The 112,851-nt window shown below is 68.7% G+C and carries 108 protein-coding genes, 1 tRNA gene and 3 pseudogenes (1 of these 112 cut by a window edge); 70 read left to right on the forward strand and 42 right to left on the reverse strand.

The window, feature by feature from the left end:
- Positions 1–1,528 carry the 3' portion of a hydantoinase/oxoprolinase family protein gene (locus BLS95_RS37915; RefSeq protein ID WP_245765540.1) on the forward strand. 47 nt of this gene lie to the left of the window's left edge, so 1,528 of the gene's 1,575 nt are visible here — the last part of the coding sequence; its start codon lies off the left edge, out of view; the stop codon is at positions 1,526–1,528.
- Entirely contained in the window at positions 1,513–2,646 is a 1,134-nt protein-coding gene (locus tag BLS95_RS37920) for an S-methyl thiohydantoin desulfurase family protein (RefSeq protein ID WP_218136186.1), read from the forward strand. Before BLS95_RS37915 ends, BLS95_RS37920 begins: the two co-directional genes overlap by 16 nt.
- On the opposite strand, the gene BLS95_RS59240 is transcribed toward BLS95_RS37920, so the two are convergent.
- Positions 2,624–3,166 (reverse strand): M43 family zinc metalloprotease, encoded by a 543-nt coding sequence (locus BLS95_RS59240; RefSeq protein ID WP_090943148.1) that lies wholly within the window; start codon positions 3,164–3,166, stop codon positions 2,624–2,626. The two genes, BLS95_RS37920 and BLS95_RS59240, sit on opposite strands and share 23 nt — an antisense overlap.
- Positions 3,163–4,278 carry an ROK family transcriptional regulator gene (locus BLS95_RS37930; protein WP_245765525.1) on the reverse strand — a complete coding sequence of 372 codons (1,116 nt, stop codon included), beginning with the start codon at positions 4,276–4,278 and terminating at the stop codon, positions 3,163–3,165. The genes BLS95_RS59240 and BLS95_RS37930 overlap by 4 nt, the downstream gene beginning before the upstream one ends.
- Before the next feature lie 89 nt (positions 4,279–4,367).
- On the opposite strand from BLS95_RS37930, the gene xylA (BLS95_RS37935) reads away from it, so the two are divergent.
- From xylA (BLS95_RS37935) to BLS95_RS37960, 6 genes are all read left to right on the forward strand, one after another.
- Entirely contained in the window at positions 4,368–5,519 is a 1,152-nt protein-coding gene (gene xylA / locus BLS95_RS37935; RefSeq protein WP_090943157.1) for a xylose isomerase, read from the forward strand.
- Entirely contained in the window at positions 5,516–6,259 is a 744-nt protein-coding gene (locus BLS95_RS37940; protein WP_090943159.1) for a sugar phosphate isomerase/epimerase family protein, read from the forward strand. The genes xylA (BLS95_RS37935) and BLS95_RS37940 overlap by 4 nt, the downstream gene beginning before the upstream one ends.
- The gene (locus BLS95_RS37945) at positions 6,256–7,362 is read left to right on the forward strand and encodes a Gfo/Idh/MocA family protein (RefSeq protein ID WP_090943162.1); all 1,107 of its coding nucleotides are present in this window, start codon (positions 6,256–6,258) and stop codon (positions 7,360–7,362) included. The genes BLS95_RS37940 and BLS95_RS37945 overlap by 4 nt, the downstream gene beginning before the upstream one ends.
- Positions 7,363–7,423: 61 nt before the next feature.
- The gene (gene lysS / locus BLS95_RS37950) at positions 7,424–9,025 is read left to right on the forward strand and encodes a lysine--tRNA ligase (RefSeq protein ID WP_090943165.1); all 1,602 of its coding nucleotides are present in this window, start codon (positions 7,424–7,426) and stop codon (positions 9,023–9,025) included.
- Between the two features lie 320 nt (positions 9,026–9,345).
- The gene (locus BLS95_RS37955; RefSeq protein ID WP_090943168.1) at positions 9,346–10,074 is read left to right on the forward strand and encodes a glycosyltransferase family 2 protein; all 729 of its coding nucleotides are present in this window, start codon (positions 9,346–9,348) and stop codon (positions 10,072–10,074) included.
- 12 nt (positions 10,075–10,086) lie between these two features.
- Complete coding sequence (locus tag BLS95_RS37960) at positions 10,087–11,058, forward strand: ketopantoate reductase family protein (RefSeq protein ID WP_090943171.1); 972 nt, start codon at positions 10,087–10,089, stop codon at positions 11,056–11,058.
- Here the strand turns inward: BLS95_RS37960 and BLS95_RS37965 are convergent.
- The gene (locus tag BLS95_RS37965; RefSeq protein WP_090943460.1) at positions 11,024–11,551 is read right to left on the reverse strand and encodes a DUF6886 family protein; all 528 of its coding nucleotides are present in this window, start codon (positions 11,549–11,551) and stop codon (positions 11,024–11,026) included. The genes BLS95_RS37960 and BLS95_RS37965 overlap by 35 nt on opposite strands.
- Before the next feature lie 73 nt (positions 11,552–11,624).
- Here BLS95_RS37965 and BLS95_RS37970 point away from each other — a divergent pair, with 73 nt between their 5' ends.
- A complete protein-coding gene (locus BLS95_RS37970; RefSeq protein WP_090943174.1) occupies positions 11,625–11,996 on the forward strand; it encodes a hypothetical protein in 372 nt (123 codons plus the stop codon).
- 1 nt (position 11,997) lies between these two features.
- On the opposite strand, the gene BLS95_RS37975 is transcribed toward BLS95_RS37970, so the two are convergent.
- Positions 11,998–12,423, reverse strand: coding sequence for a hypothetical protein (locus tag BLS95_RS37975; protein ID WP_245765526.1), 426 nt, complete (start codon positions 12,421–12,423; stop codon positions 11,998–12,000).
- A 62-nt stretch (positions 12,424–12,485) separates the two neighbouring features.
- Here BLS95_RS37975 and BLS95_RS37980 point away from each other — a divergent pair, with 62 nt between their 5' ends.
- Positions 12,486–14,387 carry a sensor histidine kinase gene (locus BLS95_RS37980; RefSeq protein WP_090943176.1) on the forward strand — a complete coding sequence of 634 codons (1,902 nt, stop codon included), beginning with the start codon at positions 12,486–12,488 and terminating at the stop codon, positions 14,385–14,387.
- 100 nt (positions 14,388–14,487) lie between these two features.
- Here BLS95_RS37980 and BLS95_RS37985 read toward each other — a convergent pair whose 3' ends face one another.
- Genes BLS95_RS37985 through BLS95_RS56125 form a run of 3 tightly spaced genes read right to left on the reverse strand, consistent with a single transcriptional unit; the run spans position 14,488 to position 16,275 of the window.
- On the reverse strand, positions 14,488–15,357 hold the full coding sequence (locus tag BLS95_RS37985) for a TolB-like translocation protein (protein ID WP_143044014.1): 870 nt from the start codon (positions 15,355–15,357) through the stop codon (positions 14,488–14,490).
- 23 nt (positions 15,358–15,380) lie between these two features.
- Positions 15,381–16,121 carry an MBL fold metallo-hydrolase gene (locus tag BLS95_RS37990; protein ID WP_245765527.1) on the reverse strand — a complete coding sequence of 247 codons (741 nt, stop codon included), beginning with the start codon at positions 16,119–16,121 and terminating at the stop codon, positions 15,381–15,383.
- A gap of 10 nt (positions 16,122–16,131) precedes the next feature.
- Entirely contained in the window at positions 16,132–16,275 is a 144-nt protein-coding gene (locus BLS95_RS56125; protein ID WP_176993595.1) for a hypothetical protein, read from the reverse strand.
- 406 nt (positions 16,276–16,681) lie between these two features.
- Here BLS95_RS56125 and rho point away from each other — a divergent pair, with 406 nt between their 5' ends.
- From rho to BLS95_RS38005, 3 genes are all read left to right on the forward strand, one after another.
- The gene (gene rho, locus BLS95_RS37995) at positions 16,682–17,788 is read left to right on the forward strand and encodes a transcription termination factor Rho (protein ID WP_176993596.1); all 1,107 of its coding nucleotides are present in this window, start codon (positions 16,682–16,684) and stop codon (positions 17,786–17,788) included.
- A gap of 67 nt (positions 17,789–17,855) precedes the next feature.
- The gene (locus BLS95_RS38000; protein ID WP_143044015.1) at positions 17,856–18,896 is read left to right on the forward strand and encodes a putative RNA methyltransferase; all 1,041 of its coding nucleotides are present in this window, start codon (positions 17,856–17,858) and stop codon (positions 18,894–18,896) included.
- A gap of 144 nt (positions 18,897–19,040) precedes the next feature.
- Positions 19,041–20,804 (forward strand): S9 family peptidase, encoded by a 1,764-nt coding sequence (locus tag BLS95_RS38005; protein WP_090943187.1) that lies wholly within the window; start codon positions 19,041–19,043, stop codon positions 20,802–20,804.
- 159 nt (positions 20,805–20,963) lie between these two features.
- Here the strand turns inward: BLS95_RS38005 and BLS95_RS38010 are convergent, their stop codons facing one another.
- A complete protein-coding gene (locus tag BLS95_RS38010) occupies positions 20,964–22,157 on the reverse strand; it encodes a PP2C family protein-serine/threonine phosphatase (RefSeq protein WP_090943190.1) in 1,194 nt (397 codons plus the stop codon).
- A gap of 470 nt (positions 22,158–22,627) precedes the next feature.
- On the opposite strand from BLS95_RS38010, the gene BLS95_RS38015 reads away from it, so the two are divergent.
- Both BLS95_RS38015 and BLS95_RS38020 read left to right on the forward strand, forming a co-directional pair.
- On the forward strand, positions 22,628–26,803 hold the full coding sequence (locus BLS95_RS38015; protein ID WP_090943194.1) for a HAMP domain-containing protein: 4,176 nt from the start codon (positions 22,628–22,630) through the stop codon (positions 26,801–26,803).
- Between the two features lie 3 nt (positions 26,804–26,806).
- Complete coding sequence (locus tag BLS95_RS38020; protein WP_090943197.1) at positions 26,807–27,436, forward strand: response regulator; 630 nt, start codon at positions 26,807–26,809, stop codon at positions 27,434–27,436.
- Positions 27,437–27,584: 148 nt separating this feature from the next.
- Here the strand turns inward: BLS95_RS38020 and BLS95_RS38025 are convergent, their stop codons facing one another.
- Both BLS95_RS38025 and BLS95_RS38030 read right to left on the reverse strand, forming a co-directional pair.
- Complete coding sequence (locus BLS95_RS38025; RefSeq protein ID WP_090943200.1) at positions 27,585–28,823, reverse strand: NYN domain-containing protein; 1,239 nt, start codon at positions 28,821–28,823, stop codon at positions 27,585–27,587.
- A gap of 187 nt (positions 28,824–29,010) precedes the next feature.
- Complete coding sequence (locus tag BLS95_RS38030) at positions 29,011–31,347, reverse strand: sigma factor (protein WP_090943203.1); 2,337 nt, start codon at positions 31,345–31,347, stop codon at positions 29,011–29,013.
- A 131-nt stretch (positions 31,348–31,478) separates the two neighbouring features.
- On the opposite strand from BLS95_RS38030, the gene pyrE reads away from it, so the two are divergent.
- Positions 31,479–32,012, forward strand: a complete 534-nt coding sequence (gene pyrE, locus BLS95_RS38035) for an orotate phosphoribosyltransferase (protein WP_090943205.1) — start codon at positions 31,479–31,481, stop codon at positions 32,010–32,012.
- A gap of 58 nt (positions 32,013–32,070) precedes the next feature.
- Here the strand turns inward: pyrE and BLS95_RS38040 are convergent, their stop codons facing one another.
- Positions 32,071–32,517, reverse strand: coding sequence for a RodZ domain-containing protein (locus BLS95_RS38040; protein ID WP_143044016.1), 447 nt, complete (start codon positions 32,515–32,517; stop codon positions 32,071–32,073).
- 37 nt (positions 32,518–32,554) lie between these two features.
- Positions 32,555–33,274 (reverse strand): DedA family protein, encoded by a 720-nt coding sequence (locus BLS95_RS38045; RefSeq protein ID WP_090943211.1) that lies wholly within the window; start codon positions 33,272–33,274, stop codon positions 32,555–32,557.
- A 129-nt stretch (positions 33,275–33,403) separates the two neighbouring features.
- Between BLS95_RS38045 and fbaA the strand changes: the two genes are divergently transcribed.
- From fbaA to BLS95_RS38060, 3 genes are all read left to right on the forward strand, one after another.
- Positions 33,404–34,426, forward strand: a complete 1,023-nt coding sequence (fbaA, locus tag BLS95_RS38050) for a class II fructose-bisphosphate aldolase (RefSeq protein WP_090943214.1) — start codon at positions 33,404–33,406, stop codon at positions 34,424–34,426.
- Between the two features lie 33 nt (positions 34,427–34,459).
- The gene (locus BLS95_RS38055) at positions 34,460–34,870 is read left to right on the forward strand and encodes a DUF3151 domain-containing protein (RefSeq protein ID WP_218136187.1); all 411 of its coding nucleotides are present in this window, start codon (positions 34,460–34,462) and stop codon (positions 34,868–34,870) included.
- A 101-nt stretch (positions 34,871–34,971) separates the two neighbouring features.
- Positions 34,972–36,255, forward strand: a complete 1,284-nt coding sequence (locus tag BLS95_RS38060; RefSeq protein ID WP_090943217.1) for an adenylosuccinate synthase — start codon at positions 34,972–34,974, stop codon at positions 36,253–36,255.
- 14 nt (positions 36,256–36,269) lie between these two features.
- On the opposite strand, the gene BLS95_RS38065 is transcribed toward BLS95_RS38060, so the two are convergent.
- A complete protein-coding gene (locus tag BLS95_RS38065; protein ID WP_090943220.1) occupies positions 36,270–36,806 on the reverse strand; it encodes a GNAT family N-acetyltransferase in 537 nt (178 codons plus the stop codon).
- 266 nt (positions 36,807–37,072) lie between these two features.
- Here BLS95_RS38065 and BLS95_RS38070 point away from each other — a divergent pair, with 266 nt between their 5' ends.
- Positions 37,073–37,978: a glycerophosphodiester phosphodiesterase family protein gene (locus BLS95_RS38070; protein WP_090943222.1), complete on the forward strand. Its 906-nt coding sequence runs from the start codon at positions 37,073–37,075 to the stop codon at positions 37,976–37,978.
- Between the two features lie 25 nt (positions 37,979–38,003).
- Here the strand turns inward: BLS95_RS38070 and corA are convergent, their stop codons facing one another.
- Positions 38,004–39,023: a magnesium/cobalt transporter CorA gene (gene corA / locus BLS95_RS38075; RefSeq protein ID WP_245765529.1), complete on the reverse strand. Its 1,020-nt coding sequence runs from the start codon at positions 39,021–39,023 to the stop codon at positions 38,004–38,006.
- A gap of 455 nt (positions 39,024–39,478) precedes the next feature.
- Here corA and purD point away from each other — a divergent pair, with 455 nt between their 5' ends.
- The 4 genes from purD (at position 39,479) to BLS95_RS38095 (ending at position 44,360) form a co-directional block, all read left to right on the forward strand.
- The gene (purD, locus tag BLS95_RS38080) at positions 39,479–40,693 is read left to right on the forward strand and encodes a phosphoribosylamine--glycine ligase (protein WP_090943472.1); all 1,215 of its coding nucleotides are present in this window, start codon (positions 39,479–39,481) and stop codon (positions 40,691–40,693) included.
- Positions 40,690–41,526, forward strand: coding sequence for a phosphoribosylaminoimidazolesuccinocarboxamide synthase (locus BLS95_RS38085; RefSeq protein ID WP_090943228.1), 837 nt, complete (start codon positions 40,690–40,692; stop codon positions 41,524–41,526). Before purD ends, BLS95_RS38085 begins: the two co-directional genes overlap by 4 nt.
- A 77-nt stretch (positions 41,527–41,603) precedes the next feature.
- The gene (gene murA, locus BLS95_RS38090) at positions 41,604–42,869 is read left to right on the forward strand and encodes a UDP-N-acetylglucosamine 1-carboxyvinyltransferase (RefSeq protein WP_090943231.1); all 1,266 of its coding nucleotides are present in this window, start codon (positions 41,604–41,606) and stop codon (positions 42,867–42,869) included.
- 201 nt (positions 42,870–43,070) lie between these two features.
- On the forward strand, positions 43,071–44,360 hold the full coding sequence (locus BLS95_RS38095; protein ID WP_090943234.1) for a GTP cyclohydrolase IIa: 1,290 nt from the start codon (positions 43,071–43,073) through the stop codon (positions 44,358–44,360).
- Between the two features lie 1,097 nt (positions 44,361–45,457).
- On the opposite strand, the gene BLS95_RS38100 is transcribed toward BLS95_RS38095, so the two are convergent.
- Entirely contained in the window at positions 45,458–45,913 is a 456-nt protein-coding gene (locus tag BLS95_RS38100; RefSeq protein WP_090943237.1) for a rhodanese-like domain-containing protein, read from the reverse strand.
- 202 nt (positions 45,914–46,115) lie between these two features.
- Here BLS95_RS38100 and BLS95_RS38105 point away from each other — a divergent pair, with 202 nt between their 5' ends.
- On the forward strand, positions 46,116–47,003 hold the full coding sequence (locus BLS95_RS38105; RefSeq protein ID WP_245765530.1) for an EamA family transporter: 888 nt from the start codon (positions 46,116–46,118) through the stop codon (positions 47,001–47,003).
- Positions 47,004–47,636: 633 nt separating this feature from the next.
- Here the strand turns inward: BLS95_RS38105 and hisC are convergent.
- From hisC to BLS95_RS38135, 7 genes and pseudogenes are all read right to left on the reverse strand, one after another.
- Positions 47,637–48,698: a histidinol-phosphate transaminase gene (gene hisC / locus BLS95_RS38110; RefSeq protein WP_176993598.1), complete on the reverse strand. Its 1,062-nt coding sequence runs from the start codon at positions 48,696–48,698 to the stop codon at positions 47,637–47,639.
- Positions 48,699–48,826: 128 nt separating this feature from the next.
- Positions 48,827–48,943: pseudogene (locus BLS95_RS60195) on the reverse strand (Rv1352/Rv1906c domain-containing protein); the annotation flags it as partial.
- Between the two features lie 270 nt (positions 48,944–49,213).
- Positions 49,214–49,879, reverse strand: a complete 666-nt coding sequence (locus tag BLS95_RS38115) for an NUDIX hydrolase (protein WP_090943240.1) — start codon at positions 49,877–49,879, stop codon at positions 49,214–49,216.
- Positions 49,880–49,938: 59 nt separating this feature from the next.
- Entirely contained in the window at positions 49,939–51,735 is a 1,797-nt protein-coding gene (locus BLS95_RS38120; protein ID WP_090943242.1) for a DUF4434 domain-containing protein, read from the reverse strand.
- 26 nt (positions 51,736–51,761) lie between these two features.
- Complete coding sequence (locus tag BLS95_RS38125; RefSeq protein WP_090943246.1) at positions 51,762–52,850, reverse strand: glycosyltransferase; 1,089 nt, start codon at positions 52,848–52,850, stop codon at positions 51,762–51,764.
- A gap of 19 nt (positions 52,851–52,869) precedes the next feature.
- Positions 52,870–54,132, reverse strand: coding sequence for a nucleotide sugar dehydrogenase (locus tag BLS95_RS38130; protein WP_090943249.1), 1,263 nt, complete (start codon positions 54,130–54,132; stop codon positions 52,870–52,872).
- 121 nt (positions 54,133–54,253) lie between these two features.
- Positions 54,254–55,819, reverse strand: a complete 1,566-nt coding sequence (locus tag BLS95_RS38135) for a glycosyltransferase family 4 protein (protein WP_245765531.1) — start codon at positions 55,817–55,819, stop codon at positions 54,254–54,256.
- 173 nt (positions 55,820–55,992) lie between these two features.
- On the opposite strand from BLS95_RS38135, the gene wecB reads away from it, so the two are divergent.
- Together wecB and BLS95_RS38145 are read left to right on the forward strand one after the other, a co-directional pair.
- Positions 55,993–57,123 carry a non-hydrolyzing UDP-N-acetylglucosamine 2-epimerase gene (wecB, locus tag BLS95_RS38140; RefSeq protein ID WP_090943255.1) on the forward strand — a complete coding sequence of 377 codons (1,131 nt, stop codon included), beginning with the start codon at positions 55,993–55,995 and terminating at the stop codon, positions 57,121–57,123.
- Positions 57,124–57,254: 131 nt separating this feature from the next.
- On the forward strand, positions 57,255–59,291 hold the full coding sequence (locus BLS95_RS38145) for a glycosyltransferase family protein (RefSeq protein WP_090943258.1): 2,037 nt from the start codon (positions 57,255–57,257) through the stop codon (positions 59,289–59,291).
- Between the two features lie 36 nt (positions 59,292–59,327).
- On the opposite strand, the gene BLS95_RS38150 is transcribed toward BLS95_RS38145, so the two are convergent.
- Positions 59,328–60,002: a hypothetical protein gene (locus BLS95_RS38150; protein WP_143044017.1), complete on the reverse strand. Its 675-nt coding sequence runs from the start codon at positions 60,000–60,002 to the stop codon at positions 59,328–59,330.
- 74 nt (positions 60,003–60,076) lie between these two features.
- The gene (locus BLS95_RS56130; protein WP_176993599.1) at positions 60,077–60,235 is read right to left on the reverse strand and encodes a hypothetical protein; all 159 of its coding nucleotides are present in this window, start codon (positions 60,233–60,235) and stop codon (positions 60,077–60,079) included.
- A 198-nt stretch (positions 60,236–60,433) separates the two neighbouring features.
- Between BLS95_RS56130 and BLS95_RS38155 the strand changes: the two genes are divergently transcribed.
- The 5 genes from BLS95_RS38155 to BLS95_RS38175 all read left to right on the forward strand — a co-directional run bounded on the left by BLS95_RS38155 (position 60,434) and on the right by BLS95_RS38175 (position 64,920).
- Positions 60,434–61,291, forward strand: a complete 858-nt coding sequence (locus tag BLS95_RS38155) for a PrsW family intramembrane metalloprotease (RefSeq protein ID WP_090943263.1) — start codon at positions 60,434–60,436, stop codon at positions 61,289–61,291.
- A 163-nt stretch (positions 61,292–61,454) separates the two neighbouring features.
- A complete protein-coding gene (locus BLS95_RS38160) occupies positions 61,455–63,584 on the forward strand; it encodes a sensor histidine kinase (RefSeq protein ID WP_176993600.1) in 2,130 nt (709 codons plus the stop codon).
- Positions 63,585–63,597: 13 nt separating this feature from the next.
- The gene (locus tag BLS95_RS38165) at positions 63,598–64,005 is read left to right on the forward strand and encodes a roadblock/LC7 domain-containing protein (RefSeq protein ID WP_090943269.1); all 408 of its coding nucleotides are present in this window, start codon (positions 63,598–63,600) and stop codon (positions 64,003–64,005) included.
- Positions 64,002–64,367 carry a DUF742 domain-containing protein gene (locus BLS95_RS38170; RefSeq protein WP_090943272.1) on the forward strand — a complete coding sequence of 122 codons (366 nt, stop codon included), beginning with the start codon at positions 64,002–64,004 and terminating at the stop codon, positions 64,365–64,367. The genes BLS95_RS38165 and BLS95_RS38170 overlap by 4 nt, the downstream gene beginning before the upstream one ends.
- Positions 64,348–64,920: a GTP-binding protein gene (locus tag BLS95_RS38175; protein ID WP_090943275.1), complete on the forward strand. Its 573-nt coding sequence runs from the start codon at positions 64,348–64,350 to the stop codon at positions 64,918–64,920. Before BLS95_RS38170 ends, BLS95_RS38175 begins: the two co-directional genes overlap by 20 nt.
- A 66-nt stretch (positions 64,921–64,986) precedes the next feature.
- Here the strand turns inward: BLS95_RS38175 and BLS95_RS38180 are convergent, their stop codons facing one another.
- The 6 genes from BLS95_RS38180 to BLS95_RS38205 all read right to left on the reverse strand — a co-directional run bounded on the left by BLS95_RS38180 (position 64,987) and on the right by BLS95_RS38205 (position 71,448).
- Positions 64,987–65,364 carry a DUF742 domain-containing protein gene (locus BLS95_RS38180; RefSeq protein ID WP_090943278.1) on the reverse strand — a complete coding sequence of 126 codons (378 nt, stop codon included), beginning with the start codon at positions 65,362–65,364 and terminating at the stop codon, positions 64,987–64,989.
- Positions 65,361–67,634 (reverse strand): sensor histidine kinase, encoded by a 2,274-nt coding sequence (locus BLS95_RS38185; RefSeq protein ID WP_090943281.1) that lies wholly within the window; start codon positions 67,632–67,634, stop codon positions 65,361–65,363. Before BLS95_RS38185 ends, BLS95_RS38180 begins: the two co-directional genes overlap by 4 nt.
- Positions 67,635–67,690: 56 nt before the next feature.
- On the reverse strand, positions 67,691–68,365 hold the full coding sequence (locus BLS95_RS38190; RefSeq protein WP_090943285.1) for a DUF998 domain-containing protein: 675 nt from the start codon (positions 68,363–68,365) through the stop codon (positions 67,691–67,693).
- A 295-nt stretch (positions 68,366–68,660) separates the two neighbouring features.
- The gene (locus BLS95_RS38195) at positions 68,661–70,088 is read right to left on the reverse strand and encodes a xylulokinase (protein WP_090943288.1); all 1,428 of its coding nucleotides are present in this window, start codon (positions 70,086–70,088) and stop codon (positions 68,661–68,663) included.
- Entirely contained in the window at positions 70,085–71,230 is a 1,146-nt protein-coding gene (gene xylA, locus BLS95_RS38200; protein WP_090943291.1) for a xylose isomerase, read from the reverse strand. Before xylA (BLS95_RS38200) ends, BLS95_RS38195 begins: the two co-directional genes overlap by 4 nt.
- A gap of 29 nt (positions 71,231–71,259) precedes the next feature.
- Positions 71,260–71,448 (reverse strand): hypothetical protein, encoded by a 189-nt coding sequence (locus tag BLS95_RS38205; RefSeq protein WP_090943294.1) that lies wholly within the window; start codon positions 71,446–71,448, stop codon positions 71,260–71,262.
- Positions 71,449–71,639: 191 nt separating this feature from the next.
- Between BLS95_RS38205 and BLS95_RS38210 the strand changes: the two genes are divergently transcribed.
- Both BLS95_RS38210 and BLS95_RS38215 read left to right on the forward strand, forming a co-directional pair.
- Positions 71,640–72,149: a VOC family protein gene (locus tag BLS95_RS38210; RefSeq protein WP_090943297.1), complete on the forward strand. Its 510-nt coding sequence runs from the start codon at positions 71,640–71,642 to the stop codon at positions 72,147–72,149.
- 89 nt (positions 72,150–72,238) lie between these two features.
- A complete protein-coding gene (locus BLS95_RS38215) occupies positions 72,239–72,490 on the forward strand; it encodes a hypothetical protein (protein WP_143044018.1) in 252 nt (83 codons plus the stop codon).
- A gap of 58 nt (positions 72,491–72,548) precedes the next feature.
- On the opposite strand, the gene BLS95_RS38220 is transcribed toward BLS95_RS38215, so the two are convergent.
- Both BLS95_RS38220 and BLS95_RS38225 read right to left on the reverse strand, forming a co-directional pair.
- The gene (locus tag BLS95_RS38220; RefSeq protein ID WP_245765532.1) at positions 72,549–73,829 is read right to left on the reverse strand and encodes a TIGR04013 family B12-binding domain/radical SAM domain-containing protein; all 1,281 of its coding nucleotides are present in this window, start codon (positions 73,827–73,829) and stop codon (positions 72,549–72,551) included.
- Between the two features lie 15 nt (positions 73,830–73,844).
- Positions 73,845–74,417, reverse strand: coding sequence for an NADPH-dependent FMN reductase (locus tag BLS95_RS38225; RefSeq protein ID WP_090943306.1), 573 nt, complete (start codon positions 74,415–74,417; stop codon positions 73,845–73,847).
- A gap of 84 nt (positions 74,418–74,501) precedes the next feature.
- On the opposite strand from BLS95_RS38225, the gene BLS95_RS38230 reads away from it, so the two are divergent.
- From BLS95_RS38230 to BLS95_RS38240, 3 genes are all read left to right on the forward strand, one after another.
- The gene (locus BLS95_RS38230; protein WP_218136188.1) at positions 74,502–74,834 is read left to right on the forward strand and encodes a winged helix-turn-helix transcriptional regulator; all 333 of its coding nucleotides are present in this window, start codon (positions 74,502–74,504) and stop codon (positions 74,832–74,834) included.
- 18 nt (positions 74,835–74,852) lie between these two features.
- Entirely contained in the window at positions 74,853–75,308 is a 456-nt protein-coding gene (locus tag BLS95_RS38235) for a MarR family winged helix-turn-helix transcriptional regulator (protein WP_090943308.1), read from the forward strand.
- A 116-nt stretch (positions 75,309–75,424) separates the two neighbouring features.
- Positions 75,425–76,594 (forward strand): MFS transporter, encoded by a 1,170-nt coding sequence (locus tag BLS95_RS38240; protein WP_090943311.1) that lies wholly within the window; start codon positions 75,425–75,427, stop codon positions 76,592–76,594.
- Here the strand turns inward: BLS95_RS38240 and BLS95_RS38245 are convergent.
- Positions 76,545–77,030, reverse strand: a complete 486-nt coding sequence (locus tag BLS95_RS38245) for a hypothetical protein (RefSeq protein WP_143044019.1) — start codon at positions 77,028–77,030, stop codon at positions 76,545–76,547. The genes BLS95_RS38240 and BLS95_RS38245 overlap by 50 nt on opposite strands.
- Positions 77,031–77,215: 185 nt before the next feature.
- On the opposite strand from BLS95_RS38245, the gene BLS95_RS38250 reads away from it, so the two are divergent.
- The 3 genes from BLS95_RS38250 to BLS95_RS38260 all read left to right on the forward strand — a co-directional run bounded on the left by BLS95_RS38250 (position 77,216) and on the right by BLS95_RS38260 (position 79,297).
- Positions 77,216–78,343, forward strand: a complete 1,128-nt coding sequence (locus tag BLS95_RS38250) for a S1 family peptidase (RefSeq protein WP_090943318.1) — start codon at positions 77,216–77,218, stop codon at positions 78,341–78,343.
- A gap of 188 nt (positions 78,344–78,531) precedes the next feature.
- A complete protein-coding gene (locus BLS95_RS38255; protein ID WP_090943321.1) occupies positions 78,532–78,909 on the forward strand; it encodes a VOC family protein in 378 nt (125 codons plus the stop codon).
- 16 nt (positions 78,910–78,925) lie between these two features.
- Positions 78,926–79,297: a VOC family protein gene (locus BLS95_RS38260; protein ID WP_090943324.1), complete on the forward strand. Its 372-nt coding sequence runs from the start codon at positions 78,926–78,928 to the stop codon at positions 79,295–79,297.
- Between the two features lie 210 nt (positions 79,298–79,507).
- On the opposite strand, the gene BLS95_RS38265 is transcribed toward BLS95_RS38260, so the two are convergent.
- The gene (locus tag BLS95_RS38265; protein ID WP_090943327.1) at positions 79,508–80,506 is read right to left on the reverse strand and encodes an EamA family transporter; all 999 of its coding nucleotides are present in this window, start codon (positions 80,504–80,506) and stop codon (positions 79,508–79,510) included.
- Positions 80,507–80,602: 96 nt separating this feature from the next.
- Between BLS95_RS38265 and BLS95_RS38270 the strand changes: the two genes are divergently transcribed.
- From BLS95_RS38270 to BLS95_RS38280, 3 genes are all read left to right on the forward strand, one after another.
- Positions 80,603–81,103 (forward strand): MarR family winged helix-turn-helix transcriptional regulator, encoded by a 501-nt coding sequence (locus tag BLS95_RS38270; RefSeq protein ID WP_090943329.1) that lies wholly within the window; start codon positions 80,603–80,605, stop codon positions 81,101–81,103.
- A 135-nt stretch (positions 81,104–81,238) separates the two neighbouring features.
- Positions 81,239–82,105, forward strand: a complete 867-nt coding sequence (locus BLS95_RS38275; RefSeq protein ID WP_090943332.1) for an SDR family NAD(P)-dependent oxidoreductase — start codon at positions 81,239–81,241, stop codon at positions 82,103–82,105.
- Positions 82,106–82,114: 9 nt separating this feature from the next.
- The gene (locus BLS95_RS38280) at positions 82,115–82,651 is read left to right on the forward strand and encodes a MerR family transcriptional regulator (protein WP_090943336.1); all 537 of its coding nucleotides are present in this window, start codon (positions 82,115–82,117) and stop codon (positions 82,649–82,651) included.
- Between the two features lie 166 nt (positions 82,652–82,817).
- Here the strand turns inward: BLS95_RS38280 and BLS95_RS56135 are convergent, their stop codons facing one another.
- Complete coding sequence (locus tag BLS95_RS56135; RefSeq protein WP_176993601.1) at positions 82,818–83,117, reverse strand: YrhB domain-containing protein; 300 nt, start codon at positions 83,115–83,117, stop codon at positions 82,818–82,820.
- A gap of 475 nt (positions 83,118–83,592) precedes the next feature.
- Here BLS95_RS56135 and BLS95_RS38290 point away from each other — a divergent pair, with 475 nt between their 5' ends.
- From BLS95_RS38290 to BLS95_RS38310, 5 genes are all read left to right on the forward strand, one after another.
- Positions 83,593–84,108, forward strand: coding sequence for a hypothetical protein (locus BLS95_RS38290; RefSeq protein WP_143044021.1), 516 nt, complete (start codon positions 83,593–83,595; stop codon positions 84,106–84,108).
- 13 nt (positions 84,109–84,121) lie between these two features.
- A complete protein-coding gene (locus tag BLS95_RS38295; RefSeq protein ID WP_090943346.1) occupies positions 84,122–84,565 on the forward strand; it encodes a peptidase inhibitor family I36 protein in 444 nt (147 codons plus the stop codon).
- Positions 84,566–84,621: 56 nt separating this feature from the next.
- Positions 84,622–85,542 (forward strand): hypothetical protein, encoded by a 921-nt coding sequence (locus tag BLS95_RS38300; protein ID WP_090943349.1) that lies wholly within the window; start codon positions 84,622–84,624, stop codon positions 85,540–85,542.
- A 338-nt stretch (positions 85,543–85,880) separates the two neighbouring features.
- Positions 85,881–86,675 (forward strand): hypothetical protein, encoded by a 795-nt coding sequence (locus tag BLS95_RS58360; RefSeq protein ID WP_245765533.1) that lies wholly within the window; start codon positions 85,881–85,883, stop codon positions 86,673–86,675.
- 316 nt (positions 86,676–86,991) lie between these two features.
- Positions 86,992–87,867, forward strand: a complete 876-nt coding sequence (locus tag BLS95_RS38310) for an alpha/beta fold hydrolase (protein WP_090943352.1) — start codon at positions 86,992–86,994, stop codon at positions 87,865–87,867.
- 41 nt (positions 87,868–87,908) lie between these two features.
- Here the strand turns inward: BLS95_RS38310 and BLS95_RS38315 are convergent, their stop codons facing one another.
- Positions 87,909–88,736, reverse strand: coding sequence for an SDR family oxidoreductase (locus tag BLS95_RS38315; protein ID WP_176993602.1), 828 nt, complete (start codon positions 88,734–88,736; stop codon positions 87,909–87,911).
- A gap of 72 nt (positions 88,737–88,808) precedes the next feature.
- Between BLS95_RS38315 and BLS95_RS38320 the strand changes: the two genes are divergently transcribed.
- The 4 genes and pseudogenes from BLS95_RS38320 to BLS95_RS59945 all read left to right on the forward strand — a co-directional run.
- On the forward strand, positions 88,809–89,165 hold the full coding sequence (locus BLS95_RS38320; protein ID WP_176993603.1) for a MerR family transcriptional regulator: 357 nt from the start codon (positions 88,809–88,811) through the stop codon (positions 89,163–89,165).
- A 228-nt stretch (positions 89,166–89,393) separates the two neighbouring features.
- The gene (locus BLS95_RS38325) at positions 89,394–89,585 is read left to right on the forward strand and encodes a hypothetical protein (protein ID WP_090943361.1); all 192 of its coding nucleotides are present in this window, start codon (positions 89,394–89,396) and stop codon (positions 89,583–89,585) included.
- Positions 89,586–89,805: 220 nt separating this feature from the next.
- The gene (locus BLS95_RS38330; protein ID WP_090943364.1) at positions 89,806–91,185 is read left to right on the forward strand and encodes a cellulase family glycosylhydrolase; all 1,380 of its coding nucleotides are present in this window, start codon (positions 89,806–89,808) and stop codon (positions 91,183–91,185) included.
- Between the two features lie 227 nt (positions 91,186–91,412).
- Positions 91,413–91,635 (forward strand): annotated as a pseudogene (locus tag BLS95_RS59945) (IS5/IS1182 family transposase); the annotation flags it as partial.
- 32 nt (positions 91,636–91,667) lie between these two features.
- Here BLS95_RS59945 and BLS95_RS38340 read toward each other — a convergent pair.
- The gene (locus BLS95_RS38340; RefSeq protein WP_090943367.1) at positions 91,668–92,006 is read right to left on the reverse strand and encodes a YybH family protein; all 339 of its coding nucleotides are present in this window, start codon (positions 92,004–92,006) and stop codon (positions 91,668–91,670) included.
- 941 nt (positions 92,007–92,947) lie between these two features.
- Here BLS95_RS38340 and BLS95_RS38345 point away from each other — a divergent pair.
- The 3 genes from BLS95_RS38345 (at position 92,948) to BLS95_RS59950 (ending at position 95,342) form a co-directional block, all read left to right on the forward strand.
- Positions 92,948–93,724 (forward strand): helix-turn-helix transcriptional regulator, encoded by a 777-nt coding sequence (locus BLS95_RS38345; protein ID WP_143044022.1) that lies wholly within the window; start codon positions 92,948–92,950, stop codon positions 93,722–93,724.
- A 356-nt stretch (positions 93,725–94,080) separates the two neighbouring features.
- Entirely contained in the window at positions 94,081–95,004 is a 924-nt protein-coding gene (locus BLS95_RS38350; protein WP_090943374.1) for a LysR family transcriptional regulator, read from the forward strand.
- A 128-nt stretch (positions 95,005–95,132) separates the two neighbouring features.
- Positions 95,133–95,342: a tyrosine-type recombinase/integrase gene (locus BLS95_RS59950; protein WP_090943377.1), complete on the forward strand. Its 210-nt coding sequence runs from the start codon at positions 95,133–95,135 to the stop codon at positions 95,340–95,342.
- Between the two features lie 79 nt (positions 95,343–95,421).
- On the opposite strand, the gene BLS95_RS59955 is transcribed toward BLS95_RS59950, so the two are convergent.
- A complete protein-coding gene (locus tag BLS95_RS59955) occupies positions 95,422–95,949 on the reverse strand; it encodes a DUF6228 family protein (protein ID WP_483869879.1) in 528 nt (175 codons plus the stop codon).
- Between the two features lie 225 nt (positions 95,950–96,174).
- Between BLS95_RS59955 and BLS95_RS38365 the strand changes: the two genes are divergently transcribed.
- Complete coding sequence (locus tag BLS95_RS38365) at positions 96,175–96,495, forward strand: hypothetical protein (RefSeq protein WP_218136191.1); 321 nt, start codon at positions 96,175–96,177, stop codon at positions 96,493–96,495.
- Between the two features lie 264 nt (positions 96,496–96,759).
- Here BLS95_RS38365 and BLS95_RS38370 read toward each other — a convergent pair whose 3' ends face one another.
- A complete protein-coding gene (locus BLS95_RS38370) occupies positions 96,760–97,320 on the reverse strand; it encodes a suppressor of fused domain protein (protein WP_218136192.1) in 561 nt (186 codons plus the stop codon).
- A 528-nt stretch (positions 97,321–97,848) separates the two neighbouring features.
- Between BLS95_RS38370 and BLS95_RS56140 the strand changes: the two genes are divergently transcribed.
- Complete coding sequence (locus BLS95_RS56140) at positions 97,849–98,433, forward strand: tyrosine-type recombinase/integrase (protein WP_176993604.1); 585 nt, start codon at positions 97,849–97,851, stop codon at positions 98,431–98,433.
- Positions 98,434–99,427: 994 nt separating this feature from the next.
- On the opposite strand, the gene BLS95_RS38380 is transcribed toward BLS95_RS56140, so the two are convergent.
- Positions 99,428–100,039 carry a hypothetical protein gene (locus BLS95_RS38380; RefSeq protein ID WP_090943387.1) on the reverse strand — a complete coding sequence of 204 codons (612 nt, stop codon included), beginning with the start codon at positions 100,037–100,039 and terminating at the stop codon, positions 99,428–99,430.
- A gap of 701 nt (positions 100,040–100,740) precedes the next feature.
- Here BLS95_RS38380 and BLS95_RS54690 point away from each other — a divergent pair.
- Positions 100,741–102,393, forward strand: coding sequence for a hypothetical protein (locus BLS95_RS54690; RefSeq protein ID WP_143044023.1), 1,653 nt, complete (start codon positions 100,741–100,743; stop codon positions 102,391–102,393).
- Positions 102,394–102,685: 292 nt separating this feature from the next.
- A complete protein-coding gene (locus BLS95_RS38385; RefSeq protein ID WP_090943389.1) occupies positions 102,686–103,249 on the forward strand; it encodes an NUDIX hydrolase in 564 nt (187 codons plus the stop codon).
- Here BLS95_RS38385 and BLS95_RS38390 read toward each other — a convergent pair.
- Positions 103,227–104,444 carry an NsdA family TPR-like regulatory protein gene (locus BLS95_RS38390; protein WP_090943392.1) on the reverse strand — a complete coding sequence of 406 codons (1,218 nt, stop codon included), beginning with the start codon at positions 104,442–104,444 and terminating at the stop codon, positions 103,227–103,229. The genes BLS95_RS38385 and BLS95_RS38390 overlap by 23 nt on opposite strands.
- A gap of 983 nt (positions 104,445–105,427) precedes the next feature.
- Between BLS95_RS38390 and BLS95_RS54700 the strand changes: the two genes are divergently transcribed.
- The 11 genes and pseudogenes from BLS95_RS54700 (at position 105,428) to BLS95_RS57170 (ending at position 112,571) form a co-directional block, all read left to right on the forward strand.
- Positions 105,428–105,766 (forward strand): hypothetical protein, encoded by a 339-nt coding sequence (locus BLS95_RS54700; protein ID WP_143044025.1) that lies wholly within the window; start codon positions 105,428–105,430, stop codon positions 105,764–105,766.
- 112 nt (positions 105,767–105,878) lie between these two features.
- Positions 105,879–106,595 carry a GntR family transcriptional regulator gene (locus tag BLS95_RS38400; protein ID WP_090943394.1) on the forward strand — a complete coding sequence of 239 codons (717 nt, stop codon included), beginning with the start codon at positions 105,879–105,881 and terminating at the stop codon, positions 106,593–106,595.
- A gap of 122 nt (positions 106,596–106,717) precedes the next feature.
- Positions 106,718–107,146 (forward strand): plasmid replication, integration and excision activator, encoded by a 429-nt coding sequence (locus BLS95_RS38405; RefSeq protein WP_090943397.1) that lies wholly within the window; start codon positions 106,718–106,720, stop codon positions 107,144–107,146.
- Positions 107,143–107,409: a hypothetical protein gene (locus BLS95_RS38410; RefSeq protein ID WP_090943400.1), complete on the forward strand. Its 267-nt coding sequence runs from the start codon at positions 107,143–107,145 to the stop codon at positions 107,407–107,409. Before BLS95_RS38405 ends, BLS95_RS38410 begins: the two co-directional genes overlap by 4 nt.
- Positions 107,406–107,720 carry a hypothetical protein gene (locus BLS95_RS38415; RefSeq protein ID WP_090943403.1) on the forward strand — a complete coding sequence of 105 codons (315 nt, stop codon included), beginning with the start codon at positions 107,406–107,408 and terminating at the stop codon, positions 107,718–107,720. The genes BLS95_RS38410 and BLS95_RS38415 overlap by 4 nt, the downstream gene beginning before the upstream one ends.
- Before the next feature lie 83 nt (positions 107,721–107,803).
- Positions 107,804–109,226 (forward strand): annotated as a pseudogene (locus tag BLS95_RS38420) (FtsK/SpoIIIE domain-containing protein).
- A complete protein-coding gene (locus BLS95_RS56145; RefSeq protein WP_090943406.1) occupies positions 109,223–109,426 on the forward strand; it encodes a hypothetical protein in 204 nt (67 codons plus the stop codon). The pseudogene BLS95_RS38420 and the gene BLS95_RS56145 overlap by 4 nt, the downstream one beginning before the upstream one ends.
- Positions 109,423–111,030: a replication initiator gene (locus BLS95_RS38430; protein WP_090943409.1), complete on the forward strand. Its 1,608-nt coding sequence runs from the start codon at positions 109,423–109,425 to the stop codon at positions 111,028–111,030. Before BLS95_RS56145 ends, BLS95_RS38430 begins: the two co-directional genes overlap by 4 nt.
- Positions 111,030–111,221, forward strand: coding sequence for a helix-turn-helix domain-containing protein (locus tag BLS95_RS38435; RefSeq protein WP_090943412.1), 192 nt, complete (start codon positions 111,030–111,032; stop codon positions 111,219–111,221). The genes BLS95_RS38430 and BLS95_RS38435 overlap by 1 nt, the downstream gene beginning before the upstream one ends.
- The gene (locus tag BLS95_RS38440) at positions 111,221–112,273 is read left to right on the forward strand and encodes a tyrosine-type recombinase/integrase (RefSeq protein WP_218136193.1); all 1,053 of its coding nucleotides are present in this window, start codon (positions 111,221–111,223) and stop codon (positions 112,271–112,273) included. Before BLS95_RS38435 ends, BLS95_RS38440 begins: the two co-directional genes overlap by 1 nt.
- A complete protein-coding gene (locus BLS95_RS57170; RefSeq protein WP_218136194.1) occupies positions 112,260–112,571 on the forward strand; it encodes a tyrosine-type recombinase/integrase in 312 nt (103 codons plus the stop codon). Before BLS95_RS38440 ends, BLS95_RS57170 begins: the two co-directional genes overlap by 14 nt.
- Before the next feature lie 89 nt (positions 112,572–112,660).
- Here the strand turns inward: BLS95_RS57170 and BLS95_RS38445 are convergent.
- Positions 112,661–112,750 (reverse strand) — tRNA-Ser (locus BLS95_RS38445).
- Positions 112,751–112,851: the final 101 nt, after the last annotated feature.

Consider the following 112,851-nt stretch of genomic DNA (forward strand, 5'->3'; position numbering starts at 1 on the left):
CGGGACCACCGTCCTCGCCTCCGTCAAGACCGCCACCACCCTCGACGTGACCGGCGGCATCGTCACCGCCTTGGAGCGGCTGCTGGCCGCGCCCGGCATCGATCACACGGCCGTGGACGGCGTGATGATCGGAACCACCCATTTCACGAACGCGCTGGTCACCGGCCGCCACCTGGCGCCCACCGCGGTCATCCGGCTGGCGCTGCCCGCCACGGCCGCGCTGCCGCCGATGGTGGACTGGCCGCCGCGGCTGGTGGCGGCCCTGCGGCCGAGCATCCACCTGTGCCACGGCGGCCACGAGTTCGACGGGCGGCCGATCGCGCCGCTGGATCCCGGCGAGCTCCGGCGCGTCGCCGCGGAGATCGGCCGGCGCGGCATCGGCAGCGTGGCCATCTCCTCGGTGTTCTCCCCGGTCAGCGCCGAGATGGAGGAGACCGCGGCCGGCATCCTGCTGGACGAGCTGCCCGGCCTGCACATCAGCCTCTCGCACCAGATCGGCCGGGTCGGGCTGCTGGAGCGCGAGAACGCCACCATCGTCAACGCCTGCCTGCGCGACCTCGCCGACGACATCGTCGCGGCCTTCACCGCCGCGCTGCGCGCGGTCGGGGTGACGGCTCCCCTCTACCTCTCGCAGAACGACGGCACGCTGATGGACGCCGAGTTCACCCGCCGTTATCCGGTACGGACGTTCGCCTCCGGGCCGACCAACAGCATGCGAGGGGCCGCGTTCCTGGCCGACCGGCCCGACTGCGCGGTCGTCGACATCGGGGGCACCACCACGGACGTCGGCGTGCTGGCCGGCGGCTATCCCCGCCAGGCGACCGGCGAGGTGGACATCGGCGGGGTCCGGGTGAACTTCCGCATGCCCGACGTGCTGTCGGTCGGGCTCGGCGGCGGCAGCCGCGTCACCCGCGATCCCGAGCTGGAGATCGGCCCGGACTCGGTCGGCTACCGGCTCACGCGCGAGGCGCTGGTGTTCGGCGGCCAGGTGCTGACCGCGACCGACCTTGCCGTGGCCGCGGGCCTGGCCGACATCGGCGACCCGGCCCGGGTACGCCACCTGGACCGCGACCTCGTCGAGCGCGGCATCGAGTGGATGACGCGGCGGGTCGCCGACCTGGTCGACCGGATGCGGGTGTCGGCCACCCCGCTGCCGGTGGTGCTGGTCGGCGGGGGCAGCGTGCTCATCCCGGCCGACCTGCCCGGCGTGCCGTCCGTGCACCGTCCGGAGCACCACGCCGTGGCCAACGCCATCGGCGCCGCCATCGGGCAGATCGGCGGCGACGTGGACGGACTGTACACGATCACCGCGTCCCGCACGCGGGCCGACGTGCTGGAGGAGGCCCGCGCCGAGGCGATCGACCGGGCCGTGGCCGCCGGTGCGGCGCCGGGCACCGTGGAGGTCAAGGAAGTGGACGAAGTTCATGTGGCGTACCTGCCGGGGAACGCCGTACGGGTCCGGGTGAAGGCGGTGGGCGAGCTCGCCCTCGTACCGAGTGGGGAGGACGGCCGGTGGGCTACGAGCTGACCATGGCGGCGCTGCGCGACCTCGCCGAGGGCGCGGCGGTGCTGGGCACCGGCGGCGGCGGTGACCCCTACGTGGGCCGGCTGCTGGTCGAGCAGCAACTCCGCGCCGGCCGCCAGATCCGCATCGTGCAGGCGGAGGAGCTGCCCGACGACGCGCTGGTGCTGCCGTGCGCGCTGATGGGCGCCCCGACCGTCTTCTGGGAGAAGCTGCCGGGACCGCAGGGCATCGTGAACGCCATGCGCGCGCTGGAGGCCCACCTGGGCCGCCGGGCCGCGGCCACGATGCCGATCGAGTGCGGCGGGTTCAACTCCATGATCCCGCTGCTGCTCGGCGCGGAGACCGGCCTGCCCGTGGTCGACGCGGACGGCATGGGCCGGGCGTTCCCCGAGCTGCAGATGGAGACGTTCGCGGTGCTGGGCGTGCCGGGGTCGCCCATGTCCATCGCCTCCGACCACGGCGACACGGGCATCATCGACGCCGTGGACAACCGGCGGATGGAGTGGCTGGCGCGGGCGATGACCGTGCAGATGGGTGGCTCCGCCTACATCTGCGACTATCCGATGGACGCCGCCACCGTCCGCCGTACCGCGGTGCCGAGGACGCTGACGCTCGCGACCCGGATCGGCGCCACCCTCCGGGAGGCACGCGAGGAGCACCGCAACCCCTTCGAGGCCCTGACGGAGATGCTCACCGACACCATCTACAGCTACGGGGTCGTGCTGTTCCAGGGCAAGGTCGCCGACATCGACCGGCGTACGGTGGACGGCTTCGCCCGGGGCAGGGTACGGCTGACCGCGATGGCGGACCCGGACGACACGATGGAGATCGTCTTCCAGAACGAGCACCTCGTCGCCCGCCGCAACGGCGACCCGGTGGCCATCGTGCCCGACCTGATCTGCACGCTGAACAGCGAGACGGGCGCCCCGGTCACCACCGAAGCCCTCACCTACGGCCAGCGGCTGACCGTCTACGCGATCTCCACCCCCGAGATCATGCGCAGCCCGGAGGCCCTGGCGTGTTTCGGCCCTCCCGGCTTCGGCCTGGACGAACCGTACGTCCCGGTGGAACGGCTGGCCGGCCGGACCGGGCCGCCGGTCAGGCTCCCTGCCGCTCCGTGAGCTGCCGGGGCAGGAACGACGCGCGCGGCCCGGCCAGGGTGGCGTCCATGCGATCCACCTGGCCCAGCGTGAACATGATGAGCGCCGCGTCGTCGCAGTAGTCCATGTAGTTCATGAACATGTCGCCGTTCGGGCCGTTGCCACAGCTCAGCTGGGGGAAGGAAGGGGTGCCGCGGCTGTGGCCGGCCTGGTTGGGGGTGTCGTCGACGTGGTCGGTGCCGGAGCAGCCGTCGCCGTCGTCGCCCCAGATGTGGCGCAGGTTGAGCCAGTGGCCGATCTCGTGGGTGAGGGTCCGGCCCCCGTCGTATGGCGCCTCGGCCGCGCCCGTCGGTGCAGCTGGCTGTCGATCTGGCCCTGCCCGATGTCCTGCTCGGAGGTGTTGTGCACGACGTGCACCACGATCGGGATGGTGACCACCTCGTCCCGGGCGGCGGCCCGGGCGGACTTCCTGACGGAGATGGCGTTTTCGAGGGTGGCCAGCACGAGCACGTATTCCGGACGGGCGAGCAAGTAATGTCACTGAAGGTCCAGCACCTCGGCGGGGTCGGCGATGAGCCGCTGGATGACCAGCCCCGCCGCGCCAAGCACGGCCGCGTCCGGGCCGATCCCCGAGACCAGGAGAGTGGGGGGCGTGCCGCGCATCAGTCCCAGCCGGTCCGCCAGCCCGGCGGCGACCGGCCCTTCGAGCCAGCGGTAGAGGGTCGCGTAGATCCCGCCGAGTACGATCCTGCCCGGGTCCAGCAGGTGCACGGCCGAGGTGAGCGCCACGCCGAGGGCGTGCCCGGCCCGCTCGCAGGTCTCCAGCGCCCGCCGGTCCCCCGACTCCAGCAGCCTCACGAGCGAGGCCACCGTGGGCAGGCTCCCGAGCAGGGCGTCCTGGCCCGCGTACACCTCCAGGCAGCCCCGCCCGCCACACCTGCACGCGGGCCCGTCGGGCAGCACGACGACGTGGCCCAGCTCGCCCGCCAGCCCGAGCGTGCCCCGGAACACCGTCCCGCCCACCACCAGGCCGGCGCCGATGCCGATCTCGCCGGACACGTACAGGAAGTCCGCCGCCCGCGAGCCGAACCACAACTCGCCGAGCGCGGCCAGATTGGCCTCGTTGTCGATGGCGAACGGCAGGTCGGTCAGGCCCCCGACGCGTACGTCCCGCCAGCCGAGGTGCGGGGCGCTGCGCAACACGTCGCCCTCGACCGTCCCGGGCACGGCCAGGGCCGCACCGGTGATCCGCAGCCCGGCCCGCTCCGCCCCCGCCGTCATCTCCTTCACCAGGTCACGCAGCTCCCCCAGGGTGACGGCCGGGTCGGAGTTGCGGTTGTCGGCCGGCCTGGTCCGGCGCAGCCGCACCGTACGGGTGAGGTCGACGACGCACGCGGCCAGATAGTCGATGTTGACCTCCAGCCCCAGCGTGGCCACCCGCTGCCCGCTCAGGCGCACCGCCTTGCCCGGCCGCCCGCGCTCGCCGGCCCGCACGGCGTCGCTCTCGGTCACCACGCCCGCCTCCAGCAGATCGCCGACAAGGCTCGACACGGTGGTCTTGGTGAGCCCGGTCAGCTCCGCGAGCGCGGCCCTGGTGTGAGGTCCCGATCGGTGGATGGTCCCCAGCACTACGGCCAGGTTACGGGCGCGCATGGAATCATGCCTGACCCCCCTTGACGCCGCCATGCCTGCCTCCTCAGGATTATGTACAGATTATGGACTAAAGAAGGGGCTCGACGCAGATGTCCGCATTCACGCCCACCCCTGAGGATCGCTTCACCTTCGGCCTGTGGACGGTCGGCTGGCCGGCCCGCGACCCGTTCGGCGACGCCTCCAGGCCGCCGCTCGACCCGGTGGAGAGCGTGCACCGGCTGGCCGAGCTGGGGGCGTACGGCGTCACGTTCCACGACGACGACCTGCTGGCCGTCGAGCCCGACCGGGACAAGGCCATCGCCGCCTTCCGCAAGGCCCTGGACGAGACCGGCATGAAGGTGCCGATGGCCACCACCAACCTGTTCACCCACCCGGTGTTCAAGGACGGCGGGTTCACCAGCAACGACCGCGACGTCCGCCGGTACGCCCTGCGCAAGGTGATCCGCAACATCGACCTGGCCGCCTCGCTCGGCGCCAAGACCTACGTCTGCTGGGGCGGCCGCGAGGGCGCGGAGTCGGACGCGGCCAAGGATGTCAGGGCCGCGCTCGACCGCTACAAGGAGGGCCTCGACCTGCTCTGCTCGTACGTACGGGAGCGCGGCTACGACCTCCGTTTCGCCCTTGAGCCCAAGCCCAACGAGCCCCGCGGCGACATCCTGCTGCCCACCGTCGGCCACGCCCTGGCGCTGATCAACGAGCTGGAGCACCCCGAGATGGTCGGCCTCAACCCCGAGGTCGGCCACGAGCAGATGGCCGGGCTCAACTTCGTGCACGGCATCGCCCAGGCCCTCTGGCACGGCAAGCTCTTCCACATCGACCTCAACGGCCAGCACGGCCCGAAGTACGACCAGGACCTGATCTTCGGCCACGGCGACCTCAAGAGCGCCTTCTTCCTGGTGGACCTGCTGGAGAACGGCGGCTACGACGGCCCCCGTCACTTCGACTACAAGCCGCTGCGCACCGAGGACCCGCAGGACGTGTGGGCCTCGGCCGCGGCGAACATGCGGACCTACCTGATCTTGCGCGAGAAGTCCCGCAAGTTCCGGGAGGACCCCGAGGTGCAGGAGGCTCTGCGCGCCTCCCGCGTGGACGAGCTCGCCCAGCCCACCCTCGCCCCCGGCGAGACCTGGACCGACCTGGCCAAGGACGACTTCGACCTCGACGCGGCCGCCGCCCGCGGCTTCCACTTCACCCAGCTCAACCAGCTCGCCCTGGAACACCTCATGGGGGTACGCGGATGACGAAACCCATCAGCGTCCAGCTGTTCACCGTCAGGAAGGCCCTGACCGCCGACCGCGAAGCCGTTCTGGGGCGGATCGCGGAGATCGGCTACCGGTGGGTGGAGCCCTACGATCCCCTCGCCGATCCCAAGGGCTTCCGCCGGCTCGCCGACGACCTGGGGCTCGGCGTGTCGGGGACGCACGCGTACGCGCTGCTCAGCATGGAGCCCCCGGCGGTCTTCGACGCGATCGCCTCGATCGGGAGCGAGCTGGTGATCGTCCCCGGCGGGATCGCGCACGAGGAGTTCACCACGCGCGACGGCCTGGCCCGCACGGCCGACCTGCTGAACGGCCTGGCCGAGCAGGCGGGCAGGCTCGGCATGCGGATCGGATACCACAACCACTGGTGGGAGATCCAGCCGCGGATCGACGGCCGGCACGCCATCGAGGTGCTGGCCGACCTGCTGGCCCCCGAGGTGTTCCTGGAGATCGACACCTACTGGGCGGCGGTGGGCGGCGCCGACGTGCCCGCCCTGCTCGGCCGCCTCGGGGACCGGGTGCTCGCGCTGCACGTGAAGGACGGGCCGGTGGTGGAGGGCGAGCCGCACACGGCCGTGGGCAGGGGCGCCATGCCCGTGCCCGAGATCCTGGCCGCCGCCCCCGACGCCTGGCGGGTCGTCGAGCTCGACGAGTGCGAGACCGACATCTTCGCCGCGCTCGCCGACAGTCACGCCTACCTCACCTCCTTGGAGCGCTCGTGAGCAGCGGCCCCGTCGGCGTCGCCCTGGTCGGCGCCGGAGTGATCAGTGGCCAGTACCTCCGTAACCTCACCTCCTTCCCCGACGTACGCGTGCTCGGCGTCGCCGACCTCGACACCGAGCGGGCCGCGGCCGTCGCCCGGGAGCACGACGTGCCCGTGTCCGGCACGCTCGACACGGTGCTGGCGCTGCCGGAGGTCGAGATCGTCGTCAACCTCACCGTCCCCTCCGCGCACGCCCCCGTCGCGCTGGAGTCCCTGCGCGCGGGCAAGCACGTGTACGGCGAGAAGCCGCTGGCCCTCGACATGGACGAGGCGGCCAAGGTCATGGCCGAGGCCGCGGGCCTGGGGCTGCGCGTCGGCGGCGCCCCCGACACCTTCCTCGGCGCCGGGCTCCAGTCGGCGGCGCACGCGCTGCGCTCCGGCCTCATCGGCGAGCCGGTCGCCGTCACGGCGGCCACGCAGAGCCTCGGCCCCGAGTCCTGGCATCCCAATCCCGAGTTCTTCTACCAGCCCGGCGCGGGTCCCCTGTTCGACCTGGGCCCCTACTACCTGACCGCCCTGGTGTCCCTGCTCGGCCCCGTCACGCGGGTGGCGGCCGACACCCGTACGGCCCGCGCCGAGCGGGTGGTCGGCTCGGGTGACAAGCAGGGCAAGATCTTCCCGGTGAACGTGCCCACCCACGTGAACGCCCTGCTGGACTTCCCCGGCACGGCCACGGCGGCGGCCACGTTCAGCTTCGACTCGCCGGTCAACCGCCGCATGATCGAGATCATCGGCACCGAGGGCGCTCTGTCGCTGCCCGACCCCAACACCTTCGAGGGCCCGCTGCTGGCCCGCGGCCTGCGGGACATGGACTGGCGGGAGCTGCCGCTGTCCGGCACCACGGCGGGGCGCGGCATCGGGGTGCTGGACATGGCCAGGTCGATCCGGGCGGGCACGCCGCACCGGGCCTCGGGCGCGCTGGCGTACCACGTGCTGGAGCTCATGGTCGCCATCTCGGAGTCGGGCGAGCGCTCGGAGTTCCGCGGCGTCACCTCCACCATGTCCTCGCCGGATACGCTCCCGGCCGACTGGGATCCGTACGCGGCCACCCTGCCGCGCTGACCGCCGCGGGCCCGCCGGGTAACGCGTTGGCAGAACCCGGCGGACCCGCGACAATGGCGCGATGGCTGAAAGTGGTGAAACCGACTGGGTCTCCAGGTTCGCGGACGAGGTGATCGCCGAGGCGGAGCGACGCGCCCCGGGCAAACCGATCGTCTGCGCCTCAGGGCTGAGCCCGTCGGGCCCGATCCACCTGGGCAACCTGCGCGAGGTCATGACCCCCCACCTGGTCGCCGACGAGATCCGGCGGCGCGGCATCGACTGCGTGCACCTGCTCTCCTGGGATGACTACGACCGTTTTCGCCGGGTTCCCGCGGGCGTCGACCCTTCCTGGGCCGAGCACATCGGCAAGCCGCTGACCTCGGTGCCCGCTCCGGCCGGGAGCAGGCACTCCAACTGGGCCGAGCACTTCAAGGCGCCGATGATCGCCGCCCTGAAGGAGCTGGGGGTCGAATACCACGGCATCAGCCAGACAGCGCAATACACCATGGGGGCCTATCGGGAGCAGATCCTGCTGGCCATGCGCCGGCGGGCCGACATCGACGCCGTGCTGTCGCCTCACCGGTCGCGGGAGGTGGCGCGCTTCTTCCCGTACAAGCCGTACTGCGATCTGTGCGAGCGCGACCTGACCACGGTCACCGCCTACGACGACGAGACCACCGAGCTGGCCTACACCTGCGAGTGCGGCTTCGGCGAGACCGTACGGCTGGCCGAGCACGACCACGGCAAGCTGGTCTGGAAGGTGGACTGGCCGATGCGCTGGGCCCACGAGGGCGTGATCTTCGAGCCGTCCGGGGTGGATCACCACTCACCGGGCTCGGCCTGGCTCGCGGGCGGCCGGATCGTGGGCGAGGTGTTCGGCGGCAGGCAGCCGATCGGCCCCATGTACGCGTTCGTCGGCATCACCGGCATGGCCAAGATGAGCAGCTCCAAGGGCGACGTGCCGACCCCGGCCGACGCGCTGGAGATCATGGAGGCGCCGGTGCTGCGCTGGCTGTTCGCCCGCCGCAAGCCCGCCCAGTCCTTCAAGATCTCCTTCGACCAGGAGATCCAGCGGCTCTACGACGAGTGGGACGCGCTGGGCCGCAAGGTCGCCGCGGGCCAGGCCCAGCCCGCCGAGCTGGCCGCGTACCGGCGCGCGGTGAGCACGGCCGCGGGGCCGCTGCCGGGCACGCCGCACCCGGTCCCCTACCGCACGCTGGCCTCCGTCGTCGACATCACGACCGGGCACCCCGACCAGACCCTGCGCATCCTGCGCGACCTCGACGGGCTCACCGACCTCGACGCGGCACGTCCCCGGCTGGACCGGGCACAGCGCTGGATCGACGGCCACGTGCCGGCCGACCACCGCACGCGGGTGCGCGAGCGGCCGGACACCGAGTTGCTCGACTCGCTGAGCGCCGGCGAGCGCGACGCGCTGCGGATGCTGGCCGACGGGCTCGACGACTGGACGCTCGACAGCCTCACGGCGCTGGTCTACGGCGTGCCGAAGGCCCAGGCGGGGCTTGCACCCGACGCCGGCCCGACACCCGAGCTGAAGGCGGCGCAGCGGTCCTTCTTCGCCCTGCTCTACCGGCTGCTGGTGAGCCGCGACACCGGCCCCCGGCTGCCCACGCTGCTGATGGCCGTGGGCGCCGACCGCGTCAGGAAGCTGGTCGGCGCGTGAACGAGGCGGGCGGGGAATACGGCACATCTATAGTAGGACGCCGGTTTCACGCCAATAGTTCGGCACATCATTCTCGCCAGATTTGAAATGGTTTATGAAATTGTTGCCGGCCGTCCCCCGTCACTCCGCGGGCTGGGCGATCGCCCAGCTCAACGTGATGATCCGAGGGCGGACACCGCAGCTCGGCAGCTCAATGCGAACCCCACCGGAACCCGCGGACGAGATCATTTCCAGGGCCTTTAACGCGAAGGTCGGATAAAGGCCGATCAATGCAAGGCGCTTTCAAGCGGGCTGCATGTGTTCCGGAGCACCTTGAATCCATGAACAAGCAGCCCTTCGCCGCCAGCGTCAGCGTCATCGTTCCCGCGATGAACGAAGCCGAGAACCTGCCCCATGTCTTCGCGACGCTGCCCGACTGGATCGACGAGGTGATCCTGGTCGACGGCAACTCGACCGACGACACCGTCGCCGTCGCGCGCAGGCTGCGCCCCGACCTCCGGGTCGTCGTGCAGACGCGGCGCGGCAAGGGCAACGCGCTCATCGAGGGCTTCCAGGCCGCCCGCGGCGACATCATCGTCATGATCGACGCCGACGGCTCCACCGACGGCCGGGAGATCCGCTCCTTCGTCACCGCCCTGGTCAAGGGCGCCGACTTCGCCAAGGGCTCCCGGTACGCCCCTGGTGGCGGCTCGGACGACCTCAGTCCGATCCGCTCGCTCGGCAACAAGTTCCTCACCACGCTGACGAACCTCCTCTACGGCACCCGCTACACCGACCTCTGCTACGGCTACAACGCCTTCTGGGCCCGCCACCTCGACGCCCTCGACCTCGACTGCGACGGCTTCGAGATCGAGACCCTGATGAACGTCCGCGCCGCCCAGGCCGGTCTCGTCATCCACGAGGTCCCCAGCCACGAGCGCTGCCGGATCCACGGCGAGAGCAACCTGCACGCGCTGCGCGACGGCTGGCGCGTGCTCAGGACGATCGTGCGGGAGAGGGCACGCGGCACTGCCGTGACCGTGGAGGCCCAGGTAGCGCTTGCCAAGTGACATCCTTGGACAATGCGCTACATAGTGATCGGGGCAGGAGCAGTCGGGGGGACCATCGGAGCCCGCCTCCACCAAGGTGGGCACGAGGTCCTCCTCATCGCGCGGGGCGCTCACTACGAGGCGCTCAGGCGCGACGGCCTGCGCCTGGTCACCCCCGACTCCGACGAGACCCTCGACATCCCCGCCGCCGACGGCCCCGTCCCGACGCGCGACGACGACGTGCTCATCCTGGCCACCAAGTCGCAGGACACGGTCGCCGCGCTGGCCCCCTGGCCGTCCGGCCTGCCGGTGGTCTGCGCCCAGAACGGCGTGGACAACGAGCGCATGGTCCTGCGGCGGTTCGAGCGCGTCTACGGCATGTGCGTGTGGCTGCCCGCCCAGCACATGGAGCCCGGACTGGTGGAGGCGTACGGGCACCCCAACTCCGGCATGCTGCACGTCGGCCGCTATCCACAGGGTGTGGACGAGCTGACCACGCAGATCGTCACCGACCTCGGCAAGCGCGACCTGGTGGCCCACGCCGCCCCCGACGTCATGCGCTGGAAGTACGGCAAGCTGCTCGGCAACCTGGGCAACGCCGTGGAGGCCCTGCTCGGCCACGTGCCCGGCCTGGAAAACGTGCTCCGGCGCGCCAGGGAAGAGGCCATGACCGTGTTGCGCGCGGCCGGCATCGATTACTCCACCCCCGAGGAGGAGGCGGAGTCGCGCGGCGACCAGGTCAACGGCCGGCCCATCGAGGGCTCCAAGCGCGGCGGCGGGTCGTCATGGCAGAGCCTGGCCAGGGGCAGCGGCTCGATCGAGGCCGACTACCTCAACGGCGAGATCGTGCTGCTCGGCCGCCTGCACGGCGTGCCCACCCCGGTCAACGAGGTGCTGCGGCGCGAGGCCAACCGGCACGCCCGCGAGAAGCTGCCGCCCGGCTCGATGCCGATGGAGACGCTGCTCGCCCTCATCGACGGGCGTTCCGCAGCCGGATCCCGCTGAACTCCAGGGTGCTGGCCGTCACCTCGTTCCAGAACGGCCACAGGTTGTCCAGCAGCCTGAGCTGGATCCCCGCCTCCTCGTGCAGCTCGAACAGGTCCGGGACCGGCTCGGGCGGGCCCAGCGGCGCCACGGGCACCTTCGAGACCACGGCGTGCGGCGGGTCGCCGATCGGCTCGAAGCCGTCGGCCGGCAGGCGGTAGGCGTACAGGCGGACGTCCATGAGCGCCTTGAGCCAGCCGTACTCGATGGCGTGCACCCGCTCGCCGCAGCCGGAGCCGATGATCCGGGCGGCGTCCTCCTCGGTGGTGTGCGGCCCGGCCCAGGCCATCGCCCGCGGGCAGTCGCGCGGGAACCAGTAGTCGGGGCAGCGCTCGGGCCCGACCGCCCAGACGTACGCCTCGCTCTGCGCGGCCGTCACCGCGACGTGCGGCACGAAGCGCTCGATGGTCGGGTCCTCGGAGAAGTGCAGAACCTCGCCCGGATCGGGTCTCATGAACGTCATCATGACGCATACCCCGTCGATCTCCGGGCAGTGGGTACACGCCTGACGACAAGGGGTGAGTTGCATGATTTTACTGGGACTGGTTCTGGTCCTGCTCGCCGGCGGCGCGGTCGCCCTGGTCCTCACGGAGGAGAGCCCCAGGTATCTCCTGTTCGGCTACGCCTTCGAGCTCAATCACGTGGAGATGTTCCTGGTGGGAGCGGCAGCGGCGGCCTGCCTGCTGCTCGGTCTCTGGCTGCTGGGCTCGGGCTCGCGCCGGACGGCCAGGCGCCATCGCAGACTGCGCAGCGCCAAGGCCGAGGCCTCCAGCCGGGTGGCCCAGCTGGAGGAGGAGAAGCGCGACCTGGAACGGCGCCTGGAGCACGAACAGGAACACGAGCCCGACACCGTCCCCGGTGACCGGCTCGTGGCGCGAGGCACCACCGAGAAGAAGTGACTCACGTGGTGGCACTCTGGCGGGAAGGTAACAGGTTGCCCTCCCGCCAGAGCGCGAACCCGGTGATCACGGCCCCGAGCCCCTCCCAGAGCCCGACCCCGAAGAACTCGGCCGGCGCCGCCCCGCTCACCACCAGCGTGGTGAAAACCGTGAACGTGACCAGCCTGAACGGCACCGTCCAGCGGAAGAACGGCGTGTAGTCCGCGGACGCGGCGAACACGTAATAGGCGCCCATGTTCACGGCCGCCATTGACGACGCGGCCATGTAGACCGGCGTGTAGTCACCCGCGGTCCGTACGTCGAGCACCTCGAAACCCAGCATGACCAGCAGCGTCTCGGGAGAGACCAGTCCGAGCAGGCCGAGCGCGAGGGCGAGGATTCCGAAGACCGCGATGGTCCAACCGGCGAAAGAACGCGGAAGACGCACTGAAAACCTTCCAGAGGGGGGTGTAATCTGCGAGGCGCTCTCATCATGCACTCGGAGGTCGCATGCCCCCCACGCGTGGCCGTCCTATCGCACTGAAACTCCTCATCCTCCTCCTGGTGCCGCTGCTGTCCCTGGTCGGCCTGTGGGTGTTCGCGGCGGCCCTGACCGGAGGCGTCGGCCTGCGCCTGCTGGCCATCAACGACCTGGCGAACAACCTGGCCACCCCGTCGGGAGTGGTCACCACCGAGTTGCAGTACGAGCGGCTGGCCTCCGTCGAATACCTGGTCAGCGGCCAGGGGGCGGACAAGCTGAGCCGGCAGCGGGACGAGACCGACCGGGCGGTGGCGACGTTCCGCCGGCTCGCCGGCAGCCAGCGCAACCTCTCACCCGCGATGACCGAGCAGCTCGCCACCGTGAACCACCGGATCGACCAGCTCGTGGAGGTACGCCGCGCCGTGGACGGCCTCACCGTCCCGCCGCTGGACGTCATCGACAGCTACAGCCAGGTCGTGGACGCGTCCTTCCGCATGTACGACGCCATGGTGCTGGTGCCCGACCTGGCCCTCTACCAGCAGGCCAGGGCGGTGACGACGCTGGGCGAGGCCATGGACATGCTGTCCAGGGAGCGGGCGATGATCGCCGTGGTGCTGGCCAGGGGCCGGGTGGAGTCCAGGGAGCGGGAGACGTTCACGAGCATGGTCGCCACCCGGCGGCTGCTCTATTCGCAGGCGGTCTCGCACCTCGACGAGGGGCTGCGCGGGCCGTGGGACCGGCTCACCGAATCCCCCGTCTACCGGGAGTTCCTCAAGGCCGAGGACGCCATCAGGGGGCAGGCCGCCACCAACGGCCTGCCGGCCGCGGCCGCCACCTGGCCGGTGGACGGCCAGAACCTGTGGACGGCGGTCGAGCGCGAGCAGGCGCGCTCCACGGAGAACATCGTGCGGCGGGTGACCCCGGCGGCCGCCGGCCTGCTCATCAAGATCGGCGTGGCGGGCGGCCTCGGCCTCATCGCCGTCGTCGCCTCGATCATGCTCTCGCTCCGCTTCCGCAAGCGCCTGGTACGCGAGCTCGCCGCGCTCCGCGACGCCGCCACCGAGCTCGCCGAGGTGCGGTTGGCCGGGCTGGTCAGCCGGTTGCGCATGAACGTGCACCCGCCCACGGCCGCCGAGACGGCCCCGGTGCGGGTCGAGGCCCGCACCTCCGAGGTGCAGGACATCGTACGGGCCTTCAACGACGTGCAGTCCACGGCCATCGAGGCGGCGGTGGGCCAGGCCAGGCTGCGGCACGGCGTCAGCCAGGTCTTCGTCAACCTGGCCCGGCGCAATCAGTCACTGCTGCACCGCCAGCTCCTGCAACTCGACAGCATGGAGCGGGCCACCGAGGAGCCCGGGATCCTGGCGGACCTGTTCAAGCTCGACCACCTCACCACCCGCATGCGCCGGCACGCCGAGAGCCTCATCATTCTGTCGGACCAGGTCCCCGGGCGCTCCTGGCGCAACCCGGTGCCGATCCTCGACGTGATGCGCGCGGCCGTCGCGGAGGTGGAGGAGTACGAGCGGGTCGAGGTGCTGCAACCGCCGCCGGTCGCGCTCGTCGGCGTGGCGGTCACCGACGTGGCCCACCTGCTGGCCGAGCTGGTCGAGAACGCCACCCTGTTCTCCCCGCCGCAGACCAGGGTGGACCTGCGCAGCTCGACCACGCCGCACGGTCTCATGGTCGAGATCGAGGACCGCGGGCTGGGCCTGCCGCGCCAGGAGCTCGACGCGCTCAACGACCGGCTGAGCCAGACGCCCGAGTTCGACCTGGCGCAGAGCGACCAGCTCGGGCTGTTCGTGGTCAGCAGGCTGGCGGCCAGGCACGGCATCAAGGTCACCCTGGCGGCCTCCCCCTACGGTGGCCTGACCGCGATGGTCGCGCTGCCCCAGTCCCTGCTCGCCGACCAACCGGCCCTGAGCGGCCGCTAGCCGCAGCGCCGACCCTGGCCAGGCTCCCGTCGGCCGCTGTGCCGCCAGGCCCGCCGCCGGCGGCCGGGGCTCCGTGGACCCGCCGGGCTCGGCCCGGTCGTCACAGGAGGACCTGGAGGAGTGCCTGCTTCCTGGCCTTGGACGGCTCGGCGATCCGCTGGACCTCCTCGCCCGCCTCGTCCAGCACGACCAGCGTGTTGTGCTCCTGGCCCGCGACCCGCACCACCAGGCGCCCGTCGGGCAGGTAGGAGGCCCCCAGCAGGCGCCCCTTGACCTGCGGGGTGTGCCGCCTGCCCGTCACCATGTCCACGACGACCGGCTTGAACGAGGTCGGCCAGCCACCGTCGCCCAGCGCGTCGGGGTTCCGCGGGAACTCCACGACCGCCTTGCGCCCGTCCGGCGACAGGCTCTGCACGTGCGTGACGAGGTCGACGCCCTTGGCCCTGGCGGCCTTGCCGGTCGTCGTGTCGAGCCGGTAGAGGCCGTCGGCCTCCCCGGTGTAGCCGGCCAGGTAGCGGCCGTTCGCGGACCAGGCGAGGTGGCAGATGCCCTCCGTGGTGCCCAGCTTGTGCGGGGCGCCGGTGCCGTCGGCCCGGACGGACATGACCGTGTCGCCGCCGCCTCCGTACGCCACCCGCTCCGAGTTGGGCGACCAGACCGGGGTGAGGCACGGCGTGCCGCCCTGGATCCCGCTGACGAGCGTGAGGGTCTTGCCCTCCTGCCTGACCTGGAGCCGGCCGTCCGACGTGACCCAGGCGGCCTTCCTGCCGTCGGGCGAGGCGGCGAACTGCGGCAGGGTGCCGGTCCTGGCCAGCGTGGCCCACTGGCCGGACGCGTACCGGCTGAGCTGGTTGGCGGCGCTCGCGTAGACGGCGGCGCCCGAGAGCTGGGCCGGTACGGTGGCCGTCGCGCCCGGCGCGGCCACCAGCACGGCGCCGAGCGCGGCGCCTGCGACAACACGAATCCTCATGAGGCTCATGTTGCCCGAGCGACTCACAAACGCAGGAAAGGCTCGCTGAAGTGCGACGTCGCGATAACGGCCCGCTCGGCACCGAGCTCGGCGAGCACCTCCGCCCGGGTGCGCGCGGCGGTCTCGCCGTCGTCGTCGTAGAGGTAACGGATTTCCGGGTTCGCCAGCTGCACCGGGTGGTGCACGAGGTCGCCGGTCATGGCGACGTCGCCGACGCGGACGATCTGGTGGCCCGGCGTGTGTCCGGGCGCGAGGCGTACGCGCACGCCCGGCACGATCTCGGCGTCGCCCTCCACGACGTGCAACCGGTCCTTGATGACGGAGACGATCTCATCCAGCACCGAGCCGCGGGCCGCGTCCAGCTCGGCCTGCTGGACCACGTAACGGGCGTTCTCGAACACCGGCGCGCCGTCGGCGACCGCGCCCGAGGCGTGGTCGCTGTGCAGGTGTGTGAGGACGACCGTGCCGATCTCGGCGGGCGTCACGCCCGCGGCGGCGAGTTCGCCGGTCAGCACGCCGGGGACCGGCGCCCAGCTGGACGCCGGTGACTGCTCGCCGCCGATGCCGGTGTCGACGAGGGTCAGCCGGCCTGCCGCGTCACGCAGCAGGTAGCAGTGGAAATGCAGGACCCATGGCTCGTCCGGGAGGCCGGAACCGGCGAACATCTCGGCGAGCGGCCGGCTGATCGCCGGCCCCATCGGGCCCACGGCGTCGCAGAGCGGTGTGACTTCGACGCCGGACACGTTCATCGATCGGTGTGGCACCCGGCCCAGGTTACGCGGCGACGGGCTCGCGCGGAACGTACTCGTTCTCGAGATCGGCGGCGTAGACGGCGCGGCGGCAGTGGGCGCACCGGTACATGATCGGGCCCTCGTCGAGCTCGTGGCGGCACCGCGGGCAGTGGTTGACGGTCTTCATGGTGCTCCCCCAAGGAGTTTCTTTCGTCCTATGGAACCCTCACCGAGTTGCAGGGGTCCTGCATGCCACTTGACACGATGACGCTGCGCCGATGGGGGTTTCTGTGCCCTCCGGTACACCGGCCGCGGTAATTTTCCTCGCTGCGCGGCGCCGGGAAGAACATTGTCATGCGCCCTGTCCCGCTTTCGCGGGCGAAAGCCGGAGAACCGCCCGGGAATAGTCCAAGCGGGCTAGGCGTTTCATGGGCTTGATCGTGTGGTATGTTCCCACTGAGCGTTGAGCTTCATTTCCAGCTCCGCTGATCTTCATCTCCAGCCCACCCCGGGCATTCGGGGTCCGGCCTGTTTCATCACTTCACGCGCCGTCCCGTCGTGGGCCTTCGGCGCACACCCCCAAGAGGTTCATCATGTCTGTGCACACCATTCCAGAGCAGCGTGCGGACGTGGCCATCCGGCAGGTGAGCGGCCTCCTGGACGTACGCGACAAATCCGCGTTCATCCGGGCCGACCACCTTCCGGGGCCCGGCGACGTACGACTGCCACCTGACCGCATCCGGCAGTACGACTTGCGCCCCGGCGACCACGTCGTGGCCTCCTACGCCAACGGCAAGTTCCTCGGCGTCGAATCCGTCAACGGCTCCGCGCACTGGCGCGGCCGCCCCCACTTCGCCGACCTGACACCCGTCCATCCCGACCAGCGGCTCGACATCGAGACCGAGTCGCTCAGCACCCGCGTCATCGACCTGGTCGCCCCCATCGGCAAGGGGCAGCGCGGGCTCATCGTGGCGCCGCCCAAGGCGGGCAAGACCATGGTCCTTCAGGCCCTGGCCGCCGGGATCACCCGCAACCACCCCGAGGTGCACCTCATGGTCCTGCTGGTCGGCGAGCGGCCCGAGGAGGTCACCGAGATGCGCGCGAGCATCGAGGGCGAGATCTTCAGCTCGACCTTCGACCACCCCGACCGCGACCACACCGCCATCGCCGAGTTGGCCATAGAGCGGGCCAAGCGGCTCGTGGAGGCGGGCCAGGACGTGGTGCTGCTGCTGGACTCGCTGACCCGGCTCGGACGCGCCTACAACAACGTGACGCCGCCCGGCTCCGGGCGCGTGCTCACCGGCGGGATCGACGCCCGGGCCCTGTATCCGGTCAAGCGCTTCTTCGGCGCCGCCCGCAACGTCGAGGGCGGCGGCTCCCTCACGATCCTCGCCAGCGCCCTGGTGGACACGGGGTCGCGAATGGACAACAACCTGTACGAGGAGTTCAAGGGCACCGGGAACATGGAGCTGCACCTGGCCAGGGAACTGGCCGAGCGGCGGCTGTTCCCGGCCGTGGACCTGGACTCGTCCGGGACCCGGCGGGAGGAGATGCTGCTGACCCCGCAGGAGCAGCGGGTGGTCTGGCGGCTGCGGCGGATGCTCGGCGGCCTGGAGCGGCAGCAGGGGATCGAGCTCCTGATCGGCAAGCTACGCGAGACCCCGTCCAACGCCGCCTTCCTCCTTGAGGCCGCCGCCTGACCGGGCGGAGCCGGTGTTCGGCCCACCGGCCGGGAGGGCGGTGGTGGCGGTCCACCAGAATGGGCGCATGCTGGCCGACATCGTCGAATACCTGATCTGTCCCGTCTGCCATGCCGACCTGCGGCTGGGCGAGTCCGCCCTCCGGTGCGCCCGCGGGCACTCCTACGACGTGGCCAGGCAGGGATATGTCAGCCTGCTCGTCGGATCCAGGCCGCCGGGGACCGCCGACAGCGCGGCGATGGTGGAGGCGCGGGCCCGGTTCCTGGCGGCCGGGCACTACGCCCCGCTGACCCGGGCCGTGGCGGAGGAGGTGCGGCGGCACACGAGCGCTCGAAACGTTCCAACAAAACATGAGCCTTCTACCGAAACCGATGACGGCGAGGAGCTGAAGGCGTACCGTGGGGCGGGAGTGCACGCCGGTAACGGCATGGGGCCGCAGGGTCCCAGCCGGGACCCGGAGATCGTCGAGGATCGTCGCGCGGAGGGCTGGGCCGCGCCGCTGATCGTCGACGCCGGCGCGGGCACCGGGCACTATCTGGTGGCCGCGCTAGACGCGGTGAACGACGGCATCGGGATGGCATTCGATGTGTCCAAGCACGCTGTACGCCGGGCGGCTCGGGCGCATCCGAGGGCAGGGGCGTTCGTGGCCGACGTCTGGCGGCCGCTGCCCATCCGGGATGGGGTGGCCGATGTGGTGATCGATGTGTTCGCGCCTCGTAACGGGCCCGAGTTCGGCCGGATTCTGCGGCCGGACGGCGTCGTGGTGGTCGTGACGCCCGCCGGCACGCACCTGAGCCCACTGGTCGAAGAGCTGGGACTGCTCTCCGTCGACGAGGAGAAGGAGCTCAGGGTGGCGCGCAGCATGGAGGGGTTCGCCGAGACCGGGCGGCGCTCGGTCGAGTTCGAGATGGAGCTGGGGCACGGCGACGTCGCCCAGGTGGTGGGCATGGGCCCGAGCGCGTGGCACACGGACGAGGCCGAGCTGGATGAGCGAATCGCGGGATACCTCTCCCGGACCGTCGGAAAAAGTAGCGGAAAAGTAGTAACACATGCGGCCTTTCACCTGTCTACGTTCGAGCTCGCATCCCGAGCCAGGTCCGTTTCTTGACGGACATGTGTTACGGGTGTTACCGATGGGGCATTTAGTCCGAAATTCCCCCACATTCCCTAAGTATTTCCTCGATGCAGGCGCAATACTGGACGGCATCCCTCGCCCCGAGGCGCGGGACTTCAAAGGGAGGGGGCGCGCCGGATGAAGGCGGAGGAACGCTGGCAGGCCAGGTTCCGCGCGTCGGGCATGACGCTGCCGTCCTGGGCGCGCCAGGCCCCGAACCGCGCCATCTACCGCTCCAACGCCACCGGCACGTGGGAGGTCTACGCCTGGGACCGCGTGACCGGTGTCACCCGCCAGGTCACCGACCGGTCCAAGGGCACGGCGCACGCCGCCATCGACCCCACCGGCCAGTGGATCTACTGGTTCGCCGATACCGACGGCGACGAGTTCGGTGTGTGGTGGCGCCAGCCGTTCACCGGCGGCCCCGACGAACTGGTCGCCGACCTGCCGCCGGGCCAGCCCGGCGGCATCGCCATGTCCGCGACGGGCGTGGCGGCGATCAGCCTGGCCAGCGAGGGCAGGTTCCGCATCCACGTGGTCCGCGAAGGCGAGCCGGCCAGGCTCCTGTACGAGCACACCGAGGCGGCCTGGGTGGCCGACATGTCCCTCGACGGCTCACTCATCGCGATCAACCACGGCGAGTACGGCGACTTCCGCCACCCGGCGCTCCGCGTCGTCCGCCAGTCCGGCGAAACGGTCGGCGAGCTCTACGACGGCCCCACCAAGGGCGTGATCGGCCTCCACTTCGCCCCGGTGCTCGGCGACCGCCGCCTGCTCGCCCTGCACGAGCGCCGCCACCGCCACGAGCCCCTGGTCTGGGACCCGGTGACCGGCGAGCAGCGCGAGATCTGGCTGCGGGACTCCGGCGACCTGCACGCCGAATGGTACGACGACGCCCGCGGCCTGCTGATCCTGCGTGACAGCCGGGGCCGCAGCTACCTGCACCGCTACGACCTCGCGGGCGGCGGCCTGACCCTCATCGAGACCCCGCACGGCGTGATCGAGCAGGCGCTTCCCCGGCCCGGCGGCCACGTCGAATACTCCTGGTCGAGCGCGTCCCGGCCGCCGGTGATCCGGTCGAGCAACGGCCAGGTCGTGGTCAACGCGAGCGGCCCGCCCGCCCCGCCGAGCGTCCCGGTCGAGGACATCGACGTCGAGGGCGAGGGCGGCCTCATCCACGCCCTGGTCTCCAAGCCCGAGGTGGGCACCGCCCCCTTCCCCACCGTCTTCCTGCTGCACGGCGGGCCCACGGCGCACGACCAGGACGCGTTCTCGCCCGAGGTCGCGGCCTGGGTGGACGCGGGGTTCGCGGTGGTGCGGGTCAACTACCGCGGCTCGACCGGCTACGGCTCGGCCTGGCGCGACGCGCTGCACGGCGACGTGGGGCACATCGAGCTCGCCGACGTGGCCGCCGTACACCAGTGCGTGGTCGGTCGCGGCATCTCCGACCCGGCCAGGACGGTGCTGGCGGGCTCTGCCTGGGGCGGCTATCTCACGCTCCTCGGTCTCGGCACCCAGCCCGACCTGTGGACGGCCGGCATCGCCGCGGTGCCCATCGCCTGCCACCAGACCTCGTACGAGGACGAGGCGGAGAGCCTGCGCGCCTACCACCGTGCCCTGCTCGGCGGCTCCCCCGACGAGCAGCCCGACCGGTATGCGGCCAGCTCCCCGATCACCTACGTGGACCAGGTGAAGAGCCCGCTGCTGATCCTCGCGGGCGAGAACGACACGCGTTGCCCGCTGCGCCAGATCGAGAAATACGTGGCGAAGCTCGCCGAACACGGGCGGGAACACGAGGTCTACACCTACGACGCGATCCGCGGCTCGCTGGTGGTGGCCGAGCGGATCACGCAGATGGCGCTCCAACTGGAGTTCGCGAGAAAGCACGCCAACCCACACTGACCCCCGCACCACCCCGACACCCCGCACCCCACCCCCGGCACCCCGCGTCACACCCAGGCAGCCCGCACGCCGCACCCCGGCAACCCGCACGCCGGCAGCCCGCAGCGCACCCCGGCAACCCGCAGCGGCTACCGGCGATCAGCGGTGGCTGTGGCGCGATCAGCGGGCGCGGAGGACCACGATGGCCAGGTCGTCCGCGCTCGGCTCCGAGGCGAAGTCGGCCGCGCCCCTGCGAATGCGCTCCGCCACCGCCCTGGCCGACAACCCGGCGCACTCGGCCAGCAGCTTGGCCAGCCCGCCGTCGTCGTCGAGCAGCCGTCCGCCGGAGCGCCGCTCGGTCACGCCGTCGGTGACGGCCAGCAGCACGTCGCCGTGCTCCAGGTGGACGGTGTCGGCCTCGAACATGACCTCGTGGAACACCCCGAGCAACGACTGCGGCGTGGTCACCGCCTCCACCCGGCCGCTCGCCTTGAGCAGCAGCGCCTCGGGGTGACCGGCCGACACCAGGCGGATCTCCAGCCCCGACTCCACCGGGGTGATGTCGCCGTGCAGCAGCGTGAGGAACCTCGCCCGCTCCCCCTCCTCCAGGATCGCCTGGTTGAGCCGGCCCAGCACGGCCGCGATGCCGTACCCCTCCCGGGCGAGCAACCGCAGCGTGTGGCGGGCCAGCCCGGTCACGGCGGCGGCCTCGGGACCGGTGCCGCAGACGTCGCCGATCGCGAACCGCCACGAGTCGTCGCCCGCCTTGAACAGGTCGTAGAAGTCGCCGCCGACCTCGTTGGCCTCGCCGGCGGGCTCGTAGATGACGCCGTAGTCGAGCCCCGGCACCTCGGGCTCGTTGGGCGGCAGCAGGCTGCGCTGGAGCGCCCGGTTGGCGGCGGCCTGCTGGGCGTAGAGCCGGGCGTTGTCCATGGCCAGCGCGGCGCGCCTGCCGATGTCCTCGGCGAACTGGATGACGTCATCGGGGAAGCGGTCGGGCCTGCCCAGGCACATCAGGCCGAGGCTGCGGCCGCGGGCGGTCAGCGGGATCGCCAGCACCTGCGCGTCGGGCAGCTGGATCGCCGAGGTGACCCGGGTGCCGGCGGCGCCGACGTCCATCTCGGAGAGCTGCTCGCGCAGACCGTCGATCCTGGCCTCGTCGGCGTGCCAGAGGTAGACCAGCCGCGGCGGCCCCACGTGGCCGTCGGAGGTGTAGACGGCGCACCAGCTCGCCAGCCGCGGCACCACGACCTGGGCGACGATGGCGGGCACCATGTCGGGGTCGAGGGTGCCCGCGAGCAGATCGCTCGCGTCGGCCAGGAACCCCAGCCAATGTGGCCCTCTGGCGCTCTCCTCCAGCCATTCGGCTGCCACTCTGTCCGCGGAGCCAGGTAGCGTGAGCCTAGCCCAGTGGACACGGGAATCGCCCGCGAAGGTGACTCCCCACTCCTCGACAGCTACGGAAGGGGCCTTTGGATCGCCCTGCGAGAGGCTACGTTGCCGCAATTCAACCTGTATCGCGTCCCCGAAATGCTTCCAAATAACCTCAAAGGGCTCGTCAGCGACCTGCCCCGCCAGCTCTCCCGCGATCTGCTCGGCGGTGTGGAGCATGCCGCCGGTGGCCCACGCGGTCATCACCTCGCGCGTGAACCTCATCGCAGCAGTCACCGCGGCATCGCCAGGCGCGAACATCGCAGCGAGCACCGCATGGGGAGAACCAGTCACCCAACGTGCCTACCACACTTCCCGTTGACTTGGGGTAAATCCAAGGGCAGGACTACGAGCTACTCATCGTGACAGACTTGAATCACTCGCCGGAGCCCGCAGCGAGTGAAGGAGGCACCATGACCACGGCCAAGGTCGTACCGACCCCGGAGGAGAGGACCTACACCGAATCGGATCTCGTGCCCATCCTCGAGACCCTCTTCTCCTGGCGTGACGGTGACTTCAGGCGTCGGGTGCCGCACGCTCCTCCCGGCATTCTCAGCGAGGTGCGGCTGCTGCTCAACGAGGTGGCCGACCGTCGCGAACATCTGGCCAACGAGCTCGTACGCGTACGCAAGGAAGTGGTGAAGGAAGGGCGGTTCAGCGAGCGGCTGACGCCCGGACCCGGTGTCGGCGCCTGGGCGGAGGGCGTGGAGTCGGTCAACGTCCTGATCGACGCCCTGGTGAGCCCGGTGAGCGGCGCGGCCGACGTGATCGACGCGGTCGCCAAGGGTGACCTGTCGCGGCGCATCGACCTCGACCGGTCGGCCCGCGGCGAGGTGCGCCGGCTGGGCAAGGCCATCAACGGCATGGTCGACCAGCTCGCCCTGTTCAACTCCGAGGTCACCAGGGTGGCGCGCGAGGCGGGCACGGAGGGCAGGCTGGGCGGCAGCGCCAACCTGCGCGGCATGTCGGGGAGCTGGCGCGACCTCACCGAGGCCGTCAACACGATGTCGTCCCGGGTGGCCGCGCAGGTGCGCGACATCGCGGTCGTGACCACCGCCGTCGCCAAGGGCGACCTGAGCCGCAAGGTCACGGTCGACGCCGTGGGCGAGATGTTCGAGCTGAAGAACACCGTCAACACGATGGTCGACCAGCTGTCCGGCTTCGCCGAAGAGGTGACCAGGGTCGCCCGCGAGGTCGGCACCGAGGGCCAGCTCGGCGGCCAGGCCCAGGTGACGGGCGTGTCCGGGGTCTGGAAGGACCTGACGGACAGCGTCAACTTCATGGCCAACAACCTCACCTCCCAGGTGCGCAGCATCGCGACCGTGGCGACCGCCGTGGCCCAGGGCAACCTGTCCAAGAAGATCACGGTCGATGCGCAGGGCGAGATCCTGCAGCTCAAGGACACCCTCAACACGATGGTCGACCAGCTCTCGTCCTTCGCCGACGAGGTCACCCGCGTCGCCCGCGAGGTCGGCACCGAGGGCAAGCTGGGCGGTCGCGCCGAGGTGAAGGGCGTGTCGGGCGTCTGGAAGGACCTCACCGACAACGTCAACAGCATGGCCAACAACCTGACCTACCAGGTGCGCAACATCGCCCAGGTGACCACCGCCGTGGCCAACGGCGACCTCACCCGCAAGATCGACGTGGACGCCCAGGGCGAGATCCTTGAGCTCAAGTCCACCATGAACACGATGGTCGAGCAGCTCTCCTCGTTCGCCTCCGAGGTCACCCGGGTCGCCCGCGAGGTCGGCACCGAGGGGCAGCTGGGCGGCCAGGCCCAGGTGCGCGGCGTGTCCGGCGTCTGGAAGGACCTGACGGACAACGTCAACTCGATGGCCAACAACCTGACCTCCCAGGTGCGCCAGATCGCGGCGGTGTCCTCGGCGGTGGCCCAGGGCAACCTGTCGAAAAAGATCACCGTTGACGCGCAGGGGGAGATCCTGCAGCTCAAGGACACCCTCAACACGATGGTCGACCAGCTCTCGTCCTTCGCCGACGAGGTCACCCGGGTCGCCCGGGAGGTCGGCACGCAGGGCCAGCTCGGCGGCCAGGCGCGGGTGAAGGGCGTGTCGGGCGTCTGGAAGGACCTCACCGACAACGTCAACAGCATGGCCAACAACCTGACCTACCAGGTGCGCAACATCGCCGAGGTCACCACGGCCGTGGCCAACGGCGACCTCACCCGCAAGATCGACGTGGACGCCCAGGGCGAGATCCTGGCCCTGAAGACCACCATCAACCGCATGGTGGACCAGCTGTCGTCGTTCGCCTCCGAGGTCACCCGCGTCGCCCGCGAGGTCGGCTCGGAAGGACAGCTCGGCGGCCAGGCGCGGGTCGAGGGCGTCGAGGGCACGTGGAAGCGGCTCACTGAGAGCGTCAACGAGCTGGCCGGCAACCTCACCACGCAGGTCCGCGCCATCGCGACCGTGACCAGCGCCGTGGCGCGCGGCGACCTGACCCGGTCGATCGCGGTCGAGGCGCAGGGCGAGCTGGCGGAGCTGAAGGACAACGTCAACCTGATGGTGGCCAACCTCCGCGAGACCACCCAGGCCAACCAGGAGCAGGACTGGCTCAAGTCCAACCTGGCCCGCATCTCGCGGCTCATGCAGGGCCACCGCGACCTGCTGGAGGTCGCCAAGCTGACGATGAGCGAGCTGACACCGCTGGTGTCGGCCCGCTACGGCGCCTTCTACGGCATCGAGCCCGGGGGCGACCACGAGCTGATACTGATCGGCGGCTACGGCGTGCGCCCCGACCGGGGGCCGCGCCAGCGGTTCGCGATCGGCGAGGGCATCGTCGGCCAGGCGGCGGCCGAGGGCAGGCACATCATCCTCGACGACGTGCCCCCGAAGTTCATCACCATCGACAGCGGGCTCAGCCAGTCCACGCCGGCGCAGATCGTGGTGCTGCCGATCCTGTTCGAGAGCCGGGTGCTGGGCGTGCTGGAGCTGGCCTCGTTCACGCCGTTCGGGGAAGTGCACCTCGACTTCCTGACGCAGCTCGTCGAGACCATCGGTGTCACGATGAACACGATCATCGCCAACTCCCGCACCGAGGACCTGCTGACCGAGTCGCAGCGGCTGACCCGTGAGCTGCAGGAGCGCTCCGACGAGCTGCAGCGCCAGCAGGAGGAGCTGCGCAGATCCAACGCCGAGCTGGAGGACAAGGCGGCGCTGCTGGCCAAGCAGAACCGCGCGATCGAGATCCAGAACTTCCAGATCGAGCAGGCCCGCCGCACCCTGGAGGAGCGCGCGGAGCAGCTCGCGGTGTCCTCGCGCTACAAGTCCGAGTTCCTCGCGAACATGTCGCACGAGCTGCGCACGCCGCTCAACAGCCTGCTGGTGCTGGCCAAGCTGCTGACCGAGAACGCCGAGGGCAACCTGACCTCGCAGCAGGTCGAGTTCGCCAAGACGATCCACAGCGCGGGCTCCTCCCTGCTCCAGCTGATCAACGACATGCTCGACCTGTCGAAGGTCGAGGCGGGCCGGATGGACATCCACCCGATCCAGGTGTCGCTGCCGAAGATGGTGGACCTGCTGGAGGCCGCGTTCGCGCCGCTGGCGCAGGACAAGGGGCTGTCGTTCTCCGCGGACGTCGAGGCCGACGTGCCGCACGAGCTGCGCGCCGACGAGCAACGCCTGCAGCAGGTGCTGCGCAACCTGATCTCCAACGCGGTGAAGTTCACGCCGCGCGGCGAGGTCAAGCTGCGGGTCTCGACGGCGCCCGCGGGCATCGAATATGACGACGACACCCTGCACAACGCCACCGACCTGCTGGCCTTCCAGGTGATCGACACCGGCATCGGCATCGCGCCCGACAAGCGGGACGTCATCTTCGAGGCGTTCCGGCAGGCCGACGGCACGACCAGCCGCAAATACGGCGGCACCGGGCTGGGCCTGGCGATCTGCCGGGACATCGCCCGGCTGCTGGGCGGCGAGATCCACGTGGACAGCGAGCTGGGCAAGGGCAGCACGTTCACCCTCTACCTGCCGGCCTCCTACACCGGGCCGCTGGCCGCGACCGACGGCGGCGTCGCGCGGCGGCAGCTCATGTCCCCGCCGGCCGAGGAGAGCACGGCCGCGGTGCCCGAGCCGCCGCTGCCGCTGGACCTGCCGATGCCCGAGCTGGTCGAGACCCCGGTCGAGACGCCCGCCCAGTGGCAGGGCGACGACCCGCTCAACGGCGCCAAGATCCTCATCGTGGACGACGACATCCGTAACGTGTTCGCGCTGACCAGCGTCCTGGAGCGGCACGGCTCGACCGTCGTCTACGCTGAAAACGGTCGGGAGGGGATCGAGCAGCTCGAACGGAACGAGGACGTCGCGCTCGTGCTGATGGACATCATGATGCCGGAGATGGACGGCTGGGCCACGACCTCGGCGATCCGACGCATGCCCCAGTTCGCGGATCTCCCGATCATCGCGCTCACCGCCAAGGTCATGCGGGGCGATCGCGAGAAGAGCATCGCCTCGGGTGCCTCCGACTACGTGCCCAAGCCCGTTGACGTGGACCGTCTGCTGGAGCGCCTGCGCGGCTGGCTCAGCCGAGGGCGCGGGTCCGCGTCCGACTCATCCGTCGAAGGATCGTGATCGATGCCGGACCGTGCCAAGATCCTCCTGGTCGATGACCGCGAGGAGAACCTGATCGCGCTTGAGGCCATCCTCAGCTCCCTGGACCTGGTGCCCGTACGCGCCAGGTCCGGCGAGGAGGCGCTCAAGGCGCTGCTCAACACCGAGTTCGCGCTCATCCTGCTCGACGTGCGGATGCCGGGCATGGACGGGTTCGAGACGGCCGCGCACATCAAGCGGCGTGAGCGGACCAGGAACATTCCGATCATCTTCCTGACCGTGGTCGACAGCGCGCCCGATTACGCCTTCCGAGGTTACGCGGCGGGCGCGGTCGACTACCTGACCAAGCCGTTCGACCCGTGGGTGCTGCGGGCGAAGGTGTCGGTGTTCACGGAGCTGTACAACATGAACAAGCGCCTGGCCGAGCAGGCGTCGATGCTCCGCGATCGGCTCGGCGGCGAGTTGCCGCCGGGGGCGGGCGATCAGGCGCAGGTGCTGCCGGAGCTGTCGCGCCGGCTGACGGCGGTGGAGGATGAGCTGGCCCGGGTGAGGGAGCTGGCCCGCAAGGCGCCGGATCCGACGCTGGCCGTGCCGCTGGCCGACCTGACGGACCGGCTGACCCACCTCCGCGCCGGCCTCGACGCGCTCTCCTAACGGCGCCCGACCCCAGAGGCCAGCCGCCCGGCAGATCGCCCTCCCGGTGTTCCGCGCGGTTCCCCCAGCGCGCCACCGACCGGGAGTGCCATTCCCGAGCGGCCGGTCGTGGGCGGTGGCGGGCGTGTTGTGCTGGGTGGTCGGTCGGTCAGTGGCGGGCGCGTTCCAGGGCGTCCCAGAAGCCGCGGCGCAGGGCGTGGCGGACCTCGTCGTGCAGCAGGAAGTCGATCGGCAGCGACGAGCCCTGCAGCAGGCGCGCCTCCAGGTCGGAGGGCATGCGCGGCTTGCGGGCCAGCACCGCCTCCAGCCACAGGGCGGGGGCGTCGCGGGCGACCGATTCGCCGAAGTCGTGGCCCTCCCGGTGGGCGGCCTTGACGGCGTCGGCCAGCGTGGTGGCGCCCGCCGTCGCCGCCGACGGCGGGTTGACCGGCGCGGGCTGCGGCCCGGTGTACGGCCCGAGCTGCGACGGCTGGTAGGCCCCGCTCACCGGCGAGGCGAACTGCCCGGTCGTGGGCGAGGCGGACTGAGCCTGGACGGGAGCGCTCACCGGGGCCGCGGGCGGCGGCGCGGGCGAGGGCGGCTCGGGCTGGTAGTTGGTGTAGCTCGGCAACGCGGGCGGCGTGGCCGGCTGGCCGCGCCCCGCCGACGGCGCCGGCCCGTTGGACGTGGGCTCGGCGGGCGCCGGCGTCACCGGCCGGGCGGCGTGGCTGCCGGAGGACGAGGGCGTCTGCGGCAGCGAGGGCGGCAAGGAGGCGGCCGGGGAGGGCTGGGACGGCTGGGCGGGCGGCAGCGAGTGGGCGGCCTGCCCGTTGCTGAGCGCCTGGTGGTGGCCGTTGGAGGCCTCGGTGATGCCGGTCACCAGGTTGACGTAGGGGCGCAGGTGGACCGCCCCCAACTCCACCAGGTCGTCGCACTCCTGCCTGAGCGAGCGCGAGACCGCCCAGCCGCCGTCGGTCGCGATGTGGAAGACGCTCACCCTGACCCCGAGGTCCTGCGCGTCGCACACGACCTGGGCCAGGTCCTCGTCACCGCTGACCACCACGGCGTCGCAGATGGCGTTGTTGCGGGCGAGGGTCATCAGGTCGCGGTGCACCTGGGCGTCCACGCCCTCGCGCCGGCCCGGCCGGATGCGTGACAGCCTGAGCTTGAGCCCGGGTATGTCGGCCAGCGCGTCATGCTCCGGCGTACGGCGGCCCTCGACGGTGGCTTCGTACCAGTAGCACCGCAGTAGCGGCAGGCCGGTGCGCTCGCGCGACAGGCCGGTCATGAACTGGAGCAGTCCCGGGTAGTCCCAGGAAACCGCTTCGCGATGACGTGTGCCGTGCGCGGCCATCGCTCCGTCAGAGAGCAGATAGCCAGCGTCCACGAACAGCGCACAGCGATCCACTGACACCGCCCCTTTCCTGGTGGTCCGACCTTGCAGGCTTTGCACCGTCAGAGACCGGACTCGGCGGCCCTCTCTCAGGGTAATGAAAGCAGGTGATCGTCCGAGGGTTAATCCCGACGATTCGGTTGCTGGTCATCGCAGCGTCAGACCGTATAGGCAGACCGTACCAGTATGTCCTGATTTGTGGTCACGATCGTGCGCGGACGCTCAATGCCGCCACCCCGAACAGGACCACGTCCTGGTCCGTGGCGATCGTGAGCCCGGGGTCGGCGCCGAGCTCGGCGCGGACCGTGTCCACGTCGGTGCCGAACGTCATCCCCGCCACGCCGCTGGACGAGCCGTCGAAGACGTTGGCGGCGTCGCGGTCGCCGCCCGCGGGGGTGAGCGAGCCCGAACCCAGCGAGACCCGGTCGCCCTTCAGGTCGGCGTCCCCCTCCCACGTCACCAGCTTCAGCCTGGCGGGAGAGGCGGCCGGGCTCAGCCCGCCCAGCGGCATCCGCACCCGCCGGGACTCGCCGCCGACCACCGCGGCGCTGTCGAGCACCACGGCCTGGCTGTACGGCTCCGCCGGATCAGTGACGATCAGCACCAGGCTCCACCCCGCATGGTGGGAGACCCCCTCGCGCAGCGGCGCGTCGGCCGCCCACCAGGAGCCGTTCTTGTGCGCGTTGGCGACCAGTCCGCTGACGTCGGCGTAGGCCTGGTAGACCGGCCCGATGGGCAGCTCGCGGGTGGTCACCTCGCTGGGCCGTACGGTCAGATAGGAGCGCCGGCCGGGCGGCCGGATCCTGATGGGCCCGGCCTGCTCGCCTCCGGCCGACCAGTAGAGCCCGGCCCACACGACCTGGCCGCCCTTCGGCAGCGACAGCCGGGCCGCGCTGGAAGCGGTGGTGCCCGGATCGCCGTCCCGGTCGAGGGCGGTCATCGGCCACAGGTCGTTGTCGCGCCGGTCGCCCTGGCGCCACCGGGCCTCCGAGCAGGCCGCGTCCGGCTCCGAGCAGCTCAGCAGCGAGTTGCCGATCGCCCTGACGGCCACCTTCCCGTCGGTGGCGAACCTGGCCGGCGCCCCGGTCGTCCGCACGCCCTCCTCGGCCCGCGCCCGGACGCTCACCGGGCCTGCCTCCACCCGGACGGCCGGTCCGGCGCCCTCCGGGGCCTGCTCCGCCACCCGTACCCGCAGGAACACCGCCGTGCCCCGGCCCGCCGCCAGCGGCTCCCTGTCGCAGCGGGCGCCGCTGCCCGATGGGCGGCAGGCCCAGCCGTCCACGGTGCCGACGGGGTCGAGGGCCCCGCCGCGGTGCTGCCGCCTCGCGGGCGGGATGAGGGTCACGCCCTCCGGCAGGTCGACGAACGCCACCACGTTCTCGCTCGGTGCCCGGCCGTGGTTGCGCAGGCGGAGGCCGACGATGCCGGGCTGGGCGCGTACCAGGGCGCCGAGGGGGTCGATCGTGGCGCGCAGCCGGGCCCGGGCCGGGGGCTCGCCCTTCGCGGGCGGGGGCACCTGCGTGGGCTCCTCGCTCGGCGTGGGCGGCGGCGGCCACGCCGAGGCGGGCGGCTGGGCGACCGGTGGCGTCACCGCCGGAGGCGCCCCGACCTTGACCGGCTCCGAGCCCGAGACCAGCGCGAGGACGACCACCGCGGCCGTGACGGCGGCACCGCCCGCCATCGCGGCCTGCTGCTTGGGCGCGTGGCGCACCCGGCCGAGGACGCGCAGCAGCCCGCCCGCGCCCGTGCCGGCCGCGCCGGACTTGGCCAGCGCCATCGCGTAGCCGCCGAACAGCGGTCCGGCGATCAGCGGCCCGACCATGACGCGCAGCCCGCGGTCGACGTCGGCCAGCTCCAGCAGCACCCCGTGGCACTCCTCGCAGGCGCTCACATGCTCGTCGACCACCTTGGAGTCGCGCCTGGCCAGTCCGCCCCGCACATAGGCGCCCATCTTGCCGAGCACGGGCCGGCACTGGTGCTGCGGCACCCCGTTGAGATGCATCTGCAGGTACGCCTGCCGCAACCCCTCACGCGCCCGGTAGGCCAGCGCGGCCACGCCGTTGGCCGACAGCCCCAGCAGCGACGTCAGGTCGGCGGGTTTGCTCCGCTCCACCTCGGTGTGCCAGAGCACGGCCCGCCACCGCTCGGGCAGCGACAGGAACGCCCGGGCGATCAGCGACTTCTCCAGCCCGACGAGCGCGGGGTCGACGAAGGGCACCCCCGGGTCGTACAGCTCGATCTCGCCCGTGCTCACCTGGCGGCTCTCGACCCTGCCGCGGTCGTAGACCGTGCGCCGCACCACGGTCAGCAGGTAGGTACGGAAGCCCGAGTCGGGGCCGCCGCCCCTGCCGACGAGGTCGAGGATCTTCGTGAACGACTCGGCGACCACGTCCTCGACCTCGGCGCCCCGGACGAGCTGCCGGGCCAGCGCGCGGGCCGCGGCGACGTGGCGCTCGTAGAGCCGGCCGAAGGCGGCGGCGTCGCCGTCCCTGACCGCCTGCAGCAGTTGCGCATCGCTTTGCGGCGAATCGACACCCATAGTGACCTCACGATTACACGGGGTTGCCCGCGCAATCATTCCGCATTCCCCGTCCTGACTAAACCGCGAGCGCGTCTTTACCTCGGGGCAGGTTCGATGGGCTCCCTGATCAGGACCCTAAGCTTGGACGCATGACGGATCGCGACAACCTCCTGGCCGAGATCAAGAACAAGGCCGTCGTGCACGGCAAGGTCACGCTCTCCTCGGGTCTGGAGTCGGACTTCTATCTCGACCTGCGCCGGATCACGCTCGACGGGGTGGCCGCGCCCCTTGTCGGCAAGGTGATGCTCGACCTGACCGAGGACATCGGCTATGACGCGGTGGGCGGGCTCACGCTGGGCGCCGACCCCGTGGCGGGCTCGATGCTGCACGCGGCGGCGGCCCGGGGGCGGACGCTGGACGCGTTCGTCGTGCGCAAGGAGCAGAAGGCGCACGGCATGCAGCGCCGGATCGAGGGGCCCGAGATCAAGGGGCGGCGGGTGCTCGTGGTCGAGGACACCTCCACGACGGGCGGCTCGCCGCTGACGGCGGTCGAGGCGCTGCGGGAGGCCGGGGCCGAGGTGGTGGCCGTGGCGACGATCGTCGACCGGGGCGCCAGGCGGCGGATCGCCGACGAGGGCCTCGACTACCGCTCCGTCTTCACCCTCGACGACCTCGGACTGTGACCGACGGCCCCAAGGAGGATCAGCCGTCGCCGAGGGGAGCGGGTGGCCGTGCCCGGTCTCAGCCCTTGTCGTCGGCCTTCGCCGTGAACGCCTCCCTGGTGCCCTGCTCGCCCTGATCGCGCGGCTCGCCGTTCACGGTGACGCGGACCGTGCCCGCGTCGCTGAGCACCACGTCGAGCTCGGGCTCGAAGTAGCTGACCTCCTCGCCCCCGCTCATCTCGCGATATTGCAGCACGTCGCCGCCCGGCACGCGCACCGTGACGGTGGGACAGGTGGCGGCCACGCACTCGATGCGCACGGTCGGCACCTGGGCGGCGGCCTCCCGTGAGGCGGTGCTGGGCGGGGCGGGGGTGGCGGCCCCCGCGCGCTCGGACTCCGGCGTGCCGCCGAACGAGCCGAGCAGGGCGCGACCGCCGATGACCAGGAGTGTCACCACGGCCCCTGCCGCCAGAACGGCGACCGTCAGGCGGGCGAGGCCCATCGGATCTGAGCTGTGGCGTCCCACAGTCGGCAGCGTACCGTTTGGTATGCCGCCGTTCTGGTCATTGCCACTGCTGGGTGTCTGTTCCGGATGAAATGCGGTGGTGCTTACCGTTGGGAGGGGGCAGGTCTCTGCCCTTCCGCCGGTTCTTGACGACCTCGACGATGATCGGGATCAGTGAGATGAAGACGATGAGGAACACTCCGGGCAGGATGTACTTGTCGATCTGCTTGGGATCGACCTCCGCGCCGAGGAAGTGGCCGACCAGGAGGAGACCCTCGACCCAGACGATGCCGCCGATGACGTTCCACAGGAAGAAACGTCGGGCGGGCATCTCCAGGACGCCCGCCACGGGATTCATGAACGTACGGACAATCGGCACGAACCTCGCCAGAATGACCGCTCGCGCCGGGCCGAACTTCTGGAAGAACTCCTCCGCCCGGAGCACGTGCTCACGCTTGAACAACCGCGAATCCGGTTTGTCGAAGAGTTTGCGGCCGAATCGCCCGCCCAGGAAATGCCCGAGCTGGGCACCGGCAATCGCGCACAACGGCGTGCCGATCAACAGGACCGGCAGTGAGAGCGGCGCGATGCCAATTCCCTGGGCCACCGACGCCGAGCTGAAAATCCCCGCGGCCACCAGCAACGAGTCACCGGGCAGGAAGAACCCGAGCAACAGACCCGTTTCGGCGAAGATGATAATGAGAACGCCGATGGTGGCGAATGCCCCCAACAGGGTCAGCCACCACGTCGGATCCAGGAGATTCCAGAGCCAGTCCACGCCGAGAGCCTACCTGTAGCGGGGACTCTCGACATGACCATCAGGCGCGCGTTGTCTCTACCGCATGGGGTAGTGAGCCCGGGATACTGGGGCTCGGCGCGAAGCCGAAACTTCTCAGGGAGATGAATCATGCCTATCGCGACTCCAGAGGTCTATGCTGAGATGCTCGACCGGGCCAAGGCGGGCGGCTTCGCCTATCCGGCGATCAACGTCACCTCGTCGCAGACGTTGAACGCGGCCCTTCGCGGCTTCGCCGAGGCCGAGAGCGACGGCATCGTGCAGGTCTCGACGGGCGGCGCCGAGTTCCTGTCCGGCACCACGGTCAAGGACATGGTCACCGGGGCCACGGCACTGGCCGAGTACGCGCGCGTGGTCGCCGCGAAATACCCCGTGACGGTGGCCCTGCACACCGATCACTGCCCGAAGGACAAGCTCGACGGCTACATGCGGCCGCTCGTCGACATCTCGCTGGAGCGGGTCTCCAAGGGCCTCGACCCGCTGTTCCAGTCGCACATGTGGGACGGCTCGGCCGTGCCGCTGGAGGAGAACCTGGAGATCGCCAAGGAGCTCCTCGACAAGTGCGCCAAGGCGCGGATCATCATGGAGATGGAGATCGGCGTCGTCGGCGGCGAGGAGGACGGCGTCGTCGGCGAGATCAACGAGAAGCTCTACACGACCCCCGAGGACGCGCTGGCCACCGCCGAGGCGCTGGGCATCGGCGAGCGGGGCCGCTACCTGCTGGCCGCCACGTTCGGCAACGTGCACGGGGTCTACAAGCCGGGGCACGTCAAGCTGCGGCCGAGCGTGCTGAAGGAGATCCAGGAGGCGGTCGGGGCCAAGTACGGCAAGGACAAGCCGTTCGACCTGGTCTTCCACGGCGGCTCCGGCTCGCTGCTGGAGGAGATCCACGAGGCGATCTCTTATGGCGTGGTGAAGATGAACGTCGACACCGACACCCAGTACGCCTTCACCAGGCCGATCGCGGACCACATGTTCCGCAACTACGACGGCGTGCTGAAGGTGGACGGTGACGTGGGCAACAAGAAGGCCTACGACCCGCGGTCCTATGGCAAGGCCGCGGAGACCGGGATGGCGGCGCGCGTGGCGGAGGCGTGCCAGAACCTCAAGAGCGCTGGGACGAAGATCTCATAGCACATGAGCGGCTCGGCGGGTATGACTTGTCCTATGGATAACCTTCTCGCCGGGCCGCCCCCGACTCACCTGCCGGACCTGCCCGAGGCCAGGGAGGCCCTCGAATCCGGTGCCAAGGCCTCCGACGTGGCCGCCCGCTTCCCCGCCTACCCGGCGGCCTGGGCGTCGCTCGCGGAAGAGTACTTCGCGCAGGGTCACGCGGTCACCTCCTACGCCTTCGCCCGTACGGGCTACCACCGCGGGCTCGACGCGCTTCGCCGCAGCGGCTGGAAGGGGCACGGGCCCATTCCGTGGGAGCACGAGCCGAACCGCGGCTTCCTGCGCTGCCTCCACGCGCTGTCCCGGGCCGCCCAGGCGATCGGCGAGAAGGACGAGGCCGAGCGCTGCCTGCAGTTCCTCAAGGACAGCACGCAGACCGGTTACGACGCGCTGACCAAGAGCTAGCCCTTGGGAGGTTTGGGTACGTTCGGGTAGTCTCTCTACGCAAGAGCCCCTGTCGCGCTTGCGCCAGGGGTTTTCGTTTTGTGCACGGGAGAGACAGAACCATGCCGGCTGCTGTTCTCGTAGGGGCCCAATGGGGCGATGAGGGCAAGGGCAAGGCCACCGACCTGCTCGGTGGCGACGTCGACTACGTCGTCCGCTATCAGGGTGGCAACAACGCGGGTCACACCGTGGTCATCGGGGACCAGAAATACGCGCTGCACCTGCTACCCACGGGGATCCTGTCGCCGCAGGTGGTGCCGGTGATCGGCAACGGCGTGGTCATCGACCCGGGCGTGCTGCTGGGCGAGATCGACGGGCTGGCCGCGCGGGGCATCTCCGCCGAACGGCTGCTGATCTCCTCGAACGCGCACCTGATCATGCCCCACCACAAGGCCCTCGACAAGGTCACCGAACGCTACCTGGGCAAGTCCAAGATCGGCACCACCGGTCGCGGAATCGGCCCCGCGTACGCGGACAAGATCGCCCGGATGGGCGTGCGGGTGCAGGACCTGCTCGACCCGGGCATCCTGGCCAAGAAGATCGAGGTCGCGCTGACCGAGAAGAACCAGGTGCTGACCAAGGTCTACAACCGGCGCGGCATCGACCCCGCCGCCGTGCTGGAGGAGTATCTCGCCTACGCGGAGCGTCTCAAGCCGCACATCGCCGACACGTCGCTGGTGCTGGCCAAGGCGCTGGACGAGGGCAAGTTCGTGCTGCTGGAGGGCGGTCAGGGCACGCTGCTCGACATCGACCACGGCACGTACCCGTTCGTCACGTCGTCGTCGCCGACGGCCGGGGGCGCGTGCGCGGGGGCGGGCATCCCGCCGAACCGCCTGACCAAGGTGATCGGCATCCTCAAGGCGTACACCACGCGGGTGGGGTCGGGGCCGTTCCCGACGGAGCTCACCGACGACATGGGCGAGTGGCTGCGGCAGACGGGCGGGGAGTTCGGCGTCACGACGGGACGCAACCGGCGTACGGGCTGGTTCGACGCGGTGATCGCGCGGTACGCGACCCGGATCAACGGGGTCACCGACTACTTCCTCACCAAGCTGGACATCCTGTCCGGCCTGGAGAGGATCCCGGTCTGCGTGGCGTACGACGTGGACGGGGTGCGGCACGACGAGATCCCGATGACGCAGACGGACTTCCACCACGCGAAGCCGATCTACGAGGAGTTTCCCGGATGGCAGGAGGACATCTCGGGCGCCAAGGTGCTCGAAGACCTGCCGCCGAACGCCCGCTCCTACATCAGGACGCTGGAGGAGATGAGCGGCGCCCCGATCTCGGCCGTCGGCGTGGGCCCCGGCCGCGACCAGACCGTGGTCGTGCGGCCCCTGGTATGAGGGCCTGAGGAGGATCAGAGCGTCAGGACGGCGGCGGTCATGGGCGTGTGGACGCTCCAGCCCAGGGTTTCGTAGAGGGCCCGGCCGGCCGCCGTGGCCACCAGGACGCCGTCTCTCGCGCCCATCGAGGCGGCCGTGGACGCCAGGGCCTGCATGACGACCGTGCCGAGGCCGCGGCGGCGGTGGCCGGCGGCCGTCTCGACCTGGTCCACCACGACCGTCCGGCCGGACGGGGCGAACTGGCCACGCGCCGCCACCTCGCCGGCCGCCGTCAGCAGGCGGGCCGCCGTGACGTTCGAGCGGGTCGTGATGGCCAGGGTGTAGCCCGCCGGGGCGCGCGGGGCGGCACGGGTCAGGGTCGTGGTCATCATGAACTCCGGGTCCTGGATGCGCCACTTGGAGGACAGGCCGGGAGCCACGGCCTCCGCAGGGGCGCAGAGCTTGAGCCAGGTGCCCGGGGTGGTGACCGACCTGGTCAGGCGGGTCAGGACCGCCGGGGTGGGATGCGGCACGATGTGCCGGGCCACGTGGTCCGGCAGGCCCACGTCCACTCTCAAGCCCCAGGGTTCGGGTACGGGGTCGGGTGCGTGGCGGGAGACGACCCACCCTTCGACCCATGCCCGAACTGTTGCGGGACGGATAATTGTGCCCCCACCCGTCATGATGTGAAGTTTATTGCAAGATAGTTGCATTAACTGTCAATAAAGCCCGTTTTGAGATGACAAGTGAGAGTCCAGCAAGCGAACGGGCGTAGCAGGATAAAAAGGACACGGCGTGGCACTGTCAGGTCGTGGCTCCCGGCAGGTAGGGTCCGGGTGTGCGCGTTGAGATTCATGGCCACCGGGGGGCGCGTGGCCTCTGGCCGGAGAACACTCTGCCGGGAATGAGCCGCGCGATGGAGCTGGGCGTGCATGCGCTCGAGTTCGACGTGGCGCTCACCGCCGATCGACGCCTCGTGCTCACGCACGATCTCACCGTCTCGGCGGTGACCAGTGCCGACAGGCGGCCCCTCTATGCCGATGATCCGCTCTTCCCCTATGTCGGCAAGGCGGTCAACTCGCTCACGCTCGCGCAGTTGCGCATGCTCGACGTCGGCGTGCGGCTGCCGCGGCATCCCGACGACCCGTTCGCGCTGACGCAGGTCGCCATGCCCGAGACCAGGATGCCCACCCTGGGCGCGGTGATCGGGCTGGCGAACGCCTACGAGGCGGAGAGCGTACGGCTGCACGTCGAGCTCAAGTCCGACCCCACCCGGCCGGCGCTGACGTCCGACCCCGCGGCCTTCACCGAGATGGTCCTGGAGGAGCTCGAACGGCACGGCCGGCTCGGCAACGCGGCCATCCTGAGCTTCGACTGGCGGATCATCGAGCACGCCGCCCGGCTGGCGCCGGGCATTCCGCGCTTCGCGCTGATCGAGCCGGACACCCTGCACTGGCACGAGGCCGCGGACGCCGACCTCCCCGCCGCCGCCAGGGACGCGGGGGCCACCACGCTCTCGCCCCAGCACGTCATGGTGGACGAGGCGTTGACGGCGCACGCCGCGACCGCCGGGCTCGACCTGGTCGTGTGGACGGTCAATGACACCGCGCTGGCGGAGCGGATGCTGGAGCTGGGGGTCTCCGGGGTCGTCACCGACTACCCCGACCGGATGCGGGAGCTGTGGCGGGAGCGCGGGCTGGAGCTGCCCGTGCCCGTGGCCCCGCTCCGCCCCGTCGGCGTGTGACCCGCGCCCAGCGCTGGCCGGAGGGCTAGAGCCAGCCGTTCCTGCGGAAGCCGCGGTGCAGCAGCACGCAGGCGGTGGCCATGAGGGCGAGCACCGCGGGATAGCCCCAGATCTGCTTGGTCTCCGGCATGAAGTCGAAGTTCATGCCGTAGATGCCGGCGATCATCGTGGGCACCGCGAGGATGGCCACCCAGGAGGAGATCTTGCGCATGTCCTCGTTGGCCAGCGCGTTCGAGCGGGCCAGCGCGGCCTGCAGGATCGAGCTGCACAGCTCGTTGGAGGACTCCACCTGCTCACACACCCGGGACAGGTGGTCGCCGACGTCGCGGAAGTATTCCCGCATGTCCTGGGGGATGACGCGGCGCTGCGGCAACGCCGCCAGGGGCGCCAGCAGCGGGGTGACGGCGCGCTTCATCTCCAGCATCTCGCGCTTGAGGTGGTAGATCCGGTTGATGTCACGGGAGCTGACGTCGGCGAACACCGTCGCCTCGACCTCCTCCAGCTCCAGCTGCATGAGGTCGGCCACCTGGAGGTACTGGTCGACCACGTGGTCGGAGATGGCGTGCAGGACGCCCGCGGGACCGCGGTTCATCAGCGCGGGCTTGTCCTCCAGGCGCTCGCGGACCAGCGTGAGCGGGCAGTGGCGGCCGTGCCGCACCGTGACCACGAAGTCCGATCCCAGGAACACCATGATCTCGCCGGTCGCGATGATCTCGCTGGTGGCGGTCAGCTCGTCATGGTCGAGGTAGGCGACGGTCTTCAGCACCATGAACAGCGAGTCGCCGTACCGCTCCACCTTGGGGCGCTGGTGCGCCTTGACCGCGTCCTCCACGGCCAGCGGGTGCAGGCCGAAGACCTCGGAGAGCCACTCCACCTCGGGGGCCTCGGGCTCGTGCAGTCCCACCCAGACGAACGCGTTGGGGCCGCCCTCGGCGGCGGTGTTGTACTCGCGTACGAGGTCGAGGGCCTCGACGATGCCCTCGGAGGTCACCTTCTGGCCCTGGACGTAGGCGCCGAACTCGACAATGGAGTCTACGGGGGGCACACGGACCTCATGAACCACCGGCTTGGGCAGCTGGCGCGCGGTATGCGGCTGCACGGGGTGGCGGTTGATGCGACGGAAAAGCGTGGACGAGCGCATGGCAGTCCCTTTCCGCCCGACCTGGCACGCTCCACGCGCGAGAAAAGGTCACCTCAATCGACGCAGGTGCGTGGAGGCACGATCAGGCTGCCGGATTGGAGTGGTCGGGGGTATGGAGGATGTACGTGCTGAGGCACGTACTGCTGGGATCACCAGGATTCATCCCGGACCACCTCCAATCACACGGGAATGCCGCAAAGCCGCCCTAACTTACCACAGGCGGGTGAACTTCTCTGACGATACTCGCCGGGGAGCCCCCGGCTCAGGTAGAACTCCACAAAGCTTGGTCCCTATTCCGGCATTCGGTGTGCACCAGGCCTGAGCGGGTGCCAGGCAGCGGGCCTGCGACAATGGACGGTGTGCGCGTTCTAGTCATTGGTTCCGGAGGGCGTGAGCACGCCCTGTGCCGTTCACTCAAACTTGATCCCCAGGTCAGCGAGCTCCACTGTGCCCCGGGCAACGCGGGCATCGAGGAGGTGGCGATCACCCATGCGGTCGACCCCCTCGACCCGACCCAGGTGGCCGAGCTGGCCGAGCGCCTGCGGGTCGATCTCGTGGTGGTGGGGCCGGAGGCGCCGCTCGTGGCGGGGGTGTCCGACGCGGTGCGCGAGGCGGGCATCGCGTGCTTCGGGCCGTCCAGCGAGGCGGCCATGATCGAGGGGTCCAAGGCGTTCGCCAAGGAGATCATGGTGGCCGCCGGCGTGCCCACCGCGCGCTCCCGGACGTGCGTCACCGAGCAGGAGGCCGCGGCGGCTCTCGACGAGTTCGGCGCCCCCTACGTGGTCAAGGACGACGGGCTGGCCGCGGGCAAGGGCGTGGTCGTCACCGGCGACCGTGACGAGGCGCTGGCCCACGCGCGCTCGTGCGAGCGGGTGGTGATCGAGGAGTTCCTCGACGGGCCGGAGGTCTCGCTGTTCGCGCTCTGCGACGGCAGCACCGCCGTGCCGCTGCAGCCGGCGCAGGACTTCAAGCGGGCCTATGACGGCGACGAGGGGCCCAACACCGGGGGCATGGGGGCCTACACGCCGCTGCCGTGGGCGCCCGACAAGCTCACCGACCAGGTCATGCGGGAGATCGTGCATCCGACGATCGGCGAGCTGGCCCGGCGCGGGCTGCCCTACCAGGGCGTTCTCTACGTGGGGCTGGCGCTGACGGCCGCGGGGCCGAAGGTCGTGGAGTTCAACGCGCGCTTCGGCGACCCGGAGGCGCAGGTGCTGCTCGACCGGCTGGAAACGCCGCTGGGCGGGCTGCTGATGGCGTGCGCGACCGGGGAGCTGGGGCTGGACCCGGTGTTCAAGGGGGGCTCGGCCGTGGCCGTGGTGCTCGCGGCGGAAAACTACCCCGCGGCGCCGGTCAAGGGCGACGTCATCACGGGGCTCGCGCCGACCGAGCACGCCTACGTGCTCCACGCCGGGACCAGGCGGGTCGGTGACCAGGTCGTCTCCGACGGCGGGCGGGTGCTGGCCGTGGTGGGCAGCGGGCCCGACCAGGAGAGCGCGCGCCGGCACGCCTACGACCTGGTGAAGAAGATCGAGCTGCGCGGCTCCCACTACCGAACGGACATCGCCCCATGAAGCACTTGCACTCCGGCAAAGTACGCGACCTCTACGAGCGGCCGGACGGGCTGCTGCTGATGGTCGCCTCCGACCGGATGTCGGCCTTCGACTATGTGATGGAGCCCGATATCCCAGACAAGGGGGCCATCCTCACGCAGATGTCGCTGTGGTGGTTCGAGCAGCTCAAGGACGTCGTCCCGCACCACGTCGTGACGCGGGGCGACGACGCGCGCAGCGTGGTGTGCCGGCCGCTGAAGATGGTCCAGGTCGAATGCGTGGCCCGCGGCTACCTGGCCGGCGGCGGGCTGAACGAATATCGGAGCGACGGCACGGTGTCCGGGGTGCAGCTGCCCGCGGGGCTCCAGGACGGCTCGCGGCTCCCTGAGCCGATCTTCACGCCGTCCACCAAGGCGCCCATGGGCCAGCACGACGAGCCGATCTCGTACGAGCGGGTCGTCGCGGAGGTCGGCGCGGAGACGGCCGCGGAGCTGCGGCGGATCACGCTGGCCGTCTACTCGCGCGGCGCCGAGATCGCTCGCGAGCGGGGCATCATCCTGGCCGACACCAAAATCGAGCTGGGCTGGGACTCCGAGGGAGTGCTGACCTTGGGCGACGAGGTTCTCACGCCCGACTCGTCGCGATTCTGGCCCGCCGACGAATGGGAGCCCGGCCACGCCCAGCCCGCTTTCGACAAGCAATTTGTACGCGATTGGCTGCTATCGCCCGAATCGGGATGGGACAAATCCTCCGGAAACCCCCCACCTCGGCTTCCCGAGCACATCGTCAAGCGCACGCGGCAGCGATACCTAGAAGCGTATGAGCGCATCACGGGGACTCCCTTTAGCGGATGATTCGGCAGGGGCATCGGGTGTTACCGACTACTGTTGGCCCGATCGAGCCTGACGTTGAATTCCAAGGAGCCGCACGAATGGTCCGTTACCGCGTGCGCGGTGGCAACGCACTGCGTGGAACCGCGTTCATACAGGGCGCGAAGAACGCCGTGCTGCCGATGATCGGTGCGGCTCTGCTGGCCGCGAAGGGCCGCACCGTTCTGCGTAACGTGCCGATCATCGAGGACGTCCGCCGCGCGGTCGAACTGGCCGAGGCGATCGGCGCCTACGTCGAGCTGCACGAGTCCGAGCGCACGCTGGTCATCGACGCGTCCAGGCTGAGCAGCCCGGTGCTGCCCGCGGAGATCGCCCGGCGCTTCAGGGGCTCGGTGCTGTTCACTCCCGCGCTGCTGCACCGGCTGGGCGAGGCCATCGTGGAGGGGGTCGGTGGCTGCAACCTCGGCAGCCGCAACCTCGACTTCCACTACCTCGGTTACAAGCGGCTGGGCGCCATCGTGGACGAGGGCGAGACCGTCATCCACGTCAAGGCGTCCGGCCTGACCGGCGCCACCCTCTATCTCGACACCCCCTCCCACACCGGCACCGAGAACCTGATCATGGCCGCCTCGCTGGCCAAGGGCACGACGGTGATCGAGAACGCCGCGCTCGAACCCGAGGTGCTCGACGTCATCGACATCCTCACCAAGATGGGCGCGCGGATCAGCGGCGGCGGCACGGGGTTCATCACCGTCGAGGGCGTGGACGAGTTGCACGCCGTCGAGCACACGGTGATGCCCGACCGGCTCGACGCGGGCGTGTTCGCGATGGCGGCGGCGATCACCGGGGGCGAGCTCAGCCTCGTCGGCACCGGGCTCGACCTCGGCGTCGTCCGCTACAAGCTGGAGCAGATGGGCGTCGAGTTCTCCCGCCAGGGCGCGGTCCTGCACGTGCGGTGCGAGGGGCCGCTGCGGCCGATCAACATCATCACCGACACCTACCCCGGCTTCGCGACCGACCTGCAGTCGCCGATGATGACCGTCGCGGCGCTCGCCGACGGCACCAGCTACATCCATGAGCGCATCTTCGACGGCCGGTTCGCCCTGGCCGGCGAGCTGAACAAGATGGGCGCCAACGTCGAGGTCAAGGGCAGCCGGGCCGTCGTCCGCGGTCGCACGCCGCTCACCGGGACGCAGGTGACGGCACACGACCTGCGCTCGGGGATAGCTCTCGTACTGGCCGCACTCGCGGCCGAGGGCGAGACCGTGATCGAGTCCGGATACCTCATCGATCGCGGTCACGCACATCTCGCGGCGCGAATGCGCGCGCTCGGCGCGGACATTACACGAGAGATTTCTGAACGCTAAAAAACGCACGAAATACCGCTTTGAGCTGCTAGGACATCTTGTCGGGCGGTCAACCAGAACGGCTTTCCGGAAAAGTCGGGCGTGACATTACGGCCCCCGCGAGCGATCGTTCCAAAAGAGAGCACTGCAACGGACGGCAGGATGGGACGAACATTGGTCGAGAGGGCCGAAGAAACTCCCCGAGTGTCACGCCCGGGCGCCATGACACCGGACCTCACCATCGGCGTGGTCGGACCCCACGACCTGGTCGAGCGAGTCATGCTGATGGGTCACGCCGCGGCTCCGCTGCCGTGTCGCCTGGTGGCGGCCGCCTACCGCGACGAGCAGGAGGCACCGGACAAGGTGACGCGGCTCGGTCCCGGCGTCGACGCATGCCTGTTCGCCAGCCCGGTCCCCTATGACCTGGCCAGGCGTTCAGGTGTGCTGACGATGCCCGCGACGTACGTTCAACTCGGCGGAGCAGCACTGGTGGCGGCGTTGGCCAAGGCCGCGCTCGACACCCGCATGGACCCGCAACGCGTCAGCGTCGACGTGGTCAGCAGGGCCGATGTCGAGGAGGCGTACACCGACCTCGGCATCCCGGCCACGGACGTGCACAGCCGCGACGAGCCGGGCGCCACCGGCACGATCGCGGCCTACCACGAACGTCTCGCCCGGCAGGGCGCGACCACCGGGGCGCTGACCTGCCTGCCCGCGGTGGCCGAGCGTCTGCACACGGCGGGCGTACCGGTCATCAGGATCAGGCCGACCTCCGCCGCGGTCCGCACGGCGCTGCACACCGCGGCGTTGCTCGGGGCGCATCACCGGCTGGAGGAGTCGCAACTCACGGTCGTGCTGGTGGAGGTGCCGACGCTGCGCGAGCCCGTGCGGCGTGCCGCGCCCCGCTACTGGCGCGACGAGTTGCGGCTGTCGCTGCACCGGCTGCTGGTCCAGGAGGCGAACCGGATCAACGCCACCGTCTGGCCGATCGACGATCACAGCTACCTGGTGACCGCCACCAGGGGGTCGATCGCGGCGGCCACGGACGGGTTCAGGGTGTTGCCGTTCGCCGCCAGGATCAGGGACGAGCTGGGGCTGGCGGTCGAGGTCGGCGTGGGGATGGGACGTACGACGCACGACGCGGAGTCGCACGCGCGGGCCGCCCTGGCCCGGACCCAGGCCGGAAAACAGGCGCAGGGGTTCGCGGTGGATCGGGAGGGGCGGGCACTGATCCCCGCGCCCCGGATGCCACCGACCGGGGCCACCGCGCTCAAACCCAAGGGAGTGGAGGTGCTGGCCCGGCTCGCCGCCAAACTGGAAGGCGGCGACACCGTGGTGGACGCGGAGGGCGCTGGAAAAATGCTGGGGGTCACCCCTCGTACCGCTCGACGGTTGCTGCGCACGTTGGTTGACGAGGGACTCGCGTGGCCGCTGCCGCCGAACCGCACACCGCAGCCGGGCCGGCCGCGACAGCTGTATCGGCTGATCGTGGAGAAACTCGGCCCCCGCTGACCGCGCGCGCTTTGCGTTCGGGTGCGCTTTGTGTTCGGGCGCGCTTCTGTTCAGGCGCGCTTCACGTTCGGGCGCCGCACTTGGGGCGGGCGGCTTGGTCGCCCGTCCCGGTGCGGGTCCTGACCAGGTGTGGGGCCTGGTCTGGTGCTCGTGCCGACGGACCGGATACGGTCGTGCTCGGTGTGACTTGGCGCTCGGCGTGGGCTGGCGCTTGGCGTCGGTGACGCCTAACGTGGATCATGTTCGGCGTGGGTCCGCCCCCATGTGCGGGTCCGTCGTCCCCTTCCCCTTCCAAGGACGACGGGCCCTCGGCGGGGGGCTGGGCTCAAACCCCTCCTCCTGTTACGGCAGGCCGACCTGGCGCCACCCGCCGCACGGCGTAGAGGGCCTCCAGGGGGACGACCGCTGACCCGCACGGGGCGGGCCGCCGTAACGGCGCACCGTGGGCCGATTACCAGGTGAATCGTGGGCTGATGGTGGCGAGCCACCAACTCTGCGTCGCCGGCTGCCCATGAGGCTGATCGAGGTTTGGGTGACTGGTGGACGGCCGTTGCATTGACAAGCGCTGTCAACTTTGCTAACTAACCTATTGACTCTTATGAAGTTATTGGTTGACCCGTGTAGATGGGGGTATGTTCTTCGACGCCCCCGATCGACGCGATTCGGACGGGGGCGCCAAATTTTCCGGGTGGACCTACCGCTTGAGTGCGTTGAGCCTTCCAGACCCTTGAATGCGTCCGGTCGTGTGGGCTTCGTGTTCGTTTCTGGCTGCCTGTGCTTGCTTCCGGCCAGCACCATGTGCGCATGCGCTGAGGGTTGGCGGAAGAATGAGGGTTCATAGTACGGATTGGTGGGTTTTGGGTTGATCCACTTCCTCATTACGGGCTTGATGTTTCGACGGTGATCCCGGCAGCCATCGTCCTCGTCCGGGAGCTCCAGGACAGGCGGGTTGCTCACTGTCACCGCATCCGTGCGGGCCGATTTTCCCCGCGGTGGCGAGTTGATGGCATACGTCCAGGAGTGGCCTGGTTCCAGTACGGGCTGTGCGGGGCTGTAGAGGCGCTGGAGGCGCTGTCAGGCCCGGGTCGCCTCCAGGGTCAGCAGGCGCATGCGATGCCCGATGTCGGGGCTGTCAGCGCGTCCACCGGGCGGCGGGTGGTCCCCGAACGGGTTTCCACCGGGAAACCCTCCCTGGCCCAGTACTCGAAGCCGCCGAGCATCTCCTTGACCCGATAACCGAGCCTGGCGAACTCCAGCGCCGCCCGCGTCGCGCCGTTGCAACCGGGACCCCAGCAGTAGGTGACGACCACGGCGTCCTTCGGGATCAGCGTGGCCGCCTTGGCGGCGATCTCCGCGGTGGGAAGGTGTACGGCGCCCTCGATGTGCCCCTGGTCCCAGCTCTCCTGGCTGCGCGAGTCGACGACGACCAGGCCGGGCACCGCCGCCGCCAAGTCGGCGGCCACGTCCGAGACGTCGGTCTCGAAACCGAGGCGGGCGGTGAAGTGGGCGATCGCCTCAGCGTTGGTGGGAGTTGGGGTGGCGGTGGCGGACATTGGGGTTCCCTTCGACGATGAGGGGATCCTGGCAGGTCAGGGCAGGAAGGGAACAGTGGCGGGAAAGCCGCCTATCGCTGATATCCCGCCACATTCCGAAGTCCGATACCCGCAGGCGTTCTGTCACACTTGCCCGCTACAGTCATGAGCCATGAGTTCAAACGCCCCTGACAACCGTGCTCCACTTCTGGTTTGGAGCGCGTTGGCGATCGTCTACGTGGTGTGGGGCTCGACGTACCTCGGCATCAGGATCACCATCGAGACGATGCCGCCGATGCTCAGCGGCGCCTTGCGGTTCGTGACGGCCGCGTTGCTGCTCGCCGGCTTCCTGGTGATCCGGAAGGGGCTCGCGCCGTTCAGGATGTCCTGGCGCCAGTTCGGCGGAGCGGGGCTGGTCGGGTTACTGCTGCTGACCGGCGGGAACGGCATGGTCGCCGTGGCCGAGCAGCACATCTCCACCGGCCTGGCCGCGCTGCTCGTGGCGTCGGTGCCGCTGTGGCTGGTGGTGTTCCGGCTCGTGGTGAGGGACCGGCCGGCGCTGCTGACGGTGGCCGGGGTCCTGGTCGGGCTGGCCGGGGTGGCGGCCCTGTCGCTGAACGGGGGCGGCGAGTCTGCCAGCACGACGGGCGTCGTGGTGATCCTGCTGGCCTCGCTGTCGTGGTCGATCGGGTCGTTCCTGTCGGCGCGCATCCCGATGCCCGACAACGTGTGGGCGGCCAGCACGGTCGAGATGCTGGTCGGCGGCCTGGGGCTGCTCGTGGTCGGCCCCGCGCTCGGCGAGCGGCTGGACCTGGCGGCGGTCTCGGGACGTTCGTGGGTGGCGCTGGCGTACCTGGTGCTGGTGGGGTCGCTGGTGGGGTTCACCGCCTACACGTGGCTGCTGGGCAACGCGCCGATCTCGCTGGTGTCCACGTACGCGTACGTCAACCCGGCCGTCGCCGTCCTGCTGGGCATGCTGGTGCTGAACGAGCAGGTGACGACCCAGATGATCCTGGGCGGGCTGGTGATCCTGGCGGGCGTCGCCCTGGTGGTGTCCACCGAACGACGCGCCAAGACCAGGGCCCCGGTGCCGGACAAAGTCACCGTCTGAGAGCCAGAAGCGAGTACGGGCACCCCCGGCGCCCGCCGTGCTGCCCCCGGCCTGCGGCGCCGCGCCGCCCGGCGGCAGCACGGAAACGATCCTGCCGGGGAGTGGGCCGGCTGGCGGCAGCACGGAGGCGCGAGCCTGCGGGGCGGGCACAGGCCAGCCGCGACGCGGAGACGCGAGCCGACAGCGCGGAGGCGCGAGCGGTGCGAAGACGCGACCCAGCAGCGCGAAGACGCGACCCGGCCGCGCGGAGACGCGACCCAGCACGCGGAGGCGCGAAGGCGCGAGCCGACAGCGCAAAGACGCAGCCCAGCGACGAGGAGGCGCCACCCGATGGCGCGGAGACGCGAAGGCGCGAGCCTACGGGCGGGCACCGGCTGGCCCCGACGCGGAGACGCGAGCGGCAGCGCGGAGGCGCGAGCCGAAAGCGCGAAGACGCGGCCCAGCGACGGGGAGGCGCCACCCGATCGCGCGGAGACGCGAGCCAGCAGCGCGGCGGCGCGCAAACGCGACGGCAACGCGAAGGCACGACCCAGCAGCGCAGAGGCGCGACCCAACGACGCCGAGACGCGGAAACGGGAGCCGGGGGCGCGGGGCCGGCCGGCTGTGGAGGCCGGCCGGGGGCATGGGGGGCGGCTAGCGGTGTGGGTACTTTTTGGCGACGGCGAGGAAGGCGTCGTTCGCCTCTGGGTCGCCGATGGACACGCGTGCGCCTTCCCCCTCGAACGGCCGCACCGCCACCCCCTCGGCCGCGCAGGCCGCGGCGAAGTCGAGGGTGCGTTCGCCGAGCCTGAGCCAGACGAAGTTCGCCTCGGAGTGCGGGACCGTCCAGCCCTGGGCCAGCAGCGACTCGTGCACCCGGGTGCGCTCCTTGACCACCCGTTCGACCCGCTCCAGCAGCTCGTCCTCGGCCTTCAGCGACGCGATGGCGGCGGCCTGCGCGATGTGGTTGACGGCGAACGGGATGATCGTCTTGCGGACGGCCGTCGCCACCGGCTCCGGCCCGACCACGAAGCCGACCCGCAGCCCCGCCAGCCCGTACGCCTTGGAGAACGTACGCAGGACGCAGACGTTCGGCCGGTCGCGGTAGAGGGTGAGGCCGTCTGGGACGTCCTCGTCGCGGACGTATTCGCGGTAGGCCTCGTCCAGCACCACCAGCACATGCTCGGGCACCCGGTCCAGGAACGCCTCCAGCGCGGCTCGCCGGATCGCGGTGCCGGTCGGGTTGTTGGGGTTGCACACGAACACCATGCGCGTCCGGTCGGTGATCGCCTCCGCCATCGCGTCCAGGTCGTGGTCCTCGCCCGCCAGCGGCACCCGGACCGACGTCACCCCGGCCAGGTCGGCCAGCAGCGGGTAGGCCTCGAACGACCGCCACGCGTACACGACCTCGACCCCGGGCTCTCCCACCGTCTCGAACAGCTGCTGCGCCACCGTCACCGACCCGGCGCCGAGCGCGATGTGCTCGACCGGCACCCCGAACCGCTCCGCGATCGCCTCGGTCAGCTTGATCGCGCCCGGGTCGGGATACCGGTTGACCTGCCGCGCCGCCTCGGCGATCGCCCCCACCACGGACGGCAGCGGATCGTACGGAGACTCGTTGGAAGAAAGCTTGTACGACCGCCCGTCGGAGGTCGCGACGGCCTTGCCCGGCTTGTAGGCGGCCATGGTGTCCAGGATGTGGCGGAAACGAGGCATGGCCTAACCATAGAAGGCACGACGACGTGAGGCATCAACCAGGTCCCACGGGTCCCACCCACTCCCCGCAGCCACCGGTCACGAATCCCTTGTCCATCTGCAGAATGGTCACCGGCCCGGCCGGAGTCGATCACGTCGCCGCGCCGGCCCGACAGCCCTCCCACCCTGGCCCAGCTGCCTTTCCGGTCCCGGGCGGTGTAGGTGCCGGGCTCGATGTCGGTGCCGACGATGAGCGGGTGCGGCAGGTCGAGGTCGGACCCGCCGCCTCCCGGGGCCGGCTGGTCACGCGATCAAGCGTGCCACCGGGGTGCCCGCCGGGAAGACCCTGGCGTCGCGGTGGGTCAACGGCGCAGGGCCAGCACCAGCACGACGGCCACCACGGCCATCACGGCCAGCGCGCCGGCGATGATCAACAGGGAGAGCGATGCCATGATGTCCACGACCTCTCGTTACGGCTGGGGTGCCTGAGGTTCGGGATCATCTCATGGGCCGGCGCCTGACGAGCCGGGGGCGGGCTATTCCTTGAGGCTGCGGAGCATCGGCGGGTGGAGGAGCTCGGCGGGGCCGCGGCGGAAGAGCTTGGCCGGGCGCCCGCCGTCTCTGGTGGTCGTGGCGCCCGTCTCCACCAGGAAGCCCTCCGCCTTCGTCACCTTCCGGTGGAAGTTACGGGGGTCCAGCACCCGTCCCCAGACGATCTCGTAGACGCGGCGCAGGTCCGCCACCGTGAACTCCGGCGGGCAGAAGGCCGCGCCCAGCGACGTGTATTCCAGCTTGGCCCGCGCCCGCTCCACCCCGTCGTGCATGATGCGGCGGTGGTCGAAGGCCATGACCTGCAGGGAGTCCACCGGCTGCCAGCTCATGTGGGCCTTCTCCGAGGCGGGGAGGTCGGGGGCCAGCCCCAGGTAGGCGACGCTCAGCACGCGCTGCCTCGGGTCGCGGTCGGGGTAGCCGTAGGTCTGGAGCTGCTCCAGGTGCACCGGCGCGCCGGGGAGGCCGGCCCGCTCCGCGAGGATGCGATGGGCGGCCGCCGGGAGGTCCTCGTCCAGTTGAATGAAGCCGCCGGACAGCGACCAGCGCCGCAGGAACGGGGGATTGTCGCGGCGCCACACCAGAGCGCTGAGCGCCTGGTTGCGCACGGTGAGCACGACCAGGTCGACGCTGACCGGGATGCTCGGGACCATGGACCGCACGTTACACGCAGTCGCGGGGGGGGAGCGAACAGTGCGACCGGCGCGCGACCTTACGTCAGGACGCGCACGTGTAAGGGCTCGGTCGTCGACAGCCCCGAGGGCACCTTGACGGTGATCCTGATCCACTCCCCGGTCGGCACCTGGCTCCAGTCGAACGGCACCCAGGCCGTGACCATGCCCTCCGGCATCTCCTCCAGCGGGTCCTCGTCCAGCCACCCCACCGCGGACACGACCTGGTCGTTGGTCCCTCCGGACCACTGGATGGTGACCGTGGAGTCACGGAAGTTGTAGCCGCGCACCTCCACCCCGTCCTGGACGTCCCGGGGCCGCCTGATGGCGTCCACCGCGATCGGGCGCTGCCAGTCCCTGGTGATCTCGGTTTCGAGCGAAGGATTCCCGCAGGTCATGAAATCGCTCCACATATAGGAGACGATCTTCTGCACGTACCGCCCGGCCATCGTCACGGCCTGGTCCAGGCGTTGCTTGTCGGTCTTGCCGCGTGTCCCGGTCGGCGCGCACGGCTCGGCGCCCGAGGGCTCGAAAGCCTCCACGTTCGCCCAGAGCTGCACCTTGTGACCGGCCCTGAGCATCTGGTCCCGGGCTTCGGCCATCGCCCGGTAGTAGTCGCGGGTCGACCCGTGGTACGCCGTCTCGTACGTCGACTCCCCCACCACCGGCCGCAGCCGCTCGTCGACCTCCGTGTCGCTCTCGTCCGGCCAGAACAGGCCCACCTTGCCGGTCCCCCGGCTGTCCTGCGGCGCGATGATGCCGACCCCGGTCTGGGCCAGGGCCGTGAAGGCCTCGGCCACCTGAGCGGGCGTCTGGCCGAAGGCGACCCGCTTGCGCGCGTCCAGGTAGGGGCTGATCAGGATGGGCTTGCCCGGTAACTCCTGCTCCACGATCGTGTGCTGGTCGGCGTAGACCTCCAGGGTCGGGTTCGAGGTCAGGGTGGCGGCCATCTGGACCTCGAACGGCTGGTAGACCCCGCCCAGCGAGTCCCGGTCGGCGAAGCGCGCGCCGTAGTCCTGAAGGACGCGCCGCGTCAGCGTGGTGAGCGTGCCGATGTGGTGCTTGTTGGCCCTGGTCGGGACGTCCGGGTCGCGGGGGGCCAGCGGCAGCGCCGGGAAGATCCGCATGCCGAACTGGTCGCCCAGGCTGAGCAGTTCGGTCAGGCTGTCGGTGGCCGAGCCGGCCACCAGGATCATGTCGTAGGACGCGGCCTTGCTGGTGAAGTCGCAGGTGGGGTCGTCCGAGCCGTCCGCCTGGGTGATGAGGCGGAAGTAGATCCGCTTGCCCACCCTGATGCCGTGCTCCATCTCGGGGCAGCGGAACACCCCGGGGCCGAACGACTCGTCGGTGCGGTAGACGTAGGTACGGCCGATCCGGTTGCCCGGGTTCGCCGCCTGAAGGTCCCGCTCGGCGGCGTCACGACAGGTCAGGCCGTCTTCCTGGCACGGCTTGTAGAGGGAGTCGACGTCGCCGTCCTTGGTCAGCACCTCGCCGCTGTCGGACGTGGTGCGGAACTGCAGGCCGTACCCGATCCTGATGATCGTGTCCCCGCCCAGCCGGTGGATCTCCTGCAGTTGCGAGCGCCAGGTGCAGGGGTTCGACTTGGGAGTGATCCAGTAGCCGGTGACGGCGTACGGGGCCCGCTCGCCGGTGTCGAACGTTCCACAGGAGTCGGTGAACTCCGTGACCTTGGGGGTCGGCCTGTCACTGGGGTGCCGGGGCGCCGCCGAACGGGTGGCACTGGCGCCCGGCTCCTCGGAGGACCTCGGCAGAATGATGATCACGGTGGCCACCACTGCCAGCATGGCTACGCCCACGACCAGGAAAAGCCAGCGCACGTCTGGAACCTACCCGCCCTCGATGTCTACGGCTTGACCCCGGCCCACGACTCCAGTTGGGCGACGAAACGCTTGGCCGAGTTGGGCCAGTGGTGGTTCGCCCTGGCCGCCGCGTAGCCGCGTGCACCCTGCGCCCGCCGCTCGCGTACGTCGTCCCGCAGCGTCAGCACCGCCTGCGCCACCGCCTTGGGGTCCTGCCAGGGCACCACGACGCCGCTGTCGTAACGCTCGACCAGTTCCACCGCGCGCGGCGACGGCGTGGTGATGACCGGGATGCCGTGCGCCATGTACTCCACGATCTTCGTAGGCATCGAGTGCCGGTAGTTGGGCTCGTCGTGCAGCAGTGACAGCCCGGCCAGCGCGCCGTCGAGCCGCTTGAGCGCCTCGTCGTTGGGCATGAAGTCGCGCCACTCCAGCAGGCCCTCGGTGACCGCCTGGTTGAGCACGGGACGGCTCTGCGGGTCGGCGTATCCGATCAGCTCCACGCCCACCCGGTAGGGCTGCAGCAGCTTCGCCACCTCGACGGCCTCGGCCACTCCCCTGGCCCGCGACAGCCAGCCCAGATAGACCACCCGGTCGTCGCCCGGCGGCGTGACGGAGTCGGGCACCCAGGTCTCGTTCGGCACGATGAGGTGGGCGTGCTTGAACCGGCCCGCGTAGGCGGTCTCGGCCAGTAACAGGTGCATATGGCGCTCGGCGGTGCCTTCGAGCACGCGGGCGAGGAAACGTACCGGCGGGCGCAGCGGCGAGGGCAGCCACGGCTTCAGCGAGAGCGTGGCCGGGGTGTCCTCGTGCACGTCCCACACCACGGGCGGCCTGTTGCGCACGCCCCAGACCGCGAACAGCAGCTCGGGGTCGTGGATGAGGACGAGGTCGACCTTGTTCCGCATGCGTCTGAACAACCGGCGCGCGGCGCGTACCGCGGCTACCCGCTTGCGCTGGGAGGCCCTGGGGAGATCGACTCCGTTGACCCACGGTCTGGGGACCACGCCGTGCGCCGTGAACGACGCTGCGTACGTGACCTCATGACCGGCATCCACCAGAGCACGAATCTGCCTGTGCAGAATCCGAGCATCCTCGGGGTTATGCACCACCGTCATGACGAGCACGTGCACTGCGCGCAGCCCTCCGTCGCTACAGCCGCTCGACGCGTTCACCCTCGGCGAGCACGCCGCGGGTGTCGAGCACGAGCCTGGCCTTCGCCTCGACCATGTCGAGGTCGAACGCGGCGTGCTGCTGCAGCAGCAGCGTCACGTCCGCGTTGATCACGGCCTCGGCCAGATCCTCCTCGCGCGGCACGGGTGTGCCGTCGACCGCCCACTCCTTGACATACGGATCGACGAATGTGAGCTCGGCCCCGAGCTCCAGCAGCGCACGCGCCACCGGAAGGGCCGGAGTCTCGCGTTCGTCGGCGATATCCGGTTTGTAGGTGACGCCGAGCATAACGACTCTGGCGCCGTTTACGGGCTTCTTATGTCTGTTCAGCAGACGCTGTACGCGGGCCACCACGTACGAGGGCATCCGCTCGTTGATCTCCTGGGCCAGCTCCACGAACCGGAACGGGTAGCCGAGCTTGCGCACCGTGTACGACAGGTACGACGGGTCGACCGGGATGCAGTGCCCGCCCACGCCCGGCCCCGGCAGGAACTTCTGGAACCCGAACGGCTTGGTGGCCGCCGCCTCGATCGACTCCCACAGGTCGATCCCGAGCTCGTCGCAGAAGATCGCCATCTCGTTGACGAGGGCGATGTTGACGTGCCGGTAGGTGTTCTCCAGCAGCTTGGCCATCTCGGCCTCGCGGGTGCCGCTGACCGGCACCACCTGCTCGATGAACTGCCCGTAGAACGCCGTCGCCCGGTCCCGGCAGGTCGGCGTGTAGCCGCCCACGACCTTGGGGGTGTTGCGCAGGCCGAACTTGGGGTTGCCCGGGTCGATGCGCTCGGGCGAGAAGGCCAGGTGGAAGTCCTCGCCGGCGACCAGTCCCGAGGTCTCCAGCAACGGCCTGGCCACCTCGTCGGTGGTGCCGGGCCAGGTGGTGGATTCGAGCACGACGAGCGTGCCCTTGCTCAGGTTGTCGGCGACGGTCTTGGTCGCGCCCTCCACGGCGGACAGGTCCGGGCGGTGGTCCTCGTCCAGCGGGGTGGGCACACATATGACGATCGTGTTGCTCCTGGCCAGCACGGTCGCGTCGAGCGTGGCACGGAACCCGTTGGCCAGCATGTGCTCGAGGTCGGCGTCGGTCAGGTCATCGATGTAGGACTGACCGGTGTTGAGAGCGTCGACCTTGCCGGGATCCACGTCCACGCCGACGACCCGCAGGCCGGCGGCCACCGCCTCCTTGGCGAGAGGCATGCCGACGTAGCCCAGGCCGATGACAGCCAAGTCGATTTCTGTCACAGCTGTGCCTTAGGGAGCCGGATACAACACTTCATGGTCGCAAAGGTTATCTCAAGTCCACCTAGCTCACGCCTAATGCGACCGAACCCGTCACAAGAGACAGCCCTCATGAAGGTCATCATTAGGCCAGAGACCGGTATAGAGCTTGATAAGTCTCCGCGACGCGGCTCCACGTTCGCTTCGCGGCTACTTCGGCCTTGCCCGCTTCGCCCATCGCCGCGCGCCTGTCCGGGTCCTCCCTGAGGCCCGCGATGGCCTTGGCCAACTCGGCCGGATCGCCCGCGGGGACGAGCAGTCCGGCCCCGTCGGAGGAGCCGAGCAACTCCGACAGCGCGGGCAGGTCGCTGAGCACGACGGGTTTGCCCAGGGCCATCGCCTCGACGGGTTTCAGCGGCGTGACGAGCCGGGTCACCCGCAGGTCCTCGCGCGGGCAGACGAAGACGTCGATGGCGTCCTGTGCCTGCAGCGCCTCCTCGGGACCGACCCGGCCCGGCAGGACGGCGTCCTTCAGGCCCAGCTCGGCGACCAGCGAGAGCAGGTTCTCGCGCTCGGTGCCGTCGCCCACGATGAGCACCCGTACGGGGGTGTCGTCGTCGCGCAGCAGAGCGGCGGCCCGGAGCAATGTGGCGAACCCCTCATAAGCCACGATGCTCGACACGGACCCGACCACGATCTCGTGGGGCTGGATGCCGTACGCGGTGCGGAACGAGGCCCCGTCGTAGTGGGCGGTCAGCAGCGAGTCGTCCACCGCGTTCGGCGCCAGGTGGATCTTCTCGCGCGGCACCCCCCGCTCGACGATCTCCGTGGCCATGGTCTCGGCCAGCGTGACCACGGCGTCGGCCGAGCGCATCAGGAACGCCTCACGCTCGCGCTGGAGCACGTGCCGCTCGCTGCCGACCCGGATCGGGTCGCGGGAGGCCCAGGTCTCCTCCAGGAAGCCGCGTACCTCGTAGACGAACGGCGTGCCCGTCCTGTCGCGCACGGCGTGCGCCACGGAGCCGTTGCGGTGGTCGGTGGCGGCGTGCAGGACCTGCGGCTTCAGCTCGGCGACAAGCCGGGTGACCGCCTCGGCGCCCTTGATCATCCGGCCGCGCATCTCGAACGGCACCTCGTCGTGGCCGTCGGGCATGTGCCGGTAGTAGGGGATGCCGTCGATCTCCTCGAACGCCGGCGCGTCAGCGTGGCCCTGCAGCATCGGCCAGCCCCAGCTCGTGACCACGTGCGGGTCGAGCCCGGCGGCCTGCTGGGCGGTGACGATGCGGTGGGTGCGGACGGTGTAGCCGGCCTGCGTGTACGGCAGCGCGTTCGTGACGAGGTGCAGCACCCGGCCCTCGACCCGCTCGGTGACGGCCACCTTGGGCCCGGGCGGGATCGGGTCGGGGCTGATCGCGGCCAGCTCGCCCCGGTAGTAGGCGGCCCGGCGCTTGACGAAGGGGTATTTCGCATGGGCGTCGAGCACCTCGGCGGCCTGGCTGACCCGGCCGGCGTCCCAGTGCTCCTTGGCCTCGTTCCACGGCGCCTTGATCATGCGCATGCCGAGCTTGCGCACCGCGCGCCGGGCCTGGCGGGCGGCGGGCCAGGCGAGGGTGCCCACGACCGGGCGCAGCCGGGGCGGGAGCGCGTCGGCTGCGGCCTGGGCCACCCGGACGGGGTCCGACTTGACCTTCGTCGCGACGACGCGGGTCACGATGATCGGGTGCCGGACGAAGCCCTTCAGAAGTCCCCCGACGCCGGCACGGGCGGACTTCGCGGAGACCCTGTCGGTTGAACGGGAGGAGTCTTGACGACTGGCGTCGGATGCCACGCAGGGACCGTACCATAGGCAGCGTTTTTTCCCTTCCGCTATGAAAGGCGAGGTCAATGAGGGAGAACCCCCTGGTCCTGCACGTATTGGGCGCTCGTCCCAATTTCGTGAAAGCGGCCCCGGTGGTGCGGGCACTCGACGAACTCGGCGTGCGGCAGGGCATCATCCACACTGGTCAGCACTACGACGCCCTGATGTCGGACGTCTTCTTCGCCGACCTCGGCCTGCCCGATCCGGTGGCGAATCTGGGGGTCGGCTCCGGCACCCACGCCAAGCAGACAGCGGCCCTGCTGGTCGGCCTGGAGGACGTGGTCACCGAGCAGGACCCCGACCTGGTCGTGGTCTACGGCGACGTCAACTCGACGCTGGCCGCCATCCTGGTCTGCGCCAAGCTGGGCGTCAGGACCGCGCACGTGGAGGCGGGCCTGCGCTCGTTCGACCGCGGCATGCCGGAGGAGGTCAACCGGGTCGTCACGGACGCGCTGGCCGACCTGCTGTTCGCCACCTCGCCCGAGGCCCTGGCCTACCTGGCGAACGAGGGGGTGCCCGCGGCCAAGCTGCACCTGGTCGGCAACCCCATGATCGACAGCCTGTACGCGGCGCTGCCGTCGCTGGACCCCGCCCCGGTGGTGGAGCGGCTGGCCATACCGGCTCGTTATGCCGTGGCCACCCTGCACCGCCCCGCGAACGTGGACACCCCGCAGGCCGCCAAGGAGCTGGTCGACGCGGTGCTGGAGGTCTCGCGGCAGATCCCGGTCGTGGTGCCGATCCACCCCCGCGGCAAGATACGGCTGGCCGAGGCGGGCCTGGTGGACGGAGAGACCGTCAAGGTCGTCGACCCGCTGGGCTATGTGGACTTCCTCTCACTCGTACGCGGTGCCGCGCTGGTCGTCACCGACTCCGGCGGCGTGCAGGAGGAGACCACCGTACTGGGGGTTCCCTGCCTGACCGTCCGGCCCAACACCGAGCGGCCGATCACGATCACCCACGGCACGAACCGGCTGGTCACGCCCGCCCTGCTGCCCGCCGCCGCGGAGAAGGCACTGGCCGACGGCGCGGTCACCCCGGCCGGCGAGCTGCCGGTGTTGTGGGACGGCGCGGCCGGGCCGCGGATCGCCAAGGTGATCTCCGCCTGGCTCAAGGGAGACAACCTGGCACCCGCCTCTCAGGGCAAACGCCCCGAATAACGCCCATGTCCGCCGTAATATGACTTCCGATCAGAAACCTGCGACGCGGACCTTGATCAGGCACGGCAGCGGGACGGCAGTCCAACGAGCAGGTTTCTTGGCGGCCCCTCCCAAGCGATAGGCGTATCACCATGGCCGAAACCCCCGAAGAGCCCACCTACCAGCGACTCGGCCCCGTCAACTGGCTGCCGGAGGAGCGCAAAGTCGTCGAGCGGTTCGAGGCTGAGGTGAGGGAGCTGCGGCGGCGGCTGGAGATCGCCGAGGCCAAGGCCGCGTACGCGACCTGGAAGCTGGAGGCCACGCAGGCCAAGCGGACGTTCAAGCTGGGCGAGGCGCTGGGCTCGAAGAGCCCGGGGAAGATCGTCGAGGCGGTCCGCTCGAAGGAGAAGGCCCCCAAGCCGCCCATGCCGGTCACCGAGGCGGTCGAGATCGCCAACCACCGGCCGCCGCTGGTCGAGGTGCCGCCGGTGAAGTGGCCGGGCGGCCCGGTGAACCGGCCGGACCTGAAGGTCGCGGTGATCCTGGACGACTTCTCCAGGATGGCCTTCCGCTACGAGTGGGACCAGATCGAGTTCGGGCTCAAGGACTGGCGCGAGATCTTCGCGGAGAAGCGGCCCGACCTGCTGTTCTGCGAGTCGGCGTGGCACGGGAACCAGGGCCGCTGGCGTTACCAGATGACCGGTACGAACGCCCCCAAGGAGCCCCTGCGCGACCTGGTCGCCTGGTGCCGCAGGGAGGGCATCCCGACGGTCTTCTGGAACAAGGAGGACCCGCCGAACTTCGACTTCTTCATCGACACGGCCAAGCTGTTCGATTACGTGTTCACCTGCGACGGTGACATGCTGCCGAAATATCGGCAAATATTGGGACACGACCGGGTGGACGTGCTGCAGTTCGCCGCCCAGCCCCGGGTGCACAACCCCATCCAGCAGAAGCAGGGCCGCCTGCACGACGTGGTCTTCGCCGGCATGTACTTCCGTGACAAGCACCCCGAGCGCCGCGAGCAGATGGAGACCGTGCTCGACCCGATCAGGGAGCTGGGCCTGCACATCTTCGCGCGCAACGGCGAGGTGGACGAGAAGTACGCCTGGCCGGAGAAGTACCGGCCGCACATCGTGGGCGAGCTGCCCTACGACCAGATGCTGGCCGCGTACCGAATGTACAAGGTCTTCCTCAACGTCAACTCGGTACTGGACTCGCCCACCATGTGCGCCCGGCGCGTCTTCGAGCTGTCCGCGTGCGCCACGCCCGTCGTGTCGGGGTGGTCGCGGGCGATCGAGGAGACGTTCGGGGAGCTGGTGCCCATCGCCCGCGAGCCGATCGAGTCCTACAACCAGGTGCTGCACCTGATCAACAGCCCCGAGCTGCGGGCCCGGATGGGGCACCTGGCGATGCGCGAGGTGTTCGACAAGCACCTGTTCTCGCACCGCGTGGACCAGATCCTCCAGGACCTCGGCCGGCCGGTGGAGCCCAGGTCCCGCTCGATCTCGGTGGTGCTGCCCACCAACCGCGCCGCCCAGATCGAGCACGCGATCTCCTCGGTGGCCCGCCAGATCCACCGCCCGCTGCAGCTCGTCATGGTGCTGCACGGCCTGGACATCGACCCCGTGGTGGTCGCCGACAAGGCCCGCATGGCGGGCGTCACGGACGTCGTGGTGCTGCCCGCCGACTCCTCGCTGTCGCTCGGCGCCTGCATGAACCTGGGCATCGCCGCCGCCGAGGGCGACCTGATCGCCAAGATGGACGACGACAACCTCTACGGCGACCACTACCTGTCGGACCTGGTGCGCGCGTTCGACTACTCCGACGCCGAACTGGTCGGCAAGGGCGCGCACTACGCGTACTTCGAGGGCAGCGACACCACCATGCTGCGCCTGCCCGGGCTGGAGCACCGCTACTCGTTCCTGGTGCAGGGCGGTACGTTCCTCGGCAAGGCGGACATGTTCCGCTCGTACGGCTTCCCCGATCTCACCCGGGGCGAGGACACCCACCTCGTTCGGCGGTTGAAGGAGGACTCCGTCAAGATCTACTCGGCGGACCGCTTCAACTTCGTCTACTGGCGCAGCGCCGACGCGAGCATGCACACCTGGCAGGCCGACCACATCAAGCTGACCCGCAACGCCCAGTTCTCCTTCGTCGGCCGGCCCGACGCGCACGTGCTCATCTGACGCGCGGGCCGCCTGGTGCCGCCGCCCGGCGGGCGGTCACTTGGCGACCTGGGCCAGGTTCTGGTCGGCCAGGCGGGCCAGCTCGTACAGGCCCTGCGGCTGCACCTGCTTGCCGACCACGAGCATGCTCATGATCATGGTGCCCCGCCTGATCATGACCGAGCCGATCTCCGCGTTCTGGTCGCCGCCCTTGGCGCTGGTGAGGTAGGCCCGCGACTGGTCGCCCTTGGGCGGCATGGCCAGCACCCGCGTCCTGTAGGCGACCTTGGTGCCCGCGACGTCGGCGGTGTAGTCGGCGCACTCCCGCGGCAGCGGATCGGGGAAGACGGCCGACGGCATCGACACCACCGCCTGGGTGATCGAGCCGCGGTCCGCGGCGAACGCGATCACCGCGGCGGGCGCCTTGGCGACGTCCGGCCGGTCGGCGTCGAGCTGGGCCGAGCCCGCGCACTCGGGCCGCTGCAGCTTCGCCTGGCGCACCGCCGCCAGGCCCTGCTGGGTGGACTTGAGCGAGCCGAACGCCCCCAGCTCCGGCCCGTACGCGACGCGCATGCCCTTGGGCACCGGCAGCAGCGCGGAGCGGAGCCTGGCCGTCTCGGCCGCCGACGGAGAGGGCGGGGTAGAGTGCGCCGGCGCCGAGGCGGGCTGTTCCGCCGAGCATCCGGCCATGGCCATCATGCCCAGACATATGCCAGAAATCGTCTTACGCATGGATTCTCCAATTCCACTGGCGGCATTCTTGAAAACGCTAGAGGAAGGGGCGAGCAGGGGGCCGAGTAACGTCGCTATTCGCGGGATTCAGCGGTTTTACGAGTAATTTCGCTTTCGCCGCCATTGGTGCCGTCGCCCGAGACGTGGCGGTGACCGTCACCGTCGGGCAACGCTCCGCCCAGGCCCAGGCCGGCGCCGCCGGAGGTGAGCGCCTTGGCCGGCGGCTCCGCCACGTCGGTCGAGCATGAGGTCCTCGACGGTGAGGGCGCCGATCGCAAAGCGCGAGTACCGGTGGACAGTTCGTGATCGCGGTCCGGATATTCCGGGCGCTAACTCCAAACGGGCATTCGCGGTAATAGGCCGCGCAAAAAGTTCCTCGAAGCGCTGCGCGCCCCGGCGCGACCACGGCGGCGGTTGCCGAAGATCGCGCCATGAGGCTGTGGGCGCGGATCTTCCTGACCGGGTTCGTGCTGTGGCTGGCCACCGTGATCGTCACGGCCACGACCAGGAACTCCAACTTGGTGCCGACCCTGGTGCTGCTCGGCAGCTTCCTGGTGCCCGTGACGTTCGTCGTGTGGGCGTACGGGCGGGGGCGCACGCCACGGGTCACGGTCGAGTTGCTGTTCAAGGGGTTCGTGGTGGGCGGCGTGCTGGGCGTACTGGGCGCCTCGCTGCTGGAGAGCTGGCTGATCCGGCCCTCGATCACGATGTTCCTGCTGATCGGCCTGATCGAGGAGGGCGTCAAGCTGGCCGCGCTCATGTTCGTCAGCCGGCGCATGACCTACCGCACGACGCGGGACGGCGTGGTGCTCGGCGGGACCGTCGGCTTCGGCTTCTCCAGCTTCGAGAGCGCCGGGTACGCCTTCAACTCCCTGTTCACCTCGGCGGGCCTGTCGTTGCCCGGCCTCGTCGAGACCGAGGTGCTACGCGGCATCCTGGCGCCCGTCGGGCACGGCCTGTGGACGGCGATCCTCGGCGGCGTGCTGTTCGCCAGGGGCGGGCGGATCACCACCCCCGTGGTGCTGAGCTATCTCGGCGTCTCGCTGCTGCACGCCCTGTGGGACTCGATGACCGCCATCGCCATCGCGGTGACCCTGGTGCTGTTCGGCCAGCCGTGGCAGTTCGACCTCCTGCGGATCGGCCGGGTCCCGGGCGTCACCGACTGGCAGATGCACGTGTACACGCTGTTGCACTGGGCTGGACTCATCGTGATCTCGCTGGTAGGGCTGCTGTGGCTCACGGCGCTGCTCGGCTCGGACCGCCGGGACCGGAGGATCAGGCATCAATAATCACGGTAATGAACGTGTTCCTCCCACTGCGCCGGAGCCATAAACGGTGCTAGTCTCCTATGCGATCTTCCGGAGGTTATTTACACAAGGTGTGGAAATGCCCCCGACTCGAGGTTGGGACATGCGCTCGCGAAACCGGTCAATTCGGTTCAAGATCTTCTTATTGCTGCTGCTACCCCTTCTGTCTCTTAGCGCGCTCTGGGGTTTCGTCCTCAACCTGACCATGGGCGACGCGCAGTCACTGCTCCGCGCGAACACGCTGTACCAGACTCTCGGCGTCACCTCCATCGACCTGGGACTTCAGTTGCAGGCCGAACGAGCGCGCTCCTCGGAGGTGCTCACAACGCGTGAGCTGACCGCGGTGCTCGACGGCCAGCGCGCCCGCACTGACAAGTCGGTCGACGACTTCCGGCAGGCCGTCATCGCGGCCGGGAACGCCATCAGCGACGAAGCGCGCCTCCCGCTCGGCAACCTGAACGCCGAGCTCGACCGGCTCGGCCCGATCAGGGCCGACATCGACGGCGGCCTCGGCTCCCGCCTGGACGGGCTCAACGAGTACAACCGCATCCTCGACTCGACCTTCCTGCTCTACGACCACCTGGTCGCCGTCTCCGACCTGGACATCTACCAGCAGGCGTCCTCGTTGCAGGCCGTGGGCATGGCCAGGGAGTACATCGCCAGGGAGCACTCCCTGATCCTCGGCGCGCTCACCGACAAGCGGCTCACCGAACCGGAGGTGGCGGCCTTCACCGAGTACGCGACCTCCAGGAGGTTCCTGCACGCACGCGGGCTCGCCGGGCTCGACGTGGAGCTGCGCCGGCCGTACGTGCAGGTCTTCTCCACCGAGCCGTTCCTGACCTTCGCCACCATGGAGGCGCGGATCGTCAAGACCGGGGCGCCGCCCCCGGACGCCGCCGGCTGGCACGAGACGATCGACCGGCTCACCAGCCGGCTCGACGAGCTCAACGTCGCCTCCTCCGACGCCCTGGCCGCCCGCGCCTCCCGAGCGGCCACGCGGACCATCGTGGAGATCTCCGTCGCGGGCGGCCTCGGTTTGATCGCGGTGCTCGCGTCGATCATCATCTCTGTACGCTTCGGTCGTCGCCTGGCCGCGGAGCTGGCAGGGCTGCGCACCACCGCGGTCGAGCTGTCGCGACGGCGGCTGCCCGACATCGTGGAGCGGCTGCGCAAGGGCGAGGACGTGGAAGTGGACATGCGGAAGGAGGTCGGGGCGATCAACATGAGCGGTTCAGCCGAGATCATCGACGTGGCCCGGGCCTTCGCCTCCGTGCAACGCACCGCCGTGACGGCCGCCGTCGGGCAGGCCGCGCTGCGGCGGGGGGTCGGCCAGGTCTTCCTCAACCTCGCCCGGCGCAAGCAGGGCCTGCTGCACCGCCAGCTGGCGCTGCTGGACGGCATGCAGCGCCGTACGCACGATCCGGACCGGCTGGAGGAGCTCTTCCGCCTGGACCACCTGACCACCCGCATGCGGCGGCACGCCGAGAGCCTGATGATCCTCTCCGGCTACGCGCCCGGCCGGGCCTGGCGCAGGCCGGTGCCGGTGATCGACATCGTCCGGGCCGCGGTGGCCGAGGTCGAGGACTACACCAGGGTCACCGTCGAGAACATGCCGGACGGCGCGGCCGACGGGACCGCCGCGGCCGACCTCACCCACCTCGTGGCCGAGCTGGTCGAGAACGCCACCATCTACTCGCCGCCGGCCACCCTGGTCCAGGTACGCGGCGACCTGGTGAGCAACGGCTACGCCATCGAGGTGGAGGACCGGGGGCTCGGGCTGTCGGAGGCTGAATACGCGACGTTCAACGCGCTGCTGGCCGCCCCGCCCGCGTTCGACCTGGCCGACAGCGACCGGCTGGGCCTGTTCGTGGTGGCCCGGCTGGCCGAGCGGTACGGGGTCAAGGTCATGCTGCGGCGCTCGCCCTTCGGCGGCACGACGGCCATCGTGCTCGTGCCGCGTACGGTGCTGGCCGACCCGGCGGAGCCGGCCGCGGGCGACGGCGGCGACCGGGCCGCGCTGCCCAGCCGTACGAGGAAGAAGGCGCTCGCGGTGGTCACCTCGGGCACCCACGCCGGGCTGCCCAGGCGAGTGCGCCAGGCCAATCTGGCGCCGCAGCTCCAGGACGCGCCGTCCGAGCCGGAACGGCCGGAGATCACGGCGCCCGAGCAGGCGGAGCCGGCCGAACGCTCTCCCGAAGAGGTACGCGACTTGTTCTCCGCCTTCCAGCGGGGCGCCCAACGCGCCAGAGAAGAAGCCTCTGAGGAGGGGCCATGATTAAGGGGGATGCATGAGTGTGCCGACCACCAACACCGGTGAGCTCAACTGGTTGCTGGACGACCTTGCCACCAGGGTCGCCGCGGTGCGTCAGGCGGCCATCTTGTCGACCGACGGCTTGGCGATCGGTTATTCCAAGGGCCTGTCCCGGGATGACGCCGAGCATCTGTCGGCAGTGGCGGCCGGTTTCCAGAGCCTGGCCCGGGGCACCGGACGCCATTTCGGCGGTGGGGACGTGCGCCAGACGATCGTGGAGATGGAGTCGGCGTTCCTGTTCGTCACCGCGGCGGGACAGGGCACCTGTCTCGCCGTGATCGCCGATGCGAACGTGGACGTCGGCCACATCGCCTACGAGATGGCGATGCTGGTCAAGCGGGTGGGCCAGCACATCACCACCAACCCGCGTGCCGGAAAGTCATGAGCGACAGCCCGCAGTGGTTGGATGAGGAGGCGGGACCCGTCGTCCGGCCTTATGCTCTCATTCGCGGCCGCACGCACCCCTCCGGGGACGCGTTCGACCTCGTGGCGACCGTGCGTGCCATCGGCGACCCGCCGTCTGGCGAGCTCGGCCCAGAAGAGCGACACATCCTGCGGGCGGCTCGTGGTCCGATCTCGGTGGCCGACCTGGCCGTCGAGCTCGATCTGCCCGTCGGTGTCGTCCGGGTGCTGCTCGGCGACCTGCGTGACCAAGCCCTCATCTCGGTGACGTCGCCTCCGGCAGTAGGGGCGCGGTCGAATGAGCGCATTCTCAAGGAAGTGATCAATGGACTCCGTGCTCTCTGAGGACCCCGTCGCGCTGAAGATTCTCATCGCCGGGGGGTTCGGTGTCGGCAAGACCACACTGGTCGGGGCGGTCAGCGAGATCAAGCCGCTGCGCACGGAGGAGGTGCTCTCCGACCGCGGGATCGGCATCGACGACCTGGACGGGGTGGAGGGCAAGAACACCACGACCGTGGCGATGGACTTCGGGCGCATCACCATCCGCGAGGGGCTGGTCGTCTACCTGTTCGGCACCCCGGGGCAGGAACGCTTCTGGTTCATGTGGGACGAGCTGTCCTACGGCGCGCTGGGCGCGGTGGTGATCGCCGACACCCGGCGGCTGACCGACTGCTTCCCGTCCGTGGACTACTTCGAGCAGCGCGGAACGCCGTTCGTGGTGGCGGTCAACTGCTTCGACGGTGCCGCCCGGCACAGCATCGACGACGTGCGCATCGCGCTGGACCTCGACGACGACGTGCCGGTGCTGCTGTGCGACGTGCGCCGGCGCGCCTCGGCCAAGGAGGTCATGATCGCGCTGGTCGAGCACTCCTTGAGGACGCTCGCCTCGGCCAACTAGCGCCGGGGGGCCGCTCGGCTCGGAGAAGGACGCGCGGACCCCGGCCCCGGTCGAACCCGGGGCCGCTCAGAGGGCCCTGAGGCCGTTGATCACTTCTTCGAGCAGGCTCTCCGTCGCCGCGGTGGCCTTGTCGCGCGGCGGGCGCACCGTGATCAGCCCGTACCCGAGCAGGTCCCCCAGCAGCACCCGGACCACGCCGACCGGCAGGCCCAGCTCCGAGGCGATCTCGGCGACGGGCCTGTTCTGCCCCGCCAGGCAGGCCAGCAGCCGCCGGTGCTGCACGCCCAGATCGGCGCCGGCGGGGGCGGGCGACCGCGTCGAGGCGATGATCGCCAGCAGGTCGAGGGACGACGAGGACGCGGGTCTGGTGCGCCCGCGGGTGACCGCGTACGGTCGCACGACGGGGCCCGCCTCCTCGTCTATCCACTCGTGCTCGCTGCTCACGATTCGGCTCCCCCATCCTGGTCGTTGTCCTGCCGGCCGCGCTGCCAGCCGGCCTGGAGCGAGGAGAGCAGCGTCCTGGCCTCCTCGGGCGAACGATCCCCGGCCGGCGGCGCGGCGGACGGCGCCTGCTTGAGCCGCTGCGGCAGGCCCGTCTGGCGGTCCCGCTGCTGCAGCCCCTGCCGGCGGTCGCGGTGCGGCAGGCCCGGCTGCCGGTCCCGCTCCGGCAGGTCCGCCTGCCGGTCGCGGTGGGGCAGCCCCGCCGGGTCCTGCTGCGGCAACGCGGTGGTGCCGCCACGCTTGCTGGTACGGACCCGGCGCGGCAGCTCGCCAGGCCCCGTTGGCTCCGATCTGATGACGGACACGGAGACCGACTCGAACTCCAGCGGTTGCACCGGGGCCGGCATGGGCTCGACCAGCGTGCCGGGCACGAGCACGATGGCGGTGGTGCCCCCGTACGGGGAGGGTTTGACCGTCACCTTGATGCCGTGCCGGGAGGCGAGCATGCCGACCACCGCGAACCCCAGCCGCTCGGTCTGCGCCGGATCGAAGTCCGGCGGGCTGGCCAGGCGTTCGTTGATGGCCCGGCGGGTGCCCTCGTCCATGCCGAGGCCGCGGTCCTCGATCTCGACGGCGAAGCCCCTGCCGACCATCTCGCCGCGCACGGAGACCTCGTTGCCGGGCGAGGAGAAGGAGGCCGCGTTCTCGATCAGCTCGGCGAACAGGTGCATGAGGTCGGCCACCGCGCCGCCCGAGACCCCGACCTCGGGCATCGGGTAGACGCGTACCCGGGTGTACTCCTCGACCTGCGCCGCCGCGCCGCTGAGCACGTCCTCCATCGGGATGACGCCGCGCCACCTGCGGCCCGCGGAGCCGCCGGAGAGCAGCACCAGGCCCTCCGCGTGGCGGCGCATGCGGGTGGTGAGGTGGTCGAGCTTGAACAGGCGCTCCAGGGCCTCCGGGTCCTCCGTCTGGCTCTGCATCTCGTCCAGCATCCTGAGCTGGCGCTGCAGCAGCGACTGGCTGCGCCGGGCCAGGTTGCGCAGCGCCTCGGACACGCCCTCGCGGAGCCTCGCCTGCTCGACGGCGGCGTCCACGGCCGTGCGCTGGACGCTGTCGAACGCCGCCGCGAGGTCGCTGACCTCGCTGGTGGCGTGCTCGGCGACCCGGATGGACGGCACCTCGGTCCCGATGTCCACCGGCTCGCCCTGGCGCAGCTTCGTCACGACGTCGGGCAGCCTGATCTCGGCCAGGTCCAGCGCGCTGAGGCGCAGGGCCGCCAGCTCGCGGGTGATCCGGCGGCCGACCCGGATGGAGATGAACACGGAGAAGACGACCGCGATGAGCCCGATCGCGCCCGCGACGCCGGCCTGGAGGAGCACGGCCATGCCGGCGGGCTCCATCCGGGCCCGCAGTCCCTCGCCGGTGCCCCTGACGGCCTGGGTGAACTCCCGCTCGACCTGGTCGGCGATGCCCCGCCAGAGCTCGACGTCCACCGGCTGGCCCGCGACGTAGCCCTCCAGCAGGTTCTCCATGGTGATGTACCGGCTGGAGTAGTACAGCTTCTCGAACGGGGCCCGCAGCTCGGTGTCGAGGTTGGCCAGCGCCTTGGGGAACAGGTACGTCCTGGTGCCGTCGATGCCCGCCAGCAGGTGCACGTCCTGCATGCTCGCCTTGCCGTTCGAGGCCACGAGCAGGGCGTGCTCGCGGTTGAGCAGCTCGCGCACCTCGTCGGCGGAGATCAGGCCCTGCGCCTGGAGCGCCAGCTCCAGGTCGGTGCTGACCGTCAGCCGGGAGTAGAGCAGGTGGACCTCGTCGGAGATCTTCGCGTACTCGGTGACGAGGCCGTTGGCCCTGATCAGGCGACCGTCCACCTTGCGCCGGACGTCCGGCAGCCGGTCGATCACCCCGAACAGGGTCTGGAGCTGGTTCCGCATGTCCTGCGTGAGGGCCGACTGGGTGTCCTCGGACATCGCCTGCCGGCGCAGCCGCGTGATGCCGGCGTCCACCCCGGCCCGCGCCCGCGAGAGCGCGTCAGCCCTGCGCCCGGTGCCCGCGAGCCGCTCGGCGGAGGCCAGGCGCTCGGCCTGGAGGTTGGAGACCAGGTTGTCCGCGGGAGCGATGACGTTCTCCCAGATGGTCTCTACCTTGAGCAGGTTGAGGGCCTCTCCCGACGTGGTGCTCGCGGCGAAACCCCAGAGCGCGACCAGGGAGACCAACGGGATGATGAGCAGCGTCGAGATCTTGAATCTGATGGATCTGCCCGATGCCATGACACCTGCTCCCGGATAGAAGATCGCGGGAGAGAATAGCACCGAAACGGGTGCGTTTAAGATCGACTAGCGATAAATCTGTGGTATGTCGGCAAATTGACAGACTTGACCCCGGCCGGTAGCCACGCCAGCCGCACCAGCCATCCGGCGAGGACGACCAGCAGCGCCACCTCGGCGCCCAGCAACAGCCACTCGACCAGCCCGATCATCACCCCGCCACCCGGCAGCGCCACGTACGTCAGCGCCAGCAACCCGAACCCGCCCGCCAGCGCCACCCACTCCACGGCCCGTGCCACGGGCTTCCAGCGGGCGTCGGAGGCCAGCCTGGGGACCAGCAGCGCGCCCACGGCCGGGAGGCTCACGAAGGCCGCCATGGACACGAACTGGTGGACCTGGGCCGCCGGCTCGAAGTCCCCGCCGAGAGGGAGGGCCGGGATGAGCGCCGCCACCACCAGCGCTCCCGACCAGACCAGCAGCAGCCTCTCAGGCAGGCCCCTGACGGGGGCGCCCGCCGACCGCAACCCCGCCAGCAACGCCAGGGAGCCTATGCCGAGCAGCGCCATCGCGGCCGCCACGACGCCGCCGCGCTCGGAGACGGCGTATTCGCTCACGCTCACGCTCACGTTGACGAGGTCGACGTGGGCACCGGCGCCCAACTGGTCGATCAGGGTGAGGATCACCGAGAACGCGATCGACCCGAGGGCCAGCAGGGAGGTCAAGCGGGGCAACATGCCTGCCACTCTTCCGTTTCACCGGGTCGTCTAACATCCGGCACCATCCCTGACCCGACCCTGAGGTTCCCCCTGGTTCTCTTCATTTACGCGCGACCGGTCGTCGATCTCGCTGGGGCCCTGCCGCCCCCACGACCCACAGGCTGCGGGAGTGACCGGCTCGGCGAAGACGGCGGTGCCCGGGCGCCGTCGCGGCGGGGTGGCGGGGATGTCGGTAAGCGTCTCCCTGGAATGCGAGCAACGCAGGACGGTGGGTGGAGCCCACCGTGCTCTGCCGTACAGGATGGTTGGGTTTTTAGTCGAGAATGTGGTCGGTGGCGCGGGCGTAGCGGGTGCGGATGGCGGGGACGGCCTCGGCCTCGTAGGTCACCGTGTCCTCCGCCTCCCACTCCGGGGTGGCGAGGAGGCCGGCGGCCTGGTGGGCGGCGCCGTTGGCGACGTATTCCGCCGGCGGCGGGACCGTGATCGGGACCCCGAAGATCGTGGGGGCGATGCGGCGGACCGCCTCCGAGCGGGCCGCGCCGCCGATCAGCAGCACCCGCTCCGGCCGCATGCTCATCGCGTCCAGGGCGTCGGCCAGGCCGCACAGCATGCCCTCGATGGCCGCCCTGGCCAGGTGGGCCGGGGTCGCGGTGGCGAGGCTGAGCCCGTGGATCGAGCCGGTCGCGGTCGGGCGGTTCGGGGTGCGCTCGCCCTCCAGGTAGGGCACCAGCGTCAGCCCGCCCGCCCCCGGCGGCGCCTGCAGCGCGAGGTCGCTCAGCTCGTCGAGCCCCACCCCGGCGATGCGGGCGGCGGCGTCCATGACGCGGGCGGCGTTGAGCGTGGCCACCAGCGGCAGGAACCGCCCGGTCGCGTCGGCGAAACCGGCGACCGTGCCCGTGGGGTCGGCGCTGGGCGACTCGGTGACCGCGAACACGGTGCCGGACGTGCCCAGCGACACCACGACGTCGCCCGGCCGGGCACCCACCCCGAGCGCGGCGGCCATGTTGTCCCCCGTGCCCGGCGCGATCAGCACCGGTCCTGCGCCCCCGGTGGCCGCGCCCACCTCGTCCACCGGTCCCAGCACCCGGGGCAGCAGCGGGATCGAGCCGAAGGCGGCCTTGAGGAGGTCGGTGCGGTAGGCGCCGGTGGCCGGGGACCAGTAGCCGGTGCCGGAGGCGTCGCCGCGGTCGGTGGTGAGGTGGTCGAGGGGCGGCGGCGGGGCGTCCGCCCAGGACGGGATGTCGAGGGTTCCGGTGCGCAGCGCGCCCGCCAGGCGCCAGGTGAGCCAGTCGTGGGGCAGGCACACGGCGGCCGTGCGCCGCGCGTTGTCCGGCTCGTTCTCGGCCAGCCAGCGCAGCTTCGTCACCGTGAACGACGCCACGGGCACCAGGCCGACCGCGTCGGCCCACGCCTGCGCCCCGCCCAGCTCGGTCACCAGGTCGCGGGCGGCGCTGGCGGAGCGGGTGTCGTTCCACAGCAGGGCCTCGCGTACGACGGCGCCGGACTCGTCCAGGCAGACCATGCCGTGCTGCTGGCCGGCCACGCTGATGGCCGCCACGTCGTCGAGCCCGCCGGCCTCTTCGAGGGCCCGCAGGAGAGCGGCCCACCAGTGCGACGGGTGGACCTCGGTGCCGTCGGGATGCGGGGCACGGCCCTGGCGCACCAGGGCGCCCGTCGTCGCGTCCCGAATGACGACCTTGCAACTCTGGGTCGACGAATCGACCCCGGCGACCAGCGTCACCCGCGAACTCCTAACACGTGCTCCAGCGCCAGCTGGTTGAGATGGGTGAAATGGTAACCGCGGGCGGCGGCCGCGTCGGCGTCGAAATCGTCGTCCGCCAGGTCGGCCAGGGTCTCGCCGCGGTTGAGGGTGGGCAGCCCGAGTTCGTCGACGCGGGCGGCCCGGAGTGCCTCCCGCACTTCCGGATCAGCTCTGAAATTTCGGGCTTTATCGCGAAGTATCAGGTATGTCCGCATGTTGGCCGCGGCCGACACCCACACGTCGTCGCGGTCCTCCGTACGCAGCGGCTTGTAGTCGAAGTGCCGCGGCCCGTCGTAGCCGCCGTGCTCCAGCAGGTCCACCAGGAAGAAGGCGCTCATCACGTCGCCGTGGCCGAAGACCAGGTCCTGGTCGAAGCGGGGCCCGTGCTGGCCGTTGAGGTCGATGTGGAACAGCTTGCCGTGCCAGAGCGCCTGCGCGATCCCGTGCACGAAGTTGAGCCCGGCCATCTGCTCGTGGCCGACCTCGGGGTTGAGGCCCACCATCTCGGGGTGCTCCAGCTCGCCGATCAAGGCCAGGGCGTGCCCGATCGTCGGCAGCAGGATGTCGCCGCGCGGCTCGTTGGGCTTGGGCTCGATGGCGAAGCGGATGCCGTAGCCGCGCTCGCGCACGTAGTCGCAGAGCAGGTCGATGGCCTCCTTGTAGCGGGCGAGCGCCGCGCGTACGTCCTTGGCCGCGTCGGACTCGGCCCCCTCCCGGCCGCCCCAGAAGACGTAGGTGGTGGCGCCCAGCGAGGCGGCCAGGTCGAGGTTGCGCGTGACCTTGCGCAGTGCGTGCCGCCGCACGTCGCGGTCGTTGCTGGTGAAGGCCCCGTCGCGGAAGACGGGGTGGGTGAACAGGTTGGTGGTGGCCATGGGCACTTTCAGCCCGGTTTCAGCAAGCGCTTTCCTGAACGCCGCGACAGCCCGGTCACGATCGGGCTCGACCGCCAGCAGATCGTCGTCATGGAAGGTGACACCGTAGGCCCCCAGCTCGGCCAGCCGGTGCACGCTCTCCACCGGGTCGAGCGGCGCCCGCGTGGCGTCCCCGAACGGATCGCGCGCCTGCCAGCCGACCGTCCACAGACCGAAGGTGAATCGATCGTCAGGGGTTGGCTCGTACATGGTTCGATGCTCCCCTGGCGATCAGTTGTTCACAAGCCCGAAGGATCACGCCCCACGCTGATCTCTTCCGCGATCTTGCGGATCTCCGCCGCCTCAAGCCCGGGAGCCTTGGGCAGCTGACGCATCAGCGCGTCCATCACCACCGGCACGGGCTGGCCTGCGAAGCGGCCCGCGATCCCGTGAACCGTCCTGAACAGTGCCTCTTCGGTGTCGTGCATCGCCTCTCCTCGTCCGGGTACCGGGAGAACGCTACGGCCTCCGCCCGACAGTTCGTGCCACCTCCGCCCGCGTGTTCGTGACGGTGACACGAATCCCTCGTGGCCGCCGTCCCATCCAGCCAGCCGGTCCCTCCCTCGATTTAGTTGAAGGCTCATATACTCGAACGGGACTACGTCGAAGGGGGTACGCCATGCCCGTCCAGCGGCTCAACCACGCGGTGCTTTACGTCCGCGACGTGGAACGCAGCGTCGCTTTCTACCGTGAGGCCCTCGGCTTCGAGATCGTGATGGGTATGCGGGGCGCCGCCTTCCTCCAGGCTCCCGGCTCCACCAACGACCACGACCTGGGGCTGTTCGAGATCGGCCCGGCCGCGACCGCCTCGCCCGCCGGGCGCACCTCCGTCGGCCTCTATCACCTGGCGTGGGAGGTCGACACCCTGGAGGAGCTGGAGCGGGTCGCGGCCAAGCTGGTCGAGCTGGACGCCCTGGTCGGCTCCTCCGACCACGGCACCACCAAGGCGCTCTACGCGCGGGACCCGGACGGGCTGGAGTTCGAGGTGTCGTGGCTGGTGCCGGCCTCGCTGCTGACCGAGGAGATCCTGGCCGCCCGGTCCAGCATCCGCCCGCTCGACCTGCCCGCCGACAAGCAGCGCTACGGCGCCCAGACCCGCGGCGGCGTCGGCGTGTCCATACCGGTCTGAAGGTATGAAGGTACGGTGGGAAGTGTTCGGCTCCGACGGAGACGTCAAACGGAAAGCCCTCCCACGGAAATCCTTCATGGAGAGCGGTCATGCCAAGCGATCCTGATCATGTGCTCGACGCCATCGACGGTGTCGTCGACGAGTGGGAGACGTTGAGCGCCGACGCCATGCGCTGGGCGCCTCCCGAGAGCAAGAGTCCCGACCTCGTGTCCGAGGTGACCGAGATCTTCACTCCGCTGGTCAACGCGTTCTCTCAGGCGCTGCGCCCGGTGGGCGACGCGTTCGAGCGCGTCCTGCACGCGTTCGACGATGACGACGACGGCCCCGTCCGCCCGGCCTGATCCCGGCACCTGATCGGGCCGCCTGCCCCGCCTCAAGCCCGACCCCTGGGCCTCGCGTTCAGGTGGCGCGCCTGCGCCGGGTCCGCCGTGGATAGGCCTTGGCCGTCTCGGCCAGGCGCGCGGCGTGCTCGGCCTGCTTGCGCCAGTGCCCGTAGGCCTCGCCACGCTGGGCCAGCCGGTCGAGCTCGCTCATGGTCGACAGCGGGATGAACGCCGGCTCGGCGTCCCGCCACGGCGTGCCCGGCAGCGGCATGAACGTGTGCGTGTGGATGCGGGCTCCGAGCTCCGTGAGATCGGCGGCGAGCCGCAGCGACTCCGCCTGGTCCTGCTCGGACTCCCCCGGCATGCCGAAGATGAAGTCGACATTGGGCCGGAAACCGTGCTCGACCGCGATCCTGACGGCATCGCGTACGGGCGAGGTGTCGTGCCCGCGCCCCGAGGCGGCCAGCATCCGGTCGGAGCCCGACTGGGCGCCGATGATCAGGTTGTCGTTGGCCACATAGCGCTTGAGCAGGCGCATGGCCTCGGGGGTGACGTGCTCCGGGCGCACTTCCGAGGGGAAGCTGCCGAAGAACACCCGGCCGTGCGCCGGCAGCTCCTCCTTGACCCCGGCCAGCAGCTCCTCCACCGCGCCGAGGTCGGGATCGGGCCCGGCCGAGCCGTACGAGAGCGAGGTCGGGGTGATGAACCGGACGTCGCGCAGGCCCTTGGCGACCATGCCACGAACGTGCTCGCGCACGCTGGCGACCGAGCGGTGGCGGAACTGCCCGCCGAACATGAACGGCGTCTGGCAGAACCGGCACGTGTAGCGGCAGCCCCGGGTGATCTCGATCGGCCCCTTCCTGTCCGAGAAGGACGGGAAGGTGTCGAGCGGCAGCTGCGGCGCCGGCCTGGTGCGCAGCGCCACGCCGTCGGCGTCCTTGACCGCCAGCCCGGGGACGGAGGTGAGCGGCTCGTCCTCCTGGAGCGCCCGGACCAGGGAGATGATCGTGGACTCCCCCTCGCCGATCGCCGCGAGGTCCCAGCCGGCGTCGATCACCTGCTGCGGCTCGGCGGTGGCGTGCACGCCGCCCGCGATGTGCAGCCCCCGCCCGCCGCTGAGCGACCTGACCACGGCCAGCTCGGCGGCCATGGCCTCGGCGTCGGGCGAGTAGAACGACCACAGCACGACAATCCGGTCGGCGTCACTGGCCGCGATGTGCCCGGCGGTCTCCTCGGGCGTCGTGCCGTAGCGCAGCTCGTGCTCCACCCCCGAGCTCTCCAGGGCGGCGAGCACCGCGTGCACGCCGTACGTCACCGCCTTGCGGTATCGGACCACCACACTCACTGCCAGCGCCACGTCCCGCAGCGTAACTCAGCCGAGCCTGATGGGGCGCAACGCCCCGGTGAGCTTGGCCAGCTCGGCGAGCATGTCGTCGGCGGCCGAGTTCATCACGTCGTTGGGGCGCAGGGTGCCGTCATCGTTCCTGAACTGGGCCAGGAACGGGATGATCACCCCCTCCAGCACCGGGACCATCTTCAGGGAGGCGGTCACCTGGCGCAGGCCGTTCACGGCGCGGGTGCCGCCGGAGACGCCTCCGTAGCTGACGAACCCGACCGGCTTGTGGTGCCACTCGTGGTGCAGGTAGTCCAGGGCGTTCTTCAGCACGGCGGTGAAGCTGTGGTTGTACTCGGGGGTCACGAACACGAAGGCGTCGCCACGGTCGACGGTGGCGCTCCACTCCTTGGTGTGCGCGTTGACGTACTGCTTGAGCCGGGGGTGGTGCGGCTCGTCCAGGAACGGCAGCGCGACCTCGGCCAGGTCGATCAGCTCCACGTCGAACTCTTCCGAGTCCACGGCCCTGCCGTGGATCCACTCGGCGACACTGCGCCCCGCCCGGCCTGGGCGGGTGCTGGCGACGATGATCTGCAAGACGGGCTTGCCCATGACTGCTCCAAAGGGGGCTCGTAGGTGAGTTGCTCAACATTATTGAGCAACTAAACATTTCTTAGCAAATGCTAGGATCACCCCGTGAGCCTCACTTCCGTCTGCGTGCGCTTCCACACCGCCCTTGAGCTCATCGGCGCCCGGTGGTCCGGAGCGGTGATCCACATGATCTTCAAGGGCGCCCACCGCTACGCCGACCTCAAGGCCGCCATCCCCGGCATCAACGACACGATGCTGGCCCGGCGCCTGCGCGAGCTGGAGGCCGCCGGCCTCGTCGAGCGGCGCGTGCTGGCCACCTCACCGGTGCGGGTGGAATACCACCTGACCGAGATGGGCCGGGAGCTGCGCCCGGTCCTGGACGAGCTGGTGACCTGGGCGCACAAGTGGATCCCGCTGCCCGAGGCGAGGTCCGCCTAGGCACCGGCCCGCGATCCCATGACCGGCCTGGGCACGTTGCTGCGCCACGTACACGAGCTGATGGACGGCGCCATCAGCGACCACTACGCGGACCTCGGCCTGCCCGAATACCGCCCCCGCTTCTCCCCCGTAGTCCGCACGCTCGTGTCGCAGGGCCCGATGGCCATCCGCGACCTCGCCACGGCGATCGGCGTGACGCACTCGGCGGCCAGCCAGACGGTGGTGGAGATGCGGCGCTGCGACCTGGTCACCCTGGAGAAGGGCGCGGACGCCCGGCAGCGCATCGTCCACCTCACCCCGAAGGCCCAGGCCACGCTGCCCGAGATCGAGGCCGAGTGGGCGGCGACGGAGCGGGCGGTGCGCGAGCTGGACGCGGAGCTGCCGGTGCCGCTGGCCGAGGTGCTCAGGGCCACCGTGGAGGCCCTGGAACGCCGTCCGTTCCGAGATCGCATCGAGGCCGCGCGGGCAGGCTAGACTGCCGGACATGACCTGGCGACATTGATGACTTACCACGGGCCGGCGCGAGGCGCGCGGGCCTCCGAGAGCGGCAAGCACTCGGAGTCCCCGTTCGTCCTCCCGGAAGGCCTCATATGCTTGTCGCGAAGCTGTACGCTTACGCGTTCCTGAGCGATTTCATCCTTATCTATCCGATCTATGCCCTGCTGTTCGACGACGCGGGGCTATCGGTCGCGGAGACCTCCTCCCTGTTCGTCATCTGGTCGGTGACGGGCATGGTGCTGGAGATCCCCTCCGGCGCCTGGGCCGACGCGGTGTCCCGGCGTCTGCTCCTCTGCCTGGGCCCGTTGCTGGCCGGCCTGGGCTACGCGCTGTGGATCCTCTACCCGTCCTACTGGGTGTTCGCCCTGGGCTTCGTGCTCTGGGGAGCCCAGGGGGCACTGGTCTCCGGCGCCTACGAGGCCCTGGCCTACGAGGAGCTGGAGCGGCGTGGCGAGAAGGACCGCTACGTCGTCGTCATGGGCCGGGCCACCTCCATCGGCCTCGTCGGCAGCGCGGCGGCGATCGGCCTGGCGGTGCCGGTGTTCGCGGGCGGCGGCTACCTCGCCGTGGGCGCGGCCAGCGTAGTGGTCTGCGTGCTGTGCGCGGCCACCGCGCTGACGCTGCCCGAGCACAGGACGCGCGGCGGCGACGCGGACGACGGCCGTTACTGGGCGACGCTGCGGGCCGGGATCGAGGAGGCCCGCGGTGACCGGGGCGTGCTGCACGCGGTTCTGCTGCTCGCCTTCGTGACGGCGATCTGGGGGGCACTGGAGGAATACGTGCCCTTCCTCGCGGCGGAGTCGGGCGTGGCCAAGACGGCCGTCCCGGCGGTGATCCTCCTGGTGTGGGTCGGCGCCACGGCGGGCGGCCTGCTGTCCGGGCTCGCGGCCCGCCTCACCTCCCGCCGGTACGCCCTGATGCTCGCGCTGGCGGCGCCGGCCATGGCCGTGGGGGCGCTCATCGGGCACCCGGCCGGGTTCGTGCTGATCGCCGTGGCCTTCGGGGCGTTCCAGCTCGCCGGGGTGGTGGCCGACGCCCGGCTCCAGGAACGCATCACCGGTGAGGCCAGGGCCACCGTCACGTCCGTCGCCGGGCTGGGCGAGAACCTGGTCACGGTCGCCGTGTACGGGACCTACGGGGCGCTGTCGCCGTACCTGTCGCACGGCACGACGTTCGCGCTGCTGCTCCTGCCGTACGTGCTGATCGCCCTGCTCACGGCCCGTCGCGGCCCCGCCAGGCCGGCCTCGCTGCTGGATCAGTAACGAGAGGAATCCGCTTGGGCAGCGGCGGCGGCCCAGGGGTCTCCTCCTCCTCGGGGGGAGGGGGAGGCCCCGGCCTGGATTTCCGCCAACGCGAGGGGAAGACCGAGGCGGCCAGCAGCACGCAGCCGATGACCAGCGACCAGGTGTGGACCAGGGCCGAATAGCGGGCCAGATATTCGGTCGGCACCAGGTCGTACCACAACCGCTCGTCACCGCCCAGGGCCGTGCGCGCCAGCGCCGCCCCCGCCAGCCCGGCGAAGGCCAGGCCCGGCAGCAACGAGGTGAGCGGCGACACCCTGGACCCCGCCAGCACGCCGACCAGGATCGCCACACCGGCGACCGCGGCGATGGAGTTGTACAGGAAACCTGCTGCGATCAACAGCGTGGCCAGCACCCCGCCGACGGCGCCGAGCGTATGACGGACACCATTACCCACGGCGAACACCTCCAGTCACGGCGAACCCTACTCAACCCTCCGCATCCCCGCCTTTAAGGCGCAAACTTCCAATTCAGGTCTTAGCCCGGAATATGGCCATAACACCGAAATAGGGTCTCTTTGGCATCTAAGCAGGATTCATAGCAGCCGTTAACTTGACAGCACCCCCCACCCGAGGAGTGCGCATGTTGAGTAAACGTTGTGCGGTGGTAGTCGGCGTCATCCTCGCCGGCTCCCTGGCCACCCCTCTCAGCTCCGCGGCAGCTGACCCGGCACCTCAGGCGGCCACCCCGACCGCCCCTCCTGCCATGATCGACGCGCTCGAACGCGATCTCGGTCTCTCCGAGGCGCAGGTCGTCACCCGACTCGCCAACGAGGAACGCGCCGCGTCCGTCGAGTCGAGCCTCACCAGCAAGTTAGGCGCCTCGTTCGGCGGAGCCTGGCTGAACGCCGACGCCTCCAAGCTCATGGTCGCCACGACGGATGCGGGCGCCACGGCCGACATCCAGGCCCAGGGCGCGCAGCCGGTGCTCGTCCCGCGTTCGATGGCCCAGCTCAACACGGTCATGCAGCAGCTCGACCAGGCCCCCAAGCAGGCCAAGGCCGGCGCGTCCCTGTGGTACGTCGACGTCACCACCAACACCGTCTCCGTCCAGGCACCCACGGTCGAGGCCGCCCAGGCCCTCGCCGCGGCCGCGGGCGTGGACAAGAGCGCGGTGACGGTGTCGGCGACCGCCGAGAAGCCGACGCCGTTCATCAACATCATCGGTGGTGCCGCGTACTACATCGGCAGCAGCCGGTGCAGCATCGGCTTCTCCGTGAGGAGGGGCACCACCCCCGGCTTCGTCACCGCGGGCCACTGCGGCCGGGCCGGCTCCACGACCTCCCAGCCGACGGGCACCTTCCAGGGCTCGTCCTTCCCCGGCAACGACTACGCGTGGGTCGCCGCTCCCGGCAACACCGTCACGCCGTACGTACGCGGCTCGGGTGGCGCGAACGTGACCGTCCGCGGCTCCACGCAGGCCTCCGTCGGCTCGTCCATCTGCCGCTCCGGCTCGACCACCGGCTGGCGCTGCGGCACCATCCAGCAGCACAACGCCAGCGTCACGTACCCGCAGGGCACGGTCAGCGGCCTGACCCGCACCAGCGCGTGCGCGCAGCCCGGTGACTCCGGCGGCTCGTTCATCTCGGGCTCGCAGGCCCAGGGCATGACGTCCGGCGGCTCCGGCAACTGCAGCGTCGGTGGCACGACGTACCACCAGCCGGTCAACGAGGCACTGAGCGTTTACGGGCTCACACTCGTAACCGGCTGACCGAAACCCGCGCGGCGTGTCCACCGGCCGGACGCGCTGCGCGGGCCTTCCCCGATCGCGGCGGCGGGAGCGACAGGCCCGCCGGCCGGCCGGCCCCCCATCCCCGGGCGATGAGTTTTCGCCGCCCGGGGAGTCTGTCGTTCTGAACAGCCTCATCCAGGCACTTTCCGACGACAGAGGAGCTCGCCATGCAGCGACCCGTCCTGGGCAGCCTGCTGCTGTCCAGCACCGACCCCGAGCGTCTGCGCACCTGGTACACCACCGCGCTCGACCCGGCCGAGAACACCGACGTGGCCCAGTACGGGGTGCTCAAGTTCGGTGACTTCAACCTGTTCATCGACACGCGGGCGGACGTGGCCGACAAGAACCCCGAACCCGGCAGGGTGATCCTGAACTTCGAGGTGGCCGACGCGCGGGCCGTAGCGGCCCGCATGGAGAGCGCGGGCGTATCGTGGCTGGCCGAGCTGGAGGACCGCGACGGCAACCTGTTCGCCACCGCGATCGACCCGGACGGCAACTACGTACAGATCATCCAGTTCGCCCGAGCTGATCAAGCGGCCGAGTGAGCCCGGGGAGGCGACCATGTTCGAGCAGACGAAGGCATTCAGCGGCTTCTCGGTGAACGACATCGCGGCCGCGAAACGGTTCTACGGCCAGACGCTGGGACTGCGCGTCTCGGAGGAGCACGGGCTGCTGACGCTGCACGTGGCGGGCGGGACCGACATCCTGGTCTACCCGAAGGACGACCACACGCCGGCCACGTACACGATGCTCAACTTCCCCGTGGACGACATCGAGAAGGCCGTGGACGAGCTGGTGGAGCGCGGGGTGCGTTTCGAGCGCTACGACGGCCTCGATGCGGACGAGCGGGGCATCTTCCGCGGCGGCGGCCCACTGATCGCCTGGTTCACGGACCCGGCGGGCAACGTCCTGTCCGTCCTACAGGACCAGTAGCCCGCGCCGAGAGCCTCCCCGCGCGTCCACCCTTGTCTGGCCCGGCCGGCCCGCCATGGCGCAGGCCGGCCGGCCAGCGCGGGAGTGGCGCCTCTCCACCGCCCGCCGTGCGTAGCTCAGCAGGCATTCGGGCTCTCATACACGAAGATCGGCTAGTCACCCCGTCTCCGGCTCTCCGCACCAAGGCCGGTCGCGGGATTCGCCGCCGGCTCAAGTGCGCGTGCGGACGGCCATGATGCGGTTGCCGCCGGACGGGGAGCGTTTGTTCAGAGCGGCACCGCTTTCCGGCTCCGGATGGACGGCGGTCCTCGGGGCCGCGGCGGTCAGGGCCGCAGTGCTCGGGGCCGCGGTGCTCGGGGCCGCGGCGGTCCGGGGGCGTTGGCGCTGAGCCACCACCAGGGCAGCCAGTACGACCACCGCACCCACCACCTGAGCCGCCGTGAGCTCCTGACCGAGCACCAGCCAGCCGAGCGCGGTGGCGACCACCGGGCTGAGCAGGCCGAGGAAGGTCACCTTGGTCGCCGGCAGCGCCCGCAGGCCACGGAACCACAGGGTGTAGGCGAGGGCCGCGCCGACGAGGGTCAGGTAGGCGTACCCGGCGAGGTTGGCGGGCGTCAGGGTGGCCGGCGGCGCGCCTTCGACGAGGGCGGCCACGGGGAGCAGCAGCAGGCCCCCGGCGACGAGCTGCCAGCCGGTGGTGGCCAGCAGCGGGGCGGGCGACTGCCAGCGCTCGCTCAGCACCACGCCCGCGGCCATCACCGCCGCGCCGCCGAGTGCCGCCGCCACGCCCAGTACGTCGAGCCGAGCGTCGGCCCGCAGCACGAGCAGGCTGACCCCGGCCACGCCCGCTGCGGCGGCCAGCGTGGTACGCCAGGTCAGGCGCTCGCCCAGGAGCCCGGCCGACAGCAACGCGACCAGCAGTGGCTGCACCGCGCCGACCGTGGCGGCCACCCCGCCAGGCAGCCGGTACGCCCCCACGAACAACAACGCGAAGAACGCCCCGATGTTCAGCGCGCCGAGCACGAATGCCCGCCACCACCAGATCCCGCGCGGCAGCACGCGGGTGATGGCGACGAGCAGCAGTCCGGCGGGCAGGGCCCGGATCACGGCGGCCAGCAGGGGCCGGTCCGGGGGAAGGAACTCGGTGGTGACGAGGTAGGTGGTGCCCCAGATCATCGGGGTCAGGGAGGTCAGGAGCAGGAGGCCCATGTTTTTCCTTAGCACTAAGGCAAAGTATCTCAGCGCTAAGGTAGTTGGCCAGAGGAATTACCTCACTGCTAAGACATTTTCTGTAGGCTGGGCGGCGTGGCAGACCATGTCGACCTGATCCTTAAGCAGTGGCAGGCGCAGCGTCCCGACCTCGACGCCTCGCCGATGGCGGTGATCGGGCGGTTGTCCCGGCTGCACCGGCTGATCGACGCCGAGCTGCGCCGTACGTTCGCCGCGTGCGGGCTCGACTCCGCCTCCTTCGACGTACTCGCCACGCTGCGCCGCAGCGATCCCCCGCACCAGCTGACGCCGGCCGAGCTGATGCATGCCTCGATGATCACCTCCGGGGCGGTGACGCAGCGGCTCGACCGGCTGGAGGCACGCGGGCTGGTCACCCGTGCGCCCAGCGAGTCCGACGGCCGCGGCGTCGTGGTGACGCTCACCGGCGAGGGGCTCGCACTGATCGACCAGGCGCTGCCGGCACACCTGGAAACTGAGGAGCGGGTGCTGTCGGCGCTGACCGGCAAGCGCCGCGCCGAGCTCGCCGAGCTACTGCGCGACCTGCTGGAGTCCCTCGGCGACGGGACCGACCGGTAAAGCGGCCGAGCGCGTCCAACCTCGCCGACCTCCCGTGCTGACCTACGGCTTCGCCGCGAACCTACCGCTGAACGGGCGACCCGTTCGCATCCGGCCATTGCGTTCGAGCGCGCTCAAAGCCATAACGTCGCCGCCATGACGACGACTACACAGACCTGGATCATCACCGGCGCGTCCCGCGGTTTCGGTCGGGCACTGGCGGAATCGGCGCTCGCGGCGGGCGATCGTGTGGTCGCGGCGGTACGCCGGCCCGAGAGTGTGACCGACCTCCAGGCCCAGTACCCCGACCACTGCCACGTCGCCGCATTCGACGCCCGCGACACCACCGCGGCCCCGGACCTCGTACGCGACACCCTGCGCCGCTTCGGCCGGCTCGACGTGCTCGTGAACAACGCCGGCCGGGCCGTGGTCGGAGCGGTCGAGGAGGTCAGCGACGCGCAACTGCGTGAGCTGATGGACCTGCACCTGTTCGGCCCCGCGGCACTCGTCCGCGCGGCACTGCCCGCCATGCGCGCCCGAGGCACCGGGACGATCGTGCAGATGAGCAGCCAGGGCGGGCGGATGTCCTTCCCCGGTGTGTCGACGTACTCGGCCTCGAAGTTCGCCCTCGAAGGCTGGTCCGAAGCCCTGGCCGGGGAGGTGGCACCGTTCGGGATCCGCGTGATGATCGTCGAACCCAGCCGTTTCCGGACCGACTTCAACGCGGCCGACGTTCTCGAGTTCACCGCGGCTTCGGAGCCGTACCGCGACATGCTGGCCGACGTACGCGCGGACATGGCCGGCGCCAACGGCCGGCAGGAGGGCGACCCGGCGCGGGCGGCCGAGATCATCGTGTCCCTCGCCCACGGCCCGGAGGTGCCGCTGCGGCTGCCGCTGGGACGCGAGGCGGTCGAACGGATCTCGGCCGTCTACCGGCGAGGCCTGGACGAGGTCGAACGCTGGGCCGAGACCGCCCGCAGCGCCGACTTCGAGGGCGTCCCTGCATCGGTCAGGCCGATCTAGGCTGGCGTCATGGCCACCGACGACCTGATGACCAGGGTGCTCGAAACGCTCGGAGACGACGGGCCGCTCTCGGTCGAGGCGATCCACCGTCTCACCGACCTGGCCGACGTACCGGAGTCCATGATGATCACGGAGGTCGCCGACCTCCTCGACATCTCCCCCCACACCCTGCGCTACTACGAGCGGGCCGGACTCGTCGAAGTGCCCCGCGACAGCAACGGTCACCGCGTCTACGACGCCCCGGCGATACGGCGCCTGGTGTTCCTCACCCGGATGCGGCTGTCCGGCATGCCGATGCGCGACCTACAGCACTACACCTCGCTCGTCGACGCCGGCGCGCACACGGAGCCGGAGCGGCTCGACATGCTGATCGAACATCGCGACACCATCCGCCGCAGACTCCGCGAGCTGACCCTGTCCCTCGCGGCCGTCGAGTACAAGATCGCCACTTACGGTGGTTCGACCGGCCCGGACGTTCCCACCCTCAACACCACCGACCCGGCACTACGGCACGAGCCACCACGAAGAGCCCTACCACCAGTCTGAGCCCCACCCCGGCCGCACCCCTCTCGTGGTCACCGCCCTCCCGTTTTACAGCTCGTGACCATTACGGTCGGCGCGTGGCTTTCTACCTGGGACGCAGCAACGTGCGCACTCCCGCCGTCGTCATGATCCTGCCACTCATATTGCACAGCCCCTGAGACCTTGCCTGTCACCCTTGGGACTGTTCGTGCTCGCGAATGTAGTGCTCGACAGCATGCGCCGTGCCCGTGGGCAAGATCGAGCCGTCCCGGCGGTCGATGAGAACCGGCGCATTACCCATCAGTGCCGCGCTCATTCTTCTGGTTCGCAGGTACCGGCTGGACTGGTAGTAGTAGACCCACCCGATGGGATATTCCTCCATTTCGACAATGACGAAGTCGTCGTCCTCGGCGAAGTACCCGCGCACATCATGACGGAGCCTAGCCACCTCGGCCTCGGCGACACATCGGGCTTCCGACTCGGTCAGCATCGATCCATCATGAGGGCTCGCGCCGCGGCGCGCACCATGCCTGCCTGCCTGATCCATCCGTCGCCGTCGGCCACCCTCCGAGGACGGGAGATCAGGCTTCCGCCTCAGGAAACCTACGAACACCAGCCGTTGGTCTGTGATCATCCTGGAGCCTGTGGCCTCGTCGCGGGCTGCGGAGGGATGCCGGACGACTACGGCCCGAGCCGCCGCCACCCGGGACCGCCCCCGGCGGCGGGACGCTGAGGGCCGAGCTGTCCGGCTGCACAGCGCGCCGCCGTTGGACCCTTCCCCCAGACCTTCCATTTCCATCCGCGCAGCGACCGGGAACAAGGCGCAACACGAGACTTCACCCCTTGTTACAACGCCGGGCAGCCATTGACCGAGGGTTTTACGCGATATCACGAAGACGCCCCCGGGGGCAGTCGATCACCATACGGAATGCAACGTGATCCCCATTTCCCCGGGAGGCACAGAAATGCAGGTATCTCTTCGCACGATCGTCTTATCCATCGCCCTCGTGTTATCCGTCGCCCTTATGGGCAGCCCGGCCTCCGCCGCCCAGGAAAGGCCGTCCGTCCCCCTCAAAGGCGGCGCCACCACCCAGTCGTTCACCATGACCCTCACCAGGAAGGCGGACACCGCGAAAGGCGTCAACGCGCCGGCGGACGTCATTTACTGCGGCGGTTATCTCAGCATCCCGTACGTCAACAGCCTGTACAACGCCGTACACACCGAGATTGAGGTGCAGTGCAGCGCCGTCGTCGACTCGATCGACCTGTACATCATTCTCTACCGGGACGGATCCTCCATCAATCCCGGCCCCAAGCGCTACAACCCGGCCAACTACGGCATCCACTACTCCAGTGCGCCGTGCCAGGGCACCACGAACACCTACTTCGCCGGCGGGACCGCCGTGTTCACCAAGGCCGGCTACGTCGGCTCCCCACTGGTCATGAACGGCACCACTCCCCAGGTCACCCTCGCCTGCTAAGGAAAGGACGACAATGCGCCGCGCCATCATCGGTGTGCTCCTGGCACTCTTCGCCGCCACCCTGCTGGCCACCCCAGCGAAAGCGGAGCCGGAACCGTCCTACTTCGACAAGTCCAAGCTCTCCACCACGTTCCAGAAGCCGCCCATCTCCACAATCATGGATGACGGCGTCTGCAACTGGTACGACCTGTGCGTATTCGAAAGCCCGAACCTGACCGGCCGCATGGCGGACTTCACCTACATGGACACTACCGGGCACCCTTCGTGGGGCACCCACACGTACAACGCGTTCATCGCCAACAATGACGAGTCCGCCATCAATGCGCACCTGTTCCTGAGCGCATACATCTGCACCAACACGTTCCAGGCCGGCCAGTGCGGACGGCTCGTACCGGGCGGTTACGGCAACACCGCGCCCACGTTCGCGAACAATTCCGAATCCCACTACTGGGGCTGACGCCCTTTCCCGGCGGCCGTGGGCTCGGGCCCGCGGCCGCCCTCTGGGAGACCACCATGCGCCGCCACCTCGCCGCCCTGCTGACAGCCGCCACGGCCCTCACCGCATCGTGCGCCCAGCCCCTCCCGAGCAGCACCACCACGCCGGACGGCACCACCGCCCCGGACACCACCACCCCGGACGGCACCGCCCTTCGCCTCCCGCTGGACGACTATCAGCATTCCCCCGTCCAGGGCCTCGCGGTGACCAACGCCTACCGCGTCCTCCTCATCCGCTGCGCGCGGCGCCACGGCCGTACCCTTCCCATCACGTCCTCACCCCGCCCCCTGGTCGGTCCGCGAACGTGGACGGAACGCCGCTACGGCCTCACCGACGCAGCAGACGCCGCCTCCTACGGCTATGGCCTCGGTCCCCGCGACCCCGCCCGGCACCCGCCCGAGCCCGCGCCTCTGGACCCCGCCACCATCGCCGTCATCACCGGCACCGACGCCGGTCGCGACGTCCCGCCGGGCGGCTGCCAGGAGGAGACCTGCAAGGCCCTCGCCATGGCCCCTGCGGGAGCCGACCCCTCGCTTCCGGAGCACCTGTCCATGCTCAGCTTCCAGCGCTCCCGCACCGACCCCCGGGTCCGAGCCGCCGTCGAGGCCTGGTCGGCCTGCATGCGCGCCGCCGGCCACTCCTACGCCACCCCCTTCGATCCCATAGCCGACCCGGCCTTCCGCGACGGAACGTCCCAGAAGGAGCTGGCGACCGCCCGTACCGACCTCGCCTGTAAGAAGCGGACCAATCTGGTGAGCATCTGGCTGTCCGTCGAAAGCGCCTACCAGCGGACGATGATCGCCCAGAACACCACCGCCCTCCAGGCAGCCAAGCGAGCGAACGAGACCACCCTCCGCCTCGCCCAGGAGACCCTCACCGCCGCCGAGCAGCCGTCCACATCGTCGTCACACAGGAGATCCTCGGCCACACCCGAGTGACGACCACCGAGCGATACACCCACGTGTCCACACCCCCGATGCGCGACGCGGGGGAACGCCTCGCCTCCGCTCTCTGGGGAAATCCGTATTTAGCGTGCATGACGACCTCGTTCTGCTGCGCGTTTATGCAGCGCAAACCTTCCACTTTGGTGGTATTCCTGCTATTACGGTCGTCCGTATAACCTGAGGGGCGTCGTAATGGGCAAGACTGCCATGAAACGCGTACGCCATGCTTGATATAGCTATGCCAGTATCGCTTTTTATTGGCGCAATAAGTCGAGTCACCTGTGCGGCGTTCTGGCATTTAATTAGCCTTGCCTGGTATCGGGAGAACCCCTATGAACATAATCAAGTCCGTCACCGTGCTTGCCGGTGCCCTTGTCGCGGCCACGTCGGTTGCGGTCTCGGCGTCGGCGGCCGTCGGCGGTGACCACCATGGCGGCTTCGTCCCTGTTCGGGTGTCCACCGCCGCGCCCCAGGCGGATGTGCTCGCGTCGGGCCAGACGCTTAAGGCCGGGCAGTCCCTGCGCTCGCGCGACAAGCGCTTTCAACTGGTGCAGCAGGCCGATGGCAACCTGGTTCTCTACCGGGGTAAGAAGGCGCTGTGGAGTACCGCGGCTCCGGGCGCGGGTGCGTACTCCGTCATGCAAGCCGACGGCAATCTGGTCGTCTACAGCAAGAGTCACACGCCGCTCTGGCAGAGCAACACCGGCGGCCACCCCGGCTCCCAGTTGGCCGTGCAGAACGACGGCAACCTGGTCATCTACGGTGCCGACCGCAAGTCCCTGTGGTCACGGCATCAGGCATACGGAGAACTGGCGGCGGGGCAGAAGCTGACGCCGGGTGAAGGTGTGAGGTCCGCCAGTGGCGCCTACACGCTGCTTCAGCAGAAGGACGGCGGTCTCGTCCTCTATCGCAACGGCAACGAGGCGATCTGGAGCTCTGGCACCACAGGACCCAACGTATACGCGATCATGCAGGCAGACGGAAACCTCGTCCAATACCAGGGCAATCGGGCGGTGTGGAGTACCGGTACCGGCGCGAACCCGGGTGCGACCCTCGCCGTCCAGAACGACGGCAACCTGGTGATCTACACGACCGATCACCGGGCCATCTGGGCCAGCAGGAAGTAGCCCGCGGGTGGTCGTGCTCAGAAGGCGGGTCGTCCGGGAATCGCGCGTTCGGACGGTATCGATGGTGATGTGCAGGCCCTGGGCGATCTGCGCACTGCTCAGTCCGCCGACCACCAGGCGCGCGATCTGCTCCTCCCGTCGAAAGGCCATGGGACGCGCCGGCGGCGTGCAGGCTTGGAGGAATGCCGATCAAGCCATGACGCGCTCCTGATGGCCCGCACCGAAGCGGTGGAGCGTGCGGACCGCGCTGGTCAGGCAGCGGGTGAGCTGCGACTGGGAAGCGGTTCCTGGTCGCCGAAAGGAACAACGAGGTGGTATGAGCAGCGAGGTCTTCTTTGACGTCGACGGTGGTTCCCTGGCCGCCCTCGATCACGGCGGCGCCGGGCAGCCGGTGCTGCTCGTTCACGGCAGCGGCCATAACGCCGCCGCGTGGGCAGGCGTTGTGGCCGGACTTGTACCTGATTACCGGGTGGTCGCCGTTGACCTGCGAGGACATGGGCACAGCACCGCCGGATCACGGACCGCCGAACAGTACTGGCGTGACCTGGCCGTCGTCACCGCCGCGCTGGGCTGGGACCGCCCGCTGCTGGTCGGCCACTCCACGGGCGGCTACGCCGTAACCGCGGTCGCCGCCGCCGGCTTGGTGCAGCCCTCCGGGATCTGCGTCATCGACGGTTTGGTCCTCGACGACCGGCCGACCGCCGCCCGTACGCTCGCGGGATACCGGACCGCGGCGGCCGCCGACGACCTGCGGCGCACGTTCGGCTACGGCCGCCGATTCGACGCCGTACAACGCGATGCCTGGATCGACGAGCAGGTCGCCCGTACCGCGACGGACTGGCTCAACGCCGGAGCCGATCCAGAACTCGTGCGCGCGGTATCCGCACGCAGCTTCCTCGCCGATGCCGACGGCGAGTTCGTACGCAGACCCACTCCAGAAGAGATCATGACGACGACCAGCGCGTCGGTGGACGCGCCGGTCTATCCGAGCGTCGACGTCTACGACCTGATCACCTCTCCCATGACCATCGTGCTCCCGGATCAGGGCTTCTACGCGCATCGACGTGACGAGGTCGCCGCCATCGTGACCGCCGCACCCCAGCGCCACCTTGTGAGCATCTCGGCGGGCCACAACGTCGTCATGACGCGTCCGGCTGAACTGATTGCCGTCCTCCGGAACATGGTCACGTAAGGATGACATGCCCGAGGTGGCTCGTATCCGAGCAGCGATCCTCAGCCTGGTGTCGTCGCTCGTCGTAGGCCGGTCGGGGTCGGGGTGATGACGGGGATGAGCCGATCCCATAGCCGGTTCGGCAGGGCGTGGTGCAGGCCGAGCATGATGTGGGCGAGGCTGCCGACGCGGTAGTACGGCCGGGGGCGCCTGACGGTGGCGGCTCGATGGATCACACGCGCGACCCGATCTGGGTCAAGCGAGACAGGGTTGCGGCTCAGGCGGTCGACGACCTCGGCGGTGAACTCCGCGTACGGTCCGTCCGGATGTCCGTGGCGGAAACTGCGCCGTTCGGCCTCCGCGAACGGAGTGTCTATGCCGCCCGGCTGGATCACGCTCACGGCGATCCCGAACGGGCTCAGCTCGTACCGCAGCGCATCGCTCATGGACTCCAAGGCATGTTTGCTCATGGCGTACGCGCCCATCCCCGGCATCGTGACCCGACCCGCGACCGAGCTGATGTTGATGATCCGCCCGTAACCGCGCCGGCGCATTCCCGGGGCCACGAGTTGCGCGACCCGGAGCGCCGCGAACACGTTCACCTCGATCTGCCGGCGGAGCGCATCGAGCGGTAGCTCCTCCAACGGCCCGCCCTGGGAGATGCCGGCGGCGTTCACCACGACATCGATGTCGCCGTCGATCGCGGCGGCAAGCTGCGACTCCTCGGTGACATCCAGCCGGACGGTGCGACATCCCATCGCGACGAGTGTCTCCGCAGCAGCAGGATCGCGGTAGCCGGCGACGACGGTCGCCCCGTCCGCCCGGAACCGCTGTGCGACCGCGCGGCCTACGCCGCCGTTCGCGCCGGTGATCAGTACTGTCCGTGCCATGTGTGCCTCCGCCGTCGACTTCATGCGACGCCAACGTAAACTTTGGAGCGTGCACCAATGTCAAGGCCGACGATGCTGATTCACGACGTCGCGGCGCTGCTCGGCGTGAGCACCGACACCGTGCGGTACTACGAACGCGAAGGTCTGCTCGACGACCGCCACATTGCACGCCGACCGAACGGCTACCGCGACTACGGCGAGGCATCGATCGAGCGTCTGCGACTGCTGGTGCAAGCTCGGCGCTCCGGAATGTCGATCTCCGAGATCAAGACGCTGGCGGAGGCATTCGACGAAGGCACGCTCACGATCGACCTTCAACTCCAGCTCCTGCGGGACAAACTGGCCGGCCTGGATCGTCAGGCCCATGAACTGAACGTGATCCGGGCCGCGGTCACCGCCAAGATCAATGACTTGGAGTCGAGGCGGTAGACAATCCCCGCAAACAAGGAGCTGCACCTGACCCGCGGCCGGCTTGCAACCTAGCGCCGGGCCGGGGATCAAGCATGGGCACACTTGACCGCGCCACGGCGAGGCCGTCGCACCTTGGCTCGTTGGAGCGCTGACAGGGCGGGATGGTCGACCACGGAGATGGCGGAGGTGGCTCGCACCCATGACTCGTCGGGAACCGGTCGAAGTCCGTGGGGGAAGAGCAGTGAGATGCCTGCGGCGGCCGCGATGACGCCCGCCGACGCGAGGGGCGGCGTGGGCGCGAACGCCGTCAAGACGCCTCTGGCCGTGGCGATCAGGCTCGCCACGACGAGCGTGGCGATCGCGCGGCGCAAGGTGATCGCGGCGATGGCGAGACGGGCCAGCTCAACGGGAGACGTTCGCGCCGCTCACCGGCGCTGAGCACGCACAGCTGCACGAGCTGGTCAGCAGGCTCTACGCCCACCGAGCGGCCGGCAACCGGCGGTCATGGTCGCATCATGCTCTGACCAGGCCAACGATTCCACGTTCGTGTAATGGACACCTCGATCAATCGGCAAGAACAATTCTCAGGGGCCGAGCGGGCTACGGCCACCCGGTACACACCAACTGATACGGCACTGCAGGAGTCCACGAACAACTCATGATGATGAACATAGCCATGGCAGGTGCACTGGCCCTGTCTTTGCTCACCGGCGCGCAGGCGGTCGAGACCATGGCGCCACATCGGATCGCGGCGGATTCCGTACGCCTCTATGACACCGTCACCGGTGAGCCATTCGTTCCGCGGGGCGCCAACTATGTCCGGCTCGTAGGCGCACACGGTGGCGCCTATCATTCCACCTTCGAGCCGGGACGATATGCCCCGGAAGATGCCCAGGCCATGCTCAACAGCATGAAAGACTCCGGCTACAACACGGTACGCGTGTTCATCGACACGGGTGACGGCTACTACACCAACGGTTTGGCCACCAACCCCGGCCCTGACGGCCTCAACCAAGAATACCTGGATAATGTCACAGACTTCGTCAGTCGCGCGGCCGCCCGCAACATTTACGTACTGCCTGTCCTCTCGAATTGGCCGGTAAGCCAGTACTACAAGGACATCCTCGACGCCACCGACAACGGGCACTACAATCCCAACGTGTCCGGCAACAACCAGTGGTTCATGGATTCCGGTTTCATCGCAGCGAAGAAAGCGTACCTGAAGAACTTCATTCTCGGGCTCAAGAGCCGCTTGGGTGCAGGCATCTCCGCGATTCTCGCGTATGAGACCGAGAACGAGGCGTTCTGGGATGCGGCCCAGAAGCCGTTCAGTATGTCCACCGGCTCAGTGACCGGCCCGGACGGCTTGACCTACGACATGTCCAAGCCGGCTCAACGCCAGCAGGCCGCCGACGCCAGCATGGTCGTCTACCAGAACGCCGCTGCCGACGGTGTGCACGACGCCGATCCGGAGGCCATGGTGACCATCGGTTTCTTCACCAACAAGGCCGTGGGCAAGTCCGGGTATGGTGGGTTCCCCACTCGCTGCGAGTCCAATTGCGAGGGGGGCCTCAAGTATCTGTATCCGGGCCGCCCGGCATCGATCGCGGCATGGAGCAAGACCGATTTCCTGGACATTCATGTCTACCCCGCGGGTGTCAATGACTCGCTGGCGACCAACCTTGCAACGGTGGAGGTCTCCGAGTTCGCGAAACCGTACGTGATGGCCGAGTTCGGCGCGTACAAGCCCGATTACAACAACGACATCAACGCGGCCTCCTACGACATGCGGGAAAAGCAGATACAGTCCTGCTCGATCGGGCACGGTGCAAAGGGCTGGCTGTTCTGGACCTACGACACCGACGTGGTGAACCCCGATCTGGCGAGCCAGGGCGACTTCTTTTCCCTTGTCGATCAGCATAATGTCATCGATTGGCAGCTCGCTCCCAACATGAGGCGAGATCCGTGCACGTCCGGGCCATCGCCTATCGGCCGCCCAAAACGGCCGATCCCGACCGCGACATTCACAGCCCACTGACCGCGCAGTCCAACCCTGCAATGCCTGAACTGCATGCCGGAGAATGAGGGCGTCCGGCTTCACGGGCGGCCTCCTCTCGTTCGAGGAGCCGCCCAATGGGACGTCGACGGCGTGCGGAATGCATCCCGCGCCCAAGAACGCTCAGCACCCCATGCGCCTCGGGGGACTTTGACCTGTTGCCGGGCCCGCTATTGACGATGGGCCGACCGCTTCACCGCTTCACCGAACCCGGAGGCCGACTGGTGTGGGTCTCACCCGCGCTGCCGGGCGCTACTCACGACGTGATCGCCGCTCGGACGGTCGGCCTGGCCGGCGCCTTGACCAGCGCCGGCGTGAAGACCTTCTCCGACAAGGGCGGGCGGCACGATCCGCACATCCTTCAAGCGGCATCGCCATCGTCCCTGGTCGTCACACGCACACCGCGCCCACGCCCGACGTGCCGTCGCGGACTCGGGTACGAGTCACTTCATGAAGGCACCGGCTCAGGGGCGGATGAACTCCGGCTGGTCGAGGACGCGCAACCAGCTGCCGTCCGGCTGGCGACGTACGACCTGCGCCCGCGCGCCGGCGCCGTCCTTCGGCGGCGTCGAGGTGAGCGCGATGTCGCCGCTGATCAGCGTAGGCAGCGGCTCCTCGAGCTCGAAGTGGGGCCGGTTGACGAGCACCTTCTCCCACAACGCCTGAATGGCCGCCCGTCCCACCGTCTGACTTCCTGGCGGGAAGGCCATCACGGCGTCCTCCTCGTACAGCGCCGCGACCCCTTCGGCGTCCCCGGCGTTTGAGCGCTCGACGAACAGACGGGTGATGTCTTCGGGCCTCATAGCCTTCGTTCGCTCTGGCACCTCTAATCGCCTCCTCGCAATTGATGCCACTTCCATACAAGGATCGCCCGAGCCGGCCAGAAGTCAGACAGGCTGCTGCTTCTTGTCACAGCCAGAACCAGACCATGCGGCACTGCTGTAGCCGGGTACTACCAGCCGGCATGCGCTGAATGGCAGCGCGGCCCGCGCTGGCCCGTGGTGATTCTGCCTGCCAGGCGATCGATGTGTCCATTGCCCGAAAGTGGAATATCGGGCCCGGCGAGGGCGCGGTAAGCCTGGTGGAGCGGCCGAGGTCGGCGCCAGGGATCGTTCGTAGCGACCAAGCACCGTGCCCCGGTCGGTGCCTCGTGTGCCCGCGCCCCGGCGTCACCTCTCCGGCGAGCGCGGCGCGGATTCTGACGGATGCCATGACGGTCGTGGTCCGTGGGATGGAGCGTAGTGATCATGAGCCGCACTACTGGCTGCCATGAGGAATCACCTGTTGCTCGGCCTACGGCTGTCCCTCATGCTTGGAGGGTCGGCGCTCTGCCGACCGGACCGTTTACAGCGAGGCCTGTCTCACCGATGAAGATTCGGTCCATCGATGGTCTGCGCTCGCTCATGGGGGCGAGGAAGTTCATTGGGGGCGGGGCATGGTGATGCGCGGAGCATCGTGGTGCTGGTTGTCGAGTTGTTCGCCGATCGCGAGTTCACGACTGCCGAATTGGCCTGTGAACAACCCAACGAGAATATCGCTGCTTTCCGCTTCGCGAACGGCCTGATCCGGCGGAATACACCACTGTCGTCGTGGAAGTCCTACCCAATGCCCATGGCTAACGGTGACCTGTGGCGATGTCGTATCTGTGCGTCGACGAGTTACGGTTCCCCACCGCCCCCAGGACCGCCCGTTGCGAGGAGTTCGGTGTCGGTATGACCCGCCACAGGGAAAGAGAGACTGAGGCTTGATTCGTGACGTCAAGGATGCGGCTCCATTGGAGCTCGCTGACTACCGTGACATGTTCGCCGTTCTCGACAGCGTTGCCGACGCGGTCGCGCACGAGCATTTCTTCGAGCTGCTCCGAGAGTCACTGGCTTCCCGCCTGGGCTGGGCCGACTCCATGATTGTCGACATTCCTGCCGAGCTTGGCGATTTTCCGCGGCGTGAGATTGCTATGGACCATTTTCACACCAACCGTTCCCCCAGGTACCTGGAGGAGTATCTAGACCGCTGGTATATGCGAAACCCATTTAAGTCGGCTAGCGCCAACCTGCTGCTCGACCGCCGCAGCCATGTCTCACTGCGCGATCTCAGGACCGGCTCGACGACCGATGAATGGGCCTTCGTCGAAGGCTACCTGCACAAGCATCGCATCGCTGACGTGCTCAACAGTCGCATCGTGGGCAGCGGCGGAGCGGCACTCCTGTGTGTCTACTTCAATGATGAAAGCGATTTGCTCGAACGCGACCACCTGCTGATGGCGCACCTGAGCCGGCAGCTCGGGCCGTGGCTTGATCGGCATTTCTCCTGCCTGCCCACCGCCGGTGTATCTCCGACACTTTCGGGTCGGGAAAAGCAAATCGCGCAACTGGTGGCCAGCGGACTGAGCAATGCGCAGATCGCCCAGCGTCTGCACATCACCATCGATACCGTGAAAAAGCATCTCACACATGCAATGTCGAAAACTGGTTGCGCAAATCGTACGCAACTCGCCCTTCTCTTCATAGGTGCACACATCTGATCAGAGGGATGATACGGCGCCTCCCCCAGCGAACCAGGCACGGCCGACGCCCAGTCCAGCCCGCCGGCCAACTCCGCGCCACCGCCCCCCCACCTCGCGGTCAAGGCGATCGTACGGCACTGATACGGCTCGGTCGGCGCGGGCAGCGGCCCCGGAATGTCTGCCGCTCGCACCCGACAGTCGCGCACCTCAACCGCCGAACCCGAGCCGCACCACCACCCGCTGCCCGCCAAACGGAGGTCAGCCAGGTGCCGCTCCACATTCCGTCAGAGCGGGCTGCCGCAGCGACCGCATCCCCGGCAATTCGAGTATTCGGTGTGTAACACGACCAATGGTTCAGGTAGCCTCGCTCCTCGATGTGGGAAAGTATCGACTTGCAAGAGGTCCGTGCGTTCCTCATGGTCGCGGCCGAACTGCACTTCGGCCGGGCAGCCGAGCGGATGTGCCTGACCCAGTCACGTGTGAGTCAGCTGGTCAGGAGCCTTGAGGGACGCCTCGGCAGCCAGCTGTTCGATCGCAACAGCAGACGTGTACAGCTGACCCCCCTCGGCACCTACCTACATGACCGGCTCGAACCGGCGTACGGCGCGCTGCGCGCGGCGCTGGACGACACCAGGAACATGATGACCGGCACAGCGGGGACGGTCAGGGTCGGCGTGGTGTTGCAGTCCTCGGCAGGACCACACCTGCTGAGCCTGGTGCGAATATTCGAGCAGCGCTATCCACAGTGCACCGTGCACCTCGTTGAACTCACGTACCGCACCGAGCCCTACGAGCTACTGCGCGGGGGTGAGTTCGACATGCTCGCGATCCGGCTACCCGCGCCGGATGACGCTGGCTTGATGGTGGGACCGGTTCTTTCGACGGATAGCCGGATCCTGATCGTGGCGAAGGACCATCCGCTGGCTGGGCGGGAGTCGGTCACCCTGAACGATGTCGCGGACTATGCGACGCTCGATGTCCCAACAGCACCGAAGGAGGTGCGCGACGAGATTTTTCCTCCGCGGGCGCCGAACGGACGGCCGATCAGACGGACTGTCGCGGTGAACTCGGTCGGCGAGGCGCTGACGCACGCCGCCAGGGGCACGGTGGTGTATCCGACCGTTGGCTTGATCCTCCGCTACTACCAGCATCCGGACGTGGTGTCCGTGCCGATCGTGGGAGCCCCTCCGTCGAGGGCGGGGCTGGTGTGGCGAACCGGGCAGCTTTCCGTTGCCGCACAGGCTTTTGCCGACGTCGTCGCCGAGGAACTACCTCGGCTCCTCGGCAACGACTCCTGACCTCCCCCGGACGCCAGTTCATCCGCGCCGGGCGGTGCCGGGCCCCTGGAGAAAAGCATGATGGGCGCCCATTTCGGCGCAGCACGCTCGGGCTGTGCCACACCGAGGCTCCTACGACACCCGACCCCATGATCCATAGAAGACTGGCACACCATCGGGATGTACGCTTCCACGGCTCCCGCCACCTCCTCATCGAGCAGGGCGTGAACATCCGGGTAGTGCAGGAGGCTCTCGGTCACACTTGGGTGACCGCCACCGAGCGCTACACCCACACATCCACACCCCTCATACGCGACACAGGCAAGCGCCTGGCCTCCGCACTCTGGGCAAACTCGTAGCCGTTGCGACCAGCGCCGCAACTATGACGCCCTCGAAGATCATAAAGGTCCTCCCCCCGGGTTCAAGGGAGAGGGCGTTCTACCTGCGGAGGATCGGGGATTTGAACCCCGGATGAGCGGTAAACCCAAACCGCATTTGTAACTCGGCAGGAGGCAGCGACCGCCACACGTGAGATAACCGAAGAGGTGGCCATGTTCGGAGGAGGTAGCTGAGATCAGCAGCCAAGCGGGTCAGCTCCTCCCCGGCTTCGAGGACGAAGACGGACCTGGCGGACCAAGCCGTGTCATCCAAGTCGAGTCCGGGAGCCCGCAAAGTCACACCCAGCGACACATGACCGCGCCCATCATGCCGAGCATCAAGCGCAAGCTCGCGCTCCAAGGATGTCCAGGTGCGGACACCGTTCCACCCTCGCCACTCGACTACGAGCCCCTCCATGAAGCCGGACAGGGTGCAAACCGGGTTGGCATAGAGTCCATCAATCTTGGCGACCGTCGACGCGGTCAAACCGTCGTCATGCAGTTCCGTCGCGACGGTGTACACGTAGCCATCACCATATGGATCCTGTGGAGGATGGACGACCCACCGCCCTCCGCCTGGGGTGTGCAGGACGAATGTTCACTCATGATGGCTCTCAGTATGCACATTCCTCGAACCGCAACCGGCAGGCGCAAACCGAGAGTGCCGGCTTAGAAGTGGACGGCGATTATTGGCTTTCACGGCGCTCTGACCTGGTGCTTCGAGTGCCGTCTCGTCCCTGCCGAGGGCAGGCGTTCCACGTATAGTTCGGATCTTGATAGCGCTTCCGGGAAAAGGGCTGGGACACTGTGTGACATGAGCAAGACCAAGCGCCCGCTCGCACGTGAGCTGTTCCCCAATCTCATTACGGAGCTCGTCGCGTGTCTGAGAGAAGAAGGGGAGGAGAATCTCGCCGTCTCCGCCTGGGACATCCGATTTTACGAGGAGTGCGGATGCGGTGATGACTTCTGCCAGAGCTTCTATACGGCCGAGCGTCCGGATGGAGCGTACGGTCCCGGGCACAGATGCGTGCCGCTGATTCCATCCAAAGGCGATCTGATCCTTGACGTCGTTGAGGGGCGGATCATGTTCGTGGAGGTCTTGTATTACCCGAAGCTGTCACGCTCGGCAAGTTGAGGCCATCAGCTCGGGAAGTCTTTCCGGATCTTGCCGCTGAGCTCAGAAAACCGTGACCTACTGGGGAGCCGGTGAAGCGCTTGTGATTCCCCCTGGCTCCCGCTTGATCGCCCTACGATCGGGAACGCAATAGGCATGCGCGCCCACTGGCGACGGTTTTACAGCGCGTGACCGTTGTTGTCTCTACCTAGGTCTTGACCTGCGACGCCGCCTCGTCGGTTCACCTTAAACAGGATCGTTGCACGTATGTTGTACGACTCGGTTTTAGATGACCGACGGCCGGTGAGGATCGATGTAGTCGATCTCCTTCTCATCGAAGAGCGATTCCAACGCTTCCAGGCCAACGTTCATGAGTAGGTCGCGTTCAGCCGCGGTGATCGGCAGAAGCCAGAGGATGCGAGTGTGGCCGCCATCCCACGCGCAGACTTCGAAGTCCGGACCGAAGGGGTAAGGAAGGCTGATCAGGTACCGGTCACACGCCGAGTCTGCAACCCACGGCCGGCCGATCGGGACGACATGGCTGTGGCCGAGGCGCTGATGAGGACCAGCGTGGTAGTAGGCGACCATGGTCATCGACTCGAGGTGCTGCCAGTCGTCGGTCTGTGCGGTGAGGACAAACTCCAAGCCGTGTCCGTCCGGCAATGTGATGTCAGCACATCCTGAGCTCACGTAGGTCCAACCGCTGAACCTTGGCCCCGGCCCAATACGGAAGATCCGGAAACCCGGGATCCGCTCCTCAACGGGGCCGGCGACCCCAGGTAGAGACGCGACCCGATGCCCCTGGAAGAAATTCTCCAGGTGACTCAGCATTGCGTCATCGGCCACAGCCACATCATTCCTCTCAGTGCGTAGTCGCTCTCACCAGCCCAACGACGGAGATCAGCCACGTTCTCCGGTGAGCCATGGTGAGCAACGAACCCTGGGTTGTCGATCGCCCCCAAGCACGTACGCCGGCCGGCCACGTCGTGGCGATCGTAAGGGCTGTATCTGTGCGGCGGCGCGGCAACCCAACCGAAGGGGTCGGTTGGTACGGCGCGACTGGCGAGCGGTGCCCGGCCCGGTGTCCCGCCGCCGTCCGGGACCGGCCCCCAGGCCGCACGCCTGGACGGCGGGCGGGCGGAGGGCCGGGGGTACAGCGCCGCGCCGCGCCGCCGCTTGATACCTGAGCGCAATTCGGCAAAGTTTCCCTGCCCTCTGCTCGACTTACCTCCACACCGCTCGACTTTGCCGGGCTGCGAAGGCATCGGCGCCCCTTCTCACCCAACAGCAGCTGCACCAACAAACACTGCCCTCAGGAGAACCTGGTTGTCTGAGCCTGGGTTCGACGCACGCCGAGCACATCTTGAGCGAGACGTGGCCAGGTCCAAGAGGAACGGCGCCCGCTGGTCAGTGGCGCTCGCACTCGGGCCGAATTGCAAGCCGGGCTGCAGCCGGTCCGGCCATGTCTGCTACAGGCGGCCCTGCCTCAAGGACTGCACCGGCCACGCGGACAAGTGCCGAAAGCGCACCGGCGGCGGCCCGGTCTTCGGCCAGCGCAAGGGCAAGAGCAAGCTCACTCTCCAATGCCCGCCCGAACTCCTCGCCCAGCTCAAGGCACACCGCGAGAGGCAGGGCTCCGAGCTGGAGAAGGCCAGAGACCGATGGGAAGATCACGATATGGTGTGCGCCACCAAGTACGGCACTCCCATCGAGCGCACCGAGGACTGGAAGGTCTGGAAGGCCATCCTCAAGCAGGCCGCCGTCAGAGACGTTCGAGTACACGACGCTCGGCACACCGCCGCGACGCTCCTCATAGAGCAGGGCGTGAACATCCGCGTCGTGCAGCAGGTCCTCGGCCACACCCGAGTGACGACCACCGAGCGCTACGCCCACGTATCCACACCCCTGATGCGCGACGCCGGGGAACGGCTCGCCTCCGCTCGCTGGGGAAATCCGTAGGCGTTGCAACTAGCACTGCAACTATGACGCCCTTGAAGATCAAAAGGCCCTTCCCTCAGACTCGGGGAAGGGCCCTCTCACGTGCGGAGGATCGGGGATTTGAACCCCGGATGGGCGGTAAACCCAAACCGCATTAGCAGCTAGGAGGCCTGTCGTTCCAGGACGTTCAACGTGGACCGATGTGGTCTGACGGTCACCCTGGAACGAGCTGGTACGGCGTGGAACTGCAACCCAAACTGCAACCCATGACGATCTTTGTCCGGACAGCGAGAAATCGCCTCCTGATCATCCGTCTGCCGTTGACCGGCCCTGGTCTGCTCACCTCGTCCCCCAGCCGATGGCGAGTGGGATGAACAGGCGCCGCCTCAACCACTGACGCCTTGTTCAAGTGGGCACCTTTGCCCGCATCCGGGGTCGGAGTGCCTCCCTAGTGTTCTGCTGCTTATGGCGACGTGGCGGATGTGTGTCGCCAGACGTATCGGACACTTCGCCTCGGCCACTGACCACTAAACGGGGTCTTCCTGATCATCCCGGAGTTGAGTCCCCGATGGGGGCTGTCGTCGGGGCGTTGCTCAACAATGGCCATCGCGACGGCGGCAATCATGAACCCCACGCCGGCAATTGCGAAGATCTGCATTACCTCACGGATCGGCTGTGTTGGGGACCCGCCCTCTATCGCGCCGCATGATCTGAAAGCCGCCAGCAGGAGGAAGACAGTTCCTAGCACCAGGAAGGTCCGACGGCCGGTCATCATGAGAGCCGATGGTACTGCAAAGACAGGGCCAACCTGGGCCTTTTGGTGGGCGGAGCCTAAGTAGGATGCCTGACTTCCTGCTTGCAAATCGGTCTGATCTTCGAGTATCACGGCCTCGACCTGGGCGACCGGCAGTCCGCCAGTGACCGTGACTGACCTCTGTTGGCCGCCCTTAATGGCACGCTAATGGCACGGCGATCACGTGTGTGGTCACGGGGTCTGTTCTGCCGGACCTCTGTTCTACGGTGTGCGGTCACCATATTTTTCGATGATCGAACTGAGCGAGCGTGAGCCTGCCGGCGTCTCCTGCACCGGTGGATGTGGTGAGGTGACGCCAGTGTGTACGGATCGCATCCATTCGTCGTCGACCACAGCCTGGCATAGCGCTTCGGCGGTGATGAGCGTGGCGAGACCATAACTGTTCTCCCAGGTCTCCCGACCCGCTGGGCTGGCAGCGATCCATCGCTCGACACTGGCGAGATCAGGAACTGGATACCAGTCCCATTCACTCATGTCGAACTTGACCACCAGGCCGCTTTCCGTCCAATACGAGACCAACGCTGGGGCTTCATCGATCCATACAGCGCTCAGGCAGGGGCCATACTGCGCCAGAATGGGAAGAGCTCCCTCGGTGACGGAATCGACGCGGTAGTCCATGATGACGGTGCCGTTGCCGAGGCGCCCGATGAGCATGTCGATGTCGTCTGCGAGCAAGCGTGCCGGCTGAGTGCTCTCGGGTGAGATGTCGTACGCCGCCAGGACGTCGTCAATCTTGGTGGCGGAACACCATGTCAAGTCGACGACCAGCTGGGTTCGCAGGCGAAACCACTCTTTGTAGGTTGAGTCGATCATGAACGTTTCCTTTCAGCTGACACCGCCATGGGCCACGCTCAATGATCTTTGCGCATCCGAGTGCCGTCCGCCGCCGAACCGCGATCAGCCACGTTGTTCGGTGAGCCAGGGTGAGGAACGAACCCTGGATCGTCGATCGCCCCCAAGCACATACGGTGGCCGGCCATGCAGTGGCGATCGTAGGGCTGCATCTGTGCGGCGGCGTGGCAACCCCGGTCGGTGCGTTCGGTCTGTACGGCGCGGCGGGCGTGCGGTGCCCGGCCCGGTGTGCCGCCGCCGTCCGGGACCGGCCCCCAGGCCGCACGCCCGGACGGCGGGCGGGCGGAGGGCCGGGGTACGGCGGCGCGCCGCGCCGCCGCCTTGATCCCTATGAGATCAATTCGGCAAAGGTCGACGCGTTGATACGCGGCGACACAGGCGAGGTTCTCAGAGACCGTCCGCCTTCGGGCACGAGCGTGGAGTCGAGAGCCAAGCGATCTACACCCGCTCCTAGATCGAACTCCATTGGATCGGTCCACCAAATTGGGTTGGCACGATAGACCTTAAAGACGATTCGGATACTTAATGTCTAGTTATCCCGATTCTCGATGCGCATGATGGGATGGATCGAGCCGCGGCGAGTCGCACCCTTGCCGCAACACTTCCGCAAAACTTGCTACAATGTCCCCTCTTTGCTAGACCTGGCCTCAGAGGTGTCAATCATGTCAAAAAACGTCGCAGCACAGATTAGCGATGAGCTGGTTGGTCCCATCAAGAAGGTATTGAGCGCTGCCTATCGCACCACCGAAGGAACGGACCAGGCAGTGATAGACCGATTCATTGAGCCTCGCGTCGGGTTGCTCGATCAACTTATGTCAGGAGCTAATCACCTTATTGAAGGTCGCCGAGGGACAGGCAAGAGCACTGTTCTGCAAGTACTCAGGCAGCGTGCACTGGATGCAAGCATTCCGGTAGCTTTTGTTGATATGGAAAAGCACAAGCATAGGAACTATCCCGATGTGCTCGTGGAACTCTTGATCGATGTTCTCAACGAATTAAAGCCTGAGGTTCCATGGTGGGCCGTCATCGGGGAACGGCGGACGGTAAAAACCGAGTTCAATCGAGTCATCAGAGAACTTAACTTGATTCTCAGTGATCCTGAGTCAATCAATCGTGAGGTGAAACGTAGCGGCAATACCTCCAAAGGATTCAAAGCAACCGCGACAGCATCGGGTAATGGGGCAATCTCCGGCTCTGCATCAGCCAGCGGAGAAGCGGCACAGGAGTGGGCGGAGACGGGAACTCTTGCTTATACTAAAATACAGCGATTGCGCGATCTAGCACCTCGCCTAAGTAGAATGCTAAGTACGCTCGTCAAGGCAACACCCGCAGAGAAATCGATCATTTTTATTGACGACTTCTACTATATCAACACCAACGATCAACCCCATGTTCTCGATTACCTGCATCAGGTATGTAAGGGTACTTCTGTCTGGATCAAGATATGCGGCGTTGGCAGCAGAATACGCCCTTACGCTGACGGTAACCCTCCAGTTGGAATGGAGCCGGGCAATGACGTCATCCGACTTAGTCTTGACGTCACACTCGAAAACTTCGTAACAGCCAAACGGTTCCTGGAGCAGGTAATGGAAGGAATACTTGCGCCGCTAAAATTGGACATTAACTCTATCCTCACAAGTGGAGCCCGCGATAGAATCATTCTGGCGAGTGGCGGAGCAGTGGCGCGGGATTATATCAATCTCGTGGACGACGCGTTGGATATTGCTCTCCAAGAGGCAATACAGGGCAGTCCGCGAAAGACCCAAGGGGCATCGAGTTTCCGCATTGGGACCGAAGATATTATGCAGGCGGCCAGTCGGCGGCTGGACAAAAAGGAAGAAGAAGACCTAGCCACCGATGCACATGAGAACTACAGCGCCCTCAGGGTGCGCTGGAATCACATTCGAAAGTTCTCGCAAAGCCGAGACAATACTAAGTTCGTGCTTTTTAAGCAAGAAGACCTCGGGCAAACTGCTTGGGGTGCCGAAGTCCAGCAACTACTTAATCTGCGGCTCCTTCACCGCATTGCCACCGCCGTCCCAAACACGTCCGGGTGGCGAGGAATAAAAACGGTAGTTGTCATGATTGATCTCGCCAATAGTGCTCGCCAGCGGCTCAATCAAGATGTCATTCCTTTCTGGACTAAACAAGCGGAAATGGATCGTCTGCGCCGCGCGGAATGGGTATATACCCCCGATTTCGATGCCGACGAGGCCGCCGAGTCTGATAGCCAGCCCAAGGAAAGAGAGGCGCCTGCTAGGCGTCAGCGTACCTCCAAGCAAAGTCCTGGCCAATCGTCTCTTTTTGATGAATAGGTCGCGGTTGATATACGAGCCGCCCTCTCCCTTGGACGCGAGTGTTTATTTGCCTCGCTGAGGAATCCGCTAGCCGAGATCTGTGCGTATGCTTTCACTGGTCACAACCGGCCAGAGAGCCGCAGCGTGGCCAGTGACCGACCGACGCCCAGCAGAGGAACCGCAGGCGGCCTGCCTTTGATGATGCACATAAGGCCCACATACATGGGGCTCCGGCATAACACGATGTCGGTGTCTGAGCTCTCGGCTGGAAGCCATGTACCCAGGATGTATAAGACGGTAGTTTCGCTGTGTGGCTGATGACGCTGAGCTGACGCGCTGGGTCGTGCATGGGGAACGGCTGATCTACGACAACCGGTGGATTCGGCTGGGGCTGGCCGATGTAGAGATCCCGGGCGGGGAGCGGTTCGAACATCACGTAGTTCATCTGGATCGGGCCGCGATCGCCGTCGTACTGGATGAGCAGGATCGGGTCTTGCTGATGTGGCGGCATCGGTTCGTGTTCGATCGGTGGGGGTGGGAGCTTCCCGGCGGGTTGGTCGAAGCCGGTGAGGATCCGATGGCGACCGCTATCCGGGAGGTGGAGGAGGAGACCGGGTATCGGCCGAAGAACGTCGAGCACCTGGTGAGCTATCAACCGATGGCCGGCATGGTGAATGCAGAGCACATGCTGTTTGTGGGGCGCGGGGCCGAGCTGGTGGGCAAGCCCGAGGGTGAGGTGGAGGCCGACCGGCTTGAATGGGTCCCTATGAGCGAGATCCCGGGCATGATTGCCCGCGGGGACATCTGGACGTCGGGAACCTTGATCGGGCTGCTTCAGGCTCAGGTGTGGCTCAACGGCCGAGGGCGCGGTTGACGGCTTTCGACAGTTCGTCGATGCGGCGGCGCTGTCTGCGACTGCCGGTCATGGTGGCCAGTTGCTGAGCGCGTTGGATGTGGGGTTGGGCGGCTTCGGGGTCGCCGACGGCCAGGAGGGCATGGCCGAGGTCGCAGCGGACGCCGGATTCGGCTCTGTTGTAGGTGCCGTCCATGCCGGCGAGGGCCGAGCGGAGGTCTTCGGCAGTGTCGGGGTCGCCGAAACGTACGAGGCAGTTGCCGCGCCAGCGGGCTATGTGGTGGGCGTTGATGGACAGGTACGGCATTTCCGGGTCGCCGTCTCCATCGGGGAGAAGGGCGGCGGCCTGGTCGAGAGCCGTGCGGCAGGTTGTCTCGTCACCGAGGATGGCGGCGGCTTCTGCTTCAGCGGCTGAGAGCCAGGTGCGCAGGCGGGCCAGTACGTGGCCGCCGTGCTGCTCGTGAACATGCTGTTGGAGTTCGGTGGCTTCGGCGGGGCGGCCGAGCTCCATGAGGACGTACGCCTGTTCGCCAGAGACATAGGCCAGCAGGGCCGCGTCGTCAGCCTCGTACGCGGCGGCCTTGGCGCGCTCGTAGTGCGTCCAGGCGTCGTTGAGTGCCAGGGTGTTGATGGCCTGCCATCCCGCGAGTGAGGCGGTTTCGGCGAGTAGGTGGGCCAGTTGGGCGCGTAGGCCAGGGCGGATGGCGTGGCGGTGGGCTCGCTGGATCTGGGCCATCTGGGCGTGCATCTTGTCGGCGATGGCGGGACCTCCGAGGCGGCGGTCCAGCAGGCGCAGGTTGTTCGTGTCGGTGCGCAGGATCATGACCGTGGTGGGGTCGACGACTGCGGCGGCGTCCAGGCGGTTGATGAGTTCGGTGGTTTGTTCTTCGTGTTCGTCGTCGTGGTCGCCGGTAGGTGAGGCGATGTCGAGCGGGGCCAGGCCAAGAAGCATGCGGGCGTGGTCGGGCAGGCGTAGGCCAGAGGCGATGCGCTCGATGACGGCGAGTTCTTTGATCGTTCCGTTGCCGCGCAGGATGGCGTTGACGCGGGGCTGACCGAGGCCGGTGGCGGTGCCGATGCGGACCTGACTCGCGCCGTATTTGACCGCAAGAGCGAAAAGTCCGGCAATGTCGCGCTCTCTGAGAATTTCCCGGGTTTGTTCCTGCTCCCAGACGGCGGCGGGTAGCTCAATTGGGTCGAACGCGCCATTCTGCATTGCTGACCTCCGGCTTTGTCATTCCCGGATGATGCATTGCCGTGTGGCGGAGCCTATATCCCATCGTCGTATATCAGCGTGGGATAGGTAAGGAAGGTATCGGCAACCATGCTGTCCGGCATGACAACGCCAGTCAGATGCACAGAGTGCGACGGACGGGGCTGGAAGATCGTCACCCGACGTGGCCACGTAGCGGCTTCAGGGCTGGGTCTGGCGGCATCCGCCCAAGAGGACTGCCTGCACTGCCCGGGGCCGGTGGAGACGCCGCAGGAGCGGTTCGAGTGGGAAGTCCGCATCACCTCGGAGCAGGGCGACGCCTTGGGACCGTGCGGGTCCTCTGCCTTCCAGGCCACCGCGATGGATGAGCTGCGCAAGGCGATGCGAGGCATGCCGGGTGACGCTTCTATTCGGGGCAGCATCGTGCACAGAGTCTTCGACTTCGGCGCGGGTTCGGAAGGCTGGTCAAGCCGGTCATATCTTCCGCGCATATCTCGATCCGGCGGGTTCCGTACTATTTGAGCGGGTCGCCAAATGATCGCGCCCATGATGATCAGTACGGATCCCCTCCGGTCGGCCGAACTCCTTCAAGAGGCTTTGCGGCACGACGGAATCAAGGCCGATGTCCATGACGGTTATGGACTGGCGCTGGTTTCGGTCTGGGTGGACCTGATCGTATGGTGCGACGGTGAGCGCTTTTGGTGGCGTACCGGATGGAATGCCGAACGCCGGCGGGTCATCTATGCATGGCATCCGGCGTCTGATCCTTGCCGAGCGGCTCGTCGTATCGCGATGCGGTATGCCGAGGTACGCGCTCAGCAAGGCGCTCCTGGCTTCCATGCAGTGGGCCCGTATATGGCGCCTTCTGCGGAGCCACAGTGAGCGGGGTATGGGAGAGGGTCGGGTGTCGAGCCGCCATAATGTGCCTGGACCACAGCCCTCTCTCAACGCGGGTCTACCGCTCCCTACTGCTTGGTCTCGAAGGCGTGGTGGCGTCGCTGCTACGCAACGGCCAGCTCGCCCTGCTGAAACTGGACGACTCCTATTACCTACCGGAAGGAACCCGGCGCTGGGCCGTGTCCTGGGATGACCTGTACGTGGGTGAACCGGCATGGATCCCGGACGACCCACCTGCCCCAACGTATGTGGCGGGCCTCTCTACAGACCGCCGCAACGCACTGCAGCACGCCGTGCTGTTTGGAGCAAGCAGGGCGGTGTGCTCGTCGCCGGTCCGGCCGTTGCCGTTCTGTGGCTGGTCGATGCCCTTCGCACCTAACGTGCCTCATGCGTGCCCGAAGTGCGTCACGCTGATCAACGGTTCCTGATCGGTACGAAATCACGGCCGAGATGCCTGCGCTTCTGAAGGGTCCTGACAAACGCATCCTCGACCGGTACTGTACTTATGCGCACAAGTGCAAGAGTGAACGGGCGGTTGAGATGGGCATGGAATTCGCCCCACCCAAATACGCGCAGGTCATGCGGACGATCCAAGAGCGGATCGAATCGGGCGAGTACGCCCCGGGTGACATGCTGCCCTCCGAGACTCAGCTGGTGCGCGAACTCGGAGTCGGCCGGACCACAGTCGTGCGCGCCCTTCAGACCCTAGCCATGCAAGGGTGGATCGAACGCGAACACGGCCGCGGGTCGTTCGTCAAAGGCCGTCCCCAGAACGCGGCCGAGATCGTACGCCCGAGCCTGGCCACGACCGAGCAGGGCGAGAACGCCGATGCCGTACTGGAGGCTGGGCGCGTACCAGCTCCCCGCCATGTCGCGCGGCTACTAGGTGTCGCCGAGGGAACTCCGCTTATCGTGCGGAAGAGGGTAGCACGGCAGGCCGATGTGATCTCGGCGGTGGAGACCATTTGGCTACCACTTGAGCATGCGATCGGCACCGACCTGGACAAACCGGAACCCCTGCGACACGGCATTCGTCAGCATCTTCAGGCCGTCAAGCACCTGCGTTTCGACCACATCACCGAGCGGCTCCGTGCACGCACCCCTACCCCTGAAGAAGCCGAGTTGCTCGGGTCGGCCAACCCGGTCCTTGGGGTCCTGGCAACCGTGCATGACCCAGCCGGCGATGTGCTGATGGTGGTGAGCCTCGCCCTGCCTGGGAGCCTGCACGAGCTCGAAGATGTCTTCAAGGTGAGCTAACTCTTACTCGCCACTTACCTCTCAATCACTTGTGCGGACGAGTTGCGATCACTTAGTCTCAACTCATGCGGACAAGTGGACGAGCGAATGAACGACTCTCCGCCGCTATCGAGAGGAACAACATGGCAATCCAGGGACCCATCCCCGTCACCTACACCATGGTCTTTCCGCACGGCTGCTACATCGTCGGCGAGGTCGAGCCCGTCAAGGACTTCGACGCCTCGTCCAACGGCCGGTTCGTGCAGTCCCGCGACAAGCAGACCGCAGAGCTGGTCTGGCAGGTCGCGGTCATGGACGGTGACCCGACCCTCAAGCCCGCCCAGAAGACGGTGGCGGTCAAGATCCTCGCGCCGGTCCAGCCGGTGCCACCGCAGCCGATGCCGGGGCTGCCGTTCACGCCGGTCGAGTTCGACGGCATCACGGTTACGCCTTACGTCAACGCCGCCGGTCGCCTAGCGTACTCGATCAAGGTCCGTGAGATGCACGCACCGCGACAGACCACCCAGCCCGCCCAGAGCAAGGCTTCGGCAGGAAAGGACGCCGCCCGATGACCCGTCGCCGTACCCCGCGCAACAGCGTGATCCGGCTGACCACCGGGCACGCCGCCCGCACCATGAACCACCCGTTCACCCGCCGTGAGCCCGTCCTGGCGCTCGACTTTGGCGCCACCTCCGTCCTGGTCACCACAAGCGGGCCGGTGACGGTGGAGGACCTGGAGTTCGCGCGCCAGCTCGCCCGCGAGGCCCACCGCTTCGCCCGCTCCCTGGAGCGCAGCTTCTACGGCCTGTCCGATGGTAAGGGGGTCGCGGCGTGAGTCTCGGGCCGTACACCTACGTCACTCTGTCCCTGCGACCGGAATCCACGCCGCACGTCGGTGTGTCCTTCCAGACGCCCGGCCTCAAGGTCCGCGCCGGACTCCTGCTCAGCAGCCCGCGGCCGTACCTGGAGTTCACCTCCCACGAGGCCAACGTGCACATCTCCACCACCGGGGCCGGGCCGGTCACCGACGCCGATCTGGCCATCGCCCGCGAGATCTTCAACGCCGCCGCTCGCTACCTGGCCGACTGCGAGCAGCTACACACCGAACAGTCGGCCACCAAGGACGCCACCGACCCGGCGGCCTGACCTATGAGGCGGGGCCGCTGGAAGCGGCAACTTCCGGCGGCCCCTCGGTTCTCCCCTGACTCATCACGAGAGGTTCCCAGCTTATGTTCAAGCGGCTGCCTGGTGATGAGGCGCGCAACCTCGTCTCCACCACGCCCGACACGGCCGTCGTCTTCCGACCGGCCGTCGTCAAGACTCCTGCTGTCATCACGATCGTCATCTTCGCTTGTCGGATGCTCGCCGGACTCGTCCGTACGATCTGGCGCCACCCCATCGCGTCCATCATCCCGGTAGCCCTCGGCGCTGCCTGGTACTTCTACGGCTGGCCGCTGGCGGCATCCCTGCTCGGCACTGTCGTCCTGGTCCTGGTCTCGTGGGCGTTCATCGATCGAGTGTCCTTCGCCCGGCTGATCGGCTACCGATTGCTGGCCTGGTGGCGGCTCGTCTGGATCTACCGGCGGCACTGGCAACCCGTCATGATCGTCACCGGTCTCGGCCGTCACATCCGGGGCCGCGATTACCTGCCCACTCTCGGCAAGGTCACCTGCACCTCGTGGGCCGACCTGGTCACCGTGCGCATGCTCAAGGGACAAGCGGTCAAGGACTGGGCTGACCGCACCGACCACCTGGCCCAAGGGTTCGGCGCGAAGTCGTGCCGGGTGGCCCTATCCCGGGCCGGTCGGTTGACGCTGACCTTCCCGCGCAGCGATCCACTCGCCTCGCCCCTGCCAGCGCTCGCCATACCGGAGGAGCCGACAGTAGGGCCCGTCGAGATCGGCAAAGCGGAGAATGGGCGGCCGTGGCGGCTCAAGCTGCACGGCACCCATGTCCTCGTCGCGGGCGCGACCGGAGCCGGCAAGGGATCGATCATCTGGTCCGTCATCCGCGCCCTGCTCACTGCCGTCAGCGCGGGCCTGGTCGAGTTGTGGGCGCTGGACCCCAAACTCATGGAACTATCCTACGGCCGGGCACTCTTCGGCACCCGGTACGCGGCCACCCCCGAAGAGTGCGCCGACCTGCTGGACGAGGCCGTCTGCGTCATGCAGAAACGAGCTACTCGGTTCGCCGGTCTCCAGCGCTCCCACACACCCACCGTCGATGATCCGTTCGTCCTGGTCGTGGTCGATGAGGTGGCGTTCCTGACCGCTTACCAGTCCGATCGGCAGCTCACGCATCTCCGCCGCGCTGGCCACGCTGACCACCCAGGGGCGCGCGGTGGGCGTCGGTGTCCTGGCCGCCTTGCAGGATCCGCGCAAAGAGGTCATGAACATCCGCAACCTGTTCCCCGACAAGATCGCCCTCCGGCTGGATGAGTCGGAACAGGTGGACATGGTCCTCGGCGACGGTGCACGTGATCGAGGCGCCCTCGCTGATCACATTTCACCCATCCCCGAGATCGGCGCGGGCGTCGGCTACGTCCGGCTGGAAGCCAGCCCCGAACCCATCCGGGTGCGCGCTGCCTACGTCTCCGATGCCGACATCTGCGCCATGGTCGACGCCTTCGTCCCGCACGGCGGTGCGGCATGAAGATCTGCTTCCACGGCACGGCCGACGAAATCAGCCTGGTCGCAGGCCGCCCGCTTCTGGTCCTGCTGACCGCTCACGACCTGCCCCACATGCGGGTCTTCGAGCTCTACCACCCCCGCATCCAGGCTCACCCGCACCGAGAGCACTACCGGCTCTGCGCCCGGCTGGCCGAAACAACCGACGAGGGGAGGACCGCATGACCCATCCTCACGATCGCGCTCTCCCCCGGGCTGTCCGCCTGGCCATGCCGATGGCCCGGGACGTGCTCAAAGAGGTCGCCAAGCTTCACGGGGTCTGCATCAGGCCCATCCCTCTGCGGCGGCTCGACATCGTCACCGGCAAGTCGGAGATCATCGACGTTCCGTGCGGGGCCGTCCTCGACAGCAAGTGCCCGCCGTGTGCCAAGCGCAACCGGCAGCTCCGCATGGCCCAATGCCGCGAGGGCTGGCACCTCGACAACGAACCCACGATCACGCCCGACGAACCGAACGAAGAGCAGCGCTGGCTGGTCGAGTTCCGCGCCGACATGCAGGCCAGACGAGATGCCGCCGAAGAGGCCGGCGACGACACGACCGACCTGGACGCTGTCCTGTCCGGCCTCGATGACGAGATCAACGCCGCTGGGATGCGAGGCAGCGTCACCGGATCCGCGGTGCCCAAGCGCACTCGATCAACCCGGCGGCGGCAGGACGCACCCGACCTGCCCAAGCGCAAGATGACCAACACCACCCTTGGACGCACCTTCACCAGCTCCGACGGCAAGACCTACCGGCCGTCGCTCTTCGTCACGCTCACCCTGCCCAGCTACGGCAAGGTCCGTGACGGCGTCCCGATCGATCCCGACACCTACGACTACCGGCGCGCCGCCCGGGACGCGCTGCACTTCTCCAAGCTCGTGGACCGGTTCGTGCAGAACCTACGCCGGGTCGCGGGCTATGACGTGCAGTACTTCGCGGCCGTCGAACCTCAGAAGCGGCTCGCCCCGCACCTGCACATGGCCATCCGGGGCACCCTGCCGCGTGCGGAGATCAAGCAGATAGCCGCGGCCACCTATCACCAGGTGTGGTGGCCCTCGACCGACCATGTGCGCTTCGACGGTGATCATCTGCCCGTATGGCAGGACGGGACCGGCTACCTCGACCCGAGCACCGGTGAGGTCCTGCCCACGTGGGACGAGGCCCTCGACGCTCTGGATGAGGATGCCGAGCCTCTACACGTTCTCCGCTTCGGCGAACAAGTCGATGTCCAAGGGGTCCTCGCCGGAACCCCGGACGCCGATCAGTGCATCCGGTATCTGTCCAAGTATCTGACCAAGTCCATCGGCGAGACCCTCGATGGTGGCAAGGCCCAGCGTGAGCACGCCGCGCGCATGCTCGACGCTCTCCGCTACGAGCCGTGCTCGCCGGCATGCCCGAACTGGCTGCGCTACGGCGTACAGCCCAAGAACGCCAAGGCGGGGATGGCTCCTGGTCGGTGCCGCTCCAAGGCGCACAAGCCCGAACACCTCGGCTACGCCGGACGCCGGGTCCTGGTCTCCCGTAAGTGGTCCAACAAGACCCTCGCCGAACACAAGCAGGACCGCCGCACCTGGGTCCTGGAAGCTCTCGGCCAAGCCGACGAACCAACCGACCCACACCGCTACATCTGGCGGTCCGTACCGGCCGGAGACGCCAACGTGCCACCACTCGCCATGCGGCTGCTCCGCTCCGTCCACGAACGCCAACGCTGGCGAGCCCACCTCAGAGAACTGGAAGCCAGAGCAGCAGGACAAGAACTTTCGGCAATTCGAGGGGAGGCAGCTTGATGGAGCGCCTGTTCTACCGTCCCAAGGATGCGGCAACCGTTCTCGGCATGAGCCGCACGGCCGTATTCCGGCTCATCAAGTCGGGCGAACTCCGATCGATCAAGCACGACGGATACCGGCTGATCCCGGCAGCCGCACTCGTGGACTATGCCCGTGCCCTTGAGACTCGGGCGTCCGTGGAGGTGGCGTGATGACCGCTAGAAAGCCGAACGGGCGTTCATCGATCTTCCTCGGCAAAGACGGTTTGTGGCACGGCTGGGTCACGGTCGGCATCAAGCCGGATGGGTCACCTGATCGCCGCCACCGTAAGGGCAAGACAGAGGCGGAGGTGACACGCAAGGTCCGCGAGCTGGAAAGCCAGCGAGAGTCAGGGCGCGTGAATAAGGCGGGCCGTGCTCCGACCGTCGCCGAATGGATGGCGGAGTTCCTCGACGTGATCTGCGCGCGCCTGGTCCTCTCCGAGAAAATGGCGCCGCGCACGCTGACGGACTACCGATCCAAGACGAGGAATTGGATCGTGCCTCTCCTCGGCAAGCATCGCCTCGACCGCCTCACTCCCGAGCACCTCGATACCGCGTACACGACGATGCTTGAAGAGGGCCTCTCCTCCAGCAGCGTGCTCAAGGTCCACCGCATCCTGTCCCGTGCCCTGACGATCGCGGTTCGGCGGGGTCGCATCACCCGCAACGTGGCCACATTGATCGATGCACCCTCGACCACCACAACGGAGATCGAGCCCCTGACAGGAGAGGAAGCACGGCAAATCCTCGCTGTCGCCAAGACCAAGCGGAACGGTGCCCGCTGGTCGGTCGCTCTGGCCCTTGGTATCCGACAGGGCGAAGCACTCGGACTCCGCTGGTCCTACATCGACTTGGCGACGGGAGAGATCAAGGCGTGGGTTCCAGATCCAGCGGTCGGAGTACGAGCATGGCTGCAGCGATCCACACGCCTGTGGAGAGAAGTGGCACCGGAAGGCATGCAAGAAGAACTGCAGGGATCACCAGCACGACCCCGGCTGCAAGCCGGACTGCAAGAAGCGCTCCCACCGCTGCGTGAAGCGCCCCTGCCTCAAGGACTGCACCAGTCATGCCGACAAGTGCTCAAAGCGGACCGGCGGCGGTCTCGTCTTCCGGCAACGCAAGGGCAAGAGCAGGCTCACCCTCCAGTGCCCTCCGGCGCTCCTGGCCCTTCTACGAGCCCACAAGAAGCTCCAGACCGCCGAACGGCTTATGGCCGGGGATAAGTGGACCGATCACGATCTTGTCTTCACCACGCACCTCGGCGGACCGATCGAACGTACAGAGGACTGGAAGCAGTGGAAGTCCATCCTCAGACAGGCCGGCGTACGAGATGTCCGGGTCCACGACGCCCGCCACACCGCCGCGACCCTCCTGATCGAGCAAGGCGTCCACATCCGCGTCGTACAGGAGATCCTCGGTCACACCCGCGTGACGACCACAGATCGCTACACCCACGTGGCCACGCTCCAGATGAAGGACGCCAGCAACCGCATGGACCAGGCTCTCTGGGGCACGCCCTGACGGGCAACTGCAACCCGAACTGCAACCCTGACGCCCGCAGAGATCAAAAAGGCCCTTTCCCCAAGACTCGGGAAAGGGCCCTTCACGTGCGGAGGATCGGGGATTTGAACCCCGGATGGGCGGTAAACCCAAACCGCATTAGCAGTGCGGCGCCATAGACCTGACTAGGCGAATCCTCCTGGAAGCCAGCGCGGCTCAGCACAGCGTACCGGCCTTCTGCCGAGGCGGCAAAGCGATTGCGCCCCCAGCCTTCACCAAGAGTTATCAACAGCCTGTGGGT

The organism is Nonomuraea jiangxiensis (assembly GCF_900099965.1).
Classification (GTDB): domain Bacteria; phylum Actinomycetota; class Actinomycetes; order Streptosporangiales; family Streptosporangiaceae; genus Nonomuraea; species Nonomuraea jiangxiensis.

Excerpts from the sequence above, each read along its gene's own strand:
- BLS95_RS38250 (WP_090943318.1), top strand. The coding sequence starts at position 77,216 with ATGTTGAGTAAACGTTGTGCGGTGGTAGTCGGCGTCATCCTCGCCGGC.
- lysS (WP_090943165.1), top strand. The coding sequence starts at position 7,424 with ATGGCTGAAAGTGGTGAAACCGACTGGGTCTCCAGGTTCGCGGACGAG.
- hisC (WP_176993598.1), bottom strand. The coding sequence starts at position 48,698 with ATGCCTCGTTTCCGCCACATCCTGGACACCATGGCCGCCTACAAGCCG.
- BLS95_RS58360 (WP_245765533.1), top strand. The coding sequence starts at position 85,881 with ATGAACATAATCAAGTCCGTCACCGTGCTTGCCGGTGCCCTTGTCGCG.
- BLS95_RS37955 (WP_090943168.1), top strand. The coding sequence starts at position 9,346 with ATGAACAAGCAGCCCTTCGCCGCCAGCGTCAGCGTCATCGTTCCCGCG.
- BLS95_RS54690 (WP_143044023.1), top strand. The coding sequence starts at position 100,741 with ATGTCAAAAAACGTCGCAGCACAGATTAGCGATGAGCTGGTTGGTCCC.
- BLS95_RS37930 (WP_245765525.1), bottom strand. The coding sequence starts at position 4,278 with ATGCGCGCCCGTAACCTGGCCGTAGTGCTGGGGACCATCCACCGATCG.
- BLS95_RS37970 (WP_090943174.1), top strand. The coding sequence starts at position 11,625 with ATGATTTTACTGGGACTGGTTCTGGTCCTGCTCGCCGGCGGCGCGGTC.
- BLS95_RS57170 (WP_218136194.1), top strand. The coding sequence starts at position 112,260 with ATGGCCGGGGATAAGTGGACCGATCACGATCTTGTCTTCACCACGCAC.
- rho (WP_176993596.1), top strand. The coding sequence starts at position 16,682 with ATGTCTGTGCACACCATTCCAGAGCAGCGTGCGGACGTGGCCATCCGG.
- BLS95_RS37940 (WP_090943159.1), top strand. The coding sequence starts at position 5,516 with ATGACGAAACCCATCAGCGTCCAGCTGTTCACCGTCAGGAAGGCCCTG.
- BLS95_RS38340 (WP_090943367.1), bottom strand. The coding sequence starts at position 92,006 with ATGAGGCCCGAAGACATCACCCGTCTGTTCGTCGAGCGCTCAAACGCC.
- BLS95_RS38210 (WP_090943297.1), top strand. The coding sequence starts at position 71,640 with ATGCCCGTCCAGCGGCTCAACCACGCGGTGCTTTACGTCCGCGACGTG.
- BLS95_RS38430 (WP_090943409.1), top strand. The coding sequence starts at position 109,423 with ATGACCCATCCTCACGATCGCGCTCTCCCCCGGGCTGTCCGCCTGGCC.
- xylA (WP_090943157.1), top strand. The coding sequence starts at position 4,368 with ATGTCCGCATTCACGCCCACCCCTGAGGATCGCTTCACCTTCGGCCTG.
- BLS95_RS56145 (WP_090943406.1), top strand. The coding sequence starts at position 109,223 with ATGAAGATCTGCTTCCACGGCACGGCCGACGAAATCAGCCTGGTCGCA.
- BLS95_RS59950 (WP_090943377.1), top strand. The coding sequence starts at position 95,133 with ATGATCCATAGAAGACTGGCACACCATCGGGATGTACGCTTCCACGGC.
- BLS95_RS38325 (WP_090943361.1), top strand. The coding sequence starts at position 89,394 with ATGCCTGCGGCGGCCGCGATGACGCCCGCCGACGCGAGGGGCGGCGTG.
- BLS95_RS38005 (WP_090943187.1), top strand. The coding sequence starts at position 19,041 with ATGAAGGCGGAGGAACGCTGGCAGGCCAGGTTCCGCGCGTCGGGCATG.
- BLS95_RS38290 (WP_143044021.1), top strand. The coding sequence starts at position 83,593 with ATGCAGGTATCTCTTCGCACGATCGTCTTATCCATCGCCCTCGTGTTA.
- BLS95_RS38145 (WP_090943258.1), top strand. The coding sequence starts at position 57,255 with ATGGCCGAAACCCCCGAAGAGCCCACCTACCAGCGACTCGGCCCCGTC.
- BLS95_RS38150 (WP_143044017.1), bottom strand. The coding sequence starts at position 60,002 with ATGCGTAAGACGATTTCTGGCATATGTCTGGGCATGATGGCCATGGCC.
- BLS95_RS38280 (WP_090943336.1), top strand. The coding sequence starts at position 82,115 with ATGGCCACCGACGACCTGATGACCAGGGTGCTCGAAACGCTCGGAGAC.
- BLS95_RS38435 (WP_090943412.1), top strand. The coding sequence starts at position 111,030 with ATGGAGCGCCTGTTCTACCGTCCCAAGGATGCGGCAACCGTTCTCGGC.
- BLS95_RS38205 (WP_090943294.1), bottom strand. The coding sequence starts at position 71,448 with ATGCACGACACCGAAGAGGCACTGTTCAGGACGGTTCACGGGATCGCG.
- BLS95_RS38055 (WP_218136187.1), top strand. The coding sequence starts at position 34,460 with ATGGATAACCTTCTCGCCGGGCCGCCCCCGACTCACCTGCCGGACCTG.
- BLS95_RS38030 (WP_090943203.1), bottom strand. The coding sequence starts at position 31,347 with ATGGGTGTCGATTCGCCGCAAAGCGATGCGCAACTGCTGCAGGCGGTC.
- BLS95_RS38115 (WP_090943240.1), bottom strand. The coding sequence starts at position 49,879 with ATGGTCCCGAGCATCCCGGTCAGCGTCGACCTGGTCGTGCTCACCGTG.
- BLS95_RS38235 (WP_090943308.1), top strand. The coding sequence starts at position 74,853 with ATGACCGGCCTGGGCACGTTGCTGCGCCACGTACACGAGCTGATGGAC.
- BLS95_RS38265 (WP_090943327.1), bottom strand. The coding sequence starts at position 80,506 with ATGGGCCTCCTGCTCCTGACCTCCCTGACCCCGATGATCTGGGGCACC.
- BLS95_RS38060 (WP_090943217.1), top strand. The coding sequence starts at position 34,972 with ATGCCGGCTGCTGTTCTCGTAGGGGCCCAATGGGGCGATGAGGGCAAG.
- BLS95_RS38175 (WP_090943275.1), top strand. The coding sequence starts at position 64,348 with ATGGACTCCGTGCTCTCTGAGGACCCCGTCGCGCTGAAGATTCTCATC.
- murA (WP_090943231.1), top strand. The coding sequence starts at position 41,604 with ATGGTCCGTTACCGCGTGCGCGGTGGCAACGCACTGCGTGGAACCGCG.
- wecB (WP_090943255.1), top strand. The coding sequence starts at position 55,993 with ATGAGGGAGAACCCCCTGGTCCTGCACGTATTGGGCGCTCGTCCCAAT.
- BLS95_RS38100 (WP_090943237.1), bottom strand. The coding sequence starts at position 45,913 with ATGTCCGCCACCGCCACCCCAACTCCCACCAACGCTGAGGCGATCGCC.
- BLS95_RS38315 (WP_176993602.1), bottom strand. The coding sequence starts at position 88,736 with ATGGCACGGACAGTACTGATCACCGGCGCGAACGGCGGCGTAGGCCGC.
- BLS95_RS38260 (WP_090943324.1), top strand. The coding sequence starts at position 78,926 with ATGTTCGAGCAGACGAAGGCATTCAGCGGCTTCTCGGTGAACGACATC.
- BLS95_RS56125 (WP_176993595.1), bottom strand. The coding sequence starts at position 16,275 with ATGAAGACCGTCAACCACTGCCCGCGGTGCCGCCACGAGCTCGACGAG.
- BLS95_RS38020 (WP_090943197.1), top strand. The coding sequence starts at position 26,807 with ATGCCGGACCGTGCCAAGATCCTCCTGGTCGATGACCGCGAGGAGAAC.
- BLS95_RS38320 (WP_176993603.1), top strand. The coding sequence starts at position 88,809 with ATGCTGATTCACGACGTCGCGGCGCTGCTCGGCGTGAGCACCGACACC.
- BLS95_RS38255 (WP_090943321.1), top strand. The coding sequence starts at position 78,532 with ATGCAGCGACCCGTCCTGGGCAGCCTGCTGCTGTCCAGCACCGACCCC.
- BLS95_RS38015 (WP_090943194.1), top strand. The coding sequence starts at position 22,628 with ATGACCACGGCCAAGGTCGTACCGACCCCGGAGGAGAGGACCTACACC.
- BLS95_RS38225 (WP_090943306.1), bottom strand. The coding sequence starts at position 74,417 with ATGGGCAAGCCCGTCTTGCAGATCATCGTCGCCAGCACCCGCCCAGGC.
- BLS95_RS38085 (WP_090943228.1), top strand. The coding sequence starts at position 40,690 with ATGAAGCACTTGCACTCCGGCAAAGTACGCGACCTCTACGAGCGGCCG.
- BLS95_RS38185 (WP_090943281.1), bottom strand. The coding sequence starts at position 67,634 with ATGGCATCGGGCAGATCCATCAGATTCAAGATCTCGACGCTGCTCATC.
- BLS95_RS38440 (WP_218136193.1), top strand. The coding sequence starts at position 111,221 with ATGACCGCTAGAAAGCCGAACGGGCGTTCATCGATCTTCCTCGGCAAA.
- BLS95_RS37960 (WP_090943171.1), top strand. The coding sequence starts at position 10,087 with ATGCGCTACATAGTGATCGGGGCAGGAGCAGTCGGGGGGACCATCGGA.
- BLS95_RS38310 (WP_090943352.1), top strand. The coding sequence starts at position 86,992 with ATGAGCAGCGAGGTCTTCTTTGACGTCGACGGTGGTTCCCTGGCCGCC.
- BLS95_RS38390 (WP_090943392.1), bottom strand. The coding sequence starts at position 104,444 with ATGCAGAATGGCGCGTTCGACCCAATTGAGCTACCCGCCGCCGTCTGG.
- pyrE (WP_090943205.1), top strand. The coding sequence starts at position 31,479 with ATGACGGATCGCGACAACCTCCTGGCCGAGATCAAGAACAAGGCCGTC.
- BLS95_RS38410 (WP_090943400.1), top strand. The coding sequence starts at position 107,143 with ATGACCCGTCGCCGTACCCCGCGCAACAGCGTGATCCGGCTGACCACC.
- BLS95_RS38155 (WP_090943263.1), top strand. The coding sequence starts at position 60,434 with ATGAGGCTGTGGGCGCGGATCTTCCTGACCGGGTTCGTGCTGTGGCTG.
- BLS95_RS38275 (WP_090943332.1), top strand. The coding sequence starts at position 81,239 with ATGACGACGACTACACAGACCTGGATCATCACCGGCGCGTCCCGCGGT.
- BLS95_RS38165 (WP_090943269.1), top strand. The coding sequence starts at position 63,598 with ATGAGTGTGCCGACCACCAACACCGGTGAGCTCAACTGGTTGCTGGAC.
- BLS95_RS38190 (WP_090943285.1), bottom strand. The coding sequence starts at position 68,365 with ATGTTGCCCCGCTTGACCTCCCTGCTGGCCCTCGGGTCGATCGCGTTC.
- xylA (WP_090943291.1), bottom strand. The coding sequence starts at position 71,230 with ATGTACGAGCCAACCCCTGACGATCGATTCACCTTCGGTCTGTGGACG.
- fbaA (WP_090943214.1), top strand. The coding sequence starts at position 33,404 with ATGCCTATCGCGACTCCAGAGGTCTATGCTGAGATGCTCGACCGGGCC.
- BLS95_RS38215 (WP_143044018.1), top strand. The coding sequence starts at position 72,239 with ATGCCAAGCGATCCTGATCATGTGCTCGACGCCATCGACGGTGTCGTC.
- BLS95_RS38405 (WP_090943397.1), top strand. The coding sequence starts at position 106,718 with ATGGCAATCCAGGGACCCATCCCCGTCACCTACACCATGGTCTTTCCG.
- BLS95_RS37980 (WP_090943176.1), top strand. The coding sequence starts at position 12,486 with ATGCCCCCCACGCGTGGCCGTCCTATCGCACTGAAACTCCTCATCCTC.
- BLS95_RS37985 (WP_143044014.1), bottom strand. The coding sequence starts at position 15,357 with ATGAGGATTCGTGTTGTCGCAGGCGCCGCGCTCGGCGCCGTGCTGGTG.
- BLS95_RS38240 (WP_090943311.1), top strand. The coding sequence starts at position 75,425 with ATGCTTGTCGCGAAGCTGTACGCTTACGCGTTCCTGAGCGATTTCATC.
- BLS95_RS56135 (WP_176993601.1), bottom strand. The coding sequence starts at position 83,117 with ATGCTGACCGAGTCGGAAGCCCGATGTGTCGCCGAGGCCGAGGTGGCT.
- BLS95_RS38365 (WP_218136191.1), top strand. The coding sequence starts at position 96,175 with ATGAGCAAGACCAAGCGCCCGCTCGCACGTGAGCTGTTCCCCAATCTC.
- BLS95_RS38380 (WP_090943387.1), bottom strand. The coding sequence starts at position 100,039 with ATGATCGACTCAACCTACAAAGAGTGGTTTCGCCTGCGAACCCAGCTG.
- BLS95_RS38300 (WP_090943349.1), top strand. The coding sequence starts at position 84,622 with ATGCGCCGCCACCTCGCCGCCCTGCTGACAGCCGCCACGGCCCTCACC.
- BLS95_RS38000 (WP_143044015.1), top strand. The coding sequence starts at position 17,856 with ATGCTGGCCGACATCGTCGAATACCTGATCTGTCCCGTCTGCCATGCC.
- BLS95_RS38095 (WP_090943234.1), top strand. The coding sequence starts at position 43,071 with ATGACACCGGACCTCACCATCGGCGTGGTCGGACCCCACGACCTGGTC.
- BLS95_RS38330 (WP_090943364.1), top strand. The coding sequence starts at position 89,806 with ATGATGATGAACATAGCCATGGCAGGTGCACTGGCCCTGTCTTTGCTC.
- BLS95_RS38350 (WP_090943374.1), top strand. The coding sequence starts at position 94,081 with ATGTGGGAAAGTATCGACTTGCAAGAGGTCCGTGCGTTCCTCATGGTC.
- BLS95_RS38400 (WP_090943394.1), top strand. The coding sequence starts at position 105,879 with ATGGGCATGGAATTCGCCCCACCCAAATACGCGCAGGTCATGCGGACG.
- BLS95_RS38170 (WP_090943272.1), top strand. The coding sequence starts at position 64,002 with ATGAGCGACAGCCCGCAGTGGTTGGATGAGGAGGCGGGACCCGTCGTC.
- BLS95_RS38295 (WP_090943346.1), top strand. The coding sequence starts at position 84,122 with ATGCGCCGCGCCATCATCGGTGTGCTCCTGGCACTCTTCGCCGCCACC.
- BLS95_RS37965 (WP_090943460.1), bottom strand. The coding sequence starts at position 11,551 with ATGAGACCCGATCCGGGCGAGGTTCTGCACTTCTCCGAGGACCCGACC.